General features: G+C 64.3%; 101 protein-coding genes and 2 tRNA genes (2 of these 103 running past the window's edge). 54 read left to right on the top strand and 49 right to left on the bottom strand.

What is annotated here, in order from left to right; all coding sequences use genetic code 11:
• Positions 1–898, top strand: partial view of a C4-dicarboxylate transporter DctA gene (dctA, locus tag Y88_RS17085; protein ID WP_008071522.1) — the 3' portion only. The gene continues 377 nt to the left of window position 1, outside the view; 898 of the gene's 1,275 nt are visible here — the last part of the coding sequence; its start codon lies off the left edge, out of view; its stop codon occupies positions 896–898.
• 308 nt (positions 899–1,206) lie between these two features.
• Here dctA and Y88_RS17080 read toward each other — a convergent pair whose 3' ends face one another.
• The 3 genes from Y88_RS17080 to Y88_RS17070 form a co-directional block, all read right to left on the bottom strand.
• On the bottom strand, positions 1,207–2,598 hold the full coding sequence (locus Y88_RS17080) for an NAD-dependent succinate-semialdehyde dehydrogenase (RefSeq protein WP_018075604.1): 1,392 nt from the start codon (positions 2,596–2,598) through the stop codon (positions 1,207–1,209).
• 253 nt (positions 2,599–2,851) lie between these two features.
• Positions 2,852–2,926, bottom strand: a tRNA-Gln gene (locus Y88_RS17075).
• A 77-nt stretch (positions 2,927–3,003) separates the two neighbouring features.
• Complete coding sequence (locus Y88_RS17070) at positions 3,004–3,681, bottom strand: HAD family hydrolase (protein WP_008071520.1); 678 nt, start codon at positions 3,679–3,681, stop codon at positions 3,004–3,006.
• A 62-nt stretch (positions 3,682–3,743) separates the two neighbouring features.
• Here Y88_RS17070 and glmU point away from each other — a divergent pair, with 62 nt between their 5' ends.
• From glmU to Y88_RS17035, 7 genes are all read left to right on the top strand, one after another.
• Positions 3,744–5,144, top strand: a complete 1,401-nt coding sequence (glmU, locus tag Y88_RS17065) for a bifunctional UDP-N-acetylglucosamine diphosphorylase/glucosamine-1-phosphate N-acetyltransferase GlmU (RefSeq protein WP_050805646.1) — start codon at positions 3,744–3,746, stop codon at positions 5,142–5,144.
• Positions 5,145–5,167: 23 nt separating this feature from the next.
• Entirely contained in the window at positions 5,168–5,626 is a 459-nt protein-coding gene (locus Y88_RS17060; protein ID WP_008071513.1) for a DUF3291 domain-containing protein, read from the top strand.
• Between the two features lie 33 nt (positions 5,627–5,659).
• Positions 5,660–5,866: a ribbon-helix-helix domain-containing protein gene (locus Y88_RS17055; protein ID WP_008071511.1), complete on the top strand. Its 207-nt coding sequence runs from the start codon at positions 5,660–5,662 to the stop codon at positions 5,864–5,866.
• Positions 5,863–6,231, top strand: coding sequence for a PIN domain-containing protein (locus tag Y88_RS17050; RefSeq protein ID WP_008071509.1), 369 nt, complete (start codon positions 5,863–5,865; stop codon positions 6,229–6,231). Before Y88_RS17055 ends, Y88_RS17050 begins: the two co-directional genes overlap by 4 nt.
• A 37-nt stretch (positions 6,232–6,268) precedes the next feature.
• Entirely contained in the window at positions 6,269–8,092 is a 1,824-nt protein-coding gene (gene glmS / locus Y88_RS17045) for a glutamine--fructose-6-phosphate transaminase (isomerizing) (RefSeq protein ID WP_008071502.1), read from the top strand.
• 113 nt (positions 8,093–8,205) lie between these two features.
• Positions 8,206–10,620, top strand: coding sequence for a putative bifunctional diguanylate cyclase/phosphodiesterase (locus Y88_RS17040; protein WP_008071500.1), 2,415 nt, complete (start codon positions 8,206–8,208; stop codon positions 10,618–10,620).
• Positions 10,621–10,755: 135 nt separating this feature from the next.
• Positions 10,756–11,772 carry an ion channel gene (locus Y88_RS17035; protein WP_232281131.1) on the top strand — a complete coding sequence of 339 codons (1,017 nt, stop codon included), beginning with the start codon at positions 10,756–10,758 and terminating at the stop codon, positions 11,770–11,772.
• Between the two features lie 81 nt (positions 11,773–11,853).
• Here the strand turns inward: Y88_RS17035 and purQ are convergent, their stop codons facing one another.
• The 6 genes from purQ to Y88_RS17005 form a co-directional block, all read right to left on the bottom strand.
• Entirely contained in the window at positions 11,854–12,534 is a 681-nt protein-coding gene (gene purQ / locus Y88_RS17030; RefSeq protein WP_008071497.1) for a phosphoribosylformylglycinamidine synthase subunit PurQ, read from the bottom strand.
• Positions 12,535–12,537: 3 nt separating this feature from the next.
• On the bottom strand, positions 12,538–12,771 hold the full coding sequence (purS, locus tag Y88_RS17025; RefSeq protein ID WP_008071494.1) for a phosphoribosylformylglycinamidine synthase subunit PurS: 234 nt from the start codon (positions 12,769–12,771) through the stop codon (positions 12,538–12,540).
• Between the two features lie 123 nt (positions 12,772–12,894).
• A complete protein-coding gene (locus tag Y88_RS17020; protein WP_008071492.1) occupies positions 12,895–14,298 on the bottom strand; it encodes an amidase in 1,404 nt (467 codons plus the stop codon).
• 73 nt (positions 14,299–14,371) lie between these two features.
• Positions 14,372–17,224 (bottom strand): M16 family metallopeptidase, encoded by a 2,853-nt coding sequence (locus tag Y88_RS17015; RefSeq protein ID WP_008071490.1) that lies wholly within the window; start codon positions 17,222–17,224, stop codon positions 14,372–14,374.
• 40 nt (positions 17,225–17,264) lie between these two features.
• Positions 17,265–18,557, bottom strand: a complete 1,293-nt coding sequence (locus Y88_RS17010) for an ATP-binding protein (RefSeq protein ID WP_018075606.1) — start codon at positions 18,555–18,557, stop codon at positions 17,265–17,267.
• A complete protein-coding gene (locus Y88_RS17005) occupies positions 18,557–19,291 on the bottom strand; it encodes a response regulator (RefSeq protein WP_008071486.1) in 735 nt (244 codons plus the stop codon). Before Y88_RS17005 ends, Y88_RS17010 begins: the two co-directional genes overlap by 1 nt.
• A gap of 233 nt (positions 19,292–19,524) precedes the next feature.
• Here Y88_RS17005 and Y88_RS17000 point away from each other — a divergent pair, with 233 nt between their 5' ends.
• From Y88_RS17000 to Y88_RS16990, 3 genes are all read left to right on the top strand, one after another.
• Positions 19,525–20,028: a hypothetical protein gene (locus tag Y88_RS17000; RefSeq protein ID WP_008071483.1), complete on the top strand. Its 504-nt coding sequence runs from the start codon at positions 19,525–19,527 to the stop codon at positions 20,026–20,028.
• A 161-nt stretch (positions 20,029–20,189) separates the two neighbouring features.
• Positions 20,190–20,642 (top strand): EF-hand domain-containing protein, encoded by a 453-nt coding sequence (locus Y88_RS16995; protein WP_008071482.1) that lies wholly within the window; start codon positions 20,190–20,192, stop codon positions 20,640–20,642.
• Positions 20,635–21,501 (top strand): sterol desaturase family protein, encoded by an 867-nt coding sequence (locus Y88_RS16990; RefSeq protein WP_008071480.1) that lies wholly within the window; start codon positions 20,635–20,637, stop codon positions 21,499–21,501. The genes Y88_RS16995 and Y88_RS16990 overlap by 8 nt, the downstream gene beginning before the upstream one ends.
• Here the strand turns inward: Y88_RS16990 and Y88_RS16985 are convergent.
• The gene (locus tag Y88_RS16985; RefSeq protein ID WP_008071479.1) at positions 21,459–23,375 is read right to left on the bottom strand and encodes a CocE/NonD family hydrolase; all 1,917 of its coding nucleotides are present in this window, start codon (positions 23,373–23,375) and stop codon (positions 21,459–21,461) included. The two genes, Y88_RS16990 and Y88_RS16985, sit on opposite strands and share 43 nt — an antisense overlap.
• A 181-nt stretch (positions 23,376–23,556) precedes the next feature.
• Positions 23,557–24,342 (bottom strand): phosphoribosylaminoimidazolesuccinocarboxamide synthase, encoded by a 786-nt coding sequence (gene purC / locus Y88_RS16980; RefSeq protein WP_008071478.1) that lies wholly within the window; start codon positions 24,340–24,342, stop codon positions 23,557–23,559.
• A gap of 338 nt (positions 24,343–24,680) precedes the next feature.
• Between purC and wrbA the strand changes: the two genes are divergently transcribed.
• The 7 genes from wrbA to Y88_RS16945 all read left to right on the top strand — a co-directional run bounded on the left by wrbA (position 24,681) and on the right by Y88_RS16945 (position 30,094).
• Positions 24,681–25,280 carry an NAD(P)H:quinone oxidoreductase gene (gene wrbA / locus Y88_RS16975; RefSeq protein ID WP_008071477.1) on the top strand — a complete coding sequence of 200 codons (600 nt, stop codon included), beginning with the start codon at positions 24,681–24,683 and terminating at the stop codon, positions 25,278–25,280.
• A gap of 181 nt (positions 25,281–25,461) precedes the next feature.
• On the top strand, positions 25,462–25,872 hold the full coding sequence (locus tag Y88_RS16970; protein WP_018075607.1) for a ketosteroid isomerase-related protein: 411 nt from the start codon (positions 25,462–25,464) through the stop codon (positions 25,870–25,872).
• 3 nt (positions 25,873–25,875) lie between these two features.
• On the top strand, positions 25,876–26,469 hold the full coding sequence (locus Y88_RS16965; RefSeq protein ID WP_008071475.1) for a GNAT family N-acetyltransferase: 594 nt from the start codon (positions 25,876–25,878) through the stop codon (positions 26,467–26,469).
• On the top strand, positions 26,466–27,380 hold the full coding sequence (locus Y88_RS16960; protein ID WP_008071473.1) for a carbon-nitrogen hydrolase family protein: 915 nt from the start codon (positions 26,466–26,468) through the stop codon (positions 27,378–27,380). Before Y88_RS16965 ends, Y88_RS16960 begins: the two co-directional genes overlap by 4 nt.
• Positions 27,377–28,324, top strand: coding sequence for a bile acid:sodium symporter family protein (locus Y88_RS16955; protein WP_008071471.1), 948 nt, complete (start codon positions 27,377–27,379; stop codon positions 28,322–28,324). The genes Y88_RS16960 and Y88_RS16955 overlap by 4 nt, the downstream gene beginning before the upstream one ends.
• Before the next feature lie 28 nt (positions 28,325–28,352).
• Positions 28,353–29,483, top strand: coding sequence for a glycerophosphodiester phosphodiesterase family protein (locus Y88_RS16950; protein ID WP_008071468.1), 1,131 nt, complete (start codon positions 28,353–28,355; stop codon positions 29,481–29,483).
• 146 nt (positions 29,484–29,629) lie between these two features.
• Positions 29,630–30,094, top strand: coding sequence for a low molecular weight protein-tyrosine-phosphatase (locus Y88_RS16945; protein ID WP_008071466.1), 465 nt, complete (start codon positions 29,630–29,632; stop codon positions 30,092–30,094).
• A 4-nt stretch (positions 30,095–30,098) separates the two neighbouring features.
• Here the strand turns inward: Y88_RS16945 and Y88_RS16940 are convergent, their stop codons facing one another.
• Complete coding sequence (locus Y88_RS16940) at positions 30,099–31,118, bottom strand: AraC family transcriptional regulator ligand-binding domain-containing protein (RefSeq protein WP_008071465.1); 1,020 nt, start codon at positions 31,116–31,118, stop codon at positions 30,099–30,101.
• Between the two features lie 162 nt (positions 31,119–31,280).
• On the opposite strand from Y88_RS16940, the gene Y88_RS16935 reads away from it, so the two are divergent.
• The gene (locus tag Y88_RS16935) at positions 31,281–33,692 is read left to right on the top strand and encodes a TonB-dependent receptor (protein ID WP_008071463.1); all 2,412 of its coding nucleotides are present in this window, start codon (positions 31,281–31,283) and stop codon (positions 33,690–33,692) included.
• Positions 33,693–33,756: 64 nt separating this feature from the next.
• Here Y88_RS16935 and Y88_RS16930 read toward each other — a convergent pair whose 3' ends face one another.
• From Y88_RS16930 to Y88_RS16890, 9 genes are all read right to left on the bottom strand, one after another.
• Positions 33,757–34,767 carry a LacI family DNA-binding transcriptional regulator gene (locus Y88_RS16930; RefSeq protein ID WP_026166899.1) on the bottom strand — a complete coding sequence of 337 codons (1,011 nt, stop codon included), beginning with the start codon at positions 34,765–34,767 and terminating at the stop codon, positions 33,757–33,759.
• Positions 34,768–34,892: 125 nt separating this feature from the next.
• Positions 34,893–36,893 carry a GtrA family protein gene (locus Y88_RS16925; RefSeq protein WP_008071460.1) on the bottom strand — a complete coding sequence of 667 codons (2,001 nt, stop codon included), beginning with the start codon at positions 36,891–36,893 and terminating at the stop codon, positions 34,893–34,895.
• Positions 36,886–37,944, bottom strand: a complete 1,059-nt coding sequence (locus Y88_RS16920; protein ID WP_232281130.1) for a glycosyltransferase family 2 protein — start codon at positions 37,942–37,944, stop codon at positions 36,886–36,888. Before Y88_RS16920 ends, Y88_RS16925 begins: the two co-directional genes overlap by 8 nt.
• Positions 37,945–38,027: 83 nt before the next feature.
• Entirely contained in the window at positions 38,028–40,757 is a 2,730-nt protein-coding gene (locus Y88_RS16915) for a hypothetical protein (protein ID WP_008071458.1), read from the bottom strand.
• Between the two features lie 80 nt (positions 40,758–40,837).
• Positions 40,838–41,776 (bottom strand): fimbrial biogenesis chaperone, encoded by a 939-nt coding sequence (locus Y88_RS16910; RefSeq protein ID WP_008071457.1) that lies wholly within the window; start codon positions 41,774–41,776, stop codon positions 40,838–40,840.
• A gap of 49 nt (positions 41,777–41,825) precedes the next feature.
• Complete coding sequence (locus Y88_RS16905) at positions 41,826–42,359, bottom strand: DUF4402 domain-containing protein (protein WP_008071456.1); 534 nt, start codon at positions 42,357–42,359, stop codon at positions 41,826–41,828.
• Positions 42,360–42,399: 40 nt separating this feature from the next.
• Positions 42,400–42,990: a DUF4402 domain-containing protein gene (locus tag Y88_RS16900; protein WP_008071455.1), complete on the bottom strand. Its 591-nt coding sequence runs from the start codon at positions 42,988–42,990 to the stop codon at positions 42,400–42,402.
• A 358-nt stretch (positions 42,991–43,348) separates the two neighbouring features.
• Positions 43,349–43,903, bottom strand: coding sequence for a DUF4402 domain-containing protein (locus tag Y88_RS16895; RefSeq protein ID WP_008071454.1), 555 nt, complete (start codon positions 43,901–43,903; stop codon positions 43,349–43,351).
• Entirely contained in the window at positions 43,900–44,520 is a 621-nt protein-coding gene (locus Y88_RS16890; RefSeq protein WP_018075615.1) for a DUF4402 domain-containing protein, read from the bottom strand. The genes Y88_RS16895 and Y88_RS16890 overlap by 4 nt, the downstream gene beginning before the upstream one ends.
• 209 nt (positions 44,521–44,729) lie before the next feature.
• Between Y88_RS16890 and Y88_RS16885 the strand changes: the two genes are divergently transcribed.
• The 3 genes from Y88_RS16885 (at position 44,730) to Y88_RS16875 (ending at position 46,956) form a co-directional block, all read left to right on the top strand.
• Positions 44,730–45,509 carry a sulfite exporter TauE/SafE family protein gene (locus Y88_RS16885; protein WP_008071452.1) on the top strand — a complete coding sequence of 260 codons (780 nt, stop codon included), beginning with the start codon at positions 44,730–44,732 and terminating at the stop codon, positions 45,507–45,509.
• Positions 45,510–45,526: 17 nt separating this feature from the next.
• The gene (locus Y88_RS16880; RefSeq protein ID WP_008071451.1) at positions 45,527–46,291 is read left to right on the top strand and encodes an alpha/beta fold hydrolase; all 765 of its coding nucleotides are present in this window, start codon (positions 45,527–45,529) and stop codon (positions 46,289–46,291) included.
• A 146-nt stretch (positions 46,292–46,437) separates the two neighbouring features.
• Complete coding sequence (locus Y88_RS16875; RefSeq protein WP_008071450.1) at positions 46,438–46,956, top strand: YbjN domain-containing protein; 519 nt, start codon at positions 46,438–46,440, stop codon at positions 46,954–46,956.
• Positions 46,957–47,005: 49 nt separating this feature from the next.
• Here the strand turns inward: Y88_RS16875 and Y88_RS16870 are convergent, their stop codons facing one another.
• The 4 genes from Y88_RS16870 to Y88_RS16855 all read right to left on the bottom strand — a co-directional run bounded on the left by Y88_RS16870 (position 47,006) and on the right by Y88_RS16855 (position 54,233).
• The gene (locus tag Y88_RS16870) at positions 47,006–48,451 is read right to left on the bottom strand and encodes an AMP nucleosidase (RefSeq protein WP_018075617.1); all 1,446 of its coding nucleotides are present in this window, start codon (positions 48,449–48,451) and stop codon (positions 47,006–47,008) included.
• Between the two features lie 209 nt (positions 48,452–48,660).
• Complete coding sequence (locus Y88_RS16865) at positions 48,661–50,835, bottom strand: penicillin acylase family protein (protein WP_018075618.1); 2,175 nt, start codon at positions 50,833–50,835, stop codon at positions 48,661–48,663.
• A gap of 79 nt (positions 50,836–50,914) precedes the next feature.
• On the bottom strand, positions 50,915–53,146 hold the full coding sequence (locus Y88_RS16860) for a methyl-accepting chemotaxis protein (protein ID WP_008071447.1): 2,232 nt from the start codon (positions 53,144–53,146) through the stop codon (positions 50,915–50,917).
• 241 nt (positions 53,147–53,387) lie between these two features.
• Positions 53,388–54,233 (bottom strand): DMT family transporter, encoded by an 846-nt coding sequence (locus Y88_RS16855; RefSeq protein ID WP_050805645.1) that lies wholly within the window; start codon positions 54,231–54,233, stop codon positions 53,388–53,390.
• Between the two features lie 736 nt (positions 54,234–54,969).
• On the opposite strand from Y88_RS16855, the gene Y88_RS16850 reads away from it, so the two are divergent.
• Entirely contained in the window at positions 54,970–56,685 is a 1,716-nt protein-coding gene (locus Y88_RS16850; RefSeq protein WP_008071442.1) for a hypothetical protein, read from the top strand.
• Entirely contained in the window at positions 56,682–57,482 is an 801-nt protein-coding gene (locus Y88_RS16845) for a hypothetical protein (RefSeq protein ID WP_018075621.1), read from the top strand. The genes Y88_RS16850 and Y88_RS16845 overlap by 4 nt, the downstream gene beginning before the upstream one ends.
• A gap of 163 nt (positions 57,483–57,645) precedes the next feature.
• On the opposite strand, the gene Y88_RS16840 is transcribed toward Y88_RS16845, so the two are convergent.
• From Y88_RS16840 to aroA, 7 genes are all read right to left on the bottom strand, one after another.
• Positions 57,646–57,981, bottom strand: coding sequence for a DUF2322 family protein (locus Y88_RS16840; protein ID WP_008071438.1), 336 nt, complete (start codon positions 57,979–57,981; stop codon positions 57,646–57,648).
• Positions 57,982–58,096: 115 nt separating this feature from the next.
• Complete coding sequence (gene rplI / locus Y88_RS16835; RefSeq protein ID WP_008071436.1) at positions 58,097–58,696, bottom strand: 50S ribosomal protein L9; 600 nt, start codon at positions 58,694–58,696, stop codon at positions 58,097–58,099.
• 12 nt (positions 58,697–58,708) lie between these two features.
• Positions 58,709–58,933, bottom strand: coding sequence for a 30S ribosomal protein S18 (gene rpsR / locus Y88_RS16830; protein ID WP_008071434.1), 225 nt, complete (start codon positions 58,931–58,933; stop codon positions 58,709–58,711).
• 3 nt (positions 58,934–58,936) lie between these two features.
• Positions 58,937–59,299 (bottom strand): 30S ribosomal protein S6, encoded by a 363-nt coding sequence (gene rpsF, locus Y88_RS16825; RefSeq protein ID WP_008071424.1) that lies wholly within the window; start codon positions 59,297–59,299, stop codon positions 58,937–58,939.
• 160 nt (positions 59,300–59,459) lie between these two features.
• Positions 59,460–59,900 carry a PilZ domain-containing protein gene (locus Y88_RS16820; RefSeq protein ID WP_008071420.1) on the bottom strand — a complete coding sequence of 147 codons (441 nt, stop codon included), beginning with the start codon at positions 59,898–59,900 and terminating at the stop codon, positions 59,460–59,462.
• Positions 59,901–60,010: 110 nt separating this feature from the next.
• Positions 60,011–60,652: a (d)CMP kinase gene (locus Y88_RS16815; protein WP_008071418.1), complete on the bottom strand. Its 642-nt coding sequence runs from the start codon at positions 60,650–60,652 to the stop codon at positions 60,011–60,013.
• A complete protein-coding gene (aroA, locus tag Y88_RS16810; RefSeq protein ID WP_008071416.1) occupies positions 60,649–61,995 on the bottom strand; it encodes a 3-phosphoshikimate 1-carboxyvinyltransferase in 1,347 nt (448 codons plus the stop codon). Before aroA ends, Y88_RS16815 begins: the two co-directional genes overlap by 4 nt.
• A 188-nt stretch (positions 61,996–62,183) precedes the next feature.
• Between aroA and Y88_RS16805 the strand changes: the two genes are divergently transcribed.
• Together Y88_RS16805 and Y88_RS16800 are read left to right on the top strand one after the other, a co-directional pair.
• Positions 62,184–62,501: an FYDLN acid domain-containing protein gene (locus Y88_RS16805; protein ID WP_008071414.1), complete on the top strand. Its 318-nt coding sequence runs from the start codon at positions 62,184–62,186 to the stop codon at positions 62,499–62,501.
• 204 nt (positions 62,502–62,705) lie between these two features.
• Positions 62,706–62,781 (top strand) — tRNA-Ala (locus Y88_RS16800).
• A gap of 96 nt (positions 62,782–62,877) precedes the next feature.
• Here Y88_RS16800 and Y88_RS16795 read toward each other — a convergent pair.
• Positions 62,878–64,215: an APC family permease gene (locus Y88_RS16795; protein ID WP_008071407.1), complete on the bottom strand. Its 1,338-nt coding sequence runs from the start codon at positions 64,213–64,215 to the stop codon at positions 62,878–62,880.
• 99 nt (positions 64,216–64,314) lie between these two features.
• Between Y88_RS16795 and Y88_RS16790 the strand changes: the two genes are divergently transcribed.
• Together Y88_RS16790 and Y88_RS16785 are read left to right on the top strand one after the other, a co-directional pair.
• A complete protein-coding gene (locus Y88_RS16790; protein ID WP_008071406.1) occupies positions 64,315–65,073 on the top strand; it encodes an enoyl-CoA hydratase/isomerase family protein in 759 nt (252 codons plus the stop codon).
• A 101-nt stretch (positions 65,074–65,174) separates the two neighbouring features.
• A complete protein-coding gene (locus Y88_RS16785; protein ID WP_008071405.1) occupies positions 65,175–67,226 on the top strand; it encodes a M13 family metallopeptidase in 2,052 nt (683 codons plus the stop codon).
• An 89-nt stretch (positions 67,227–67,315) separates the two neighbouring features.
• Here Y88_RS16785 and Y88_RS16780 read toward each other — a convergent pair whose 3' ends face one another.
• Positions 67,316–68,266: an isopenicillin N synthase family dioxygenase gene (locus Y88_RS16780; protein ID WP_008071404.1), complete on the bottom strand. Its 951-nt coding sequence runs from the start codon at positions 68,264–68,266 to the stop codon at positions 67,316–67,318.
• A gap of 42 nt (positions 68,267–68,308) precedes the next feature.
• Between Y88_RS16780 and Y88_RS16775 the strand changes: the two genes are divergently transcribed.
• A complete protein-coding gene (locus Y88_RS16775; protein WP_008071403.1) occupies positions 68,309–68,758 on the top strand; it encodes an EVE domain-containing protein in 450 nt (149 codons plus the stop codon).
• 84 nt (positions 68,759–68,842) lie between these two features.
• Entirely contained in the window at positions 68,843–69,094 is a 252-nt protein-coding gene (locus tag Y88_RS16770) for a hypothetical protein (protein ID WP_018075622.1), read from the top strand.
• Positions 69,095–69,167: 73 nt separating this feature from the next.
• Here Y88_RS16770 and Y88_RS16765 read toward each other — a convergent pair whose 3' ends face one another.
• On the bottom strand, positions 69,168–70,505 hold the full coding sequence (locus tag Y88_RS16765; RefSeq protein ID WP_008071400.1) for an MFS transporter: 1,338 nt from the start codon (positions 70,503–70,505) through the stop codon (positions 69,168–69,170).
• A 150-nt stretch (positions 70,506–70,655) separates the two neighbouring features.
• On the opposite strand from Y88_RS16765, the gene pgsA reads away from it, so the two are divergent.
• Positions 70,656–71,249: a CDP-diacylglycerol--glycerol-3-phosphate 3-phosphatidyltransferase gene (gene pgsA, locus Y88_RS16760; RefSeq protein WP_008071398.1), complete on the top strand. Its 594-nt coding sequence runs from the start codon at positions 70,656–70,658 to the stop codon at positions 71,247–71,249.
• 72 nt (positions 71,250–71,321) lie between these two features.
• Here the strand turns inward: pgsA and Y88_RS16755 are convergent, their stop codons facing one another.
• Positions 71,322–73,085, bottom strand: a complete 1,764-nt coding sequence (locus tag Y88_RS16755) for a DEAD/DEAH box helicase (RefSeq protein ID WP_018075624.1) — start codon at positions 73,083–73,085, stop codon at positions 71,322–71,324.
• Between the two features lie 312 nt (positions 73,086–73,397).
• Here Y88_RS16755 and Y88_RS16750 point away from each other — a divergent pair, with 312 nt between their 5' ends.
• Positions 73,398–74,465, top strand: a complete 1,068-nt coding sequence (locus tag Y88_RS16750) for an aromatic ring-hydroxylating oxygenase subunit alpha (RefSeq protein ID WP_269724245.1) — start codon at positions 73,398–73,400, stop codon at positions 74,463–74,465.
• A 52-nt stretch (positions 74,466–74,517) separates the two neighbouring features.
• Here Y88_RS16750 and Y88_RS16745 read toward each other — a convergent pair whose 3' ends face one another.
• The 8 genes from Y88_RS16745 to sseA form a co-directional block, all read right to left on the bottom strand.
• Positions 74,518–75,330 (bottom strand): phosphoadenylyl-sulfate reductase, encoded by an 813-nt coding sequence (locus tag Y88_RS16745; RefSeq protein ID WP_008071395.1) that lies wholly within the window; start codon positions 75,328–75,330, stop codon positions 74,518–74,520.
• Positions 75,323–75,754 (bottom strand): DUF934 domain-containing protein, encoded by a 432-nt coding sequence (locus tag Y88_RS16740; protein ID WP_008071394.1) that lies wholly within the window; start codon positions 75,752–75,754, stop codon positions 75,323–75,325. The genes Y88_RS16745 and Y88_RS16740 overlap by 8 nt, the downstream gene beginning before the upstream one ends.
• Complete coding sequence (locus Y88_RS16735) at positions 75,747–77,381, bottom strand: nitrite/sulfite reductase (protein ID WP_026166901.1); 1,635 nt, start codon at positions 77,379–77,381, stop codon at positions 75,747–75,749. Before Y88_RS16735 ends, Y88_RS16740 begins: the two co-directional genes overlap by 8 nt.
• A 22-nt stretch (positions 77,382–77,403) precedes the next feature.
• Positions 77,404–77,700, bottom strand: coding sequence for a DUF2849 domain-containing protein (locus Y88_RS16730; RefSeq protein WP_008071392.1), 297 nt, complete (start codon positions 77,698–77,700; stop codon positions 77,404–77,406).
• Positions 77,701–77,711: 11 nt separating this feature from the next.
• On the bottom strand, positions 77,712–78,515 hold the full coding sequence (gene cobA, locus Y88_RS16725; protein WP_008071391.1) for a uroporphyrinogen-III C-methyltransferase: 804 nt from the start codon (positions 78,513–78,515) through the stop codon (positions 77,712–77,714).
• A gap of 68 nt (positions 78,516–78,583) precedes the next feature.
• A complete protein-coding gene (locus Y88_RS16720) occupies positions 78,584–79,537 on the bottom strand; it encodes a mechanosensitive ion channel family protein (protein ID WP_008071390.1) in 954 nt (317 codons plus the stop codon).
• A complete protein-coding gene (gene metC, locus Y88_RS16715; protein WP_008071389.1) occupies positions 79,534–80,766 on the bottom strand; it encodes a cystathionine beta-lyase in 1,233 nt (410 codons plus the stop codon). The genes Y88_RS16720 and metC overlap by 4 nt, the downstream gene beginning before the upstream one ends.
• A gap of 111 nt (positions 80,767–80,877) precedes the next feature.
• Positions 80,878–81,723 (bottom strand): 3-mercaptopyruvate sulfurtransferase, encoded by an 846-nt coding sequence (gene sseA, locus Y88_RS16710; RefSeq protein ID WP_008071388.1) that lies wholly within the window; start codon positions 81,721–81,723, stop codon positions 80,878–80,880.
• A gap of 192 nt (positions 81,724–81,915) precedes the next feature.
• On the opposite strand from sseA, the gene queF reads away from it, so the two are divergent.
• Complete coding sequence (queF, locus tag Y88_RS16705) at positions 81,916–82,380, top strand: preQ(1) synthase (RefSeq protein ID WP_008071387.1); 465 nt, start codon at positions 81,916–81,918, stop codon at positions 82,378–82,380.
• A 35-nt stretch (positions 82,381–82,415) separates the two neighbouring features.
• Here queF and Y88_RS16700 read toward each other — a convergent pair whose 3' ends face one another.
• The 3 genes from Y88_RS16700 to Y88_RS16690 all read right to left on the bottom strand — a co-directional run bounded on the left by Y88_RS16700 (position 82,416) and on the right by Y88_RS16690 (position 84,005).
• Entirely contained in the window at positions 82,416–82,787 is a 372-nt protein-coding gene (locus tag Y88_RS16700) for a hypothetical protein (protein WP_008071386.1), read from the bottom strand.
• Between the two features lie 30 nt (positions 82,788–82,817).
• On the bottom strand, positions 82,818–83,195 hold the full coding sequence (locus tag Y88_RS16695) for a hypothetical protein (RefSeq protein WP_008071378.1): 378 nt from the start codon (positions 83,193–83,195) through the stop codon (positions 82,818–82,820).
• Positions 83,196–83,318: 123 nt separating this feature from the next.
• On the bottom strand, positions 83,319–84,005 hold the full coding sequence (locus Y88_RS16690; protein WP_232281128.1) for an HD domain-containing protein: 687 nt from the start codon (positions 84,003–84,005) through the stop codon (positions 83,319–83,321).
• Positions 84,006–84,162: 157 nt separating this feature from the next.
• On the opposite strand from Y88_RS16690, the gene Y88_RS16685 reads away from it, so the two are divergent.
• From Y88_RS16685 to Y88_RS16660, 6 genes are all read left to right on the top strand, one after another.
• Positions 84,163–84,789 carry a flavin reductase family protein gene (locus Y88_RS16685; RefSeq protein WP_008071369.1) on the top strand — a complete coding sequence of 209 codons (627 nt, stop codon included), beginning with the start codon at positions 84,163–84,165 and terminating at the stop codon, positions 84,787–84,789.
• A 123-nt stretch (positions 84,790–84,912) separates the two neighbouring features.
• Entirely contained in the window at positions 84,913–85,653 is a 741-nt protein-coding gene (locus tag Y88_RS16680) for an SDR family NAD(P)-dependent oxidoreductase (protein WP_026166903.1), read from the top strand.
• Positions 85,646–86,899 carry an L-2-hydroxyglutarate oxidase gene (gene lhgO, locus Y88_RS16675; protein WP_018075628.1) on the top strand — a complete coding sequence of 418 codons (1,254 nt, stop codon included), beginning with the start codon at positions 85,646–85,648 and terminating at the stop codon, positions 86,897–86,899. The genes Y88_RS16680 and lhgO overlap by 8 nt, the downstream gene beginning before the upstream one ends.
• Before the next feature lie 39 nt (positions 86,900–86,938).
• Positions 86,939–88,336 (top strand): aspartate aminotransferase family protein, encoded by a 1,398-nt coding sequence (locus tag Y88_RS16670; RefSeq protein WP_008071365.1) that lies wholly within the window; start codon positions 86,939–86,941, stop codon positions 88,334–88,336.
• Between the two features lie 58 nt (positions 88,337–88,394).
• Complete coding sequence (locus tag Y88_RS16665) at positions 88,395–90,407, top strand: OPT family oligopeptide transporter (RefSeq protein WP_232281127.1); 2,013 nt, start codon at positions 88,395–88,397, stop codon at positions 90,405–90,407.
• Complete coding sequence (locus Y88_RS16660; RefSeq protein WP_008071363.1) at positions 90,404–91,075, top strand: GntR family transcriptional regulator; 672 nt, start codon at positions 90,404–90,406, stop codon at positions 91,073–91,075. The genes Y88_RS16665 and Y88_RS16660 overlap by 4 nt, the downstream gene beginning before the upstream one ends.
• 110 nt (positions 91,076–91,185) lie before the next feature.
• Here the strand turns inward: Y88_RS16660 and Y88_RS16655 are convergent, their stop codons facing one another.
• Positions 91,186–93,600 (bottom strand): TonB-dependent receptor, encoded by a 2,415-nt coding sequence (locus Y88_RS16655; protein WP_018075630.1) that lies wholly within the window; start codon positions 93,598–93,600, stop codon positions 91,186–91,188.
• A gap of 71 nt (positions 93,601–93,671) precedes the next feature.
• Complete coding sequence (locus Y88_RS16650) at positions 93,672–95,624, bottom strand: tetratricopeptide repeat-containing sulfotransferase family protein (RefSeq protein WP_008071361.1); 1,953 nt, start codon at positions 95,622–95,624, stop codon at positions 93,672–93,674.
• 448 nt (positions 95,625–96,072) lie between these two features.
• Between Y88_RS16650 and Y88_RS16645 the strand changes: the two genes are divergently transcribed.
• The 15 genes from Y88_RS16645 to Y88_RS16575 form a co-directional block, all read left to right on the top strand.
• Positions 96,073–97,269, top strand: a complete 1,197-nt coding sequence (locus Y88_RS16645; protein WP_008071359.1) for an acyl-CoA dehydrogenase family protein — start codon at positions 96,073–96,075, stop codon at positions 97,267–97,269.
• Between the two features lie 3 nt (positions 97,270–97,272).
• Positions 97,273–98,385, top strand: a complete 1,113-nt coding sequence (locus Y88_RS16640) for an acyl-CoA dehydrogenase family protein (protein ID WP_008071358.1) — start codon at positions 97,273–97,275, stop codon at positions 98,383–98,385.
• A gap of 99 nt (positions 98,386–98,484) precedes the next feature.
• Positions 98,485–98,811 (top strand): hypothetical protein, encoded by a 327-nt coding sequence (locus Y88_RS16635; RefSeq protein ID WP_008071357.1) that lies wholly within the window; start codon positions 98,485–98,487, stop codon positions 98,809–98,811.
• Positions 98,812–99,011: 200 nt separating this feature from the next.
• Positions 99,012–100,562 (top strand): acetolactate synthase large subunit, encoded by a 1,551-nt coding sequence (locus Y88_RS16630; protein WP_198133367.1) that lies wholly within the window; start codon positions 99,012–99,014, stop codon positions 100,560–100,562.
• A gap of 228 nt (positions 100,563–100,790) precedes the next feature.
• The gene (locus Y88_RS16625; RefSeq protein ID WP_008071355.1) at positions 100,791–102,101 is read left to right on the top strand and encodes a sensor histidine kinase; all 1,311 of its coding nucleotides are present in this window, start codon (positions 100,791–100,793) and stop codon (positions 102,099–102,101) included.
• Positions 102,098–102,829 carry a response regulator transcription factor gene (locus Y88_RS16620; RefSeq protein ID WP_008071347.1) on the top strand — a complete coding sequence of 244 codons (732 nt, stop codon included), beginning with the start codon at positions 102,098–102,100 and terminating at the stop codon, positions 102,827–102,829. Before Y88_RS16625 ends, Y88_RS16620 begins: the two co-directional genes overlap by 4 nt.
• 126 nt (positions 102,830–102,955) lie before the next feature.
• Positions 102,956–105,490, top strand: a complete 2,535-nt coding sequence (locus Y88_RS16615) for a TonB-dependent receptor (protein WP_018075632.1) — start codon at positions 102,956–102,958, stop codon at positions 105,488–105,490.
• A 264-nt stretch (positions 105,491–105,754) separates the two neighbouring features.
• Positions 105,755–108,511, top strand: coding sequence for a bifunctional diguanylate cyclase/phosphodiesterase (locus Y88_RS16610; RefSeq protein ID WP_018075633.1), 2,757 nt, complete (start codon positions 105,755–105,757; stop codon positions 108,509–108,511).
• A gap of 164 nt (positions 108,512–108,675) precedes the next feature.
• A complete protein-coding gene (locus Y88_RS16605) occupies positions 108,676–109,665 on the top strand; it encodes a quinone oxidoreductase family protein (protein ID WP_018075634.1) in 990 nt (329 codons plus the stop codon).
• A complete protein-coding gene (locus tag Y88_RS16600) occupies positions 109,662–110,318 on the top strand; it encodes a 3-oxoacyl-ACP synthase (RefSeq protein ID WP_232281126.1) in 657 nt (218 codons plus the stop codon). Before Y88_RS16605 ends, Y88_RS16600 begins: the two co-directional genes overlap by 4 nt.
• Before the next feature lie 3 nt (positions 110,319–110,321).
• Complete coding sequence (locus tag Y88_RS16595) at positions 110,322–111,383, top strand: 3-oxoacyl-ACP synthase III family protein (protein ID WP_008071335.1); 1,062 nt, start codon at positions 110,322–110,324, stop codon at positions 111,381–111,383.
• The gene (locus Y88_RS16590; RefSeq protein WP_157132684.1) at positions 111,376–112,017 is read left to right on the top strand and encodes an ABC transporter ATP-binding protein; all 642 of its coding nucleotides are present in this window, start codon (positions 111,376–111,378) and stop codon (positions 112,015–112,017) included. Before Y88_RS16595 ends, Y88_RS16590 begins: the two co-directional genes overlap by 8 nt.
• Positions 112,014–113,111 (top strand): ABC transporter permease, encoded by a 1,098-nt coding sequence (locus Y88_RS16585; protein WP_008071319.1) that lies wholly within the window; start codon positions 112,014–112,016, stop codon positions 113,109–113,111. The genes Y88_RS16590 and Y88_RS16585 overlap by 4 nt, the downstream gene beginning before the upstream one ends.
• Positions 113,112–113,181: 70 nt before the next feature.
• Complete coding sequence (locus Y88_RS16580; RefSeq protein WP_008071317.1) at positions 113,182–113,583, top strand: TlpA family protein disulfide reductase; 402 nt, start codon at positions 113,182–113,184, stop codon at positions 113,581–113,583.
• Positions 113,580–113,722, top strand: partial view of a cytochrome c biogenesis CcdA family protein gene (locus Y88_RS16575; RefSeq protein WP_008071315.1) — the 5' portion only. 583 nt of this gene lie beyond the right edge of the window; 143 of the gene's 726 nt are visible here — the first part of the coding sequence; its start codon is at positions 113,580–113,582; its stop codon lies beyond the right edge, outside the window. Before Y88_RS16580 ends, Y88_RS16575 begins: the two co-directional genes overlap by 4 nt.

The raw sequence follows: 113,722 nt of genomic DNA, 5'->3' as shown, positions 1-113,722 counted from the left end.
GGCCAAGGCGCACGAAGTGACGCTGACCGGGTTCTTTACCGGGCTTGTTCCCGACACTTTGCTGTCCTCGCAAACCGACGGGAATATCCTTCAGGTTCTGGTCGTTGCGGTCCTGTTCGGTGTCGCGCTGGCCACCACACCGTCTCATGCCGCGCGTCTGCAGGGCTTGCTCGAAGACATTGCCGCCGTACTGTTCCGGCTGGTCGCGATCCTGATGCGTGCGGCCCCGGTGGGGGCATTCGGCGCAATGGCGTTTACCGTGGGCAAGTTCGGTCTGGCCGCGCTCGCCCATCTCGCGGCGCTGGTGGCGACATTCTACCTGACGTCACTGCTCTTCGTGTTCGGGGTGCTGGGGCTGGTCGCGCGGGTGGCGGGCTTCTCGATCTTTCGCCTCGTCCGCTATCTCGGGCATGAACTGCTGCTGGTGTTCGGCACTTCTTCGTCCGAAAGCGCCTTGCCGGGGCTCATGGAAAAGCTCGAAGCGGCCGGTTGTCCCCGCGCGGTCGTCGGTGTGGTCGTGCCCACGGGCTACAGTTTCAATCTGGACGGCACCAATATCTACATGACGCTGGCCGCGCTGTTCATTGCACAGGCTTGCCACGTCGAGCTGACCGCCGGACAGCAGATCCTCCTGCTCGGCGTCGCCATGCTTTCGTCCAAGGGGGCGGCGGGCGTGACCGGCGCGGGCTTCATCACGCTGGCTGCGACGCTGGCGATCGTCCCGGCCGTGCCGATCGCGGGCATGACTCTCATCCTCGGGGTCGACCGGTTCATGTCCGAATGCCGCAGCCTCACCAACTTCATGGGCAATGCGGTGGCCTGCATCGTCGTCTCGTGGTGGGAAGGCACACTTGACCGCGAGCGCCTCTCCGCAGCGCTTTCGCCCGCCAGGCGGTAGAGCCCGAAGGCTCGGTCGGATTTGGTGTAGAACCATTTTGGCAGGGAAAGCCTCTGGCGAGTGTTCCCGCCTTCGCGGCATACCGTTCATGGATCGGATCGGGGACTGCCGCTCGTGGCCACGCTTCCGCGGACAGGGTTCCGCACCGTCATTCTGCGCGCTTTCCATCCCGTTCATTGGGTAATAAGGGGCGTATTGCACCGTCGCATGGCCTGTCCGCACGGAACGCCCGGCTGCTGGGGGAACACTTGTTCGCAGTGTCAGCGCGAAGCGGGTTGGTGATCGCCCGAAGCAGCCGGATTTCAGGGTCAGAACGGCGCGTCGATGTCGACTACGTCGATCAGCTTGTGATTGACGAATTCCCGGATGCCGAGCCCGATCAATTCTCGACCATAGCCTGATCGGCGCAGCCCGCCGAAGGGCAGATCCGCTTTCACCATCGTCGGGTGATTGACGAAAACCATACCGGTCGAAACTTGACGCGCGACAAGGGCGCCGTGGGCAGGATCACCGGTGAAGACCGACCCGCCAAGGCCGAAAGGTGAGTCGTTGGCAATCCGGATGGCGTCGGCTTCATCCTTCGCCCGGAAAAGCATCGATATCGGACCAAAAAATTCCCAGTAGCGCGCCGGATTGTCCGGGCCGATATCGGTCAGGATCGTGGGTTGCACAAAGGCGCCCTGCGCGGGAACCTCCGGGCCGACCGACGTGGCGGTGGCGCCGTGTTCGAGTGCACGGCGGATCATGTTCCTGACATCGTCGGCGGCTTTCTGAGACGAAAGCGGAGCCAGCGTGGTGCTCGCATCGAACGGGTCACCCATGCGCAGGCGAGCAACTTCGGCGGTGTAGCGGACGAGAAACGCGTCGTAGATTTCGTCGACAAGGATCATCCGCTTGGACGAGACGCAGACTTGCCCTGCATTCCAGTGGCGGCCGAACACGGCCCATCTGACGGTCTTGTCGAGATCCGCGTCAGCAAGAACGATGAACGCGTCTGCACCACCGAGTTCCATGGTGGATTTCTTGAGCGCCTTGCCCGCAATCGCGGCCACTTGCGCGCCTGCCGCTTCCGATCCGGTCAACGCGACGCCGTGGACGCGCGGATCGTTGAGAATGCGTTCGACCTGATCGTGTCCGGCATAAAGATTGATGAACGCACCGGCAGGCAGCCCGGCCTCGTCCATCAACCGTTCGAATGCCGCCGCGCATTGCGGTACGTTGGACGCATGCTTGAGCAGGATGGTATTGCCTGCCGACAGTTGCGGCGCGATGATCCGTGCGATCTGGTAATAGGGGAAGTTCCAGGGCTCGATCGCCAGCAGGACGCCCAGAGGATCGCAGACCAGCGTGGCTTCGCCTTCTGCCGGATCGGCGACGGGAAGCCGTTCGGGGGCGAGCAGTGCTTCGGTATGGCGCGCATAATATTCGAAAATCGCGGCGGACAGCTCGACTTCGGCTCTCGCTTCGCTCAACAACTTGCCCATTTCCAGCGTGAGCAGGGGGGCATAAGTGTCGATGTCACGACGCAGGATGTCGGCTGCTGCCTGCATGATTTTCGCGCGTGCGACGAACGACGTCTCGCGCCACGACAGGAACGCCTGATGGGCGTGCCCGATGGCCGTCGTCACTTCGTCATCGGTCGCGGTGGGAAATGTCGCGAGCACCTCGCCGGTATAGGGATTGGTCGTCGCAAAAGGCATGCTGCACTCCGAATCTCAGGGCAGCGCAAGGTTTCGGCGACGGTGGGCGCTTCCCACGACGCGGCCCGGCCTTGCGTCTGCCGGATCGAATGGAGTTAGTACTCGGGAAGGGGCCTCACTAGACCGTCCACATTGCATGGGCCCATGAATGTACCTCATGAATGTCGCAAGAGAATCGGGCCAAGCGTCATCGCGTCGCTATCCGATTCTGACGGATTTCAGCGCAAGCGGGCGGTGCGTGGGTGAGGGATGCTGGCTGGGGCGGCAGGATTCGAACCTGCGAATGTCGGTACCAAAAACCGATGCCTTACCACTTGGCGACGCCCCAGCAGGAGAAGCGCGCATATAGCGGTAAGGACGCGGTTGAAAAGGGGGGATGATGCCCTTTTGCCCGATTGGGTGCGATCAGGCCGTCGCGAGGTGCTCCAGCGTGGGGATCAACTCGTCGAAATGGTCGATGACGGCGTCCGCGCCCAGTTCACGCGGGGGCAGGTCGCAGAAGCCGAAGCTGACGGCAACGACGGGGAGCCCGGCGGCTTTGGCGGCACCGACATCGTACGTCGTGTCGCCGACGAAAGCGGCACGACTGGCGCCGGTGCGGCGGACCATTTCGAACAACATGTCGGGTTTGGGCTTGGCGCGGTCGAGGCCGAGCGTATCGCCGCCGATGATGGTAGCAAGGCGGGGCGTGAGGCCAAGTTCGTCGAACAGGCGCCGGGCCAGTGCCTCGCGCTTGTTGGTGGCGACCGCGATTTTTACGCCACGCGATTCGAGGTCGGACAGCATGGTTTCACCACCGGGATAGAGCGCGGTGTGGCGCGCGATGTTGTTCGCGTAGAACGAGACCAGTTCCTCGGTGAGCCCCGGCAGTTCGGCTTCGTCGATGCCGCCCGTGCGCATCAGCCCGCCGCGCAGCATCTGTCCGGTGCCGCCGCCGATCAGGCTGCGCACGTCCTCGAGCGGGATCGTCGGTCGCCCGGCGAGGGAGAGAGCGTGGTTGAGAGCATGCCCGAGGTCGTACGCGGTATCGAGCAGCGTTCCGTCGAGATCGAATCCGACGACATCAAAAGGAAAATCAGCCATCGCAGGGGTCCGTGCCCGACCCTTCTGGAAACTGCAAGAAAATGCTGGCAAGGACATCGACCATGACCCAAAGCACGCCTGCATCCGCCGCTTCGCTCGCTCCCCTTGCCTCTGCCCCCCTTGCTATCGTCGTTCTTGCTGCGGGCAAGGGCACACGGATGAAAAGCGACCTGCACAAGGTGCTGCATCCGATCGCCGGACGCCCCATGCTCAAGCATCTTCTGGCGAGCGCGGCCGAACTTGCGCCCCAGCATCAGGTGGTGGTGGTCGGCAGCGGTCGCGAGCAATTGGAAAAGGCCCTGGGCGAGACCGCGACAATCGCGGTGCAGGAGCCGCAGCACGGGACCGGTCACGCGGTGCAGCAGGCCCAGGGCGCGCTTGCTGGATTTTCGGGCGATGTGCTGGTGCTCTATGGCGACGTGCCGTTCGTGCGGGCTTCGACCATGCAGGCGATGCTGGAGCGATTGCATGCGGCCGATGAACCGGCCGTGGTGGTGCTGGGCTTCGAACCGGACGATGCGCTCGCCTATGGCCGGGTGATCGCGCAGGATGGACTGGTCGCGAAAATGGTCGAGTTCAAGGATGCCGACGCGCAAGAGCGGGCGTGCACCTTGTGCAATTCGGGGCTGCTGGCCGCGCGGGCGGAGGATCTTTTTGCCCTGCTCGAACGGGTCGGCAACAACAATGCGCAGGGCGAATATTACCTGCCTGACATCGTCAACATCGCGATTGCCGATGGGCGTACGGCCGCAGTGGTGACGACCGACGATCCTGACGAAGTGGCCGGTATCAACAGCCGTTCCGAACTTGCCGCGGCCGAAGCGCGTTGGCAGGGGCGCCGCCGTGAACGGGCGATGGCCGACGGGGCGACGCTGGTCGCGCCCGAAACGGTTTGGTTCGCCTGGGACACGGTCGTCGGGCGCGATGTCACGATCGAACAGAACGTCGTGTTCGGGCCCGGCGTGGTCGTGGCCGACAAGGTCGTGATCCACGCGTTCAGCCATATCGAAGGCGCGCGGATCGCAAGCGGGGTTTCGGTCGGGCCGTTTGCCCGCCTGCGTCCTGGTGCGGACCTTGCCGAAGGAAGCCGCGTCGGCAATTTCGTCGAAGTGAAGAATGCGCGGTTGGGCGAAGGGGCCAAGGCCAATCACTTGACCTATCTCGGGGATGCCGAGATAGGCGCCCATGCCAATATCGGCGCGGGGACGATCACCTGCAATTACGACGGCTATTTCAAGTATCGCACGGTGATCGGCGAGCGGGCCTTCATCGGCTCGAATTCCTCGCTGATCGCGCCGGTGCGGATCGGCGCCGACGCCATCGTGGCTGCCGGCAGTGCGGTCAGCCGCGACGTGTCGGACGGCGAACTGCGGCTGGTCCGGGCCGAACAACTGATCAAGCCGGGCTGGGCCGACCGTTTCCACGACGCGATGAAGCGCAAGAAAGCCGAGAAGAAGGGCTGATCCACTGACGCTGAAAGACTTTGATGCCAATTGCCCAAATCAATATCGCACGGTTCGTTCGAGCCAAGGATGACCCGGCCAATGCGGCTTTCTTCGAGGCGCTCGATCATGTGAATGCCATGGCCGAGGCATCCGACGGCTTCATCTGGCGGTTGATCGGCGACGGCAACGATGCGACCGATCTCGAAGTGTTGCCCGGCGATCCGGACCTGATCGTCAATCTGTCGGTGTGGCGCGATGTTCCGGCGCTTGAGGCCTTTGCCTATCGGCAGGCAGACCATCGCGCGGTGCTGGCCCGGCGGCGGGAGTGGTTCGCGCCGATAGAGCCGGCGTTCGCGCTGTGGTCGGTGGACGAGGGGCATGTGCCGACCATTGGCGAGGGGATGGCGAAGCTTGATGAACTGGCGTGCAACGGTCCGGGCAAGGCTGTATTCACGTTTGGATGGTATCGGCAGAACCGGTCGGTATTTGAGGGGGATTGACGCGATATCATCACATGATATCGTAATGGCTCGATGACCCGTATCCTCGCCGACCTTTCCGAAGACGACATTCGCTGGCTCGACGCGCGTGCGGCCGAGCGCGGGATCTCGCGCGCGGCGCTGCTGCGCGAAGCAGTGGCGGGCTATCGTGGGCAGGTGCGCGCGGGTGGGATTGAGCAGTATTTCGGGATGTGGAGCGGCCGCGCAAGCGCCTCGGGTGACGGGGTCGGCAATCCATGAACGAAGCCGTTTTCGATCGTGACATCCTGCTCGATGCGCTGCACGGGCTGGGTGGGGCAGACGCGGAGCTTACCCGTTTTCCCCGCCGCTTTATCAGTCGCCTGACCTGGATCGACATGCTGACCGCCGCCTTGCCGGACGAAACGGCGCGGATCGAAGGGTTCCTGTCGCATTTCAGCGTGATCGACCTGAGCGAAGACATTGCCCGGCGCGCGGCGATGTTGCGGGGCGATCGCTGGCGGCTGGACCTTGCCGATGCGATCGTGCTGGCTTCGGCGCAGACGTCGGGGCGGATTCTGGTCACTCGCAACATTCGCGCGTTTCCGGCAACGATGCCGGGCATTCGCGTTCCCTATACTATCTAGCCCCGGGCTAAGAGCTCCGGATCGAGAGGCAGCAACCATGTGCGGAATTATCGGGATTGTCGGCAAGGAGCAGGTTGCCGATCGGCTGGTCGACGGCCTGCGTCGCATGGAATACCGCGGCTATGACAGCGCCGGGGTCTGCACGATCGACCACGGCGAACTGATCCGCCGCCGCGCCGAGGGGAAGCTTGCCAATCTGGTTACTGAACTGGCGCGCAATCCGGCGCCGGGCCTGGTCGGCATTGCCCATACGCGCTGGGCGACGCACGGCGCGCCCACGACGAACAACGCGCATCCCCATGCAACCGGGGAAGTGGCGCTCGTTCACAACGGCATCATCGAGAATTTCCGCCCCTTGCGCGAGGAACTGATCGCGCGCGGCCGCACGTTCGAAAGCGAGACCGACACCGAAGTCGTCGCGCATCTCGTGTCTGAACAGGTCGAGGCGGGACTGTCGCCCGAAGACGCGGTCAAGGTGGTCCTGCCGCGCCTGCGCGGGGCCTTTGCGCTGGCGATCGCGTTCCGCAGCCATCCCGATATCCTGATCGGTGCGCGTCTGGGGTCTCCGCTGGTCGTCGGCTATGGCGAGGGCGAAATGTTCCTCGGTTCCGACGCGCTGGCCCTGGCCCCGCTCACCCAGCGGGTCAGCTATCTCGAGGAAGGTGACTGGGTCGTCATCAGCCGCGAGGGCGCGCAGGTGTTCGACGTGCACAACACGCCGGTCAAGCGTGCGGTGGTGGCTTCGGGCGCGACGGCGGCTGCCATCGAGAAGGGCAATTATCGCCACTTCATGCAGAAGGAAATCTACGAGCAGCCGATCGTGGTTGCCCAGACGTTGCGTTCCTATCTGCGCCGGTATGAACAGGTGGTCTCGCTGCCGCAGATCGATTTCGATCTCGCCAGCATTCGCCGCGTGACCATCGTTGCCTGCGGCACCAGCTATTACGCAGGCATGGTTGCCAAGTACTGGTTCGAGCGGTTTGCCCGCCTGCCGGTGGACATCGATGTGGCGAGCGAATTCCGCTATCGCGATCCGGTTCTGGAGCCGGGCGGCCTTGCCCTGTTCATTTCGCAGTCGGGCGAGACTGCCGACACGCTTGCCGCGCTGCGTCATTGCAAGGCGGCGGGCCAGACCATTGCCGTCGTCGTCAATGTCCCGACCAGCAGCATGGCGCGTGAAGCCGACCTCCTCCTGCCCACGCATGCCGGTCCCGAAATCGGGGTTGCCTCGACCAAGGCGTTCACGTGCCAGCTTGCCGTGCTGGCGGCGCTCGCGGTTCATCTGGCGGTGAAGCGCGGGCTTATCACGCACGAGGAAGAAGCGCAGATCGTCGATCAGCTGGTCGAGACTCCGGCCGCGCTCAATGCGGCCCTTGCGCATGACGAGGAAATCGCGGCCATGGCGCCGTTGATCGCGCCTGCGCGCGACGTGCTCTATCTCGGGCGTGGGCCGGATTATCCGCTGGCCCTCGAAGGCGCGCTCAAGCTCAAGGAAATCAGCTATATCCACGCTGAAGGCTATGCCAGCGGCGAAATGAAGCACGGGCCGATCGCGTTGATCGACGAACAGGTTCCGGTGATCGTGCTTGCCCCGTCGGGGCCGCTGTTCGAAAAGACGGTTTCGAACATGCAGGAAGTGCGGGCTCGTGGCGGCAAGATCGTGCTGATTTCCGATGCCGAAGGGCTGGCCGAAGCGGGCGAGGGCTGCCTTGCCACGATCGAGATGCCCAAGGTTCACCCGCTGATCGCGCCGCTGGTTTATGCGGTGCCGGTGCAGCTCCTTGCTTATCACGTCGCCGTCGCCAAGGGCACCGACGTCGATCAGCCGCGCAATCTGGCCAAGTCGGTCACGGTCGAGTGATCCATGCGGGCGGTGGCATTGCCACCGCTCGTCACGCGCGAAAAGTTTCACTGAAACGGAAAACGGTTAGGTCCGCTTACCATTGGGCAACGAATGCCGTTTACGTTTGCCCTGTGACCCAAGTTCCGTCCCCACGATCTGTTCCCGAATTTGCCAATCCGGGCAAGCCGGCGCTCCCTTCGCGCCTGCCTTTGCTTGCGGTGCTGGGGCTGGCGGATCCGGTCGAGGGCGACTGGGCGCGGTTGCGCGGGCTTCAGCTTGCCGGTCTTACGCGTCAGTTGCCGGTGCGGATCATGGCCAATGCCCTTGCGGCGGTCCTGATGATTCGCGTGCTGCGGGAAACTGTCGGAAGCGTCTGGCTGGTCCTTTGGGGGATTGCCCTGATCGGGGCCGTGCTTGGCTCGATCATGCTCGATCGCCATCTCAATCCCGTCGATCAACGTCGCATCGATCTTTCCGTCATGCGGCGGCAGGCATCGGGAACGGCTGCGCTGGCGCTGGTCTGGGCCGTGCCGATCCTGTGTTTCGGGCCATGGCTCAACACTTCGCAACGCGGGGTGGTCTGGGCGATCATGGCCCTGCTGATCGCAGGGATGGGCTTTGCCTTTGCCGCCGTGCCTTTGGGCTCGCTCGTGTTCGGTCTGGTGCTCGGTCTTGCCGGGATCGGTTCGTTCTTTCTCTATGGCGAATATACGGCGGCGGCGGTTGCGGCCTGTTTCGTCATTTTCGTCGCGGTCGGCGTCGCTGAAGCGGCTCGCATCTTCCTTGACGGAAAACTTGCCGAAGCGGGGCTGGAGGACAAGGAAGAGGTCGTCTCGCTGCTCCTGCGCGAATTCGAGGAAGGCGAGGCGGACTGGCTGTGGCAGATCGATGCGACACGTCGCGTGCGCAACGTCTCCCCCCGGTTCGCTTTTGCGCTGGGCTACGAGGCCGACGACGTTGAAGGTAAACCGCTCATTCAGCTGATCGCGGGGGAAACCTGGGAAACCGGCTTTTTCCATCCCTCGCTCCACGACCTCGCCGAGCGGTTGAAGCGTCGGGAAAGTTTCAGCAACCTCATGGTTCGCGTGACGCTGAGTGACCAGCAACGCTGGTGGGAGCTGTCCGCCTCGCCGCGCACGGACGGCAACGGGGCTTTCATCGGCTTTCGCGGTGTCGGTTCGGACGTGACCGAGCGGCGCGAAAGCGAAGAGCAGATCGCCTATCTCGCCCGGTTCGACATGCTGACGGGGCTTCCCAATCGCATGCAGCTTACCGCTGCGCTCGACGAAGCCATGCGGCGGGCCGATCATTGGCGCGGGTGCTGTGCGTTCCTGATGATCGATCTCGACCGGTTCAAGGCAGTCAACGATACGCTCGGGCATCTCGTCGGGGATCGCCTGCTCAAAAGCGTTGCTGACCGGTTGCGCAACCTGGTCGGCGAATATGGCCTGTGCGGGCGGCTGGGCGGCGACGAATTCGCGATCGTTCTGGGGCAGGGGGTGGACAACGAGCGTGTCCATGCCGTCGCCGACCGCGTGATTGCCGGACTGTCGCAGCCCTACACCGTTGATCAGCACACCTTTTACATCGGCGCGAGTGTCGGGTCTGCGATCGGACCGCGCGATGGGGCGACAGTCGAAACGCTCATGCGCAATGCCGATCTTGCCCTCTATCGGGCCAAGGATGGCGGTGGCGGCGTCCACTGCGGCTATGAGCCCTCGCTCCATGCTGATGCGGAAGAGCGGCGCCAGCTCGAATTCGCGCTGCGCCATGCGCTGGAACGCGACGAATTTTCGCTGGTCTATCAGCCTGTCGTCGATGCCGAAACCGGCACGGTGGTCAGTTTCGAGGCTCTGGCCCGCTGGAAAAGTCCCGAACTCGGCCCGATCAGCCCATCCCGTTTCGTGCCGATTGCCGAGGACACCCGTCTCATCGTGCCGATCGGCGCCTGGGCTTTGCGTACGGCCTGTTTCGAGGCGGCGCGCTGGCCCGATCCGATCAAGATCGCGATCAATGTGTCGGGGGAGCAGCTGCTGGAAGCCGGTTTTGCCGACACCGTGATCAGTGCGCTCGCGGCCAGTGGATTGCCGCCGCATCGTCTGGAAATCGAAGTCACTGAAAGCGTGTTCCTGCGCGACGGCACCGTGGCCGAGGAAACGCTCCAGCGGATCATCGCGCTGGGGTGCGGCGTTGCGCTTGACGATTTCGGCACCGGCTATTCCTCGCTCGGCTATCTGCGCAAGATCCGCTTCTCGACGATCAAGGTCGACCGCAGCTTTGTTCAGGGCGCCGCGCGCTACAACCCGGAAAGCCTTGCCATCGTGCGGGCGGTTGTGGCCATGGCCGACAGTCTGGAAATGTCGACCACGGCCGAAGGCGTCGAAACCGAGGAAGAACTGGCGATGGTTCGCCAACTTGGTTGCCGCAAGATTCAGGGGTATTATTTCGGGCGCCCGATGACGACCGAAAAGGCCCGCGAACTGGTCGCTCCGCTCGCTCGCCAGACGCCCGAAGACGTGATCTATTCGTTGCGCGGCGTCGCGTGACGGCACAATTCGGCCCGATCGCTCTGGACCCTTGGCGATCATGGACCTAAAGGCCACACATCCGGGGGGATGGCGCAACCCAGTATAGGGCGGAGTTTGTGCATGGTCGCTTCGGTCGGAAAACGCCTGCGGAAGATGGGACGCCGGATCAAGGGGCGTCACGCGGCGGCAAAGGCCGGGCATTCGCTCACCGCTTTTCCGTCGGATCGCGCGACGCCGGACCTGACGACTCGCGAGGCGGTCCAGCGGTTCCGCTCTCATTTCATGGACGACAAGGATCATGGCGATGTCATTAGCCTCGGTCTCAAGCGCAACGACTGGTCGGATTTCTATTATCAGGCGCTGACGATGCCCTGGAGCGGGTTCGTCTTCGTTTCCGTAATCGGCTACATCTTCCTGAATTTCGTGTTCGCGCTGGCCTATTTCCCCCTGCGCGGCGAGTTCAATTCACCCCATCCGCTCGAACTGGTCGACCTGTTCTTTTTCAGCGTGCAGACGCTTTCGACCGTGGGATACGGCCTGATCGCGCCGATCGGACGCTTTGCCAACACGCTGGTCTCGCTCGAAGTCCTGTTGGGCATGATGATCAACGCGCTGTCGACCGGGGTGGTCTTCGCCCGTTTCGCCCGTCCGCGTGCCCGGATCATTTTCAGCAACAACGCGGTGATCAGCGCGGAAAACGGCATTCCCGCCCTGTGCATCCGCATCGCCAATTGTCGGCGCAGCGTGCTCTTGTCACTCGATGTGGAAGTGGCGCTGTCCAGCCTGAAGCTGGACGCCGAGGGGCATATCGGCCGTCATTTCGAGCCCCTGCCGCTGGTCCAGCCCCATGTGCCGGTCTTGCGTTTTGCGTTCGTGCTGGCCCATGTGATCGGCTCGGCAAGTCCGCTGTCGCGCTTTGCCGAGAATCCCGATTTCGAGGATATCGACGATCCTGAAGTCGTCGTGACGGTTACCGGCACCGACGAGGCCACCGGGCAGACGCTGTTCGCGCGAAAGGCCTACAGCCTTGAAAGCATCCTCCACAACCATCGCTTCACCGACATGATTGGCAAGGACAACAGCGGCATCATCTCGGTCGATTATGCGCGGTTCCACGGCACCGAAGCGCATCCGCCGTTCGTCGGCGAAGCCGATCGCCCGTCGGAATAGAATTCGGCAAACAGGGAAGGCGACATCCGGAATTCCGCGTCGAAGAGAATTCCGGACCGGGCGGAATTCCGGATCAGGCAATCAGGCCGAAACGCCGACCGCGCGCAGGACGCTTTCAAACAGGATGCGGCCGTCGCTGCCGCCCTGTGCGTCTTCGATCATGCGTTCGGGGTGAGGCATCATGCCAAGCACGTTGCCAGCTTCATTGATTACCCCGGCGATGTCGCGCTGCGATCCGTTCACCGGTTCGGCATAGCGGAACGCGACGCGGCCTTCGCCTTCGAGACGGTCGAGCGTCTCGGCATCGGCGTAGTAGTTGCCGTCGTGGTGGGCGACCGGGATCACGATCTTCTGATCCTTGAAATAGCCGCCGGTAAAGATCGACTGGCTGGTTCCCACAGTCAGGGAGACGTTGCGGCAGATGAACCGCTGTCCGGCATTGCGCAGCAGCGCGCCGGGCAGGAGCCCCGCTTCGGTCAGGACCTGGAAACCGTTGCACACGCCCAGAACCGCAACGCCGCGTGCGGCAGCCGCGATCACGGCCTGCATGATCGGCGAGCGGGCGGCCATGGCGCCCGAGCGCAAGTAGTCGCCATAGGAGAACCCGCCGGGCAGCGCGATGAAATCGAGCCCGTCAGGCAGCGCGGCATCGCCGTGCCAGACGCGATGGACAGTACCGCCGGTGATCTCTTCGATCGCCACGGCCATGTCGCGGTCGCAGTTCGAACCGGGAAAGGTGATGACGGCGGCGGTGAAAGCCATGGTTCAGGCCACCTTTTCGATGCGGTAGTTTTCGATGACCATGTTGGCGAGCAGCTTGCGGCACATTTCGTCGAGCGCTTCGTCGGTGACGGTCGAGGCGACGTCGAGCTCGATCAGGCGACCGGCGCGGACATCGTTGATCCCGGCAAAGCCCATGCCTTCCAGAGCATGGTGGATCGCGCGACCCTGGGGGTCGAGCACGCCGTTCTTCAGGCTGACATGGACGCGGACTTTCATCGCTCAGGCACTTTCATCAGGACACCTTGGGCGGGCAGGTCGTGCCGGGACGCAAGGCGTGGTCGGATTCGTCAAGCTGGCCTATGCCCGCAGCGGCCGCGAAGGGCAAGCTGCGGCGGCGCATCAGGCCCGAGGAAGTGGCCAGGGGCGTTGTTCATCGCGCGCGGTCTCGAACCATTGTGCAACACGCAGGACTCCGAGATCGTCGAAACGGGCTCCCGCGATCTGCAGCCCGATCGGAAGGCCCCCGGCGGTATAGCCGCAATTGATCGAGGCGGCGGGTTGCTCGGTCATGTTGAGCGGCATGGTATAGGCGATGTGATCGAACGGGCGCGCCGGATCATTGCTGGGCCCGGGCAGTTCGGCCGGGAACGCGGGCATCGGCGCAACCGGCGAGAGCACATAGTCGAACCGTTGGCTGAACCGCACGCCGATCTCGCGCATGGTCTGGAGCGCCTTGTACCCTTCATAAAGGGCAAGGCCGCCGATGTTCGCACCCGGTTCGACCCATTCCCGGATATAGGGCAGGATCCTTTCATAGCGGTCGCGGGGGAGATCCTTGGTCTCGGCCCAGAAACGCGCCCGGAAAAACGTGTCGAAGCCCTCGAACAGCTCCTCGGTCAGATAGGGCGCGACCGGCACAACATCGGCGCCGCCTGCCGCAAAGATCGCGCCCGCCCGCTCGATCGCGGCGCGCACTTCCGGTTCGACAGGGCTGCCCGCTCCGGCATCGATCATGAGGCCGATGCGCAAGCCCTTCACATCGCCCGACAGATCCATCCAGTCGATCTGTTGCGGCGGCAGGCTCGTGAAATCGCGCGCATCGGGCAGGCTCAGTGCCGTCATCATCAGCGCCGCGTCGGCCACTGTACGGGTCATCGGCCCGGCGCAGCGCCCCATATAGGGCGGATCGATCGGAATGCGTCCGTTCGAGGGCTTGAACCCGAAAATCCCGCACCATCCGGCGGGCAGACGCACCGATCCGCCGATGTCGGTGCCGATATGGAGCGGGCCATAGCCCGCCGCTGCCGCAGCGCCGGCTCCCGCGCTCGATCCGCCCGGATTGCAATCGAGCGCCCAGGGGTTGCGCGTCAGGGGATGCAGGCTCGAGAGCCCGGACGACAACATGCCGAAATCGGGCGCCGTCGTTTTCGCAAAGATCACCGCGCCCGCCTCGCGCAGGCGAGCTGCGGGCGGGGCATCCTCTGGCTCGGGGACAAGGATGCTGGCAGCGGTTCCCATGGGCTTGGGCACGCCCTTTGTCGCGATCATTTCCTTGACCGTGACCGGCACGCCGTCGAGCGGTCCGAGAGCAGTTCCGGTCCGCCAGCGGCTTTCAGCTTCGCGTGCGGTTGCGAGCGCGCCTTCGGGATCGAGCGCGTACGTCGCCGCGATGGCGCCTTCCCATGCATCGACGCGATCGAGTACTGCCTGCATCACGTCCACCGGCGACAGGGTTCCGGTCGCATAGGCCGCACTGAGCTCGATCGCGGGGAGATCGGCGAGCGAAAGGGCCGGTTCGGACATCAGGCGAACTCCTTGAAGTGGGCGGGAACTTATGACCTGTCGCGGGGCCGGTTCGGCGCCTTTGTTGGCGCGATCACGGGAAAGGCGCGGCTTGGGGCAGGACCAGCACTTCGACCGCACGGTCAGGATCGAGGAAACGCGCGGCGGCGGCCTGAACGTCGTGGGCGGTGATCCCGGCGAGCATGGCCTTTGCCCCGGTGAAACGCTCGATGTCGTGCGGGCGGGACTGCGCACGGTCGGCCATGGCGAGCCAGCCGCCGTTGCCTTTGAGCGCATTGTCGAGCCGCTGGGCGAGCGGGGCCCGGGCCCGGTTGATGAGATCGGGGTCGATGGGCCCGGCGATCAGGGCTGCAATGGTTTTGCGGAAAGCCGCGCGGGTGGCGGGGACATCACCGGTCGCGACCGAGGCCTGCACCGCGAACGTGCCCCAATGGCGCCAGACGTCCGATTGCGACGATGAGGCGCCGGGGGAATAGGATTTTCCCATCGCCTCGCGCACGGTGTCCTGGACCGCGATCGTGACGATGTCCTGCAAGAGGTCGAGCGTGAGCGAAAGGCGCGCGTCGCTGTCGTCGGTCGTCGGCCAGACCATGCGCACGATCGCCTGTTCCGCCGGTCCCTTGTGCCGGACGACCACCGGTCCGCGTCGGTCGGTAAAACGGCGTTCGTGCGGGAGGCTGTCGGTGCGGAATTCCGCCTCGCGCGGGGGAAGTGCGCCGAACGTGCGGCCGATCGCGGCAATCGTTGCCTCTTCGTCGCAATCTCCGACAAGGCCGATCTCGATCGCGCCGTGAGCGAGGCGGTCGCCGATGTCGCTGCGCAACCGCGCGAAGTTGAGTGCGCGATAGGCCGCTTCATCCTGAAGCGTAAAGCGCGGGTCTCCGTCCGACAGGATCCCGCCGAGTGCGTTCGCCATGGCCGATTGCGGGGTGGCATCGCGGCGGGCAAAGAAATTGGTCATGTTCTCGCGGAACAGCACTTCGGCTTCGGGACGGTAGCCCGGATCGCTGACCAACGCGGTGAGATAGGAAAGTTGCAGGGCCAGATCGCGGCGCGTGGTGGTGACGGTCGTGACGAAGGCATCGTCATCCGACGCAAGGCCACCCGAGACCGAGTGCCCGGCCAGCAAGGTCTGCAATTCGTCCTGGCTGTGTTTGCCAAGCCCCCCCTGGGCGAGCATCGGCACCATTTCGACCGCCAGCGGATTGGCGCGCGTGGCGACAAGATCGCCGCCGTCGATCGACAGGCGCAGCGAAATACGATCGCGGTCGAGATCGGTGTGCCGCAGGTTGAGGCGCACGCCATTGGCAAAGCGCACTTCGCGAATGCCGAGAAGGGGCTCGCGATGGTCGGAGACAACCGTGCCGGGGCGTCCGAAATCGCCATAACCGAATTGCCCGGTGACCGGCGTGAACGGCGCGGTCGCGGTATGCTGGGCTTCGTCCCATGCGGCGGCCATGGCCCGCGCTCCGCCTTCGGGCGCGTGACGCCCCTGAAACCGGATCAGCGGATGGTCGAGCGGCACTGCCTCTTCGCGCAACGCAGCCAGAACGCGTTCGGGCGTGATCGTGTCGGCATAGGCGTTGAAGCGGGCAAGGCCGCTTTGCGGGCTGGTCGGAACCTTGTCGTCGGTGACGAGCGCGATCGCCGATTGCACCAGTGTGCCATGAGGACGGGTATCGGCCTCGGCCGCCGCGTTTTCGAGGCTGGTGCGGATATTGGCGAGCTGTTCGGAGACTTCGGCCGGGGTGAACCCGTCGTTCAGCGCCTGCCGCAGGACGGCGGCGGCAGTGACGAGGCCGCGCTGCCACTTTCCGTCCTCGGTATCGACGACCAGATTGGTGGTGCGCCCGATATGGAACACTTCGCCGGTACCGAACCCGGCTCCCCGAAACGGCGGATCGCTGCGCCGGCTCAGGCTCTGGAACCGGCGGTTGACGATGGCATAGCCGATCTGGCGCAGCAGGTTGCGGCGACGATTGGCGATGGTGTCCGGCTCGTCGAGCCAGGGACCGATGCGCGAGGCCGTGACGCGTTCGGAAAGTGCGGGATCGGTCCAGATGTCGATGTGGTCGCGGCGTTTGGGTTCGACTTTGCCCTGATCGGAACGAGCCCGAGCGGTCGCCGCGTGCCAGTCGGCAAAATGGCCGGATACGGCCTGTTCGAGCGTGGCGAGGGGAAAATCACCGACCACGACCAGCGTTGCCTTTGCGGGCACGTAATGGGCTTGCCAGAAAGCGCGCAGGGCTTGTGCCCGGGCGCCGCCCACGGCCTGGGCCGTACCGATCGGCATGCGATTGCGATAGGTGGCGCGGGGGTAGAGGAACTTTGCCTGATCTTCCCAGTTCGCCAGTTGATAGCCTTTGCCGTCGCGCATCTCGGACAGCACGACACCGCGTTCGCGTTCGACTGCGCCGGGCGTGAACGACAGCTCGCTGGCGGTCTCGCGCATCAGCATCAGCGCGGTGTCGAGCAGGGCAGGGTCGGCGCGCGGCAGGTCGAGTTGATAGATCGTGTGTTCGAACGACGTCTGGGCATTGGTATCGGCGCCAAAGGCGAGCCCCTTGCGTTCGAGCAGGCGGATCATTTCGCCTTCGGGAACATGGGTGCTGCCGTTGAAGGCCATGTGTTCGACGAAGTGGGCAAAGCCGCGCTCGTCCTTGCCTTCGTCGAGCGATCCGGCATCGATCACCAGCCGGACCGAGGCGGTTCCGGCCGGGGTCCCGTTGTGGGCAAGGACATAGCGCATCCCGTTCGCCAGCTTGCCGAAATGGAGCGCCGGATCGGGCGCGAGATCGCTGGCGAGGAAGGCCCATTCCGGCTTGGGCGCGGCGGGAGAAGGGTGGGGGCCTTGCGCACACCCGGCGAGCAGGGCGGCGAGCAGCAGGACGAGTGGAGCGCGGCGGGGGGAAGCAGGAAGGATCATGATGCCTGCGTCTTGTGGCGCGAAGCTCGGCCCAAGGCAATCAGGCCTGGTCGGGCAGGATCAGGACGGCGGAAAATTCGCCGGGATCGCGATGGAATTCGACGCGGCCGCCTTGCGCCAGAGCGGCGCGCTGGGTGATCGCAAGGCCAAGCCCGGTGCCGTCGCCGCTGCGCGCGCTGTCCCCGCGTGCAAAGGGCCGCAGCATCGTTTGTGCGGCGGCAGGGTCGAACCCTTGTCCGGCATCATGGACGCTGACGCGCAGGGCGCTTCCGTCATGGGTGATGCGCACGCCGACCGGGGCTTTGCCGTGGCGCAGGGCATTGCCGACGAGATTGGCGATGGCCCGCCGCGTCGCTTGCGCGCGCAAGGGGTGGACCAGCGTTTCGGGAGCATCGAGCGAGACCGAATCGAGGCCGGTATCCGCGCCTGCATCGGCAATCGCCGCGCGGGCAAGGGCAACGACATCGGTCGGCTGGCAGGGTTCGTCGGCAAAGCCGCGCGCAAAGGACAGGAATTGCCCCAGCATGTCCTCGATCCGATCGACTTGCCGGGACGCAGTGGCTTCGAGGTCGGGGTCCTGTCCGGCCAGCATTTCGAGGCACAGGCGCAGGCGGGTAAGCGGCGTGCGCAAGTCGTGGCTGACGCCCGCAAGCATGACCGCGCGTTCGGCCTCGGCCTCGGCAAGGCGTCCGGTCATGCGGTTGAGCGCCTGGGCCACGGCGGCGATTTCGGCGGGTCCCTCGATTGCGAGCGGGGCGGCGGTTCCGTCGGCATGGTAATCGTCGAGTTCGGCAGCAAGGCGCCGCAAGGGGCGGTCGATTGTATATTGCAGGCCAAGGCCCCCCGCGACCGAGACGATGAAGGCGATGATCGAGGCGACCACGAGGCTGGCAACGGCGCCGCGTTCGCGCGGGGCACTGATGCTGATCCAATAGGGATCACCGCCAAGCTGGAGCAGGAACCACAGGCGTCCCGGACCGTCGGTTCGCCAGATCAGGATCTCGTCGTGGCGCAGGCGGCTGGCGAGCGCGATCAGGTATTGCCGCTCGATCATGGTCGGCGCGCGCAGGCCGTCGCTCGGGGGATGGGATTGAGGGCGCAATTCCATGCGTCCGCCCGCATTGATCTGCGCGACGAGCGCCGCACGGCGTGCGGGTGCCATGCCCATCATGGCATCGTCGACCGCGCTCAGCATGTCGGCGGTGACTTCGGCAATGCGGATGACTTGCGGGCGGATGACGAGCGTCGTGACGAGGAGCCCGGCAAGCGCCTGTCCGGCCAGAACCACGCCCACCATCAGGGCAAGATTGCGGCGGAACAGGGTGTGCAGCATCACGCGCGCGAGATCCTGTCCTCGGCATTGTCGGCCAGCACGTAGCCCACGCCCCAGACGGTGCGGACATGCCGCGGGTCCGAAGGATCATCGCCGATGGCCCGGCGCAGTCGTGCGACCTGCACGTCGATGGCACGGTCGGTCACTTCGGCATCGCGCCCGAGCGCCCGCTCGATCAGCTGGGCCCGGCTGAGCGGACGTCCGGCACTGCGCGCGAGGGCTGCGAACAGGGCATATTCGCGCGAGGAAAGGACAAGGGGTTGTCCTTCGCGCGCGACGGTCATGGCCGAGAAATTGATCGTGAACGGCCCGACAGTCAGCACTTCGTCGCGTGCGAGCGTGCGGTCCGGGCCAAGGCGGCGCAGCATGGCGGAAATGCGCGCGACCAGCTCACGCGGGAGGAAGGGTTTGCCCAGATAGTCGTCGGCGCCCATTTCCAGCCCGAGCACCCGGTCGATCGCATCGCCGCGCGCGGTCAGCATGATGACCGGAGTGGGATCGCCCCCGGCGCGCAGACGGCGCAGCACGGCAAGGCCGTCTTCGCCCGGCATCATGAGGTCGAGCACGATGACATCGGCCGGATCGCGTTGCAGCGCGCTGTCCATCGCCCGCCCGCCATCGACCGCCCGCACGGCATAGCCGTGTTCGCCCAGAAACCGGGTGAGCAGCGCGCGCAGTTCCGGGTCGTCGTCGACGACAAGAATGCGGGCAGGGGCGGTGCGGGCTGTTGTCATGGCCTCAGGGGTACGGCGCCGCTCCGGCGAGAGCCAGAGGGTAAGATGTGACAAAGCATGACACCCTCGTCCACCTGTCACCAGACGAAACATAATCGGATTTGGGCGACACAAGCATGATGCAGCGATCCGTCACAACGGGCTCATCGGAAGGTCGTGAGATCAAGACCGGCCGCTTCCCCCCGAAAAGGGTCCACCAGGACCCTGCCAAGCGAATTGAAAGGATTACCCTCATGATCCGCAAATCCGTACTTCTCGCCGTCCCCGTCGCTCTCCTGATCCTGGCCCCGATGGCGGCCGAGGCGCGCACCGGGTTCATCCATGTCGGCGGCGCCAATGGCGGCGCTTCGGCGGCGGCCGGCGCACGCGGTGTTGCCGCACGCGCCCACGGCACCACGACGTCCTCGAACGGGACGGTGACCCATGCCAGCGGCGGCGCCTATGCCGGAACCAACGGTTCGCGCGGCTGGCGTGCGTCGAGCACCTCGCAGAATGCGGACGGCAGCGTCACGCATCAGGGTTCGGCCTATGCCAACGGCGCCAATGGCACGGTCAGCTCGTCGAACAATTTCACCCGTTCGGCCAGCGGCGGCTGGAGCGGCTCGTCCTCGACCAGCGCGACCAACAAGAACACCGGCAACAGCTATCAGGGTTCGACGACCATCGACCCCACCACGGGTAAGCCGGTTCACACCGGTACGTGCACGAACTCCGCAGGGGCCGTAATTCCCTGTTAAAACCCTACGGTCCTTGCAGAGAACCCCGGGGTGCCGCGGCCGGAGTCCCCGCTCTGGTCGCGGCATTTCGGATAGAATATTTTCAGAAGTCGCGCTCGCGTCCGGCCCCTCGGCACGTTGTCGGGCGTCGGGTGCGGCGCCTTGCAGAAAGTCTGAACCCCATGACCCGCATGTCCGGCATTCGCTCCACACCCCGTCTCGTCGCGACGTTGATCCCCGCCGTGCTCGTTCTTGCCCCGGTTTCGGCCATGGCTCAGGCAGGAGCCGTTCCCGGCAACATGGTCGAGCAGCTCCAGGAAGCCGATCTCAACCACGACGGCTATGTCGATCGCGACGAACTCCATGCCGCGCGCATCCGCAACTGGCAGCGGCTCGACCGCAATGGTGACGGCTTTTTTGATCAGAGTGATTTGCCGTTCCTGATGCGCTCGCGCTGGCAGGGGGATCGTATCCGCAATCTGGTTGCGCAATTCGACCACGACGGTGACGGACGCATCAGCCACGACGAATTCGTCAACGGCCCGACGCCCGGTTTCGACATGGCCGACACCAATCACGACAATCGCGTCTCGCGGGCCGAGATCGCGGCGCTCAGGGCACGGCAGCATGGATAACCCGTTCGGTCTGGCCGCCCATCATCGCGGGCTGCTGTTCATCATGCTGGCGGCGGCCCTGGCCGAGGCACTGTGGCGCGGCCGCTATGACATCATGGCCTTTCTGGCGAGCCTTGGCATCCTTGTCGGCCAGCAGGTGCTGCGTCCGCTCGACGCGCTCTTTCTCGGGCCGATGTTCCGGGCGATCGCCGCCCATGCGCCGGTATCATGGCCTGCCGGGGACTGGCGGACCTGGGTGGTTGCCTTCGTCGGCGTCGAATTTGCCTATTACTGGTTTCATCGCCTGAGCCATCGCGTGCGGTGGATGTGGGCGACCCATGCGGTCCATCACTCGTCGACCGAGCTGGTCCTGCCTGCTGCCTTGCGCCTGGGCTGGACCGGGCCGATCTCGATGGGGTGGGTCTGTTACTTGCCGTTGCTGCTGCTCGGGTTTCCGCCGCGCGTTGTCGCGGTGCTGCTGGGGGCCAATCTCCTGTGGCAGTTCTGGCTGCATACCGAAGCGGTCGGGCGGCTTGGCCTGCTTGAGGAAGTTCTCAACACCCCCTCGCACCATCGCGCCCACCATTCGTGCGATGACGCCTTTCTCGACTGCAATTTCGGGGGCGTGCTGATCGTGTTCGATCGCTTGTTCGGGACGTTCCGGCGCGAACCGGACGGCGGCGGGCTGCATTATGGCCTCAAGGGCCATGCGCCGAGCACCAATGTCTTCGAAATCGCGCTCGGCGAATGGCGTCGCCTGTTTGCGGCGATGGGGCGGGCCCATGGCCTGTTCGCCAAAGTCCGGGTGGCGCTCGGCCCCCCGGACGAGGACGTCGATCACTCCGCAGGCGGGGCGCTGACCAGCGGCAAGTCGATATAGCTTCCTTCGGTCCCGCCGACGCTGACCTTCTGGTTCGCCTTCACATAGTCGGCGGGTTTGGCTTCGAAAATCGACGGCACGAAAGTCTGCGGATTGCGGTCGTAGAGCGGGAACCAGCTCGACTGGACCTGCACCATGATCCGATGGCCCGGCAGGAAGACGTGGTTCACCGGGGGCAGGGCAAACGTGTACTTGAGCGGCACGTTGGGCGTCAGCGCCTTGGGCTGGGACAGGCTTTCGCGATAACGGCCCCGGAAGATGTCCATGGTGACGGGCAGTTCATAGCCGCCCATGGCCTGATCCATCGGGACTTCGTCGGGATAGACATCGATCAGCTTGACCACCCAGTCGCTGTCGGTGCCGCTGGTCGAAGCCGTCAGGTGGACGACCGGATCGCCGCCGACGGCCACCGGCTTGTCGAGCACCGGGCCGGTGAAGGCAAGGACGTCGGGGCGTCCCGAGACCGGCCGCTGGTCGCTGGTGAGCCAGGTCGGCCAGGGATTGCCTTCATAGCCGACCTGCTTGTTGGGGCGCGGCATGAACGAGACCGGATTGGCCGGGTCGGACACATAGTCGAGCGCTGCTTCCTTGTCCGACGGGGCAAAGCCCAGTGACTGGTCGGCATGGAGATAGAGCTTGGCCGAGCTTGCCTTTTCGGGCCAGCCGGAGAGCTTTTGCCAGCGGTTTTCGCCCGACTGGAACGCGGTGACGGTCGCCACGTCCATCGGCTTGTCGTAAAGATAATGAGCGAGGAACGGCGCGAGCACGTTCCTGCGCCACCATTTCCCGGTGTCGCTGTCCCAGTGGACCGGGCCGAGGCTGTCGGCGCGCTCGATTTCCTGTCCGTGGAACCACGGCCCCATGGTCAGGAACAGCATGCCGTCCTTGTCGGCGGGCTTCATCGCCTTCCACACGGCAGGCACGCCATAGATGTCTTCCTGATCCCACAGCGAATGGACCAGCATGGTCGGCACCTTGAGCGGGGCCTTGGCGAGAATGCGGTCCATCGCCTGTTCCTGCCAGAAGCTGTCATAGGCGGGATGCGCCTTGATCTTCTGCCAGAAACCGATCTGGTCGAGCCCGTGTGCGCTCGCCAGCGCGCCGACCGAGCCGTACCGCATGTAATGGGTATAGGCATCGGCTTCGGGTAGTTCGTAATGGCTGGCATTGTCGTGGGTGGCGACCTGTTCCCAGATATAGGTCAGGTTGTATTCGCGAAACGCCCCGTTGTGGAACCAGTCGTCGCCGCGCCAGCCGTCGACCATCGGGTTCATCGGCACCGCGACCTTGAGCGCGGGGTGCGGATTGACCAGCGCGGCAAGGCTGGTGAACCCGTCGTAGCTGATCCCCAGAATGCCCACGCGTCCGTTCGATTCGGGGACGTTCTTCACCAGCCAGTCGATGGTGTCCCAGGTGTCGGTGGAGTGGTCGACTTTCGTGGGGTTGAGCGATGTGCCCACGAACGGACGGTTCATGACATAGCCGCCCTTCGAGCCGTATTTGCCGCGCACGTCCTGGATGACGCGGATGTAGCCGCCTGCCGCGACGACGTCGGGCGCGCTGTCATAGCCGTCGATGGCGATGCCCATATGCGCGGACGAGCCGTGCCCGGTCAGTTCATCGGCGCTGTAGGGCGTGCGCGTCAGCAGCATGGCGGCGCCTTTCGCGCCTTTGGGAATGAGGATGACGGTGTGCAGCTTGACCCCGTCGCGCATGGGGATTTCGACCGCGCGGCGTTCGTAGTCGCGCACGCCGGTCGCATCGGCGAGCTTGGCCGGACGCTCGTCATAGACCGGCGCCGGGGCGGCGAGTGCGGGCATGGCCGTGGCAAGCAGCAGGGCAGCGGTGGCAATCGCCTTCATCATCTCGTGCATCTCCGGGTGTGATCGCGGATTGCTAGCCGGAGGATGCGCTTGTTGCGCACTCCTTTTTACCGGTCGATCGAAACGGGCGAATCGCAATTGGGGGCGCAAAACGGACAACGCCCCCGCGCCGGGTGGCGCGAGGGCGTTGTCGTAATCGGCGCAGGGGGCAGATGACTGCCCGCCCGTTCCCTTACTTCTTGGTGCGCAGCTTGCGGTGAGCGCCAAGATCGAGGACTTCGGAAGGTCCGCCTTCGTTGTCGAGCAGGCCGAGACGGCGCGCGACTTCCTGATAGGCTTCCTCTTCACCGCCGAGATCGCGGCGGAAGCGGTCCTTGTCGAGCTTTTCGCCGGTCGCCATGTCCCACAGACGGCAGCCGTCGGGGCTGATTTCGTCGGCGAGGATCACGCGGCTGTAATCGCCGTCCCAGATGCGGCCGAATTCGAGCTTGAAGTCGATCAGGCGAATGCCGATGGTTGCGAACATGCCGCACATGAAGTCGTTGACGCGGATCGCCATCGACGAAATGTCCTGCATTTCCTCGTTGTTGGCCCAGCCGAAGCAGGCGATGTGCTCTTCGGCGACCATCGGATCGCCCAGCGCATCGTCCTTGTAGTAATATTCGATCAGGGTGTGGGGCAGCGGTTCGCCTTCGGGAATGCCGAGGCGCTTGCTGATCGAACCGGCCGCGACATTGCGCACCACGACTTCGATCGGGATAATCTCGACCTGACGGACGAGCTGCTCGCGCATGTTGAGACGGCGGATGAAGTGCGTCGGAATGCCGATATGGGCGAGACGGGTGAAGACGTACTCGCTGATCCGGTTGTTGATGACGCCCTTGCCGTTGATGGTGCCGCGCTTCTGCGCGTTGAAGGCGGTCGCATCATCCTTGAAATACTGGATCAGCGTACCCGGTTCGGGGCCTTCGTAAAGAATCTTGGCCTTGCCTTCGTAGATCTGGCGGCGACGGGACATGGGCTACTCTTCCTGTGGCGGCGGGCGCAAAGTGTAGCGCCCTTTCAGCCGAATAAAAACGGGGCCGACCAAAACCCCGGTGGAACAACCGTGCCTTCGGCCTGGGCCGTGCATCGTGAAACAATGCGTCGTCGTGCCGGGGCTGCGAGGCTGGCCCCATAGGCGAAAAAGCAGCTTTTGGCAATCGTGGGCTGTCGATCGCGTGCTGTTCTATAAATTCGAACATTATGTCCGGTATTATCTCTCTAAACCTGAAATCCGCTTGGCGCTAGAGACGGGGCATCGAACCGGGGTGGACATCCAAGGCTCCCCCGGCACGCGGCGAAAGGATGCCCCCCATGAGCAAGGTTCTCGTTCTCTATTATTCGACTTATGGCCACATCGAAACCATGGCCAATGCGGTTGCCGAAGGCGCCCGCGCTGCCGGCGCGGAAGTGGATGTGAAGCGCGTTCCCGAAACCGTTCCCCACGAAATCGCCGAAAAGGCCCATTTCAAGCTCGATCAGGCTGCCCCCATCGCGACGGTCGCCGAACTCGAGCATTATGACGCGATCATCGTTGGAACCGGCACCCGCTTCGGCCGCCTGACTTCGCAGATGGCCGCCTTCTTCGACCAGGCCGGTGGCCTGTGGGCGCGCGGCGCGCTCAACGGCAAGGTCGGCGCGGCGTTCACCTCGACCGGCAGCCAGCACGGCGGGCAGGAAACCACCCTGTTCTCGATCCTGACCAACCTGCTGCACTTTGGCCTTACCATCGTGGGTCTCGATTACGGCTTCCAGGGCCAGCTTGGCGTCGACACCGTTGTCGGCGGCGCGCCTTATGGTGCGACCACGCTCGCCGGTGGCGACGGCAGCCGCCAGCCCAGCGAAGCCGAACTCGACGGTGCCCGTTATCTCGGCAAGCGCGTTGCCGACACGGCGAACAAGCTTTTCGGCTGATCGATCGTCCGATTTCCCGAGGAATGAGGCGCCCGACGGGGTGCCTCATTCCTTTTTCTGATTCCCCGAATTAGGCATGGCGCGGGTCCCGGCGGCACCCTTATGGGGTGTGCATGTCGGGCTCGAAGCGCCGGTTTCGGCCCGGACGATGTCTGAAAGAATGCCTGCGAGGAGATACCAGATGAGCCGTGCCGACACTCTTGCCCTTCTCGAACGCTATTATGGCGCGTTCAATGCCGGGAATTGGCAGGGCATGCTCGATTGCCTCGCCGACGATGTCGCGCACGACATCAACCAGGGCGGTCGCGTGGTCGGCAAGGACGCCTTCGCGCAGTTCCTTGGTCACATGGAACGCTGCTACAAGGAACGTCTGGAAGACATGGTGCTCATGGCGAGCGAGGACGGCACCCGTGCGGCGGCCGAATTCGTCGTGCATGGCCAGTATCTGGCGACAGACGAAGGCCTGCCCGAAGCCGATGGACAGACCTATGTTCTGCCCGCGGGTGCGTTCCTGTCGATCGTCGATGGACGCATCACGCGCCTCACCATGTATTACAACCTTGCCGACTGGACGGCGCAGGTCGGTGCGTAAGGCATGACCGGCGTCTCGGTCCGTCCCCTGACCGGCGGTGAAATTGCCGCCGTGCTCGACGATCTCGCGATGCTGCGCATTCGCGTCTTTTCGGCTTGGCCCTATCTCTATGACGGCGATCCGGCTTACGAGGCCGAATACGTCAAGGAATATGCCGCCGCGCCCGATGCGGTGCTGGTCGCCGCATTTGACGGGGACCGGATCGTGGGGGCTGCGACCGCTGCGCCGATGGCGGACCAGAAGGACGAGTTCCGCGCGCCGTTCGTGGCGCGCGGGCTCGACGTCGATCGGCTGTTCTATTTCGGCGAAAGCGTGTTGCTGCCCGAATATCGCGGGCAGGGCGTGGGTCATGCCTTTTTCGACCAGCGCGAGGCGCAGGCGAGGGCTTGTGGCGCCAATGCGGCCTGCTTTGCCGCGGTGATCCGCCCATCCGATCATCCCGCGCGGCCTGCCGACTATGTCCCGCTCGATGCATTCTGGACAAAGCGCGGATATGCCCCGATCCAGGGCCTCACGACCGAGCTTGCCTGGAAAGATCATGGCGAGGCTGTGGAAACCCTGAAACCCATGCAGTATTGGCTCCGGCAATGGTCATGACCCGCTATCGCATTGCGTCCGCGCAATATCCCATCGACGCGCTGGCCGACTGGGACGCCTATGAGGCGAAAGTGACGCGCTGGGTGGCCGAGGCCGCGCAGGGCGGCGCCAGCCTTGCGATCTTTCCCGAATACGGGGCGATGGAGCTGGCCAGTCTCGATCCGGCGACGATGGGCGATCTTGCCGGTTCGATCGAGACCGTCTCGGCACTCTTGCCGCGCGTCGATGCGCTCCATGCCGATCTCGCGCGGCGCCACGACCTGTTCCTTCTCGCCGCGAGCGCTCCGCGCAAGCTGGCCGACGGGCGTTTCGTCAACACCGCGCGCCTGTTCTCGCCCGACGGACGCGTGGGTGCCCAGGACAAGCTGCTGATGACCCGGTTCGAACGCGAACAATGGGGCATTTCCGGGGGCGATGTCCTGCGTCTGTTCGATACGCCGCTCGGAAAGCTTGCGATCCTGATCTGTTACGACAGCGAATTTCCCCTGCTGGCCCGCGCGGCGGTCGAAGCGGGCGCGCAAGTCCTTCTCGTACCCAGTTGCACCGAAACCATGCACGGCTACTGGCGTGTGCGCATCGGCAGCCAGGCCCGCGCGCTCGAAGGGCAGTGCTATGCCGTCCATTCGCCGACCATCGGCGATGCGGACTGGTCGCCTGCCGTCGATCGCAACCGGGGTGCGGCTGCCGTTTACGGACCGCCGGACCGTCATGCGGCCGGGGGTTTTTCCATGCCCGAAGACGGCGTCCTTGCCATTGGCGAGGAAAGCCGCCCCGAATGGGTCTTTGCCGATCTCGATCTCGGCCATGTCGATGCCTTGCGCGCCGATGGCGGCGTGCTCAATGCGCGGGACTGGGTCGAGCAACCGGGTGCCGTTTCCTTGCCTCCATTGGAGATCGTGGACCTCTCATGAAGATCGATCCCTTCATTCTGATCATGCTGTCGACTGTTGCGCTGGCCAGCCTGTTTCCGGCCAGCGGGCAGGGGGCTGTGGTCGTCGACACCGTTTCCACGCTGGCGATTGCCCTGCTGTTCTTTCTGCACGGCGTGCGGTTGAAGCGGGAAAGCCTGATCACGGCGGCGCGCGACTGGCGCGTCCACATCCTGATCCTGGCGCTGACTTTCGTGATGTTCCCCTTGCTGGGCATCGGTTTGCGCGCCGTTGCCGGTCCCTTGCTGCCCGCGCCCTTGTGGACAGGTCTTCTGTTCCTGTGCGTGCTGCCCTCGACCGTGCAGTCGGCGATCGCCTTCACCTCGATCGCGCGCGGCAACATTCCGATCGCCCTGTGCGCGGCGGCGTTCTCCAATCTGTTCGGTGTCATCATCACGCCGCTCTTGGCCGGGCTGGTGCTGGGTGCGCAGGCGGGGATCTCGCTGGCCCAGGTCGGGCGCATTGCGGTCGAACTGCTGCTGCCGTTCATCGGCGGGCATCTCCTGCGCCCGCTGCTGGGGCACTGGGCGGAAAGCCACCGCAAGCTGCTGACGATCACCGATCGCGGCACGATCGTTCTGGCGGTCTATTCCTCGTTCTCGGCCGCGATCGTCGAAGGTCTCTGGCACAAGCTGGCGCCGATGCAGCTGGTTGCGGTGCTGGCCTTCTCCTTGCTCCTGCTCGGGCTGGTGCTGACGCTTTCGACCGTGATCGCGCGGGCGCTGGGCTATGACAAGCCGAGCGAGATCGCGATCGTCTTCGTCGGTTCGAAGAAGTCGCTGGCGAGCGGCGTGCCCATGGCCAAGATCATTTTTCCCCCTGCCATTGCCGGGGCGGTGATCCTGCCGATCATGATTTTCCATCAGGCCCAGTTGATGGCTTGCGCGACGCTCGCGCGGCGTTATGCCGCACGCAAGGGTGATTGACGCGGCAACAATCGGGAGTCCCGAGACAATGCGTGTGGCACGGCGTGATGTTCTGGCAGCCGGCGGCGGGATCGCTGCTGCTCTTTTGACGGGATTGGGAACGACAGCGCGGGCCGCTTCAGTGCGTCCGGACAAGCCGCTGGTGCTTGGCCATCGTGGCTGTTCGGCCTTGCGGCCCGAACACACGCTCGGCTCCTATGCCAAGGCCATCGCGGACGGGGCGGACTTCATCGAACCCGACCTGGTTTCGACCAAGGACGGCATTCTCGTCGCCCGCCACGAAAACAACATTACCGAGACCACCGACGTTGCCACGCGCAAGGAATTTGCCGCGCGCAAGGCGAGCAAGGTGGTCGACGGGGTGTCGCAGTTCGGCTGGTTCACCGAGGACTTCACGCTCGACGAACTGCGTACCTTGCGCGCGAAAGAGCGTCTGACCGGTGAGGGGATGCGCACCGAAAGCCATTCCTATGACGGCGCCTTCCGCATTGTCACTCTGGCCGAAATCGCCGATTTCCTCGCCGCCGAAGCTGCGGCGCGCGGGCGGACGATCGGGCTTATCCCGGAAATCAAGCATTCGACCTATTTCGCCGGGATCGGCCTGCCGCTCGAAGAGCGTTTCTGCAAGGAACTGGCTGCCAACCGCTATCTCGGCACCGCGCCGGTGATCGTCCAGTCGTTCGAGATCGGCAATCTCAAGAAGCTGCGCGGCGTTCTGGGCGACAAGCCCAATGTCCAGTTCATGCAGTTGATCGACCAGAACGATATGCGCCCCGCCGATGTGGCAAAGGCCGGTGGCGCCACGACCTATGGCGACATGCTCAAGCCCGACGGGCTGGCACAGATCGCCGGCTATGCCGACTGGGTCGCGCCCTGGACCCGCCAGTTGATCCCGCTCGACAGCGAGGGGAAGATCGGCTCGGCGTTCGATGTCATCGCCGATGCGCACCGTGCCGGACTTCTGGTCGGATGCTATACCTTCCGCCCGGAAAACCAGTTCCTGGCCGCCGATTATCGCAATGACGCGGGGCCCAATGCACGCAATCCCGAAGGCAGTGTGATGGAAATCCGCCGCTATCTGTCCGAAGGTCTCGACGGGTTCTTTACCGACGACCCGGCGCTCGGGCGGCGTGCAGTGGATGGAGATCCCCAGCAATAATTTCCGCCAAGCGCGAAAGGCGGCGCGATGCACCCGAGGGTTGGCGTTTGGAACGTTTTCGTTCCATAACGGACATAATCGTTCGGGAGAAGATGCGCACCTGACAGGCGGGACCCAGACCGTACTCCAGGAAACAGCATCAGGAAATGAGTCAGAAATCCGTTCTGTTCGTGTGCCTTGGCAATATCTGCCGGTCGCCGCTTGCCGAAGCGGCCTTGCGGGCCGAGGCGGTGGCGCAAGGTCTTGCGCTCACGATCGATTCGGCCGGGACCAGCGGTTGGCACGCCGGAAGTCCGGCCGATCCCCGAGCCCAAGCCGAAGCGCTGCGTCGCGGTGCCGACATTTCGGGGCACCGTGCAAGGCAGGTCGTAGAGGACGACTTCCGCAAGTTCGGCCACATCTTCGCGCTCGATCACCAGAACCTGAAGGGGTTGCGCGACATCGCCCCGCGGCGGGTTCTCGCCCGGGTGGGATTGCTGATGGACATGGTCCCGGGACGCGCCGGGGCGGCGGTGCTCGATCCCTATTACGGGACCGAGGCGGATTTCGCGACAGCATGGGATGATGTCGCAGAAGCGGCCAGGCACATCGTCGCGCGCCTGTCCCGCTGATTGATCAGGCGGCGGGTTCGCTGCGGTTGCGGCGGCTCAGTGTGCGGGCTCCGGCGCGAAAGTTCTCCCGCAGGAAACGGCTGGCAGCGCTCGCTTCGGCATAGCCCAGACGATGTGCGAGTTCGCCAAGGTTGGGCTTGCGCTGGTTGGTGAAATAGTCGGTCGCGACTCTCTGCCGGGCCTGGGTCATCATCGCCGAAAATGTCAGCCCTCGGCGCGCAAGAGTGCGCTGCAGGCTGCGTTCGCCCACTCCGATGCCCATGGCCGCCCGTGCGAGAGTAAGGCCGCCTCCGGCCAGATTGGCCGCGATGAAGCGTTCGAGCGAGCCGAGCGGATGGTCGGACCGACTCCGTCGCGTCGCTTCGAGTTGTCGTTCGAGATAGGCGATGAGATGGGGGTTGCCCGAAGGCGAAGGGCGGCGCAATTCGTCGCGGCGCAGCAGGAGCGCATTGCGGTCAGCGCCGAAGACCAGGGGGCAGCGGAACACGCTGCGGTGAAAGCTGGTCTGGTCGGGGGCGGGATGGGCGAATTCGGCGCGCACCGGATGCCATTGGGGCCCGAGGATGTTGCGAATCGAGCGTAGCTGCAAGGTCAGCGTGGCTTCCAGATACTGGCTGCCGCCCATGAGCGTTGGCACTGACAGGAATTGCTGAACCGCGATTTCGTCCCCCTCGGCAACGGCCAGCGACCCGATCGCCTCGGTTTCGAGGTGGAGGAAGCGCCCCGACAGGCGGAGCAGTTGCTCGACGGTGATGCTGTGTTCCCAGACCAGGCTCAGCGGGCCGTAACCGCGCATGCTGGACCACATGGCAAAGGCGATCCCGAGATCGCCGCGCCGGGCTGCCGTAGCGACAATCTGGAAGATGTCGACGACCGCTTGCGCCGCCATGGTTTCGCAGTCGTGCGCCTGTGCGAGCAGGGCGAGATGGTCGGCATCGAGGATCGTGTCGAGCTCGATTCCGGTCAGTCGGGCATAGCGCTCGAACTGAAGCAGCGAGGCAGTGTGGGCGACGGGCAACACCATGATTGTGGCGTCGATTGTCAATCTCGTGTCGTGATATGTCAAGATTTAAACGATGAATTGAAGCACACCAAGGGGGTCCAACCCTCGTGACCCTCCCCCGGGTCAACCCCATGGACACCTACAAGCGTGTGGAAAACCACACCAAACAGGAAGAGGATAGCAATGAAGGGCATCTGGCGGGCCGGTACGGCCATCGTCGTCATGGCATGCGCGTGCGCAGCCCCTGCGCTGGCAAGCGAAGCTGCGGACAATGCCTCGTCTCCTGCTGCGGCTCCTGCCCCCGATCAGGGCGGCGCGACAGAAACCGGCTCGCAGACCGGGTTGCAGGAAATCGTCGTCACGGCGCAGCGCCGTTCGGAAAAGCTGCAGAATGTGCCCATCGCGATCACGGCCGCCAATGCCGAGGCGCTGGCCGTTGCGCGGGTGGACAATGTCTCCAACATTGCCGCCATTTCGCCGAGCGTGAATTTCCGCGTCAGCAACATCGCTTCGTCGAGTGCGACGCTCGTCATTCGCGGTCTGGGCACGACCGGCACCAGCCGTTCGTTCGAAGGGTCGGTCGGCGTCTTTATCGACGGGGTCTATCGCAGCCGCGCCGGTGCCGCGCTGCAGGATTTCCTCGATATCGACAATCTTCAGGTCCTGCGCGGCCCGCAAGGCACGCTGTTCGGCAAGAACACGACGGCAGGGGCCCTGCTGCTGACTTCGGCCAAGCCTTCGTTCAGCGGATACAACGGTCGTTTCGAAGCCGGGTACGGCAATTACGACAGCTATATCGTGCGCGGGGCCGTCAATGCGCCGCTCGGCGAGAACCTGGCGTTCCGGATTTCCGGCCTCGCTTCGGGGCAGGATGGTTTCTACAAGGACGTCAACACCGGCCGCGATCTCAACGACAACTCGTCGCGCGCGGTGAAGGGGCAATTGCTGTTCGAGCCTTCGTCCTCGCTCAGCGTTCGCCTGATCGGCGACTATTCGTCGAGCCACGGGGCCTGCTGCTATGCGGCCGAACGCGTGGTGGCCGGACCGACGTCGGCGCTCGTCGACGGGCTGACGCAACTGGGCGGGCTCAAGCTGCCCTCGACCGATCCGTCGAAGTTTGAGGTTGCGCTCAACACGCCGGGGCATCAGGCGATCAAGGACTGGGGGTTCACCCTGATGGTCGACGCTGCGCTCGGTGCCGGGACGCTCAAGTCGGTTTCGGCCTATCGCCGCTATGACGTGGTGCAGACCGACGAGGACGCCGATTTCTCGGGCGCGGACATCCTGCGTGTCGATGAAAGCTTCCACAGCGAGTTCATTTCGCAGGAACTGACTTACAACACCCGGATTCCCGCGCTCAACGCCGACATCGTGCTCGGTGGGTTCATCGCCGACGAACGCTTGCGGATGGGGCGTTCGCTGATCGACGGCAGCCAGGCGCAGACCTATTGGGATGGGGTGCTGGGCGCCTCGGGCTTCCCCGCCGGAACCGTCAATGCCAGCCCCGGCACGATCGAGCGCGAAGCCATGCACGGGTCGGCCACTTCCTATGCCGGGTTCGCCCACGCCGATTTCAAGGTCAACGACAAGTTCAACATCATCGCGGGCATTCGCTATTCGATCGAGCACAAGACCGGCAGCTTCGGCTATGCCTATCAACGCGGCATTCCCAACGATGTCTTCACCGTGCTCGGCGTGTTCCCGGCGCCGGCCTATGATGCCAGCCACACCGACCGCGCGGTTTCCGGCACGTTCGGCTTGCAGTATCACCCGACGCGCGACGTGATGCTCTATGCGACCTATAACCGCGGCTTCAAGGCGGGCGGGGTCAACATCGACCAGAACGGGGCGGGCACTCTGCTCAACAATGCGACGGCAGTGGCGGCCTTGCCTGCGGCGGTCCGCTATCTGGTCTCGCTCGCCAATCCGGGGAAGACGGTCTCTGCACCGCTTGACCCGACTTATCGCCCCGAGGAAGTCAACGCTTTCGAAGTGGGCGCGAAGACACAGTACTTCAATCATCGGGCGCGGACCAATATCGCGTTCTATTACTACGACATCAGCGATCTTCAGATCGGGCAGTTCGTCGGTCTGCGCTTTACGGTTCTCAATGCCAAGTCGGCGAAGGACTACGGCCTTGAAATCGAGAACGCGTTCCAGGTGAACAAGGCGCTGACGCTCAATGCCGATGCGACCTGGATCATGAAGGCGAGCTATGCGGTCGATCCCAACATCGACGCGGTGCTGTCGGGATCGCGGTTCCGCTATGCGCCGAAACTGACGCTCAATCTGGCGGCCAATGTCGACACGCCGCTCACCGACAAGCTCGATCTGGTCGGGCGGGTGCAGTACCAGTACACCAGCAGCCAGTTCATCAATACCGCCGGCAGCAATGTCCAGGGCCCGGTCAGTCTGGTCAACGCCAATCTCGGGGTGAAGGTCAACAAGCGGATCACGGTCGAAGGCTGGGTCCAGAACCTGTTCAACAAATCCTATATGGCACGCGCCATCGAGACCTCGCTCCAGACGGGGACCGAAAGTGCTTACATGGGGGCGCCGCGGACGTACGGGATCCGCATTCGCGGCTCGTTCTGAAAATAGGGCATAGAGGCGGGCAGATGGGGGCGGAGCGATCCGCCCCCATTCCTGTATCGCTTTGTCAGGCGGATTCGCGGACGATCAGGCGCGGGGCGAATTGCACCGACTGGGTATCGCCGCCGGCCATGCGACGTGTCAGCAGGTCGACCAGCATGCGGGCGCCGCTCTCGATGTCCTGGCGCACGGTGGTCAGGGGCGGCGAGGCATAACGGGCCAGCAGGATGTCGTCGAACCCGACAACGGCCATGTCGTCGGGAATGGAAATGCCGTTCTGGGTTGCGGCGGCGCAAACGCTCATCGCGGCAACGTCGGAGGCGGCGAACACGCCGTCGGGACGGTGCCCCAATGTGAAATAGGCCTGTGCAGCGGCATGGCTGCCTTCCGGCGTGATCGGGATCGGAATGATTTCGACGTTCTTGCGAAGTTCGTCGGGCAATCCGGCGAGGAATCCCGTTTTGCGTGCCTGAAATTCCGGAGCATCGCCGTGGCCGAACCATGCCATCGTCTTGCACCCGCGTTGCAGCAGGTGACGCGCTGCCATCATCCCGCCCGCGAAATTGTCGGACCCCACGGTGGTATACATGTTGTCGGGGTCATAGGCCCCCCAAACCACCATCGACCGGTAATGGGTTGCCGCCCGGTTGAGCACGTCATTCTGGTCCGATTGGCCGATGACGATGATCCCGTCGACGCGCCCGGAAACGACGAATTCTTCCAGCCAGTGATCCTCTTCGGGAAGAACGCGGGAAAGGAGAAGGTCGTATCCCTTGTCGGAAAGGGCATCGGCCAGATGGCCGATCATGGTCGAAAGGAACGGGTCGGACAGATGTTGTGCCCGCTCGTGCCCCAGCGGGAGCAGTACGGCAATCGCGCCGGTTCTGCCGAGGCGAAGATTCTGGGCGGCGACGTTGAGGCGAAAACCGTGTTCGGCGGCAAGAGCGCGAATACGGTCTCGGGTCTGCTGGTTAAGTGTGCCTTTACCAGTCAAAGCGCGAGAGACAGTCGATATCGACACGCCGGCAATTCGGGCAAGGTCTGAAATGCTTCGGACCGTTGGTGTGATCGCTCCCATTGCGGTCTTCTCTCTCCGATGAGTTCATTGGTCGTATCTAACGATTGCGGAGCGACCTTTTTTATGTTGTTGGCAGTGTTTATTATGTAAGCGGCAGAAACAACAAGCGAAAAGATAAACTTTCGTTATTTGCCATCCTTGCCAAGCGGTTCCGCCCTGCGATGCAGAAGCACGCTGTTCCCCGATTGTCTCACAGGTTGCCATCCGGGAAAATCCCGGAGACCGAAATCGTTGTCCTGGCCGTTTTCGATGACCCAGAGCCATGAGATCGGCGTCGGAACCGCGGCAATCGTCGTCGCGAGGTCGGCTGCCCCGTGGCAGGGATGCAGGAAAGTCACTTCCGAAGGATCGCGGACAAAGGGTTGCGCGTCGGGGTTGTGAACGGACAGCAATTGTCCGCTCGGCATTTCCCATTGGGCATTGTCGAATGCGTGGTGCCGGGCGAGGGCATAGCCGCCCAGATGATGGCGCCTGTCGCTGCTCCAGCCGCCGCACTGGGCGACGTAAAGCGTGATGAGATTGCTGCCGCGGGGCAGGGCATCGAGCGCGGAAAGCGAGCGTTCGGCCTGCCGTCCCTGAACGAGCAGAGTATAAGTCGTGCTCGCCATGCGGACCCCGGCAAAGCCGAGCGCGGCGGCAAGGATCAGGCCCGCCCGGCGCCGGTCGATTGCGGTCTCGGTCGGAGGCGCCCCGGCAATGATCAACAGGCCAAGGATGATCGGCAAGAGCCGGATATCGGCGTAATGTGATCCCATGATCACGTCGGGCATAACGACATAAAGCGCGGTCAGCACGAGGCCCGCGCCGACAAGGCCGCGATGGCGATGCCAGCCCTGGGCCCGCAAGGCGACGAAGGCCGCCAGTACTACGACCGTCGCGCAGGCAGTGTCCCACAAGGACCATGTGTCGCGCAGGATCAGCAGCGGATAGGCAAGCTTGGCACTCGTTTCGAGATAGCGGAACGGTTCGCCCGGATCGGCACGATGGGGAAAGAGGCGTCCCGCGAGCGGGCCGGACAGGAGCGGGATCAGGGCGAGCCCCGCGTGCAGTATCGAGGCGGTCCAGCCACGCCCCCGCGCACGCTGGCGATCGAGTTCGATGCAGCCCGCGACAATGCCGAAGACGCCATAGGCCACGAGGTGACAGAGCCACAGTATGAACCCGAGCGGAACGAACAGCGCAGCCCGAAAGCGGGGATGGCTGCGCCCCAGCCGCATCCACAGGGCCAGGAGCAGCGTCGCCATGGCGATGCCGAGGGTGAAGTTGGCAAAGCCCATGATATAGGGCGCGCCATAGGCAAGCGGCGCGGCAAAGGCGGCGCCGGGCGGAATGCGCCCATGCGCCTCGCGCGCGAGCAGGAGCAGACCCAGCACCATCAGCGGCGGGATCGCCCCGACGATGAGGTGGACCGCCGGTTCCAGCCCGATAAGCGGCGCCAGACCCTGAACCAGCAGATCGACGCCGAGATTGGGCAGCAGGCCCCATTGGAAACCGTACCAGCGCGCGAGATCGGCCGAGCGTCCGCCGTCGATCTGCACCGCATAACGCCCGACGTGGCCGCCAAGGTCCATCAGCGGCAGGATCGGTGGAAAGAGGATCGGAACGGCCGTGGCAAGAACCAGTGCGAGGACGAGCAGGTTGCTGTCTGCAAGGGCGAGCGGATCACCGCGCCGCGCCGCGCGATCGCGTGAAGGACGCTCGTTTGCGGAGAAGACGAACAGCCGGGACAGTGCGTAGAACGTCATGGTGTAGGCGGCCATGGCGACGAGTTGCAGGGCCATGGTTCCGCCCGCGCCGATCCGGCGCCCGAGCAGCAGGATCGTCAGGTTGACGAGGTAGCTGATACCCGCCGTCATCGCGAAGCGCAGCTTTTCGCGTCCGTCGGCTGAGCCCTTTGCGCGGAAAGTGAAGCGGCGGTTGAGGATATAGGAGCTGACGAGGCCGAGGCCGTAGCCGGCGGCATTGGCGGCATAATCGCCGAGACCGCAGTGGAGGCCGATCGCGATCGTTCCGGCGCCGATGGCGGTATTGACCAGCCCGACCGCACCGAACCGGGCGATGCGACCCGCTTCACTCGCCAGAGCGCGCAGGCGCGGGGCAGGCGCCGACAGGGCCTGCTCAGTCATGCGGGGGGCGGCCGGTGATCTCTCTCACGATCCAGGCCGGGCGGTTCTTGGTCTCGATATACATGCGGCCGAGGTATTCGCCGAACACCCCCAAGATCATCAGTTGCGCACTGCCCAGTACCAGCGTCACTGCGATCATGCTGGTCCAGCCCGAAACCGTGCGTCCTTCAAGCCATGCCCACAAGGCCCAGACGACAAGGCCGAGCCCGATCGTCCCGCAGACCGCCCCGAAGATCGAGGCCATGCGCAGGGGCTTGATCGAGAAGCCGGTGACGGCATCGACGGCAAGGCCGACCATCCTGGCCAGCGGGTAATGGGTTTCCCCGGCGAAGCGGGCTTCGCGGACATAGGGCAGGGCGACCTGACGGAAACCCAGCCAGCTCACCATGCCGCGCACGAACCGATGGCGTTCGGGCATGCGGTTGAAGGCATCGACGACAGCGCGGCTCATCAGGCGGAAGTCGCCGGTGTCGCGTGGTATGGGAATGTCGATCAGCCGTTCGAGCAGGCGATAGAACAGGCTCGCACTGCTTTTCTTGAACCAGGTCTCGCCTTCGCGATCGATCCGCTGGCCATAGACGACATCGTATCCTTGCCCGGCAAGAGCGAGCATTTCGGGCAGCAGTTCGGGCGGGTCCTGAAGATCGGCGTCGATGACGAGAACATGGTTGCCCCGGCACAGCGACAGACCGGCAGTCAGGGCAAGCTGATGCCCGTGATTGCGGGACAGGTCGATGCCGACGATATGGGGCGAGCGCGCGGCATGGGCACCGATCGCGGCCCAGGTGCCGTCGTGCGAGCCGTCGTTGACCAGAACGATTTCATAGGAACCGGGGGCAGCGGCTTCGCAGACCGGCTCGAGCCGGGCGAGCAGGGCGTCGATCACGGCCTCTTCGTTGTAGCAGGGAACGACGACCGAAAGCGCCACGGCAGACCGCCCCCCGCGCGGGGACAGCGCCCCGAGATCGTCGGGAACGACACCGCGAGCCGGGGCGGCTGCGGTTTCGGCCAGCGCGACCGAGCGGGCAAAGCTGTGCGGATCGTCGAACATCTCCGGGATCATGCGCGGAGTGTGGTTAACCCGACGTAAAATCCTCGGTCAAAATACAGGGGGCCAAAATAGGCTTGTCGATATCAGTCCCGGACGACTTCGACGCGGGTGCGGACAAGTTTGCCGGTGCGACCGATGGTGAGGCGGATCGCCTTGTGCAGTCGGATTTTCAGATTGCGGGCCTGATTGGCGTCGATGATCATGTCGTAGGTGCCCGGACGGATCTGTTCGAACAGGAGGAAACCGTCGTTTTCGCTGCGCGCACGGGCCACGCGATGGCCTTTGCCGTCAACGAGATAGAGCGTGACCCCGGCCACCGCGCGCTTGCCGCCGTGGTCGAGGAAGACGGCCGTGCCCTCGACGTCGCTCAACTGGTCGATGGCGAATTCGACCACCGGGATGCGTCCGGCACGCGATACGATTTCCACGCCGGGTCGCGCGGGCGCCATGGCGATGTCGGGCAGAGTCGCGCCGTCGATGCGAACGGCGGTGTGGCTGCCGTCGCTGGTGCCGCCCAGAATGGCCGTGCCGCTGTCGTCGGCGGTGACCGTCTGGGTCGGGGTAAAGAAGGTCGCCTTGCCCACTTGCGGCTCGCCCTTGTCATAGCGGCCATTGCCGTTGGTGTCGGAATAGGCGCGCAAGGCGACCGCGCCGCCGTTGGAAAGGCCGGGCCGCGCGGTGAACATGCGTCCGTTGAGCGGATTGCGGCCAAAGCTGAAACCGAGGCGCAGCGTGAACGCGAACTGGCGCGTGGGCACGGTATAGGTGCTGTCGAACGACAGGGCGAAGGGGCCGAACTTGCGCCCGCCCGAAAGGCCCAGCGTCGTCTTGTTGTCGGCAAAGGAATGGGTGATCGCGGTGCGGATCGACGTACCGCTGTTGAAGGTGTGATCGACTTCGCCGCTCAGAGTGGAAATACGCGGCTTGGGGCCGATGTCATAGCCGACCCCGGCGCGATATTCGGTATGGCTGCCGGCATAGCTCGACAGGTCGAACGTGCCGCTGGTCATGCGGGTGGTGACCATGCCGGGGGCGGCCTGGATCGTGTGGACGACTGCGTTCGACATGACCATGCGCCCGGTGGTGAACGACTGGCGGAACGTGGCGGTGTCGGAAACCTGCCCGCTGACATAGGCAAGATGCTGCACGTCGAGCGAGAGCGGCACCGACTTCGATCCCAGATGCAGCGTATTGGCGAGATTGAAGCTGGTCATCGAGGACAGCGGCTTGTTGTCGGGCGAGCGGACTTCGTCGATGAACCCGCCGCCATAGCGCGCATGAGTCGCAACCAGGCTGGTGCCGAGCACGCGTCCGGCAAGACCCAGTTCCACCGCGCGTCCGCCGCCGTTGCCCATGACGCCGTCGACTTTGGCGGCAAAGCGGCCGATGCCGGTGCGCAGCCCCGCCGAACCGAACCAGCGGGTGGTGCCATTGCCCTGATAGAGCGCGGCCCCGGCCACGGTGGTGATCCCCCCGGTCAGGCCATATTGCATTTCCAGTGATCCGCGCCATGCCCCCTGATCGATCGAAGGCAGGTATCCGGGGGCCTGCAGTCCGAAGAGGGGCGTATCCTTTTGCACGGCCGAGAGGTTGTAGACGAAGGCGCCCCGCGCGAGCCGTCCGTCGCCGACATTGATCCGCCGCACTTCCTCGCGTCGTTGTCCTTCCGGGCCGTAGAAGACGAGGCGGAAGACGTTCTGCCCGAATTCGACGGGCACCTTGATGAATTCGTACTGGCTGTTGACCGCGTTGCGCGTCGATCCGATCAGGACGTCGTTGCGATAGAGTTCGACTTCGTATCCGGTCGGCAGATCCCCGCGAAAATCGATGGTTTCAAAGGCCGAGGCATGTTCGAGCGGTTCGTTGGTCAGCGTGATGCCGCGTCCGGCGACGCCGCGCAGGCCCACCGGCTGGGAGGAACTGGCAACGTCACCCATTTCGAAATCGGTTGCATGGAGGCCACCCAGGAGACCCGCATCGGGATCGCGGCGCCCGAGTTCGAGGCGTGCGCCGGTCAAGGCGTCGGACGAGGAGAACCCGGCATAAAGGTGCGCGGTCATGAAGGCGAGATCGCCTGACGCCCGCAGATCGGTTTCGAGATGGGTCCCGCGTCCCTGTCCCCCTTGCGCGCGCACTTCGACATCGGTGATCGGCGCATCGATCGCTTTCCACGGTGTCTGCTGGCGCGGATACGTGGTCTGGTGATCGCGTCCGGCGGTATTGGCGAGCTTTTCGCGCGCCGCCTCGCGCTGGAGTCGGTCCTGAAAGGGGAAGGGTTCGCGCGTCTTCACCGTGACAGACAGCGCGCGCAGGTCCGCGCTGGCCGAAATCGGCAGGATCTCGGCCAGGGCTTCGGCCTTGATATAGAGTTCGCCTTCGAACGCGGCGAAGTCGGTCTTGCGCAAGGGGCGCTCGCGGCCGGACAGCATGATCGTCCCGGCGCGCAGGTTGATGGCGACCGTGCGGGTCGGCGACAGGAACCAGCCGCTGGCATAGTGCCCGTCGTCGCTGATCTGGATCGGCAGGTCGAGAAAGCGCGCCAGATCCCCGAACGGCAGATAGACCCCGCCGCGCAACCCGTGTGCGGTGATCGTGTCGGTCATCTCGTGATGTTCGGTCGAGATCTCGACGATCAGTTCATCGTCGCTTGAAAGCGCGGGATAGGTGATGGCCAGCGCCTGTCCCGGTTTCGCGACGCGTCCGGGAATGGCCGGAAGCGGCTGGCTCGGTGGCGAGACGGTCTGTGGGCTGGCGCCTTCGGGCGCGGCAAGGGCAGCTTGCGCGGGAAGGACCGAGGCGAGGGCGATCGCCACGTGCGAAGGGCCCGCGCCGCGTTTGCGGGCGGGCTGTGGCATGTCGAAAACGGAGGCTGCCGATGGCGCCCCCGGCCGCGTCACGGAACGACGAAGTCTTCACGGGCAAGCATCTTGCCCGGGGCATAGTCATCGTCGGTATAGGTGACGGTCAGCTTCGCGCCCTTGGCCGTGAGGCGCGGGTCAAGGGCGGGATCGACCGGCAGCAGCACGGTGCGGGCATCGACTTCGGTATAGATGCCGACGCCCTTGACCGATGCGACCGGCTTCGAACTGCCCGGAGCGGTCACCACGATGTCGCCGAAAGCCGAGCGATTGCCGCTGCGGGTGATTGTGAGGGCGATCACTTTTTGCCCGGTGGGAGCAGTGCGCAGGTTCAGGTCCTTGAGCCCCGCCGTCAGCGTCGTTTCGCCGACGCGGACGATGACCGGGATCGAGATGCCGAAGCGCGGCGTGATGCGTACGCCGATGCCGCCCGAGGGCGCGTCGCCGGTCGCGGCCTCATCGATGGTGAGCCCGTCGTTGCCGGGCGGAACCGCAATGACCGAAAGGTGCGTGCGGTATTCCCCGGCGGGCAGATCCTCGAGCGTGTGGGCCATCAGGCGCACGTTCTGCATCTCGTTGCCGCCGAGCGTGAAGCGATGAGGGGACCAGCGCACCATCTGGCTTGCCGCCTTGACCCGGGCGCGGGTGGGGTCCTTGTCGTCGACCGAGGCGAGTTCGACAAGACGACCGTCGGGCGTCATCATCATGTCGGAAATGACGATGTCATAGTCGCCGCTGTTGGCGGTGCGGTTGTAGACGCCGACGCTGGCCACGCGGGCGCGGCTGTCGATGACGACGCGCTTGGGATAGAGATTGATGTCGCCCATGCCGCCGACCGAACCTTCGGGAATATGGGACGAAGCAGGGGCCGTCTGCGCCACGGCGGCGAGCGGCATGGCGCCCAGACACAGCGCGGCGCAGGCGAGCGATTGCAGGCCCGGCTTCCACATGGTTTCCGATCGGTTGCGTGACATGGTTAAGACTCCAATACGCATCCGGGCCGCGATGGGCCCGGATGCCGGATCAGAAAAACGTGACGATGACCGGGAAGGTGCCGGTGTAGTTGCCGACCGCCTGATTGCTGTTGGCGTTGAGCGTGCCCCCGACCGTGAAAGTCAAGGTGCCGGACGCGTCGAGCACTTCCAGGCCCTGGCCGATACTGCTGGTGATCTTGGTCACCCGCATGGTGGCCGACCCGTTGCTGATCGTCGTGTTGTTGGCGATCAGTACCAGGAAACGCTGCCCGGATTGACCGGACAGGGCGAACTGGGCAGGGCCGCGCGTGCCCGGTTGGGCAATTGCGCTGGCCGTGCCGAGGCTGCCGGACGTGGTCATTGCGCCATTGGTCGCAATGGTCAGCGTCCCGCTGGCTTGCGGCTGGGCAATGGCTCCGAAACGCAGGTCTTCGACCGCCACGACCTGGAGCGGCAAGGCGACCTGCGCGGAAGCACTGCCGCTGGTCGTCGAGGTGCTGGCCGGGCCTGCCACTGCGGGAGTGGCAAGGCCCAGGCCGATCAGCCCCAGGGCAAGCCCTGCGACCTTTGCGGATACGCGCATCGTTCCGTCCCCCCAAGGATCAGCCGAATGCCTCGCACCCTTACTGATAGGCGACCGTCGCGTTGTAGGTGCCGGTATAGGCGCCTGCGGTTTCGGTGCCCGCCACGGTCAGCGTGCCGCCGACGTTGAAGCTGTAGGTGCCCGAGGCGCTGAGCGTACCCGAGGCAGCCGACGGAGCGGTGGTGAAGCTCATCGTCTTCGTGCCGTTGGTCAGCGTGCCGCTGGTGGTCGTGATGCCGAAGTTGCGGCCCGAATCGCCGGTCAGCGTGAACTGGTCGGCAGCGGTCGACGAACCCGGAACGAAGCCGACGTCGCTGGTGACCGAACCGGCACCGGCCGAGGTGACAACGACGGTGCCGCCCGCGCCGACGGTGAACTTGCCGAAATTGAGTGCCGCACCGCTGGTGTGGGTCAGAACGATCGGCGCAACGACGCTGGCGGTGGCAGTGCCGGCCGCGGTCGAGCTGTTGCCCGAAGCAGCCAGCGCGACGCCCGGTGCTGCGAACAGGGCGGCAACCGAAGCTGCCGCGAGAACGTACTTGTTCATCTTGGTCATTTGCTCATTCCCCGAAGTGGACCGCAAGGCAACGCTCTTTGCATTGGCCTCCAGTGCCGCGACGGTGGTGCGCATTGGCAATGGTTTGCCGAATGTCCCCCGCCGCAGGTCGTCTGGTAAGAGGAAATGATTAATGGCTGGTTAGGTGAAACCACGGTGGCGTGAAATGATCGGGACGAGAGGCGCTGGTGGTTCGGTTCGGCATGGTTTCCCGCGTCGCCGGGTTTTTGTCGGAAATGCCGAAAAGGAATGGCCGTTTGTTTTCAGGATGATGTGCGATTTTTCGCGGTTTGCCGCAAACGCTCGCCGATTTCGACCCGCGATGGGCCCGGGCTGACCCTGAAATCGGGGGGACGGCCGGACGCCTTTCCAGCCCTTTCTCCCTGCGCGGTGGCGGACGACGATTGCGCGATTCGCAATCGCTGAAACCCGTTCAGATATAGGTTACCATGATGGTCAGCGTGGCGCGGTAATGGGCTGCCGGAGCGTCGGCGGGCAGCGTGAGCGTGCCGCCGACTTCGAAGCTGTCCTGTCCGACAGCGTCGAGGCGGGGCTCCGATGTCCCGCTTGCGCTGTGCAGGGTAAGTGCCCCCACTTGCAACGACGGGGCACCCTTGGCGGCGGCGGCCGCGTCGGGCAGGGCGGCCACGGTCGAAGGCAGCTGGATCGCATAGCTCCGCAGCGGTTCGCCCTTGACCGTGAAGTGGGCGGAATGCGCGTCGCCGCACGCGGTGCCCGCACATATGCCTCCCGCCGCTCCGCCATAAGACGCACCGGCGCTACCGGGACTGACGGTCACGGTCCCGCTTTGCCGGGGGGCATGGGTGATTGTGCCGAAATCCATGTCTGCATCGGCCGTGACGGTGAGAGGGCGGACAATGCTTGCCGTGGCGACGCCGGTGGCACTCGACGAGGCGGCACAGGCAATCTGCGATCCCGGGGCGAGGACAAGCAGTCCGGCCGCGATACGGATCGCGATGCCCTTCATCCCAGCACCGCCACGACCGAAGTCATGAGAACCAGCGGAAAGGTAAGCTCGCCGCCGCCCGACGTGCGCTCGACGTTGAGTGTCCCGCCGATATGGAACGTCACCGAGCAGCTGTCCGACATGCAATTGGAAAGGGTGTAGAGCGCGGTGCGCCCCGGTTGCAGCACGGGAATGCCGGGGAGATCGGTGGTAAAGCCCGAAAGCGTACCCTGAACCCCTGCTGCGCGCACATTCGGAACGCTGGGCAGGTTGATCGCGAAGGTCAGTTGATAGGCGCGCTTGTCGTTGCCGGGGCGGTTGTAGACCAGTGTGAACTGTGCCGGGCCACTGGTACGGTCGCCGAGTGGGAACACATTGCTGTTGATGGTCGAGCCGTCCGCTCCGACCGTGCGCGATCCGCCGTCGACCGTCACGATCGTACCGAAGCGCAAGGGCTGGTTGCTCAGCAGGCTGAGCGAGCCGGGCGTCGCCGAGGCGGGCGTTGCGATGGCAAGAGTTCCCAGCAGGGCCGGGATCAGGACCCGGCTCCGGCCGTGTGCGAACGAACGGCGCACACGCACGAAAGCGCGTCGCATCGGCCGTTTCGGCGCAATCATGTCCATGGCGCGAAGTTTCATGGCAAAGTCAAGGATATGCCTTCCCCACACGGGCGCAAGGGGGATCGTGGCCGCCTCTGTCTCTTTTCGGACCCAGGTGGCGACAAAGAAAGAATGCCAAGCTCCAAAATAGAGATTGTGCGCCCCGATGTTGCGGAAAGCGGGGTTTGCCCGGTATGGCCCGCGGGAAAGCCGTGACGATCACCGCCGCGCGCTGTACTGGATAGGGAATGCTGGCCCAGTTCGACATGCTGCACGTGATCGCCGGTGCGCTGGTGGGGTTGCTCGTCGGCCTTACCGGTGTCGGGGGCGGTTCACTGATGACGCCGCTGCTGGTGCTGATGTTCGGCATCAGTCCGACGACGGCGGTCGGCACTGACCTTCTGTTTGCGTCCTCGACCAAGATTGCCGGGTCGCTGATCCACGGCTCGCGGTCGAGCGTCGACTGGAAAATCGTGCGGCGGCTTGCTTCGGGCAGCGTGCCTGCGGCGATCCTCACTCTGATCGTCGTGTCAGGCCTTGGGCAACCGCCCAAGGCGGCGAGCAAGGTCATGCTTGTCGCGCTCGGCTGCATGTTGATACTGACGGCCTTTGCCACGCTGTTCCAGAACCGGCTCGCCTCGTTTGCGCAACATCACGAACAGCGCGACGACAAGACCACTCGACTGCCGACGATCGTTCTGGGCGCTTTGCTGGGCGTCGCGGTGACGGTTTCTTCGGTCGGGGCGGGGGCGATCGGCGTGACCGCGCTGCTGATGCTCTATCCCGCGTCGCGCGTGTCGCGGATCGTGGGCAGTGACATTGCCCATGCGGTGCCGCTGACGCTCATCGCCGGGTTCGGGCACTGGGTCATCGGTGACGTCAACGTGCCCTTGCTGGTCAATCTGTTGATCGGTTCGGTCCCGGCGGTGGCGGTCGGAAGCCTGCTGTCGACGCGCGCGTCCGATCGCGTGTTGCGCCCCATCCTTGCGGCAGTCCTCCTGATTTCGGGCTACAAGCTGCTGGGATAAGCGGCTATCGCGGTGTCATGACGACGATACCTGCGACAAGCGAGACATTTCCCGGCTTCGATGGCGCTCCGTTGGCGCTTCACCGTCTGGGAGAGGGACGGCCGGTCGTGCTGCTGCACGGGCTGTTTTCCTCGGCCACGGTCAACTGGATCAAGTACGGCACAGCCGCGCAACTGGCGGAGGCGGGTTTTGCCTGCCTGATGCCCGACTTGCGCGCGCATGGGGGCAGTGCGGCGCCGCATGATGCCGAGGCTTATCCTTCCGACGTACTTGCTCGCGACGCAGAGGCGCTGGTCGCCCATCTCGGCCTTTCCGATTTCGATCTCGTCGGTTTTTCCCTCGGCGCGCGGACTTCGGCGCGCAGCGTGATCCGAGGCATGGCGCCCCGCCGTCTGGTCCTGGCGGGCATGGGGCTCGAAGGGCTCGCGGGCTGGGCCAAGCGGCAGGATTTCTTCCGCGACGTGATCGATCGTTTCGGGACGATCCGCCCCGGCGATCCGTCCTACATGGCGCAGCAATTCCTGAAATCGACCGGCGTCGATCGCGTGGCGGCCCGCCTGCTGCTCGGCACGATGGAAGACACTCCGCCCGAGGCGCTCAAGGCGATCACGATGCCGACGCTGGTGCTGTGCGGGGCGGACGACAACGACAATGGCTCGGCCGACCGACTGGCAGAAGCTTTGCCCAATGCCGAACGCGTGACCATTCCGGGTACGCATATGAGCAGCGTGACCATGCCCGAACTGGGGCGGGAACTCGTTGCTTTCCTCGATCGGGATTGAAGGAGTTCGAGTCGCGGACGTCCATAGGCCCCGACTTGCCGTTACGGCGCGCTGGATCGAACCGACCGCGCGCCGATCCCGCTTGTCGCGGGTTCGAGTTTATGAGACGCTTCGGGCATAAATAAAAATACCCGAGGATGTCTGTCATGAAATCGGTACACATTCCGATTGCCCACTGCCTGTTGGGGCTTGCCTTGTGCGTCGGTGCATCAGTTCCGGCGCGGGCCGATGAAGTTTCCGCAACCGAGCCGCAAGGCGTCGTCGCCGCGCTCAAGGCGTCGGGGGACGATGCCGTCCTGACGCATGACGACAGCGGCGATCCGTTGATCCAGGCGCGGATCGGCGGCTGGGCGACGCAGATCGTGTTCTACGACTGCAACGAGATCACCCATGGCGCCTGCCAGTCGTTGCAGTTCAGCGCGAATTTCCAGCCGGAAAAGCCCTTCGACTCGGTGGCCGCCGCAGCCTTTGCCCGCGACAACCGCTTTGCCGCAGTCACGGTCGGCGCGGACAAGTCGGTCAATGTCAGTTGGGACGTCGTGACGGGCAAGGGCATCGACCCTTCGGTCTTTGCCCTGGTGGTCAAGAGCTATCGCCTCGCGCTCGATACCATCGGCACGCAAGTCTTCGTGAGCCACCCGCGGCTTGCCAGCGCTTCGCGGTAAGGGCCAGCGCTTCGCGGTAAAGGCCAGTGCTTCGCGGTAAGGGGGCCCCTTACCGGAACGGGGGCTCGTTGAACGCGCGCAGCTTGCGCGAGTGGAGGCGGGACCCCTGTTCGCGCAGAAGCTCGCACGTGGTCGTGCCGATCGCCAGATGGGCGGCGATCGCTTCCTCGTAAAAGCGGTTGGCCTGTCCCGGCAGCTTGATTTCCCCGTGCAGCGGCTTGTCCGACACGCACAGCAAAGTGCCGTAGGGCACGCGGAAACGATAGCCCTGTGCCGCGATGGTGGCGCTTTCCATGTCGATGCCGACCGCGCGCGACAGGCTCAGCCGACGGGCCGAGTGCGAGTAGCGCAATTCCCAGTTGCGGTCGTCGGTGGTGACCACGGTGCCGGTCCGCATCCGTCGCTTGAGATCGGTTCCGCCGGTGCCGCTGACCTGTTCGGCGGCGGCCTGTAGGGCGACTTGCACTTCGGCAATGGCGGGAATGGGGATTTCGGGCGGCAGGACCGGATCGAGCACGTGGTCGTCGCGCAGATAGGCATGGGCGAGGACATAATCGCCGATCTTCTGTGTCGGGCGCAGGCCGCCGCAATGGCCGATCATCAGCCAGGCTTCGGGGCGCAGCACGGCCAGATGGTCGCAGATCGTCTTCGCATTGGACGGGCCGACACCGATATTGACCAGCGTGATCCCCGAACGATCCGGCGCGATCAGGTGATAGGCGGGCATCTGGTGCCGCCGCCATGCCGTGTCGGACAGGCGGTCGCGCGCGCTGTCAGTCGCGGCATCGATCTGCAAGCCGCCTGCGCCGGTCAGCGCAGTGAACCGGCCGGTACCGAGCTGGCGGCCCGCCCAGTCGACGAATTCATCGACATAGCGGTGATAGTTGGTGAACAGGATGTAGCGCTGGAAATCCTCGGCCCGCGTGCCGGTATAGTGCGCCAGCCGCGCGAGGCTGAAATCGGTGCGCAGCCCGTCGAACAGCGAAAGCGGGAAGGGCCCGTCACCCACGAAATATTCCGCGTCCGCAATCTCGTCACCGATTTCCGCCAGTTCGGTCGTCGGGAAATGGCGCGCCAGATCCTGTGGTCGCACAGCGCCGATTTCCGCGCCGAACGTGCCGTCGAGCACATAGGGAAAGGGGATTTCCTGCCGCGAGGGGTGGACCGTCACTGTCACGGCATAATCCTCGAGAATGAGGCGCAGCTGTTCGGCGAGATAGTCGGCGTAAAGTGCCGGACGCGTCACCGTCGTTGCATAGACCCCGCGCTCGGTCAGGCGTCCGAAGGCGCGTCCGGTCGAGACATTGTCGGGATCACCGGGCAAATCGATCCGCAATTCCGGATAGGCATAGGACCCGTCGTCGCGACGCCCCGCCGGGGGCAGGGTGCCATCGGCGGCAAAGGCGGCGATATCGGCCCGCAAGGTCGCAACCGCGCGGGCGTGCAGCCGGGTCAGCTCGGAAATCGTGGCGGCAATGGTCTCTTCGATATGCATGAGCCCGAGCGTAATCCGCTTTGATGACCATGCAAAGAGAGCCGCAGGTGTTTGTGCCGTCATTCCGACTTTGTCGGAATGACGGCATGCGGCACCGGCCCGCTCCCCCACCCGGCCTCCCAACAATTGTACCCTGTGGGAGGCCGGGTGGGGGAGCGGGCCGGTGCCGCGTCAGAAACTCCGCCATTGCCGGAGTTTCGAACCAGACACTAACGCCGGATCAGGATCCGGGTGGAAGTCGTATGCGCGGCGAGGTCGTCGGGCCAGAAATGCACGGGGCGCAAGTCGCCGGTGGCATAGCGGTCGACCTGATCGGCAAAATGCGGGGAAGCCGGGTCGTTGCTTTCCCCGCCGATGCTGACCGCGCGGGCGGTGACGCGGGGGCCGAATTCGACGGCGGCAACGAAGCTGTTGCCGCTGGTGCCGTAATAGCGCTTCGTGCCGGGATAGCGTTTGGCGCCGAACGAGGCGAGCGAGCCCCACCGCGCGCTGGCGAAGGGAATCGGGGTCGACGGCTTCGCATCGGAAAACACCTGATCGATGGCGCCGTCGTTGCGTTGATAGCGGTTCATGTCCCCCCACGGCACGCGCCAGTCGCCGAAATCGCCCTTGAGCCGTGCGATCGCTTCGTCGAGCGCGGCAAGGCGTTGTGCCGGGCTCGCATGGCGTTCCATCCAGTCCCAAACCGACGTGCTGTCATCCTCGGGATCGGGATGGTCGCCGCGCTTGGCCCAGAGTGCTTCGCCCCAGTTGACGGCAAGCGTTGTCGCGGTGGACCCGGCCGACCAGCGCTTGTCCCAGCCTTTGAGCAGGGCGATCGCGGCCTGTCGGTCGGCATTGCCGGGGTCGGAGGCTGCCGCGTCGAACAGCGGCGGCAAAAGGTGCTCGAACGCCGGAAGCCAGGGATCGTAGGCGGCGGCGATCAGGCCCGGCAGAGTGAAGTCCCGTCGCTCGCCCAGCACCTTTTCCGCATGGGGACCGCGCGGGTTTTCGCCCAGTTCGTCCATATAGACGGGGTAATCGGTCTTTTTCGGGCTGTCCGCGCCAGCGGCAGTCCAGGGCGCGTTGTTGGTGTTGAAGGCCCAGCCGTTCTTCGGATTGAGCACGCTCGGCAGAGTATCGAGCGCATGAAGGCCGCGCCAGTCGGTCGCAGGATCGCTGCCGTCGACAGGCTTCGTGTAATCGAACCGGGTATCGCGGATCGGCACGAATTGCGGATGGAGATAGGCGATTTCGCCCTTGTCATCGGCAAAGATCGTGTTGTTCGAACTGTTCGCCTTGCGCTCGGCGACTTTCAAGAATTCGGAGAGGTCGCGGGTCTTGGTGCGCAGATAGCTCTGTTCGAGCGCGGCGACGGGGCGGTTCATCAGGGCAAAGGCAATCCACTTGCCCCCTTCCTCGCGCACGATCGGGCCGTGGTGGCTGGCCCATGTGGTGAAGTCCCGGCTCGCCATGGTGCCGTCGGGGCGGCGATAGCGCAGTGTGATCGTGTTTTCCGCAAGCGGTCGGATCTGCCCGCCATAGCGATAGCCTTTGGCCCCGGTCGGAGTGTCGACGAGAGTCTCGGCAAATTCGTCGACGTTGTCGATCCCGCTCGACGTGTGCATCCATCCGGCATGGGCGTTGAACCCCTGATAGATGAAGAATTGTCCCCACGTGACCGCGCCATAGGCATTGAGGCCTTCGCGGCTGGTCATCTGTAATTCGGAGCGGAAGAAGAAGCTGGTATGCGGATTGATCAGCAGCAGAGCATGGCCGTCCTTCGTCCGTGAGGGCGCGATGGCGATGCCGTTCGACCCTTTGGGTTCCTGCCAGATCAGCCCGCGTTCAGAGGCGGTCATTGCCACTTGCTTGTGATCGTAAAAGGCCTGCAACTGCGACAGGGGCACCCGCTCGATATCGCCGCCGATGCTGCCTTCGCTGAACGAAAGCGCCATCCACGGTTCGAAATGGGTGAGGACCAGCGGCTTTGCCTTGGGATGATCGGCCAGCCATGCGTTGAGCCCGTCGGCCCATGCCTGCATCAATTTGCGCAGCCAGAGCGGGCTTTGCGCATAGTCGGCCTTGAGCCGTTCGGGGTCGATGAACAGGCGCTGGCGCAAATCCTGCCAGATCGCGCTTTCCCCTTCCGCTTCGGACAGGCGGCCCAGATTGACCAGGTAATTGCGTTCGATCCGGGGGAAATCATCTTCGGCCTGAGCATAGATCATGCCGTAGACGGCATCGGCGTCAGTCTGTCCCGACACGTGGGCAATGCCCCATTCGTCGCGGGTGATCGTCACGCGATTGACTGTCGAGGGGGCTTTTGCCGGATGGGCCATCGCCACGGGAACCGCCAGCGGTGCGGCAAGCAGGACGGCGGCAAGGCGGCGGGAAAAACGCATGACAGGCTCCACGGATCGATCGTTGCCCTGTTAACGACCGATCCGCGAACCTGTCACGTCCGTTTAGGCGGTGGGAGTCTTACGCGGCATAGCGTTTGCCCATGCCGAACGATCCATGGCTGCCGTTGCCGAGGTTAAAGCGTCCGACTGCCGATTCCAGCGTGCGGGCCTGATCGCCGAGGCTGCGCGCAGCGGCCGTGCTTTCCTCGACCATCGCCGCGTTCTGCTGGGTCATGCGTTCCATTTCGCCGACGGCGGTGTTGATCTGCGCCAGATTGGTCGCCTGCACTTCGGCAGAGCTGGCGATCTCGTCGATGGTTTCGCGCAACTGGCTGATCTGCTCGATGATGTGTTCGAGTGCGGTGCCGGTTTCGCCGACGAGCGTCACGCCCTGCGACACCTGCTGCGAGCTGACGTTGATCAGGTTCTTGATGTCCTGCGCGGCTTCGGCGCTGCGCATGGCAAGCGAACGCACTTCGCTCGCGACCACGGCAAAGCCCTTGCCCGCGTCGCCCGCACGGGCGGCTTCCACCCCGGCGTTGAGCGCCAGCAGATTGGTCTGGAACGCGATCCCGTCGATCAGGCTGATGATCTGGCTGATCTGTTCCGAGGACCGCTCGATCTCGCCCATGGCCATGACGGCATTGTGGACGATCGCGCCGCCTTCGGCTGCCTGACGATCGGTGGAGGTGATCGCGGTGCGCGCCTGCGCCGCGTTCTCGGCGGTCTGGCGCACGATCGCGGTGACCGAATTCATGGCAAGCGCGGTCTGTTCCAGACGGGCCGCGCCGGTTTCGGTACGGCTGGCAAGGTCGGACGAGGCCTGGTTGATTTCGCCCGCACCGATATTGATGGTCTTGCTGCTGTCGTCGACGGCGGAGATGATCTCGCGCAGGCTGGACACGGCCGCGTTGAAGTGGCGTTTGACGTTGGCGTATTCGGCCGAGAACTCTTCGTTGATCTGGGTGGTGAGATCGCCTTCGGCCAGGCGTTCGAGGCTGCGCGACACGGTGTCGACCACCAGTTGCGTGCGGGCCTGATCCTGTTCGCGGTGTTCCAGATTGACGCGCAGGTCGTTCTGCATCTTGCGCAGCGCTTCGGCCAGAGTGCCCACTTCGTCGTCCTGCGCGATGGCAAGCTGCTGGTTGAGCTTTTCCTGCGCGATGCCGTCGGCAAATTCGGCACAGCGGCTGATCGGGCTGGTGACCGTGGCGGCCATGCGCCAGGTCATGGCAATGGCAATGGCCGCAATGCCGAGGCTGATCAGGACCTGCAACATGGTATCGACCGTCGAACGCTGGCCCAACTGGTCGGACAACAGGGCGGCGTCGGCCATGACCATGGCGCGCGGAACCGAGATCAGCACCGCCCACGAGGTGTCGACACGACCGATCTTGATCGGGGCATAGACTTGCAGGTTCTCGCTCTTGGGATCATCGACAACCACCGACTTGCCCGCCGCGATCACTTGCGCGCTGCTTGCCCAGGCCGGATTGGCCTTGGCCGCCGCGCCGCCGATGGCTTCGGGATTGGCGCTGTCGGCGACGATCAGGCCGCTGTCGTTGATGACTGCGACCGTGCTCTTGCCGTCATAGAGCGACTTGCTGACCTGACTTGCGAGCGTCTGGAGAAAGTCGAGATTGTAGTCGGCCCCGGCAACGCCGTGGAACACGCCATTGATCATGATCGGCACCGACATGGTGGCCAGATAGACCTGCTTGCCCTGAACGATATAGGGCAGGGGGCCGAGCAGGTTTTCGCGATGGGTGTTGTGCGGGTTGATGTACCACGCCCCCTTGACCAGCCCGTTGGGATGGCGCGCGCTGCTGTCGTATTCGACCAGAGGCTGGATCGCGATTTTTCCGCCCGCCCCGCGCGTCCAGTAGGGCAGGAACCGCCCGGTCGCGTCCGAGCCCATGGCCGCCGCGTTCTGATAGGGCCCGTCATTGCCGTCGAGGCCGTTGGGTTCCCACGCGGAGTAGGTCCCGTTGAAGCTGGGGTTGTGTTCGAGCACATTGCGCAGCACCGCATTGAACTGGGCGCGGCGACCGCCCGCCGCCGTGCCGCCCGCGCCGGGGGCTGCCATCTGTTCGAAACTGTTGGCGGTGGTGCGGGCCGCGTCGAACGCCATGTCGAGTTCGGATTTGATGAAGCGCGCTTCGGCATCGGCCCGGTTCTGCAGGTTCTGCTTTACCTGTTGCTGGACCATCTCGGACACGCGGCCGTTGACGTATCCGTGAGTCCGATAGGTTGCAAAAGTGCTGTAGGACACCAGGATGGCGACCGAGGCGGCAATGCATGCCCCTGCCATGACTGCGATTTTTGTCCTGACTGAGCGGAATCCACCAATCGTTTTCAACATGTTATTAACCAGCCCCAGTTATTGCGATCCTCAGGTTTGAGCCGGTGAATACGCTACGGCGCCGTGATATTTCGCTCATCGGTGGATACGTAAGGACAGCGTCCGGTCGGACGGGCTTCTTTCCCATTCCTTTACATTTGCGCTGCGCCTCATGCTCCCGCACAAGGACGCGACGCAAAGGATCGGGTGCTTACCGGAACGTCATCGCCAGCCCGGCGACAATCGCGCCAAGTCCGGCCCAGCCGAGCGGGGCCATGGCATGGCCGAGCAAGAGCCAGTCCATCACCGCCGTCACGCCCGGCACCAGATAAAGCGAGCTGGTGACATTGACGAGATTGCCCGTGGCGATGAGGCGATAGAGCGCAAAGCTCGCCCCCACCGAAATCGCCAGTCCCAGCCAGAGCGCGCTGAGCAGGAAAGCGGGCGCCATCGACAGGTGGAACGGCTCGAACGGAGAGACCAGCAACACGACCGCGAGGCCAGTCGCATATTGCAGCGGCAGGACGTCCCAGGGCGCCTGCGTCTCACGCTTTTGCCAGATCGTCCCGCCGGTGATGCCGCACAACGACAAGAGGGCAAAGACAAGGCCGGTCACGCCGAACTGCGCCCCGGCCATGCCGTCCCACACGATCATCGCCACTCCGGCCAGCGCGAACAGCAGTCCCCCGACGCGTCGGGCGCTGAAACGATGCTCGGTCACGGCAAGCGTCACCAGCGGCTGTATCCCCAGCAGCGTGGCCAGCATCCCGGGCCGCAACCCGTGCTCCATCGCCAGAAGATAGCATGAGGAATAGACCCCGGCGATGGCAAAGCCCGTGCCGATCACGCGCGGAATGCTTTCGCGCCGAGGCAGGAACCGCCCGCGCCGTAATGCAACGATAGTCAGTGCGCCCAGCGCAACGCCATAGCGCAAGAGCAGCAGGGCAAAGGGCGAGCCGTAATGAAGCCCGATTTCGGAAACGATGGCGCCGCTGCTCCACAGCAGCACAAAAGCGCTCGTGAGGGCAATCGCCCCCACAGGAAAACGAGAATGCATGGTATCACCTGAAAATGCAGATCATTCGGTGCGCGGGGCACCGAGCCAAAGCGTCAGACGGGATCAGCCCGCAATGACGGCCGGAGGCGGGGCGGCAGCCATGACGACTGGAGCCGGGTGCATGTCAGATGGCGGCGGCGGCGCAATCCCGAACAGACCACAAAGCGCGGGGGCAACCGAACCGGTGTTCCAAAGGGAGAGAAGTGCCTGCATTGCGCAAAGCTACGTCCTTTTGCCCGCCGACGCAAACGGGGTGCGCCACCCTATTAGGCAGGCGTGTGGTTCGGTGAAGTGTAGTGGTGGGGTTGGCTGCAAAGCGGCTGGTAGCTTTGGGGTGACGTTCGTTATTGATTGCAGCACGCGATGCCGTCTCACCTCTAAAGCCGCTAGTCGAGTGGCTTGGCCAGGACATCGGAACCGGTCGTACATTCACGCGGGCCTCGGCACTGCGGAAAGACAGGGCGTGGGACTTACTTGCCGTTCTCAATCGTGGTGGCGAACGGCAGCTTCTGTAAAAAGCGGAACACCAAGTGTCCGTCGGTCTCGTAGTACTCTCGGATCGCGTCTCGCTCGCTTCCCCAAATTAGCCATCCGGTCACGGCTCGCTCGAGCCCACACCCAAAACTTGAATGACGTGACAGATGGCGCTCAGCACTTCGTCAAAGCTGCTCCAAGTTCTTGCGTTACTGAGCAAAGTCCAATTTCCCGGATAAACCGAGTATGGTAATGCTCCCGCATGCCCAGCTTCGCACACAAAAAAATCGTCCAGAAGATTGAGAAGATCGACGAGCTACCGTCTGATGACGCGCAATACTTGCAATGGGTCGGCGCCGGTCAGCATCTGGAGTTCCTCAAGCAGAATGCCATCGCTGACGAGACAGTCATTTACGGGTCCGGCCCCTACACGTTCATTCATTCAATCGTGGTGCCGGATGAAGCGCTAGAGGCCGCATCGCAGGATGACCTGCTGCGATGGAGCTGCAATCCGTATGTCAGCATCGCAAGCTATGTCTCCGGCGGGGGCCGCAGGGGGATGTGGATCGAGCGAGATGACCATCACCGGGGCTCAAAGGCGCTTGATCAGGGGCGTGATCTCATTTTCGCACGCACGTTTGAGGGATGGAGCGGCGACGGGCGCGACTACATCGAAGTCAATCAAGAATACACACATCTGACGGGTGTCCACTGGCGACCCGAGGAAAATGCCTATTGCCGCTTCGATGATCACGGTGACCTTCGGCACTGTGCATCCGTCACGCTAGGTCGCAGTGGCGAAGAGGTACGGCTAGTCTCGTTTACCTGGGAAGAGCTAGAAGAATACCTGACCATCGCACGTCGCTCGCTTGTGCGCATGTTCGACTTCACGTTGCTGAAGCACAGCGAATTCAATGGCTGGCCGGACAACATCGATGAAGTGGTCCATGTCGATTCCGCCGATTTCTTCTATCGGCAGCGTCACGGCGGACGCTGTGCCTACACGCGCGGTATCCAGATCATGCGTCCGCGCCGTGGCGCTGACCAGGTCTTTCAGGGGATGACGGATGGCTGGAGCGGGAACAAGTCCAAGCAGTACGTTGAGTTCGTTGCGCATGATTGGCGCAATGAGCGACTGGCCAAAATTTCCACAGACCCGGCAGCGACGACCAATTATTTTCAGACGGAGGGCAACAATCTGCCGTTCGAGCTATCCCCGGCCTTCTTTCGGGCCGAGGTGCTGTCAAAATACAAAACCGACCGCGAAAAATACACAATCAAAGACCGTGAAGTGAGCTGCCGGGCGGCATGGCACCTGCGCGGCTACGACGTGAATGAGGCGGGTCAGGTCCATGCCTATATCTGCGATCTGCGTGCCCTGCCGTACACGGAGCAGTTGCACTGGCTGGCCTTCAACGTCGAGCCACAGGCAGGCATCTCGGAGCGCGCCATCATCAATGACTTCCAAGGTGACTTTGTAACGTTCCGGCACCCGCGCGAGGAAGTCATGTCGATTGTCCGGCGATGGAGAGACCGCAAGGTTGAATGGTGGAAACTGCGTAATTCCGATTTGATGGATCGGGCCAACATTCCGCTGACGGCGAGCAAGGATGAGTGGGCCGAGGCCGTCATGGACCTCACAAAGCTTGTCGTCGAAGGCTTCGAGACAAAGCCCCTGCGTCAGCGCCTTGACCGGTTATCGGTCGAATACACCGACAGTGACCGCACGCTGGCATTGTTGGAAAAGCTCCTGAATGTCGGCCGCCACCGGGATGAGCAGATGAAGCTGTCGGGGTTGCGGGAGACGCAATGGCTGCGGTCGAAGTTGCAGGGCCATGCAAGAGGCACCGAAGCGGCGCAAGCGGCAAAGGACGCCATCGCTAACTTCGGCAGCTTCAAGGACCATTTTTCGGACCTGTGCACGCGGATCGCTGCGGAACTGCAATCGATCGAGTCCCAATGTGAAGCCGAGCTGTGACGGAGCACGCCGCCATCTTTGATTTTGATGACAATGCGGAATGGGGGCCGCGCTTATGGGAGCTTTTGCGCCCCTATCTGCCAGGCAACATGGCCCAGATTGTCGGGGCGGCAGAGCCTGAATTCATCGAGGATGCAGCGGAGGTCGTGCTGGTGCATGCGGATAAACAGGTTCTCTCCGCGGCAATGACCGGCTGGCTTCGGTCCCAGCGGATACGCGGTTATCATGGCACACGCGTCAATGCCGACGAGCTGGAGTCTATTCGCCGAGACGGCCTTCTGCCTCTCAGGGTCCAGCAGCGTACCGAGCGTCTGCAACGCGTCTTGAGCCAGCATCCCCGATGGGGCGAGGTTGCGCACACATTGACAGTGGCGTTAGAGCTATTCGGCCCAGGAATGCGCTCTGGTAGGCGCGAAGGGCAGGTGCATTTGACGGTCTCGCGGGCAGGCCTCGTGAACGGATTCAATCATTACCTCAAGGAAGGCTCTGAGTTCGATTGGCATGTCTCGCACCATTTGCTTGGTTCCGAGGGCCAAGTCCTCATGGCAGCGGACGGCGATGCGTACCTCATTTCACTGCTGGTGCCAGAGGATGCTGCGCTTACAGCATGCAATCGCTTCGGCATGCCGACGGATGGCTTTCCGAACTTGGTCTTCGACCTATTCCATGTTTGGATCTATTGGCTGGGGTGCCCGGATTACCGTGCGTCCCGCCTCAAGCTCGATTGCGGGATGGTTTTCTCAGACATAGTCCCCGTGTCCTGGATAGACCGTGTCGAGAAGATCGACATGATCTAGGCCTGCTGCCGAGGCGGCTGGTTCACGGTATTCAATCGGCAGCTTGTGTCAGCGCAGGACATTCGCCGTGGACGATCGCAATAGCCGGGTCTGGTCGGGTACCGCCGCAGGCGCTTCGCCGCCGGAAAGGCAGCTTTCCGCCCTTCGCATTTCCTAACCCGCCTTACCCCTCGATGGCGACGATCTCGATCCGCAGGGGGGTGCCGCCTTCGGCGATGGTGAGGAGGCGGTCGATGTTGGGGTGGGCGCCGGGGCGGGTGCGGGCGTCGGGGGTGTGTTCGGCGAAGATGAGGAGGCCGTGTTCGGCGGCCTTGGCGTCCAGTGCGTCGAACGTCTGCGCAAGGTATTGATAGACTGCCAGTGAACCTTGCTTGCCCGGCTGGTTTTCGATCGAGGCGACGACGGTGCCGGTTTCGTCGATCAGGTCGATGCGCTGCACGCCGTCGATCGGGGGCAGTTGCCGAAGGTTGTCCTTGAAGCTGGTACCGGCTGCGATCATCGTTGGAATTCCTGCGTGATTTTGCACGCGGCCTAACGGTCCCGATGGCATCGGACAACGAAAAAGGGCGCCTCCTTGCAGAGACGCCCCTTTTGCATAACCGTTTCGGCTACGATCAGGCTTCGGCTTCCGCCGTGCCTTCTTCGAGCAGGTCGGCCGGGATTTCGCCCGGTTCTGCGTTCGGATCGTAAGCTTCGGTGAAGCCGCCGGTTTCGGTTTCGAACATCGCGTCGATGACGTTCACGCCCTTCGACTGAAGCTCGGCTTCATCGGGCGAACGAGCGACGTTGGCCTTGACCGTAACGGCCACTTCGGGGTGCAGCGCAACGCGCACGTCGAAGACGCCGATGGTCTTGATCGGGCGTTCGAGCACGATCATGGCCTTCGAAACCTTGCAGCCCTGGGCCACGAGGCCGTCGGTGATGTCGCGGACCGAAACCGAACCATAGAGATGGCCGGCGTTCGAAGCAGCGCGGATGAGCACCACTTCCTTGCCGTCGACGTTCGACGCTTCGCTCTGGGCTTCTTCGCGGCGAGCGGCGTTTTCAGCCTCGATGCGCGCGCGATTGGCTTCAAAGATCTTGCGGTTGGCGTCGTTGGCGCGCAGCGCCTTCTTGTTGGGCAGCAGGTAGTTGCGCGCGTAACCGTCCTTGACGGTCACTTCGTCGCCGATGGTGCCCAGCTTTTCGATGCGCTCGAGCAGGATGATCTGCATGTCAGGCGCTCCTTACTTGACGATGTAGGGCAGCAGGCCGAGGTGCCGGGCGCGCTTGATCGCCTGGCTCAGCTCACGCTGCTTCTTGGCCGAAACCGCGGTGATGCGGCTGGGGACGATCTTGCCACGTTCGGACATGAAACCCTGAAGCAGGCGCACGTCCTTGTAGTCGATCTTCGGAGCGTTCTTGCCCGAGAAGGGGCAGCTCTTGCGGCGGCGGAAAAACGGACGGGCCATGGATTATTCCCCTTCGCGTTCGCGGCGGCGGCTGCGTTCGCGGTCGTTCTTGCGCATCATCACCGAGGGGCCGGTTTCGAGTTCGTCCACGCGCACGGTGAGGAAGCGGATGATGTCTTCGTTGATCGAGGTCTGACGCTCGAGCTCGGCCACGACGCCCGCCGGGGCTTCGATGTTGAGCAGGACGAAGTGAGCCTTGCGGTTCTTCTGGATCTTGTAGGCCAGCGAACGCAGGCCCCAGGTTTCGGTCTTGGTGACCTTGCCCTGGTTGGCTTCGACGATTTCGGTGGCGGTGGCGGCGAGCGCGTCAACCTGAGACTGGCTCAGATCCTGGCGCGCGAGAAAGACATGCTCGTAAAGCGGCATGTACCATGCGTCCTTTGCAATGCTAACCGATCGCTGGCTTGTCCGCGGGATTGCGGGGCCCCTCCGGCTTTCTTCTTACCCGGTCCTTGCGGAGCAGGAAGCTGCGCCCCTTAGCCCATCGGTCGCAAATTGCAAGGCCTGCTCGCGAAAATGCGCCTGATCAGGCCGCCGAGCGAATTTGCATGGGCGCCGGATGGGCGAGCGGGGCGCCGCGCCCTGAACTTGCCGCCGAACTTGCCGTCGAACTCATGGCCGTGCCGATGGCATAGTCGCGAATGAGGTCGTCGAACACCTGCTGATGGAGCGGGTCGCCGAATTCAAGGCCCGAGGTGCGCCCGCGTGCCCATACCACAAAGGCCATGCGCGCGGCTTGTCCGGGCAGCAGCAGCGTGATCGGTTCGCCCAGGCGCGGCAATTCCACGCCTTCGATCCGGGCGCCGAAGCGGGTCATGTCCTTGAGCATGACGGTCGAGCGGACAAGGCCGTGCTTGCACCGCACCGGCAGTTCGAACCCGACGCGCGGGGCGCGGCGGCGGAAAGTGTCCGGAGCGGGGAAAGTGTCCGAGACGGGGATAGTGTTCGGGGCGGGGGGATGGTCCATGGCGGTTCGTCTCATGCTTTGTGGGGCGTTTACCACGCACGAGAAGAACGGCCCGACATGCCCCGGTTTCAGCCGGAGCATGGGGGATACGTAGCCTTGCAAGCGGCCTGTCAGGCTCCCGTTTGCTTTTGAAGCTGGACCTGTTTTTCGACGAGGGCGATGGCCGCCGCGATGGCGATTTCGGGCGACATGGCCGAGGTGTCGAGCTTGGCCGCGCCTTCGGCCTGGCGCAGGGGAGCAACCGCGCGGGCCGCATCGCGTTCGTCGCGGGCGGCAAGGTCGGCCTCAATCGCTTCGCGGGTCACGTCTTCGCCCCGGCTGCGCATTTCCATGAACCGGCGCAGCGCGCGGGCCGCAACGCTGGCCGTCACGAACAGCTTGGCATCGGCATGGGGGGCAATCACGGTCGCGATGTCGCGTCCATCGAGCACGGCGCCGCCGGGCTGGTTGGCGAAATCCTGTTGCCGGGCGAGCAGGGCGGCGCGCACTTGCGGATGGACCGAAACCCGGCTGGCAAGGCCGCCGGTCGCTTCGCTGCGCAGCGCGGGATCGTCGAGCAGGCTGTCGGGAAAGGCAGTCGCGGCCAGTGCGTCGGCCGGATCGTCGGGATTGCCGCCATTGAGGTCCACTTGCCGCCCGACTGCGCGATAGAGCAGCCCGGTGTCGAGGTGGGGAATGCCGAAATGGCGGGCCAGCGCCTTGGCAATGGTGCCTTTGCCCGAAGCGGTCGGGCCGTCGACGGCGATGATCATACGGCGCCCACTTCGCTCAGGAGGTGTTCGAAAACGGGGAAGCTGGTGGCGATGGGGCGCGTATCGTCGACGGTCACGCCGGTCTGGCTGGCGAGCCCGGCAACGGCCATCGACATGGCGATGCGGTGGTCGAGATGCGTCGCGACGGCGGCATTGCCGGTGCCGTTCAGCAATTTGCCGCCGGTCCCCTCGATGATGAGCCCGTCTGCGGTTTCCTCGACGCGCGCACCGGCAAGATGGAGCGCGGCGCGCATGGCGGAAATGCGGTCCGATTCCTTGACGCGCAGTTCTTCAAGGCCCGAAGTCACCGTGCGTCCTTCGGCAAGGGCCGCGGCCACGAACAGGACCGGGAATTCGTCGACCATGCTCGGCACGACGGCCGGATCGACTTCGATCCCGTGGAGCGTGCTGGCGCGGACGTGGAGATCGGCGACCGGTTCGCCGCCGACTTCGCGGCGATCGATTTCCTCGATCTGCCCGCCCATCAGGCGCAGCACGTCGAAGAGCGCGGCGCGGGTGGGGTTGAGGCCGACGTTCTCGACCACGAGATCCGACCCCGGTACGAGCAGGGCGGCAACGACGAAGAACGCCGCCGACGAGGGATCGCCCGGAACGACGATGTCCTGGGCCTTGAGCTCGGGCTGTCCGACGAGGCGGATGATCCGCGCGCCGTCCTCGTCGATGTCGACGGTAAGGGCCGCGCCGAAACCGCGCAGCATGCGTTCGGAATGGTCGCGCGTCGGGACCGGTTCGATCACGGTCGTCACGCCCGGCGTGTTCAGTCCGGCGAGCAGCACCGCGCTTTTCACCTGTGCCGAGGCGACGGGAAGGCGATAGGAAATCGGCACCGGCGTATCCGTACCGGTTTCCAGCAGGGGCAGGCGACCACCCGGATAAGTCGTGAAGGCCGCGCCCACTTGCGAAAGCGGGGTGATGACCCGGCCCATCGGGCGTTTGGACAGGCTGGCATCGCCCACGAAGCAGGTGGTGATCGGATGGCTGGCGACAAGGCCCATCAAGAGGCGGGTCGAAGTGCCCGAATTGCCCATGTCGAGCGCACCGGCCGGTTGCAGCAGGCCGCCCACGCCCACGCCTGAAACCAGCCAGTCGCCATTGCCCTGGCGTTCGATCGTGGCGCCCATGGCCCGCATGGCGGCTGCGGTCGAGAGCACGTCCTCGCCTTCGAGCAGGCCGGTCACGCGGGTTTCGCCCACGGCCAGCGCGCCGAGCATGATCGAGCGATGGCTGATCGACTTGTCACCGGGGACGCGGATGCGACCGGTCAGAGGCCCTTTGGCCAGGAAGCGCCGGGCCAGAGCATGAGGGGCGGAGGAAGTGGACACGAAAAGCCTTTCCGAACGGGAGAGGGGGCAAATGCGCGCGGCTTTTGACAGCGACGCGCGGCTATGGCAAGGCGCCGGGCTCTTTCGAGAGGATGCCGGCTTGATTGCATGAAGCCGAGCGTTCAACACTCGTGCAGATTCGCGTCCGCGCCGGGAGGTCCGTGGCGGACAGGACTTGAGGAAACTTCATGGTCAAGCCTGAATGGGGCGCCAAGCACAGCTGTCCGAAGTGCGGCACCCGCTTTTATGATCTGGGCAAGGGTGATCCGGTCACCTGCGTCGAATGCAAGTACAGCTGGATTCCCGAGCCTGTGCTGAAGTCGAAGCAGCCCATCCCCTACGAAGAGATCCAGAAGGAAAAGGTCGACACCGACGCCGACGTCGATCTGGCCGACGAGGATCTGGACATCGACGAGGACGGCGATTCGCCGGACAACGATGTCGATCTGGGTGGCGACGACGATCTGGGCGTTGCCGGCCACGACGGCGAGGACGAAGAAGGTTGATGACCCGACCCGGCCGCACCGCAAGGTGTTGGCCGGGTTCGTTCCTTTGGGGAACGGTGCGTGAAACGGGGGCGCACAAAAAAATTCGGCAGGTTTGAATTTTTCTCTTGCCAGCAGCAGGGACCCCCCTTAGAGGCACGGCTCCCGGCAGCGAACACTGACCGGCACGGCAGCCTCCCAGGGCCGCCGAACAGGAAACATCGTGGGGCCGTAGCTCAGCTGGGAGAGCGCTACAATGGCATTGTAGAGGTCAGGGGTTCGATCCCCCTCGGCTCCACCAGTTTCCTCCTTCTTCCCGGTAGGGAAGTGATAAAGGGCCCCTTTCGGGGCCCTTTTCTCGTTTCAGCGTTCTTGTTTGTTTCCGGGGCCTGTGGCGTCAGCCCGGAACTGTCCTTCCCGAAACCGCCTTTGCCGCGAATCGCTCCAGCAGCAGTCCGGCGGCCATGACGCCCATGCCGAACAGCGCGCCCGGACCCATCTGGGTCAGCGACGACCACAGCATCACCAGCGCCAGCGCGATGAAGGCCAGTGGGAAAAGCGGAAACAGCGGCGTGCGGACGGGGAAGTCGTGCCCCCTTTGCCCATCATGACGGCGGCGCAGGCGAATCGAGGCGCCCATTCCGAGCGCCATGAACACCCAATAGACCGGGGTCATGTAGTCGACCATGGCGCCAAAGCCGCTCGTCGTGAAACCGGCGAGTGCCGTCAGCACCAGCGAAAAGGCGGCAACCGCCCCGACCGCGCGCGCGGGTGTGCCGCGTTCGGGATGCCAGTGACCGAGCATGGCAAGACGTGGGAGGGTCCGACTCGCCGCCCATGTGATTCGCGCGCAGATGATCAGAGTCGAATTGATGCTGGCGATGGCCGAGATCGCGACGACGGCAACGATGACGACGGCGCCGGGGGCTCCGAATGCGGCGCGGGCGACATCGGCGCCCGGTGCAGTGCTCTGTGCCAGACGTGCCCAGCCCAGACCGTGCAGCATCGCCGCATTGAGCGCGACATAGATGGCGATCAACAGCAGCACGGCGCCGATCGTCACCACGGCCATGCCGCGCCGACCGGCTTTGAGTTCAGCCGACAAGGTTGCCATGTCGCTCCATCCGCCATAGGCGAGGAAGACGTAGATGAGGGCAACGCCCAGATGGGGTTCGGTGGGGGGCGGTGTGGCGGCGAGCGGAGGCGGCGTCACCGAAAAACCTGCCGCCGTGACGGCAAGGAAGCCCAATGCGACGAGGCCCACCAGTAGCGCCTGTGTCAGGAACCCCAGCCGGACGTGGATGCAATTGAGGAGCGCAAGTGCGGCAACTACCGCAAGCGCGACCAGCGTGCGTCCAAGTGACCCCAGGGGCACGAGCGCACTGACATAGTCGGCCAGCAAGTGCGCCATCAGGGCGATCCAACCGGTGTGCATCACCGCAAAGCGCGACCAGGCATAGAGCGCGCCGACGCGCGATCCCCATGCCCGCGTCAGAAAGCTGTATTCCCCGCCCGCATCGGGGAAGGCGCAGGCCATCTCGACGTAGGACAGTGCACCGATCAGCGAGACCAGTCCCCCGGCGATCCACAGCCAGAGAAAACCGCCCGGCGCGACATTGAGCGCCACCGTCGGCGCAGTCTTGAGCGCATCGGTGGACATGATCATGCCGAGCCCGACCAGCGTTGCCGCGACAAGGCCAAGGTGGGGGCGGGGAGTGGGGGAGGCGGCGGTCATGACCCTGGGTTAGCTTTCCTGCCATCGCCGTCCAGTCCATCGGTCGGCCTTGTTGGCTTGCGGGCGCGTCGCTAGGGGGAAGGGGAAGGGAGCAGGTTCATGATTTCGCATGCGATTGCCAACGGGATTGCCACGATCGAACTGACCGCCGCAGCCACGCGCAATGCGCTCGGGCTTGCAGGCTGGCGCGCGTTGTCCGAGGCGGTTGCCGCGATCGATACCAGCGCGGTGCGTGCCGTCGTGGTGCGTTCGGCAACCGATGGCATGTTCTGTTCAGGATCGGACTTGCGCGAGATCATCGGTCTGGCCGACGACGCGGCGGCGCGGGCGCCGTTCCGCGAGATCATGCGCCATGCACTCGAATCGCTGGCGGGGCTGCCCATGCCGGTGGTTGCCGAAATCGACGGCGACTGTTTCGGCGCGGGCGTTGCGCTGGCTCTCGCGGCGGATATGCGTGTGGCAGGCCCGCGTGCGCGGTTTGCGATCACGCCGGCCAAGCTCGGCATCACGTATCCGCAGGAAGACGTGGCGCGACTGGTCGCGCTGGTCGGGCCGGGACAGGCCGGGCGCCTGCTCTATGCCGCCGAAGTGATCAATACGGCCGAAGCCGCGCGGATCGGGTTGGTCGAAGTGCAGGCGGACGATGCTCTCGCCTCTGCCCATGGGCTCGCACACGCCATGGCGGTGCAGTCGCCCGCGAGCCTTGCTGCGCTCAAGCAGGCGGTGCGGCGCTCTCCGCTCGGGCATGATCCGGCGCTCGATGCGGCGTTCGACGGTGCCTTTGCCGGGGCGGATTTTCGCGAAGGACTGCTGGCCTTTCGCGAAAAGCGGCGGCCGCGGTTTGCCGATCGGGGCTGAACGCTCGCGCTTGCGGTAAATGCGGCGTTTATCAGGTTGTGCTATCGCTTCATGATTGATCGGCGGGGGGCCTTGCCGATCCCTAAATTCATGGAGGTTGGATGACGACGACGTGGTTGCGCCGTGCGGTCCGGGTTGCGTTGGTCGGTCTGCCGCTGATGCCGGTGGCAGTGATGGCACAAGATGCCGATCCCGCACCCGATCAGCCGCGCTATGGCAGTTTTGGTCTCGACACCGCCCTGATGGATCGCGACGTCGTGCCCGGCGACGACTTCTTTTCTTATATGGAAGGCGTCTGGGTAAAGACGACGCGGATTCCTGACGACAAGGCGCGGGTCGGATACAACTATGACCTCGACGACAAGGTCGAGGAGGATATCCGCGCGATTGCCGAGCAGGCCGTCGCGCATCCCGATACGCCGGGCGCCAAACGCATCGCGGCGGTTTACAGCGCCTGGATGGATGAAAAGGGCATTGCCGCGCGCGGACTTGCCCCGTTGCAGCCCTGGCTGGCCAAGATCGCGGCGGTGCACACCCGGCGCGAGTTGATGGAGCTGATGGCCGAGCCGGGCTATTCGAGCCCGATTGCGATCGGCATTTCGTCCGATTTCAGGAACCCGGCCCGTTACGTCGTCACCGCCGATCAGGGCGAACTGGGGCTGCCCGCGCGGGAATATTACCTCGATCCCGGCGAGAAATATGCCGCCGTGCGCAGTGCCTATGTCGGGTATATCGAGAAAATCTTCACTCTGGCGGGCATTCCCGACGGGGCGAAGAAAGCGCAATTGATCCTCGCGCTTGAAACGGCGGTGGCCCGCTCGTTCTGGGAACCGGAAAAGCTGCGCGATCCCAAGGCCACCTACAATCCGGTCCTGCGCGCGAAACTGGCCGCCTATGCGCCCGGCGTCGAATGGAATGCCATGCTCGCCCGCGCGGGACTGGCACAGGCGTCGACCGTCATCGTCGGGCAGCCGAGCGCGATCCGGGCGATCGGGGCCCGCCTTGCCTATGATCCGGTTGATCTGTGGAAGGATTACCTGACGTTCCATTTCATCAGCGGCATGGCGGCCTATCTGCCGCCGGAATTCGATGAAGCGCATTTTGCCTTCTATGGCCGGACGCTGTCGGGCATTCCGACGCAAAAGGCGCGGTGGAAGCGCGGGGTTTCGTTGCTCAACCACCAGCTCGGCGAGGAAGTCGGGCAGATCTACCTCAAGGCTCACTGGTCGCCCGCCGCGCAGCAGCAGATGGACGAGATGATCGGCGACCTGCGCGTGGCCTATGCCGACAAGATCGATCATGCCGCGTGGATGGATGCACCGACCCGCAAGGCGGCGCTCGCCAAGCTCGCCGCGTTCGAGGCCCGCGTGGCAGGGCCCAGGACGTTCATCGATTACACCGATTTCCACCCCGTTGCCAATGATCCGCTGGCGAACGCGATGGAATCGCAGCGGTTCGAATGGGCGTTGCGCGTGAAGCGTTTCCCCAAGCCGGTCGATCGCGGGCTGTGGGACATGACGCCCCAGACGGTGAATGCCTATTACGACCCGACTACCAATCAGGTCACGTTCCCCGCTGCCGAATTGCAGCCGCCGTTCTTTGACCCCAATGCCGATCCGGCGGTCAACTATGGCGGGGCCGGGGCGACCATCGGGCATGAGATGGGGCACGGTTTCGATGACGAAGGGCGTCAGTTCGACGGGCAGGGGCGGCTGACCGACTGGTGGACCCCGCTCGCGGCCAAGCGTTACACTGCCCATGCGCAGAACCTGGTCAAGCAGTTCGATGCCTATGAGCCGATTGCCGGCGTGCATATCAAGGGCGCCTTGACGCTGGGCGAAAACCTTGCCGATCTGGGCGGACTGGAAGCGGCCTATGCGGCCTATCACCGCTATCTTGTCCGTCATGGCGAAGCGCCGGAAATGGATGGCATGACCGGGGATCAGCGGTTCTTCCTTGCCTTTGCCCAGTCATGGCAGGGCAAGGCGCGTGACGAGGCGCTGCGTCAGCAATTGCTGAGCGATCCGCACAGTCCGGAAATCTATCGGGTCAACGGGATCGTCCGCAATTTTGATCCCTGGTACGCGGCTTTCGATGTGAAGCCGGACAACAAGCTCTATCTGCCGCCCGAACAGCGGGTGCGGGTCTGGTAATCCAACCTGTGATGAGTTTCTCCCATCGCAGGTCCGTATAATTCGTCGAGCCCCCAATGCCGCGTCACCGGCATCGGGGGCTCGCGGGATCACATGATCAGGCCGATTTCGCGCAGGCGCTGTTGCAGGTAAGCATCGGCGGTGATCGGCGCAGGATAGCGATCGGGATTGTCCGCGCTGATGCAGCCGGGCAGAGTCCGGATTTCAAAATCGCTGCGCAAGTGCAGGAAGAACGGCATCGAATAGCGGCTGAATTTCGCGCGTTCACCGCTGGGATTGCGCACCCGGTGCGTGGTCGAGGGCAGCACGTGATTGGTCAGCCGTTGCAGCATGTCGCCGATATTGATGACCAGTGCGCCTTCGGGCGGAGTGACTTCGATCCATTCCCCTTCGCGGGTCAGCAGTTCGAGCCCGGCTTCCTCGGCGCCGAGCAGGAGGGTGATGAGATTGATGTCCTCGTGTGCCCCGGCGCGAATGGCCCCTTCCGGAGCGTCCGCGATCGGCGGATAGTGGAGCAGGCGCAGCACTGAATTGCCGTCGGCAATGGCAGGCGCGAACCAGTCGGGGGCAAGACCCAGCGCAAGGGCGAGGTGCGAGAGGATGCCGCTGCCCACGCGGTCGAATTCGGCAAAGAGCGCGGTGAACGTCTCGGTGAAATGTTCGGGGCGTTCGGGCCAGATGTTGGGCGGCATGGTGGTGCCGAGCGGATGTCCGGCGGGCAGGTCGCGCCCGATGTGCCAGAATTCCTTGAGATCGTGGATCGGGGCGCCCTTGGCGATTTCTGTGCCGAAGGGGGTGTAGCCGCGCGCGCCGCCCTTGCCCTTGAGTACGTAGCGCTGCTTTTCCGCGTCGGGCAGGGCAAAGAAATCCTGCGTCAGGCGCCAGGCCTGCGCGATCAGCGCCGGGGCGATGCCGTGGTCGGCCACCATCGCGAAACCGAAACGACCAAAGCTATCGGCCAGTTTTTTGGGCAGACCGGCCGGATCGTCGGCCAATGAGATGACCGGCAGGGTTGGCAGGACGGGCGTTTCAGGCGACATGCGGCAATTCCATTTTCTGTGACCGGATTCCCTTGGAGGATCATGACCACTTTTGCCAATCCCGACGTGACCGGCAAGCAGCTCTGGCTGATGAAGTCGGAGCCGGATGTCTACAGCTATGACGATCTCGTCGCCGAGGGCGAGGGGACGTGGGACGGCGTGCGCAATCATCTCGCCGCGCGCAACCTGCGTTCGATGCGCGAAGGCGATCTCGTCTTTTTCTACCATTCCAACATCGGGCGCGAGATTGTCGCGGTGGCGACGATTTCCGTTCCCGGCCTGACCGACCCCACCGATCCCGAAGGCAAATGGGCTGCGGTCAAGCTGCGCCCGGTGGCGAAACTGGCCCGTCCGATCACGCTGGCGGAAATCAAGGCGACGCCTGCACTGGCCGAGATGGATCTTTTGCGCCTGTCGCGCCTGTCGGTTTCGTCGGTGCGTCCGACCGAATGGGCCCTGTTGCTCGAGATGGCGGGCGGTCTGGTCGAATAGTCGGCTGTCCCGCTCCGGTACGGGGGAGGAGAATCACTCCGGCGAGGGATGTGTGGCTGGTTAAAATTCGGTTAAAACCGAGCCATGACAGCGATCTCCCTCGTGCCCGGCCGTCCGGGCGAAGGCAACCGGTTCCGCCGCAATCTCCCCCTTGCGGTCAAGGCTCGGCTCGAGATGCCGATGCCCCGTTACGAACCGGAAGTGGAAGCGGCGATGAAGCGCCATGCGCTGCGCTCGCCCGATCTCGATTGGAAACGGATTTCCGCGCAGGACGTGCGCGATTTCCTGTTGGCCTATTGCGCCTGCTTTCTCGCGCTGCAGACGTTCCTGGCCTGACGTTCCGTCAGGGTATCGGCCTGGCCTGACGTTTCGTCAGGGTATCAGCCTGCCCTGACGTTTCGTCAGGGTATCAAAAGGTGTGCTCGATCTCGCCCGCGTGGGCGCGTTCGACCTTGTAAAGGCGGTGGCCGAGATAGGCCGTGACCGAGCACATCGCAGCGCTCAGCAGCAACTGGTGAACGATGGCAACGCCTGCTGCACTCAGGCCCACGGCGACGAGCGAGCCGATCACCATGGCCCCGGCATTGACGATGTTGTTGGCCGCGATCGTGCGCGAGGTTTCGGCCTTGTCCACGACCGTGGTCAGGAAAGCATAGAGCGGCACGACGAACATGCCTCCGGCAATCGCGATGCCCAGCAGTGTGGCAAGCAGCGGCAGGGCGAGCGGCTGGTGCACGAAGGCGATGACGTCGAGCAATTCGACGGCATGCCCTGAGGGCGTGTGGCGTATCCACGAACGGCACACGAGGTCGAACAGGATCACGAAGACCGCCATCATCACGACCGAGGCTGCCGCATAGCGGGCCGAGACTTTGCCGCGCAGCAGGTGATTGACCGACATCGAGCCGATGGCGACCCCGACCGAGAAAATCACCAGGAACAGGCTGGCGACGCTCTTGCTGGCGCCGAGCACGTTCTTGGCAAGCGGCGGGAACTGGATGAACAGGACCGCTCCGATCGACCAGAACACGCTGATCGCGGCAATGGCGAGGAACACGCGCGGGTGGCGGGTTGTCATGCGCACGAGCCGGACCGACGAGCGCACGATGTTGAGGTCGATCGGCTCGGGTTCCATCATCGGCGGGGCGGGGGGAACCGCCTGCGACGCGAAGAAGCCGACGACAGCCGTGCCGACGACCGCTCCGGCAGCCCATTGCACCGGGATGAAACCGGCAAGGATCGTTCCGGCAAGAATGGCAAGGTAGGTGCCAGCCTCGACAAGGCCGGTGCCCGCGAGCACTTCGTTTTCGTGCAGATGCTGGGGCAGGATGGCGTACTTGATCGGGCCGAAGAACGAGGAATGGACGCCCATGGCGAGAAGGGCCGCCAGCATCAGCGGGATCGACAAGGCTTCGACCGAAATGCGGTTCCACGCCAGCAGGAGCCCGCAGCCGCCCACCAGCATGATCCCGACTTCGCAGGCCTTGATGATGCGGATAAGCTTGGCTTTGTCGCGCATGTCGGCAAGCTGCCCGGCGAGTGCCGAGAGCAGGAAAAAGGGCAGGATGAACAGCCCCGAGGCAATCGCCGAAAAGCGGGCTTCCTGCTTTTCGGAATTGTAGATGCTGTAGACCACGAACAGCAGCATCGCGTTCTTGTAGAGGTTGTCGTTGAATGCCCCGAGCAACTGCGTGACAAACAGCGGCAGAAAACGACGCTGGCGGATCAGGTGGGTGGTGGTTGTCATTCAGTCCCGATTGGCATCCTTCGATGCCAAGTTCCTTAGCGCCCAAACGGGCGCGGGCAAGAGCCATCTACGGAGCTTGCGCTGTTTCGACGCAGACGCGTACACGGCTGTTTCCTTGTGGCCCCGGAACCGTTAATGCTCCGTCCCGCGATGCTAACCCTGCCCAATATTCTCACGCTTTCGCGCATTGTCGCGGTGCCTTTGCTGGTCGGCCTGTTGTGGTGGCCGGACTGGCCGATGGGCTATGGGCTTGGTTTTGCGATGTATTGCCTGATGGGCATTACCGACTATTTCGACGGCTATCTTGCTCGGGCGCAGGGGGCGGTCTCGAAGCTGGGGGTTTTCCTCGACCCCATCGCGGACAAGATCATGGTCGCGGCGGTCATCCTGGTGCTGGCCGCGCGTGGCGTGATGACCGGTCCTTATGTCGGATCGCTCCATGTCATTGCGGGACTGGTCATTCTCGTCCGCGAAATCGCGGTTTCGGGCCTGCGCGAATTCCTGGGCGGATTGCAGGTTTCGGTCCCGGTGTCCCGACTCGCCAAGTGGAAGACGACGGCGCAGATGGTTGCACTGGGTTCGCTGATCCTCGGGCGCGCCTTGCCTGGTTGGAACGTCGATGCCATCGGGCTTGTGTTCAACGTGCCGCATTCGGTCGGACTGGTGACCTTGTGGACGGCGGCGGTGCTGACGCTGGTGACCGGATGGGATTACCTGCGCGTCGGGCTCAAGCACATGGACTGATCGTTCCGGGGCCCGTCTTGGTGCTGCAATGAAAAAGCCGGGGTGTGAGCCCCGGCTTTTTCGTATGCGATATCAGTCGCGGTGGCGGGGCGGGCCCTTGCGCTTGAACCCGTCGGGCTTGCCGCCGGGGGCCCCGCGACCGCCCCCTTCACGTCCGGGGCCTTTGCCACGCGGACCGCGTCCGGGACCGGCATTGTGGCGCGCGCCGCGCGGGCGGTCGCGGCCGGTGTCCTGCGGCGCTTCGGGCGAAGGCTCGATGGTGATGCCGCTTTCGTCGTCGCTGCCGGGATTGGCGGTGCGCTTGAGCGCGGCGCGGAACTTGGCTTCGATCGCGCTGGGAACCTGGAAATAGGTTTCGTTCGCGGCGATCCGGATCGCGCCAATTTCGTTGCGGGTGATGTGCCCGCGACGGCAGAGCAGCGGCAGCAGCCAGCGCGGATCGGCATTCTGGCGGCGGCCGATGTCCATGCGGAACCAGACCACGTCGTCGAACCCTTCGCGACGGGCGCCGCGCACCGGCGCGTCGGCCTGCGACTGTTCGATCAGCTCTTCGGGATCGGGAATGCCGCGCTTGCGGGCCTGAACCAGGGCGAGCGCAACATCGGTCGGGCTCATCGCTGCAAGAATGCGCTCGGCAAGGTCGCGGTCGGCATCGCTCGATTCGATCGGCTGGAGCAGATCGGCAAGCAGGCGTTCGCGATCGCGTTCGCGGATCGATTCCGGGCTGGGGACCGGCACCCATTCGGCGGTGACGCGGGCGATGCGGAGCATGCCTTCGACCCGGCGACGACGCGGATAAGGCACGATCATCACGGCAACGCCCTTGCGTCCGGCGCGACCGGTACGGCCCGAGCGGTGCTGCAGCACTTCGGCATCGCGCGGCACTTCGACGTGGATGACGAGGCTGAGCGAGGGAATGTCGATCCCGCGCGCGGCAACGTCGGTCGCCACGCAGATCCGTGCGCGCCCGTCACGCAGGGCCTGGAGTGCGTTGTTGCGCTCGTTCTGGCTGTGCTCGCCCGACAGGGCGACCGCCGCGAAACCGCGCTCGATCAGCGAGGAATGGAGATGGCGGACATTGTCGCGCGTGGCGCAGAACAGGATGGCCGTTTCCGCCTCGTGGAAACGCAGGAGATTGATCACCGCGTTTTCGATGTCGGCCGGAGAGACCGCTACCGCCTGATAGGTGATGTCGCCATGGCCGACGTTATCGCTGACGGTCGAGATGCGCAGCGCGTCACGCTGGTAGCGACGGGCCAGCGCCACGATCGGCTTGGGCATCGTCGCCGAAAACAGCAGGGTGCGGCGACCTTCGGGCGTGGCTTCGAGAATTTCCTCGAGATCCTCGCGGAAACCCATGTCGAGCATTTCGTCGGCTTCGTCGAGGACGACATGGTGCAGCGCCGACAGATCGAGCGCCCCGCGTTCGAGGTGGTCGCGCAGACGGCCGGGCGTGCCGACGACGACATGCGTCCCTTGTGCCAGGGTGCGGCGTTCGCGCGCGGCATCCATCCCGCCCACGCAAGTGGTGATGCGGATGCCGGCCTTGCCGAACAGCCAGGTCAGTTCGCGGCTGACCTGAAGCGCCAGTTCGCGGGTGGGGGCAATCACCAGTGCGCCGGGCGCACGGTTGAATCCGTTGTCTTCGGAGAGCAGGCGTGCGGCCATGGCAACGCCGAATGCGACGGTTTTGCCCGAACCGGTCTGGGCCGAAACGAGGAGGTCGCGATCATGCGCTTCGGCGCCCAGAACGGCAGCCTGAACCGGAGTCGGTTCGGCATAGCCCTGTTCGGCAAGCGCCTGTGAAATCAGGTTGGGAAGGGACGAAAAGGGCATAGTGCTCATGACTTTGGGCCTGCCGAAAAACGACGGCAGCACCGGACTGTATTATCCTGCGGGAGCCGAACGCTCGGGCTGGCGAGACTGGCCCGCGGTCGGTCGTGGGCAATCGATACGCGCGCATAGCTTTTTTTCGCTCTCGGCGCCACCCCTGCACGATGGATTATGACCTTTGCCGTTCGTCCGTTCGGCCAGGCGTGGGAATTATCCGCTCTGTTTTTTGCAACAACCCGTCAAAATCATTGCGTTTGATCGAGAGGGGGTGGCGGGCGATCTAGGGATATCCCCTCCGCTGGAGCAACCCAGATCATGAATGCCCCCGTTACGACCGTGCCTACCGGACCAGTCCCCCCTGCCGTCTTGCCGCGCGAAGCCAGCTTCGATCCTGCCGACCGCGCCATTCTGGCAAAGCACTGGTATCCGGTCGCATTGCTGCGCGAGCTGGGGGAAAAGCCGCTGGCGACGCGGCTGCTCGACCAGCGGCTGGTGATCTATCGTGCAGGCGAGAGCGTCGTCGTGGCGCCTGACTGGTGCCCTCATCGCGGCGTTCCGCTCAGCCTTGGCGAACAGGCCGAGGACGGCGTCGTATGCCCCTATCACGGGCTGCGGTTCGGAATGGGCGGGCAATGCGTGCATATCCCGGCTCATTCCGAACGGGCCGTACCGCCGCAATTCCACTTGCGCACGTTCCCGGCGGTCGTGCGCTATGGCCTGATCTGGACCTGTCTCGATCCCGAACCGGGGATGGACCCGGCCATTCCGGAGATGCCGCATTGGGACGAGCCGGAATTCCAGCAGATTACCTGCCCCTCGGTCGACATCGGCGGCTTTGCCGGGCGCCAGCTCGAAGGGTTCCTCGACGTCGCGCACTTTGCTTTCGTCCATACCGCGACGTTTGCGGACCCCAACAATCCGGGGGTTCCGACTTATCGTCCGCGTCTGACCGATTATGGCTTCGAAGCCGAATACTGGAGTTCTGTGGGCAATTATCCGGCAGGCGTCGAGCACAAGGGGCCCGAAGGGTTCCAGTGGCTGCGCCATTTCCGCTGCACGCCACCCTTTACCGCCACGCTGGAAATCCATTTTCCCAAAGGCGGGAGGCTGGTCATCATGAATGCGGCCTCGCCGGTCTCGGCGCGGATGACCCGCATGTTCGCGCCGATCGCGCGCAATTTCGACACCGACCTGCCGGTCGAGGACGTCTATGCCTTCAACGCGCGCGTGTTCGAGGAAGACCGGATGATCGTCGAGACGCAGGAACCGGCCTTTGTGCCGTTGGACCCGAGTGCCGAAGCCCATCTTCCCGCCGACATGAGCTCGATGTTCTATCGCCGCCTGCTCAAGGACATGGGGCTGAAATTCTCGAACCCGGTGTAAAAGCGAAAACGGCCTCGATGCATTCTGCGCATCGAGGCCGTTTTCGCGTTGGTCAGAAGACCGGTTCGTAGCCCGGGGGCAGGTCGTCGCCGTCGTCCTTGTGACCGGGCACGTGAATGCCGCATTCGGTCTTGTCCCAGCCTTTCCAGCGGCCCGAACGGGGGTCTTCACCCTCTGCGACCCTGCTGGTGCAGGGCGCGCAACCGATCGAGGGGTACCCCTGTTCGACAAGCGGATGGCGCGGCAAGTCGTAGGCGGCAAACCAGGCTTCGATGTCTTCGCCCGACCAGTTGGCGAGCGGATTGATCTTCAGCCGTCCTTGCGCGTCCGAAGCATCGATCTCGAAACGGGGCAGGCCCGCGCGGGTCTTCGACTGGAAGCCCTTGCGCCCGGTGATCGAGGCGTCGAAGCCGGCAAGTGCGCGGGCAAGCGGCACGACCTTGCGGATTTCGCAGCAGCCGTCCGGGTCCCACGACCAGCGCAGCCCGTTCTCGTCCTTCTTCGCCAGCACGTCGGCATCGGGTGTCAGCACGCGCACGTTGGTCAGCCCGAGATGGGCGACAAGACGGTCGCGATAGGCGAGCGTTTCGGGAAAATGCTTGAGCGTGTCGAGAAACAGCACCGGGACGCCGGTGTCGACTTCGGCGACAAGATGCAGCAGCACGGCGCTTTCCGCGCCGAAGCTCGACACGACGGCAAGATCACCCGCCAACTGGTCACGGATTACCGTGCGCAGCATCTCGCGGGTGTCGCTGCCGCGAAACAGGTTGTTGAGGCGGATCGCGTCGCTTTCGGTAAAGCGCGGCCCGAGATCGAGCCGATCGACGCGGCGCTCCGCCGATCCCTGCTTCGCTATGTCAGCCATGGCGCGCAGCCCAGATCGGCGTCCGGCCATCGACCGTGCGCTGATAGACTTCCGGCCAGGTCGCGAACGCCTTTTCGGCAGCTTCGCGCGTGATCGGCTGGTTGGGCAGGAACGCGTCGAAGCCGCAACGGCGATAGTGGCTGAGCTGATCGACGAGCACGTCGCCGACCGCGCGCAGTTCCCCGGCATAGCCGTATTCGCGCAGGATGCGGGCTGCCGAATAGCCGCGCCCGTCAGTATAAGCCGGGAAGCTTACTTCGACGAGTTCGAGGCGGTCGAGCAGGGGCAGCAGCAGGCGAGCGTCTTCACCCGGTTCGATCCGAACCGCCGTCGCATTGCCCCCCGCGTCATGGAGAGAGGCAAGCGATACGACCGGCGCGGTCGAGGCGGCATCGTCGCGGAAACGCAGCAGAGTATCAGCCATAGATTGCTTCCTTGAACGGGGCGACGCCGAGGCGGCGATAGGTATCGAGGAACCGCTCGCCGTCTTCGCGGCGGTCGAGGTAGACCTGCGTTGCCTTTTCCACGGCATCGACGATGCCGTCTTCGGAAAAGCCGGGGCCGACGATGGTGCCGAGCGAGGTGTCCGCGCCTTCCGAACCGCCGAGCAGGAGCTGGTAGTTCTCGGTGCCCTTGCGGTCGACACCCAGAATGCCGATGTGACCGGCGTGGTGGTGGCCGCAGGCATTGATGCAGCCCGAGATCTTGAGCTTCAGCTCACCGATTTCGGCCTGGCGGGCCGGGTCGGCGAAACGCTCCGAGATCTTCTGCGCGACGGGGATCGACCGCGCATTGGCAAGGCTGCAGTAATCGAGACCGGGGCAGGCGATGATGTCGCCGATAAGGTCGAGATTGGCATTGGCGAGCCCGGCCGCGTCGAGCTTCTGCCAGATCGCGTAAAGGTCGGCCTTGCGCACGTGAGGCAGAACGATGTTCTGCGCATGGGTGACGCGCAGTTCGTCGAAGCTGTAATCGCGGGCAAGATCGGCAAGCAGGCGGATCTGGTCCGCGCTGGCGTCACCGGGAATGCCGCCCGCAGGCTTGAGGCTGACCGTGACGATGGCGTGGCCCGGCGCCTTGTGCGCATGGACGTTCTGGTCGACCCAGAGAGCGAAATCGGGGTCCGAACGGTCGATCGTGTCGGCACTTTGCGTATCGAACGCGGGATCGGCGAAGAAGCCCTTGATCCGTTCGAGTTCGGCCGGCGGCGGCTCGAGCCCGAGCGTCAGGATATGGGCGAATTCCTCTTCAACCTGGCGACGATATTCGTCGGCGCCGATCTCATGGACGAGGATCTTGATGCGCGCCTTGTACTTGTTGTCGCGGCGGCCATAGCGGTTGTAGACGCGCAGGCAGGCTTCAAGATAGCTGATCATCTGCAGCGGCGGCAGGAATTCGCGGATCACCGGGGCGATCATCGGCGTACGGCCCATGCCGCCACCGACATAGACCTTGAGGCCGGTTTCGCCCGCGTCGTTCTTCACAACCTGAATGCCGATGTCGTGCAGGCGCATGGCGGCACGGTCGGTATCGCTGCCGATGATGGCGACCTTGAACTTGCGCGGCAGGTAATCGAATTCCGGATGGAACGTCGACCACTGGCGCAGCAGTTCGGCATAGGGGCGCGGATCGGCGACTTCGTCGGCAGCAGCCCCGGCGAAGTGGTCGGCGGTGGTGTTGCGGATGCAGTTGCCGCTGGTCTGGATCGCGTGCATCCCGACCGATGCAAGATCGGCGAGAATGGCGGGCGTGTCTTCCAGCTTGATCCAGTTGTACTGGATGTTCTGGCGCGTGGTGAAGTGGCCGTACCCGCGGTCGTACTTGTCCGCGATGTCGCCCAGCATGTGCATTTGTCGCGAGTTGAGCGTGCCATAGGGAATGGCGACGCGCAGCATATAGGCGTGAAGCTGGAGATAAAGGCCGTTCTTGAGGCGCAGCGGGCGGAACTGTTCCTCGCTCAGCGTACCGGCAAGGCGGCGGGCGACCTGATCGCTGAATTCCGCGACGCGGGCATCGACCATTGCCTGGTCATGAGTGTCGTACTGATACATCGGCATGGGATCCTCGGGAAGCTCAGGCGATCCAGGCGGACGCGGCGGGGTCGTTGGGGCGCAGCGACAGGTCGAGCCGCACGGTCGGGCCAAGGGCGCGAATGCGTTCCTTGATATGGGCGGGGCGCAGGCCTTCCGCATCGCTCTGGGCGTCGATGACATAGGCGCCGACGACCTTGCGGTCGGCTTCCTCGCTCTGGGCGATCTGCGTCGCGTCGTCACCGACGGGAGCCGCATCGGCGATATGGCGCGACCAGCCGTTTCCGGTCCACCAGGTCACATCACCGGTGAGAAGGTCGTTGCCGGTCAGGATTTTCACACGTTCGCCGCTCAAAGCACGGTCTCCGCCAGTCGGGCAAAGTCGGCCACGCTGTCGCGCGCGGCCACTTCGCCGATGATGATGAGCGCCGGGCTCTTGACCCGGTGCCCTGAAACAAGATCGCCAAGCCCGGCCAGAACGCCGCGCAGGACCCGCATGTCGGGGCGCGTTCCGTTCTCGATCACGGCCACCGGCACGTCGGGGGCAAGGCCGTCGGCGATCAGCTTGTCGGTGATCGCTTCGGCCGTGGCGAGGCCCATGTAGATGACGAGCGTGCGTCCTTTACCGGCAAGGCCGGCCCAGTCCTGTTCGGACAGGCCCTTGCACTGGCCCGCGACGAACGACACGGTCGAGGCCGCTTCGCGATGGGTAAGGGCAATGCCCGAGGCCGCCGCTGCGCCCAGGGCCGCGCTGACCCCCGGCACCACTTCGACCGGGACACCGGCGGCGCGACAGGCTTCCATTTCCTCGCCGCCACGCCCGAAGATGAAGGGATCACCCCCCTTCAGGCGGAGGACGTCGTTTCCGGCCAGCGCCTCGCGCACGAGGAGTGCATTGATGTCCTCTTGCGCCATGGTGTGACGCGAGCGGCTCTTGGCAACCGAAATGAAACGGGCCTGACGCGGCGCCATCGCAAGGATCGCAGGATCGACGAGTCCGTCATGGACGACAAGCCCCGCATGCATGATCAACCGCGCCGCACGCAGTGTCAGCAGGTCGGGATCGCCCGGTCCTGCACCGACCAGATGGACAGTGCCGACGCGCGGGGATGCAGCATCGCGGGATGAATGAGGCTCGGTCATGGGATCGCACATGGTCGCAAGAGCCTCGGTTCGCCAGCGAGAAACGCTTGGATATGGGTTAGGCCAGCTTTAGCGGGCGATCACCCGGCCGGATCGGGCCGTCGGGCCATGCCGGCAAGAGCTTGCAAACCTTCCGAATTGCGCAGGCGCAGGTCTTGCTGGGGAAAGGGGATCTCGACCCCGTTCTCCTTGAACAGCCGCAATGCCGCCTTGAGCACTTGCGAGCGGATGCCGCCGACCCCGCGTTCGGGATCGAGAATCCAGACCGAGACGGTGAGGTCGATCGAACTCGGGCCAAGGGCGCTGACGATCACGCTGGGGGCAGGGGTTGCCAGCACGCGCTCGACCGAATGGGCCGCTTCGAGCAGCAGTTTTTCGGCAAGGTCGAGATCGCTGTCATAGGAAATGCCGACCGGAACCGAGATCGATACCTCGCGCGAGGAATAGGACCAGTTTTCGACCTGACTGGTCATCAGGATTTCGTTCGGGATCAGGTATTCGCGATTGTCGAGTGCGGTGACGGTCGCCGCGCGGATACCGATCTTGCGGACCACGCCCATGGTGCCGTCGTTGACGGCGATGACGTCGCCCGGCTTGATCGAACGGTCCATCAGGATGATGATCCCCGCGATCAGATTGCCGAAGGTTTTCTGGAGACCGAAACCGATGGCAAGGCCGAAGGCGCCGGAGAAGACCGTGAAGGCCGTGAGGCTGATGCCGAGCGCGTCGATGGTGGCAAGGAACGCGAAAGCCCAGACGCCGAGCGTGACGCCCTTTTCCCCCAGTTCCATCTGGGTCGGGTCGAGCCCCTTGATCTGGCGTACCAGCCTCCGGGCGAGCTTGCTGCACCCTTGCGCAAGAGCGAAGGCAAGGATGACGACCATCGCCATCCACAACGCGTTGAGCAGCGAGAGATGGTAATGGCCGATGTCGATGCTGATGTCGTCGAGCGCCTGGATCGCGTCCTTGGTCTGACGCACGAGCGGGTGACGCGCGATCGCGGCCGGTGTGATGACGTGGTGGTTCGCGCTCATGCAGCAGCTCCGGCGCGATGCCATGCGGCAAGGCCGCGATCGAGATCGGCGATAAGGTCGGCAGGGTCCTCAAGTCCCACGGCAAGGCGTACGCCGAAGCGGTCGGCCTGATCCCAGGCGGCAGGCGGCCACGGGGTCGCACTGCGCATGGGGGCAGGGTCGACCGGAGTGGCAAGGCTTTCGAAGCCACCCCAGCTATAGCCGATACCGAAATGGGAAAGGCCGTCGATAAGCGCGTCGCGCGCAGGCCCGGTGCCGCCCTTCAGAATGAAGCTGAACAGGCCGCAGCCGCCCGTGAAATCGCGCTGCCACAGGTCATGGCCCGGCGCTCCGGGCAGCATCGGACACAGGACATGGGCGATCTCCGTGCGTGTGGAGAGCCATTGCGCGATGGCGAGCGCACTCTTGGTCGATCGTTCCAGCCGCACTTCGAGCGTGCGCAATCCGCGCAGCATCAGCGCGGCATCGTCCGGCGACACGACAATGCCCAGGTTCTGCGCGCGCAGGCGCAGCTTGCGATACCACTCGGGGCCCGCCGCCGCCGAGCCCATCATTGCGTCCGAGTGGCCGCCGACATGCTTGGTCAGGCTCATGATGGTAATGTCGATACCGTGGGCAAGTGCCGGAAAACCGAGCGGTGAAGCCCAGGTGTTGTCGAGCAGGCTGACCAGCCCATGGCCGCGTGCGAGCGCGGCAAGGCGGGGAATGTCGGCCATCTCGATCGTCAGGCTGCCCGGATTTTCGAGCAGGACCGCGCGCGTGCGCGGGCAGATCGCGGCGGCCATGCTGTCGGGATCGGTCGGATCGAACCAGCGCGTCTCGATGCCGAAATCGGCAAGCAGGCCGCGCCCCATGGCCCGGCTGGGCTCATAGGCGTTGTCGGTCATCAAGAGGACGTCGCCCGGGCGCAGGACGGTGAGCAAGGCTCCGGCGATGGCCGCAACGCCCGACGGATAGAGCACCGTGCCTGCAGCCCCAGGTTCGAGCGCGGTCAGCGCGTCGGCAAGCGCCCATTGGGTCGGGGCGCCGCGACGTCCGTAATAGAAATTGCCGTCCTCATTGGCGGGGTGCCCGCGCAGGGCGGCCATGTCAGGGTAAAGATGCGTGCTCGCGCGCCAGACCGGCGGATTGACCACCGCGCCGGGGTGTTCGGGAGTGCCGGTCCATTCGGGGCGGCGGCCCAGCGCGGCAAGGCGCGTTCCGGTGCGATCGGTCGTATCGTCGTTCATGATGTCGGGCCAAAGCAGGATTGGTAAGCGAAGACAACCATCAGGCCGCACCGTTCGTCGCACGATCGTTTCGGGCCGGACGTCGGATGTCGGGACGGCCCATCGCAGGGATCAGCGCGTGGGGCCGGTTTCCACCGGCAGGGCGGGGTCGGCGCCCCATTCGGCCCAGCTGCCGTCGTAAAGGGCGATGTCGGTCTTGCCGAGCAAATGTGCGGCGAAGAGGACCACATTGGCGGTCATGCCCGACCCGCACGAGGCGATCAGCGGTCTGTCGAGGTCGATCCCGGCGGCAACGAAGGCCGCGCGCAGATCCTTGGGCGTTTTCCAGGTGCCGTCGGGGGCGAAGAGATCCGTATAGGGCAGGTTGCGCGCGCCCGGAATATGGCCCGAAGCAAGGCCGGGGCGGGTTTCGGCAACGTCGCCGGTAAAGCGTCCGGCGCCGCGTGCGTCGACGAGCTGTTCCTTGCCGCTGTCGACATTGGCTAGGACCTGCGCCTTGCTGCGGAGCTGCCTGGGATCGCTCCATACGGTGAAGTGCCGGTGGCGCAGGCGTTCCTGTCCTTCGACACAGGGGCGCCCTTCGGCTTTCCACTTGGCAATGCCGCCATCGAGCAGCGCGACGTTCTGGGCGCCGAACATGGTCAGCATGAACCATGCGCGAGTGGAAGAATGGATCGGGCTGTCGTCATAGACGACGATGCGGCTGCCGTCGCCGAGCCCGAGGCTTTGCATTCGGCTGGCGAATTTCTCTGCCGTGGGCAGGGTGTTGGCGTAAGGGGCAGCGGGATCGACGAGATCGTCGAGATTCATGAAAACCGCGCCGGGAATGTGACAGGCTTCGTATTCCGCGGCCGCGTCGCGCTGGTGCTCGGGGAGAAAGGCGCTGGCATCGACCACGCGCAAGTCGCTGGCGCCCATTTCATCGGCGAGCCATTGGGTGGAAACCAGCGAATCCATGGTAGTGTTGCTCCTGCCTGACGCGACCCGTCTTGACGCGGGTGTACAAGCACCCAACCCTAACCAATGGTCCGGCGCGCGTCGAGGCGGTTTGATGGGGAGAAACGAACGGTAAAGCCCGGGCCTGTGGGGTTTCCCTTGCGACACGCTTGCCCAGGTGGCCCGGAAACGGCATGGGCTGGCGCAGAAAGGATGTTTTTCATGGCCGACATCAAGCCTCTTCACCTTGGCCAGTCCAGCGCGCTGCCGGCTTCGCCCGACGAAGCGGTGCTTGACTATGTGCCCAATCCCCGGACGGGCGAACTCTATCTGGTGCGTTTTGCGGCCCCCGAGTTCACGTCGCTGTGCCCGGTGACCGGACAGCCCGATTTCGCGCATCTCGTCATCGACTATGCGCCGGGCGAAAGCATCGTCGAATCGAAATCGCTCAAGCTTTTTCTCGGTTCGTTCCGCAATCATGCCGGGTTCCATGAAGATGTGACCGTCGGGATCGGCAAGCGCCTGTTCACCGAAATGCAGCCGCGCTGGCTGCGCATCGGCGGATACTGGTATCCGCGCGGAGGCATTCCCATCGACGTGTTCTGGCAATCGGACGCCGCGCCCGCCGGGCTGTGGGTGCCCGATCAGGGGGTTGCCCCCTATCGCGGGCGCGGCTGACATCATTTTTTGGGGCCTCATTCTTGGGGCCTCAGTTACCAGTTCCGGCGCCAGGTCGAGCGGTCGATCTGCTCGGCCAGGCCGTTGTACTCGTTCGCAATGCGGTGGACCGAGGCCGTGTCGTGTTCGGCACATTCTTGGCCGGCGCGGTTTTCGAGTCGATCGATCGCGGCGTGAAGATCGTCTGCCCGGCGCGGATCGATGCGTCCTTCGTCCACAGCGTGGCGCAGGCGTCCTTCCAGTTCACGGGCGCGACCGTTCGAGCAGACGGCGTCGATAGCCGGATCGTTGTAGCCGCGCGCATAGCCGGGATGGTCGTAATAGTCGTCGGCGCAGGCCGAAGTCAGTCCGACCAGCACGATTCCCATGGCCAGAGCGGCGGCGCGGCGGTGAAAATGCGGGACCATGACGAGATCTCCGGTTGCAGGGGTGGGCGATTACCAGCGGCGGTGCGAGGCTTCGCGGTCGATCCAGACGGAAATGCCGTCGTACTGGTCGGCGATTCGGTGAATTTCGCGGTCATCGTGACGGAAGCAGGCGCGATCGGAACGGCGCTGAAGTCGCTCGATCGAACCGTGGATGCGGCGAGCGGCACGGAAATCGATGCGATGTTCGTCGACCGCGTGACGCAGGCGCCCTTCGAGTTCGCGAGCGCGTCCGTTGGAGCAGACCGCGCCGATGTCGCGCCCATGAAAGCCGGGGCCGGGGCCAGGCCCGCGATGGTCCCAGGGATCGGCATAGGCCGGGGCGCTTGCAACCAGAGCTGCGCCGAGGGCCAGTGTCAGCGTCTTGAGGCGAGGAAGCCGAATGGTCATGGCATGTCTCCTGTTTTCGATTTGCCCGTTGGCGGGCGTTGGAAACACCATGACTCGGTTGCGCTGGCGCGAGGCTGAATGTCTTCGTTGGCTTGTGTTCAGGTTGCGGGGGTGTTTGCTGAATTAGAGCGCGCCGTTCGCTTCACTTCTGATCCGGGTGAGCAGGCCTCGGGCTTCTTCGACCAGTGCAGCCGCGCGAATGCGGGCGGATGGAGACTGGATGCCGGGTGGAACCTGGGCGAGGTTGCGCTCGATCGTCGCGAGGGCGTGCGGCAGATCGGGCTCTGCGTCGGGATCTGCGGGGGAGGGCGGCGGATTGCCGTGTTCGACCGTAGCCAGAATACGCGCGACACCCAGCGCACCGAGCCAGTCGAGCGCATCGGCATCATGGAGGTAGATCGCTTCGGGCGATGAAGCCTGGCGATAGAACATGTGCGTGCGGGTCGCTGTTCGGACTTGCTCTATTTTTCCGGCGGGGAAGCCGAGGCCGAGCAGGACGGGGCCGAGTTTGTCCGCGCCCACGTCGGAGTGATCGTGGCTCGGGTCCTTGTCCTCCCACGGCGCAAAGGCGGCAATGTCGTGGATGAACGCGGCGGCAAACAGGACGTCGTCGTCGAGGGCCACTCCATCACTCCGCGCGAGCGTGCGGGCCAGATCGTAATCGCGGCGGCTGTGCTGCCAGCCCCAGGCGGGGTGGCGGAAATGGTCATGGGCAAAGGTTTCGAGCCGTTCGCGCCAGCCGGATGCTGCCTGCGCGTGGGCGGCGGGTGCCGTGCCGAGCAGCAATCCCGCGAGTGCCGCGATGGTCATGCCTTTTTTCATCCGACCCGTTTTCATGACGCCCCCCATTTGCTGCGAAGCTCGAATAGCGTGTCAACAGGGTGGACCTGTCAAGTGGTTGAAAGGGGTAGGGTGTGCCGCCACTTGGGGGTATGACGAAAAGTCTCGGCCAACCGGATGATCTGCAATGGAATTCGACTTTACAGCGATGCCTCCTGCCGACCGGTATCGGCTGATGGCTTCGGCGATCACGCCGCGTCCGATCGCCTGGGTCTCGACCCGATCCGATGCAGGTACGTGCAATGTCGCCCCGTTCAGTTTTTTCAACATGATGGGCGCCGATCCGCCGATCGTGGTGCTGGGGATCGGGCGCCGCCCGGACGGGACGCTCAAGGACACGGCGGCCAATATTCACGACACCGGCGAATTCGTCGTCAATCTTGTCGGTGAAAGCGATGCCGAAGCGATGAACCGGACTTCGATCGATGCTCCGCCGGGCATCGACGAACTCGCTCTGGTGGGAATTCCGGTCCTGCCTTCGATCGCGGTCGCGCCGCCGCGCATCGCGAGTGCGCCGGTCGCGATGGAATGCAGTCTCTATCGCCATCTCGACATCGGCTCCACGATGCTGGTGATCGGCGAAGTCCTGCGGTTCCATGTACGCGACGAATTCTATGATCCGGTGCGACGCCATGTCGATACCCCGGCCATGCATCTGGTAGGCCGGGCCCATGGCGGCGGATGGTATGCGCGGATGACCGATCTTTTCGAAATGCAGCGCCCGAACTGGGCGGACCAACGGCAAAACGGGTAACAGGAACGGGGGCTGCCGCAAAAAGGAGGGTGAGCGCGCAGGTGCGCTCCCTTGCCTTGGATCGGGGCTCTGTCTAGGAAGGTGTATGATGCATCAAGTGGGGCTGGCAACGTGATTGGCGAAGTGAAAGAGACCGATCGCATCCTGTTGCTGACAGGGGCAAGCCGGGGCATTGGTCATGCGACAGTCAAGCTGTTCCAGGAAAAAGGCTGGCGCATCCTGACCGTTTCGCGCCAGCCTTTTTCCGAGGAATGCCGCTGGCCGATGGCGCAGTGGGGTCATATTCAGGCCGACCTTGCCGATCTCGACGCCATCCCGGCCCTTGCCGCCGAAGTGCGTCGCCGCCTGCCTGCGGGCAAGCTCCATGCCCTGGTCAACAATGCGGGAATTTCGCCCAAGGGGCCCGAGGGCGAGCGTCTGAGCGTCCTGACCAGCGATGCGTCGATCTGGAACAAGGTGCTTAACGTCAATCTGGTCTCGACCGCCTTGCTGGCGCGCGAGCTGATCCCTGAATTGACCGCCGCGCGTGGATCGATCGTCAATGTGACTTCGATCGTCGGATCGCGGGTTCATCCTTTCGCGGGCGTTGCCTATGCCGCGTCGAAAGCGGGCCTTGCCTCGCTGACGCGGGAAATGGCGCATGAATTCGGCCCGCTCGGCGTTCGGGCGAATGCGATCGCGCCGGGCGAGATCGATACGTCGATCCTGTCGCCGGGGACCGAGGACATCGTTGCACGCCTGGTTCCGCTGGGCCGTCTGGGCGATCCGCGAGAAGTGGCCGAAACCATCCATTTCCTGTGCAGCGATGCCTCTTCCTACATCACCGGCTCGGAAATCCATATCAACGGCGGACAGCATGTCTGATGCCGGGGTGTCCGGCCTGACTTATCTCGTCGTCGGTGGCGGGATCGTCGGGGTGGCCACCGCGCTTGAACTCCTGCGCCGTGAACCGGGCGCTCGCCTGCTTCTGGTCGAAAAGGAAGCCGAGCTCGCTGCGCATCAGACCGGGCACAACAGCGGCGTGATCCACGCCGGGGTCTATTATACCCCCGGCTCGCTCAAGGCCCGGCTCTGTCGCGAAGGGGCCGAAGATACCATCCGGTTCTGCCGCGACCACGACATCGCCTACGAACAGTGCGGCAAGCTGATCGTTGCCACCAATGCGGTCGAGCGCGACCGGATGGGGGCCCTGGCCGAACGCGCGCGGGCCAATTCCATCGCGTTCGAGGAACTGGATGCGGCTGGGCTTGCCCGCGCCGAACCGGCCGTGGCGGGGATCGCGGGCCTGCGCGTCCCGGCGAGCGGCATTGTCGATTATACCCGCGTAGTTGCCGCGATGGCGGCCGAGATTGTCGAACGCGGCGGCATTGTCCGGTGCGGCACGGCGGTCGAGGCGATCGCCGAGGAAGACGGCCATGTAGAGGTCGTCCTGCGCAATGTTCTTGGCGCGCGCGAAAAGGTGCGGGCCGAGCGGCTGATCGCCTGTGCAGGGCTGCAATCGGATCGTCTGGCCCGGCTGGCGGGATTGCCGGTCGAACATCGCATCGTTCCGTTTCGCGGCGAATACTACGTCCTGCCCGATGCCCTGTCGGGGCTGGTCCGCCATCTCATCTATCCGGTTCCCGACCCCGCGCTGCCGTTCCTTGGCATTCACCTGACGCGCACGATCCATGGCGGGATCACGGTCGGCCCCAATGCCGTGCTCGGCTTCGCGCGCGAGGGCTATACCGATCGCCGCTTCGATCGTCGGGACGTCGCCGACCTTGCCGATTTCGGCGGGTTCTGGCGGCTGATGGCGCGCAACTGGCGTCACGGGCTGGGGGAATTTGCCAATTCGCTGTCGCGCCGTGCCTATCTGGCGGCCTGCCGCAAATATTGCCCTTCGCTCACGCTCGCCGATCTCGGTGGGGCGAAGCAGGCGGGCATTCGCGCCCAGGCGGTGATGCCCGACGGGCGCGCGGTCGACGATTTCCTGTTCCTCGGCAGCGAGCGCATGCTCCACGTCTGCAATGCGCCGTCCCCGGCGGCGACTTCGGCCATGCCGATCGCGCGGATGATTGTCGAACGCCTTCACGCCGGAGCGGTGCAGGGCCGCAGCCCGGCATCCTGAACCCAACCCTTTTTCCATTTGAAGACCGGAGGCAAACCCGTGGCTGACCAGATCCCGACCGCCGAACCCAATTCGCCCGAAGCGCGCGACGTCCGCTATCACCTGCATGGCTATACCAATGCCCGGCTGAACGAACAGATCGGCCCGATGATCATCGATCGTGGCGAAGGTGTCTACGTCTACGACAACGAAGGCCGTCCCTATATCGAGGCGATGGCGGGGCTGTGGAGCGTCGCGCTCGGTTTCAGCGAGGAACGGCTGGTCGAGGCCGCCGCGACCCAGATGCGTCGCCTGCCTTTCTATCACTCGTTCACGCACAAGTCGCACGGGCCGATGATCGATCTGGCTGAAAAGCTGGTGACGATGTGCCCGGGCAACATGAGCAAGGCGTTCTTCACCAATTCCGGTTCCGAAGCGAACGACACCGCCATGAAGATGGTGTGGTATCGCTCCAACGCCCTGGGCAAGCCGGAAAAGAAGAAGCTGATCGCGCGCCAGCGTGCCTATCACGGCGTTACCATCGCGGCGGCGAGCTTGACCGGGCTTCCGGCCAATCATCTCTCGTTCGACCTGCCGCTCTCGGGCATCCTGCGCACCGGCAGCCCGCACTACTGGCGCGACATGCTGCCGGGTGAAACCGAGGAACAGTTCGCCAGCCGTCGTGCGGCCGAGCTTGAGGAACTGATCCTGGCGGAAGGTCCCGACACCATCGCCGCATTCTGGGGTGAGCCGGTTCTGGGCGCGGGCGGGGTGGTCGTGCCGCCCGCCACCTATTGGGAAAAGATCCAGGCAGTGCTGGCCAAGTACGACATCCTTTTGGTCGCGGACGAAGTGATCTGTGGCTTTGGACGTACGGGCAAGATGTTCGGTTGCGAAACCTATGGCATCAAGCCCGACATCATGCTGCTTTCCAAGCAGATTTCCTCGTCCTACCTGCCGATTTCGGCGGTTGTGGCAAACGAGCGCGTGGTCGGCCCGATCATGGATGAAAGCGCACGGATCGGCACGTTCGGTCACGGCTTTACCGCAGGCGGTCACCCGGTCGCAGCAGCTGTCGCGCTCGAAACCATCCGCATCATCGAGGAACGCGATCTCGTCGCCAATGCCGCCGAGCAGGGCGAACGCCTGCGCAACGGTCTTGCCGCGATGGCCGATCACCCGCTGGTCGGCGAAGTGCGCGGCGTCGGTCTGGTCGCGGCGGTCGAACTCGTCATTGACAAGCAGGCGAAGACTGCACTCGAAAAGCCGGGGCTCCTCGGCGCTGCGGTCAACAAGGCGCTGCAGGATCAGGGCGTGATCGGACGCGCGATGCTCGACGCGGTCGCCTTCTGCCCGCCGCTGATCATCACGGCAGCCGAAGTCGATGCCATCCTGACCAAGTTCCGCGCCGCCCTTGATACAGTGGCAAGCGAACTGGGCTTGGCAGTTCCGGCCTGATCCGGGAAAGAACGGACCTCGTTATAACTGGCATCCTGTCGGGGAAATCCTGCCGCTCATGGCTACTGTGCGTCCTCCGGTCGAACTCTCGCTGCGGGGGATTGTCCTCGGCTGCCTGATCACGGTCCTGTTCACCGCCGCGAACATCTATCTCTGCCTGCAATCGGGACTGACGTTCGCGTCCTCGATCCCGGCGGCGGTGATTTCGATGGCGGTGCTCAAGGTGTTCCGGGATTCCGGCATTCTTGAAAACAATATCGTGCAGACAGTGGCCTCCTCTGCGGGGACACTGTCATGCATGGTCTTCGTGCTGCCCGGTTTCGTGATGATCGGGTATTGGCACGATTTTCCTTTCTGGCCTTCGTTCTGGATCTGCGCGGCGGGCGGCATTCTCGGGGTCGTCTATTCGGTGCCCTTGCGGCGCAGTCTGGTGACCGGCTCGGACTTGCCCTATCCCGAAGGGGTTGCCGCTGCCGAAGTGCTGCGCGCGGGCGAGGGCACGCGCGGAAACGAAAACGCCGATGCGGGCGATGCTGCCGAAGCGCGACTGGGGCTGAAGGCGGTGATTACCGGCTCGATTTCCTCGGCGGTCATGGCCCTTCTGGTGGGAACCCGCCTGCTGGCATCGGAAATCGCCGGGTACGCCCGGTTCGGGTCGGCGGCGACCGGCATGACCGTCAATATGCAGCTCGCGCTTTTCGGTGCGGGCCATCTCGTTGGCCTGACCGGCGGGCTTGCCATGCTGGTCGGTCTCGGCCTTGCATGGGGTGTTGCGGTTCCGGTTATGACCATGACCCATCCGGCGGCGGGGCCCGCAGTCGATCTGGCCATGGACCTGTGGCGGCACAAAGTGCGTTTCGTCTTCGCCTCGGCTCTGGCGGTGACCTCGGTCTGGACCTTGCTGCGTCTCGCGCGTCCGGTTTTCCAAGGCATCCTCTCCGCCGTTGCCGCGCAGGCCCGTCGCAAGGCGGGCGAAGTCCTGCCTCTGGTCGAGCAGGACATGCCAATGAGCTGGCTCGGGGGGATCGTGCTGGTCCTGCTGGTGCCGGTGGCGCTGCTCCTGCACGGGTTCCTGGCGGGCGGTCCGCTGGCGCCGCTTGAAGTGCCGCTGATGATCGCGGGGATCGCGTTCGTCGCGATCACCGGCTTTCTCGTGGCGGCGGTGTGCGGGTACATGGCCGGGCTGATCGGTTCGTCCAACAGCCCCCTGTCGAGCCTTGCCATTCTGGGTGTGATCGGTTCGGCGGGCCTGCTGTCGATCGTGGTTGAACCCCATCTGGGGCCAGAGGCGCGGCCTTCGCTGGTGGCGCTGTCCTTGCTGGTGGCCGGGCTCGTGCTTGGTGTCGCCACGATCGCCAACGACAATCTTCAGGATCTCAAGACCGGGCAACTGGTCGGTGCGACCCCGTGGCGGCAACAGGTCGCTCTGGTGGTCGGCGTCATCGCCGGGGCGGTGGTCATTCCTCCGATCATGTCGATGCTCGGCCATGCCTATGGCTTTGCCGGAGTTCCCGGCGCCGGTCCCAAGGCACTGGCCGCGCCCCAGGCCGTCCTGATCACGACCCTTGCCGGGCAATTCATCGGCGGCACGGTTGAATGGTCGCTGCTCGGGGCCGGGGCCCTGATCGGGGTGGGCTTGATCGTGCTCGACGCGGTGCTCGAACGGCGCGGGGGAATGCGATTGCCGCCGCTGGCGATCGCCTTTGCCGGTTATATCCCGCCCGGCACCATTTCCATCGTCATCATCGGTGCGCTGGCAGGCCATTTCTATGAACATTTGGCTGATCGCAATGCGGCGAGCCCGCGTCAGGCAGATGTGATCCGTCGGCTCGGGGTCATTCTCGCCTCGGGCCTGATTGTCGGGGAAAGCCTGGTCAATGTCGTGCTGGCGGGACTTGTCGCTGCGGCCAAGGGGGGGCTTTTGAACGTGCCCGATACCGACTGGCCGCTTGCCGTGGTCGGGGCCGGGTTTGCGCCGTGGAGCGAAGGGCTTGCGATCATCGTGATTTTCGGCACGGTGCTGAGGCTCTACCGCTGGGCCGCACGTCTCGGGGCAGGCACACGGGCATGAGCGATCTGGCCGCCGTCGACCATGTCACGCTCAGCGATACGGTCTATCGCTCCTTGTGCGACGCCCTGATCGCCGGACAGTTTCAGCCGGGGGAGCGGCTCAAGATCCGGGACCTTGCTGACCAGCTTGGAACCAGTGTGACACCGGTGCGAGACGCGATCCTGCGTCTCACCACTGACGAGGCGCTGGTGTTCCGCTCTGCCCGCGACATCCGCATTCCGATCATGAACGAGGCGCGCTATCTCGAAATCCGCACGATCCGCCTGCGGCTCGAGGCGATCGCGGCAGAAGCCGCTGCGCAGATCGCGACACCGCGCGATCTCGATGCGATCGGTGCGCTCGTCTCTGAAAATGCCCTTGCCCTGAAGGCGCAGGATTACGCGCGCTGTACCGAGCTTAACCAGCAGTTCCATTTCCTGTTGCCGACCATCGCGCGGCTGCCGGTCCTGCACGGCATCTTGCGTCGCCTGTGGTTGCAGATGGGGCCGACCATCGCTCATTCCTATCCGGCGGGCGGCAGTTCGATGGTCGATTGGCATTATCCGGTGCTCGAAGCCTTGCGTAAACGCGATTCCACGGCGGCGGCGCAGGCGATCATGGACGACATTTATCACGGTGGCCTGACCATCCTGAGCCACGTACAGAAGCGGGCGACCGTCCCGGCCTGAGGGGCATTTCAAGACGCTGTTACGCTTTTTGCGTGATCGAAATCTCCAAAAGAGAAGGGCCGCGCGGGACATGTCCCGCGCGGCCCCTTTCCTTGGTGCTGTGCCTTGGTTCAGAACCGCTGCGACAGCTTCAGACCGAACTGCTGCGGCTTGGTCGGATAGACGCGTGCGTCGGCACGGCATTCCGCAAGGGCGCAGGCAGCGGCCTTGGACAGGATGCCGCGTGTATCGAACGCGTTGGTGATGAACGCTTCGACCTTGAGCGTCTTGAAATAGGCGCCTGCCGAGAAGTCGAAGGTCGTGAACGCGCCGGTGTATCCGAACTGGTTCACGGTTTCGCCGAGATAGTTCGTCGCCGGATAGACATAGCTGTCAAGCAGCGCGGCGCGGGTGCCGCTCTGGTGCGACACCGTTCCCTGCAGGAACGGCTTGTGCGGCGAATCGCGCCATTCGTAGCGAGCCGTCGCGTTCATCTTGAACTTCGGCGTCGCGGGAAGCTGGGTGCCCTTGGGCGTGCAGCCGCGCGAGTTGCAGAAGTCGTCGTCGAGATGTGCGTCGATGTAGGCCATCGAGCCGGTCAGCGAGAAGCCGTGGTTGTAGTAACCCGCGTCGCTTTCCACACCCATCACGACCGCGCCACCAGGGGCATTGAGCAGATAGGTCTGCCCGTTGGCACCGGGGAGCGAGAACTGGATCTTCGACCAGTTTTCCCGGAACAGCGCGCCGTTGAAGCGGATGTGGTTGTTGAACCAGGTCGTCTTCCAGCCCAGTTCGTAGTTGGTCAGGCGGTCCGCCTGATACGACGGGGTGCCCGCGCGGCGGTCGTTGCCGCCCGGACGGAAGCCGGTCGAATAGGTGAAGTAGATCATCTGGCGCGGGGTGATCTTCCACGCGAGGCTCGCCTTGTGGGTTTCGCCCGACTCCTGATAATCCTTGTTCACGCTGATGCAGGGGTAGAATGCGTCACTGGTCGGCGCGCACGACGCCTTGCGACCGGTGGCGCCGATCCCTGAGAACCCGTAAAGCGAGTTGTTGACATGGAAGCCGCGAATACCGGCCGTCAACGTCAGATGGGGCGTGATGTCCCACGATCCTTCGCCGAACAGCGCCGTGTCGCGGTCGACGCGATAGAGCCGCTTGAGGAAGATCACGTCGGGGAAGGCGTCGAGCGGCTGAATGGCCGTGTTGGGCGTGGGAACGCCGGTTTCGGACACGCCCGCAACGGTGAAGTCCGTCGCGATCTGGTCGGTCTGGCGCTGATAGAATGCACCGATGGTGACCTTGACCGGCCCCGTCGATGGCGAAGCGAGGCGCACTTCGTGCGTCTGCTTCGTGTAATGCATGTTGACGTATTCGAACTGATCCGGGTCGAGGTAGCCACCGTGACCGTCGGGGAACTTGGTGTAGTAGTAGTAGGTTCCCTTGGCAGCAGAACCTGCCGAGATCGAGTAGTGGTCGTAGGCGACCGAGTAGTACGAATAATCAAGCGTCTGGTGCTTGTGGCGGTCCATGTACCCGGCCGAGTACGTGAAGTCCCAGTTGCTGATCTTGCCCTGGATTGTACCCGCTGCCTGCACGAATTCGTCGCGGTTCACCTGACCGATGAAGTCGTGGACGGTCAGGTCACCTGCATTGGGATCGAACAGGAACGAGCCGTGCGAGATCTGCTTCTGGTAGATCAGCTGCGGGGTGACCGACCAGTCGCTGTCGAGATCGATCTTCAGCGTCGCGCGGCCACCGTAGGTGTCGACGTCGTTTTGGTTCTTGCCGACGTACTTGTCATTGTTGACCGTCGTCTTGGTGGTCGGGTCGCCGTCGTCGAGCTGGAACGTGCGTTCCTTGTAGGTGTTGTCGATGTAGCCGCCGTCATGCTCGTAATAGCCGACGAGACGGATCGCGACGTTGTGCGCGAGCGGCAGGTTGATGAACGCTTCGGCGGTGCCGCCCGCATTGCCCTTGCCGAACTTGTTGACCTGAAGGTCGTAGCCGCCTTCGATCTTGTCCATCACCGGCTTGTTGGTGATGATGCGCAACGTACCGGCAAGCGAGCTGGCACCGAACAGGGTACCCTGCGGCCCGGCGAGCGCTTCGACGCGGTTGATGTCGTAAAGGTGAAGGTCGATCGAGTTGCCGACCGTAGTCACCGGGATATCGTCGAGATAAGTACCGACGGTGGGGAGCGAGCCCACGTCGAGGCCGTCACCGCCGCTGTTGATGCCGCGGAAATAGACCTGGCTCTGGCCCGGACCGAACGAGTTGAACGACACCGACGGCAGCAGCTTCACATAGTCGTCGAAGCTCTGGACCTGATGCTGTTCAAGCGTCGCGGTGCCCAGCGCCTGAAGGCTGATCGGAACCTTCTGCGCGCTTTCGCTGCGGCGTGTCGCGGTGACGACGATTTCCCCCGGAGCGGCGGCGGCAGGCGTCTGCACGGCCGGCGCCTCTTGCGCGAAAGCAGGCATGGCCACCGACGACAACATCGCCGCGACCAGCGCGCCGCGCGCTGAAAGCAATTGATCCCTCATGAAAATCTGCACGGTTTTACCCCCTTTTTGCAGAGTGAAATATTTCGGCTGCGACCCCCCGCAACCTGAAGTCAGGCGTAAGGATATGTCTCCAGAACAGGGCCCAAAGCCTCGCGAAGCGGATCGAGCCAGCGGTCGAAGCGCTGCCATTGGTCCATCCCGTCGCGATTGATCGGGCGGCGGACCTGTTCGGAACTGGCGGTACGGACCGGGCGGCGGTTTTCGTGGAAGCGCAGGCACGCCGGATCGAAATCGACCCCGACATAGTCGAGCAGGCGCCGCACTTGCGCTTCGGTGTCCTCGATCACCGCTTCATGGAACACACGCAGGACCCGGCCGGGCAGGACCGTGTCGAAATGGTCCATCAGCCGGACATAGTCGGCATAATAGCGGCCCATCGTCGTGAGGTCGTAGGAAAAGGCCTGACCACGGGCGAAGTGCTGCTTGAAATTGGAATAACCGCAAGCGAGCGGATGGCGCCGCGCGTCGATGATCTTCGCATTGGGAAGGATCAGGTGAATGAGGCCGATATGCTGCCAGTTGTTGGGCATCTTGTCGATGAACAGCGGGCGATCGGTACGGCGCTGGATGCGCGTTTCACGCAAGTATTCCTCGCCCAGTTCGGCAAGCTTGTCCTTGGGTGACAGCGTTTCGGGAAACTTGCTCTCGAGGTGTTCGGCACCCAACCGCCGGGCGATCGCCATGATTTCGGGCAGCTCCTGCGTGCCTTCGATCATGGGGTGGCTGGCAAGGATCTGTTCGATCAGGGTCGAGCCGGCGCGCGGCATGCCGACGATGAAGATCGGGTCGGCCTTGTTGCATCCGCCTCCGGCCAGTCCGGCGAAAAAGGCGGGGGTCAGCGTGCGGATCGAACGATCGACGAGCGCGGACATTTCATCGGCATCGTAATGGAGTTCGGTGCGGCGCAGGCGATTGCCGTCGTCATAGGCGGCAAAAGCCTCTTCATCCTGCCCGAGATCCTCGTGCGCTTTGCCGATCGCGAAATGGAGGTGGTAGCGATCCTCGACGCTGAGCCGTTCGGCGCCGTCGGCAAGGGCGGATGTCATCGCGGCGATGTCCTCCTTGCCCAGATGGACCGTCTTGAGGTTGGCAAGGCTCCACCATGCTTCGCCATAGCCCGGTTCGAGCGCGATGCAGCGGCGATAGGCGTCGACCGCATCGGCCTGACGTCCGACGGTCTTGAGCGAGTGGCCGTAGCTCATCCAGATCTTGGATGCGGCAGGGTGGCGCTCGACCAGATATTCGTAGTGCGCAATGGCTGCATCGAGGTCGCCGATGCGACCGAGCGCGGCTGCGGCAAGGTTGCGGTACGAACTGTGGCGCGGCTGCTTGGCGAGCAGCAGGTCGAGTTGTTCGAGCGCCTTGGCATTTTCGCCGAAGCGGTAGAGCGCGGTGGCGAGATTGAAACGCGCGGTGTCGAAGCTGGGCGCCAGTTCAAGCGCATGTTCGAGCAGGTAGATGGCGTCGCGATAACGCCCGATCCGGCCCGCGACTTCGGCCAGCATGCGCAAGGCGGCGATGTCGGTGGGATGCTGTTTGAGGAATTGCTTGAGCAGGCGTTCGGCGACGGGGACATCGTTGCGCACCATGGCAACGGCGGCGGCCTGCAACTGGGGATCCTTGGCCTGGCAGCGCAATTGCTGCGCAAAGGCGAAGTCGGCCCCGCCGCTGTCGCCGAGCAGGACGAGCTGTTCGCCCAGAGCGCGCCATGCCTCATAGTTGTCGGGGCTGCGGCGGACGGATTCCCGCAGGGCGGTGACCGCTTCGTCGAGGCGGTGCATCCCTGCAAGGGCAAGGCCGCGCACGAGATGCGCTTCACCGCTGGCCGGGACCACGGCGAGAATTTCACGAGCCTGTTCTTCGGCAAGGCCGGGAGCCCGGTCGAGAAGATACCGCGCCCGTTCGATGGCGCGCGTGTAGCTGCCGGTGGCACCGGCAGGGAGTGCGAAGCTGTCGCTGCCGGACAAGCCGGTGTTTCCGCTCATGGCTTCATGATCCCCCATGAAATTCCCCTGATCCTTCCCTGCATTCCCCGCGCATTTGTGCGCCCGTCGTAACGCTATTGCCAAGTGTTCATGCACGCCCTCTATTCGATGGCGTGCGATGTGTGGTTACGATGCAACAACAAAATATCGTTTAATCAGTCGTTTATAGTTCCATTAATCCATTGTGGCAGAATTGGCCCATGCTCTATCGGGCTTAAAACACAGGGGCGTCGGCCGGATAATACGTCGTTAGACGTATGAGACGGGTTACATCGAAAAACCGTTCAGGCGGCCCCATGATGCATCATGTTGCGATTCTTGCTGTGATTTGGACCACGAACGGCGGTCTGTCCGGTTCATCGACCACGCTTGCCGAAATGGTCAGTTGCCTTCCGGGCTCGGTATGTTAATCGATTAATGAAATGGGGCGCCAAGCTCCGTTCGTGCATACCGGGAGAGCATCGCCATGGATCTGACATTCACGCCCGAGGAAGAGGCGTTTCGCGACGAAGTGCGCGCCTTCCTTGCTGAAAACCTGCCGCAGCGGCTTTCCGACAAGACGCGGCGGGGACAGCACCTGACCAAGGCCGAGCACGAGGAATGGCACGCCATTCTCAACAGCCGGGGCTGGTTCGCCAATCACTGGCCGGTTGATTGGGGAGGGCCGGGTTGGAGCGTCATGCAACGCTTCATTTTCGAGACCGAGACTGCGCTTGCCCATGCGCCGCGCATCCTGCCGTTCGGGGTTTCGATGATTGGCCCGGTCCTGTTGAAATACGGTTCGGAAGAACAGAAACGCAAATGGCTGCCGCGCATTCTCGACGGGAGCGACTGGTGGTGTCAGGGCTATTCCGAGCCGGGCGCGGGGTCGGACCTTGCCGGGCTCAAGACGAGCGCGGTGCGCGATGGCGATCATTATGTCGTCAACGGGCAGAAGACGTGGACCACGCTGGCACAGTTCGCCAACATGATGTTCTGCCTCGTGCGGACCTCGACCGAGGGCAAGAAGCAGGACGGGATCAGCTTTCTCCTGATCGACATGGCAACGCCGGGGATCGAGGTGCGGCCGATCCGCCTGCTTTCGGGCGATCATGAAGTGAACGAGGTCTTCTTCACCGACGTGCGTGTTCCGGTCGAGAACCTTGTGGGCGAGGAAAACCGCGGCTGGACTTACGCCAAGTACCTCCTGACTTATGAGCGGACCAATATCGCCGGGGTCGGCAGTTCGATGTCCGCTTTCGAGGAATTGAAGGAAATCGCCCGGACCGAGCGCCGCAACGGTCGTCCTCTCGCACAGGACCCGCATTTCGCCGCACGGCTTGCCCGGCTCGAGATCGAGCTGGAAAACATGAAGACGACGAACTTGCGCGTGCTGGCCGCCGCCGGGGCAGGGGCCGCGCCGGTCGCCGAAAGCTCGATGCTCAAGATCCGGGGCACCGAAATCCGCCAGCAGATCGACGACCTGATGCGCCGCGCGGCCGGGCAATTCGCGCGCCCGTGGGTGCCCGAGGCGTTCGAGGGCGGATGGAACGGGCAACCGGTCGGCCCCGACTGGGCGGGGCCCGTCGCCACGCAATATTTCAACAACCGCAAGCTGTCGATTTTCGGCGGATCGAACGAGGTCCAGCGCGAAATCATCACCAAGGCCATTCTGGAGCTCTGATCCATGGATTTTTCGCTGGGTGAAGACCGGCAGATGCTGGTCGATTCGTTGGGACGTTTCCTCTCCGACCGTTTTCCCTTTGCCGCCCGCAACGCGGTCGCGTTCGAGGGCACCGGGTGGTCGCGTGCGATCTGGACGCAGATGGCCGAACTCGGGGCGGTCGGCGCCCTGTTCGAGGAAAGCGTCGGCGGTTTCGGCGGCTCGTCGTTCGATGTCGGTGTCGTCTTCGGGGAAATCGGACGGGCGCTGGTCACCGGCCCCTGGCTCGCTGCGCTACAGGCGGGACATGTTCTGGCCGCAGCAGGAGAAGTCGAGGGCCTTGCCAGCCTGATTGCCGGGGAAAGCGTGATCGGTCTGGCCCAGGAAGAGGCCGGGACGGCGTTCGATCCTGCGGCCATCGAAACCCGTGCAACCCGGGTCGGCGATGGCTGGGTACTCGACGGCGTGAAGACGGTCGTTTCCTGCGCCGGCAGTCTCGACCGTCTGCTGGTCGTGGCGCGCGCGGGTGAGGGGCTGTCGACGTTCCTGGTGGACAAGAGCGCGCCCGGGCTCTTCGTGCGGGACTATCTCCTGGCCGATGGCGGTTCGGCCGGAGACGTCACGTTTGCGGCAACGCCCGGGGTGCCGGTGGGCGAGATCGGCCAGGCCGGGCCGGTGCTGGAACAGGCGCGTTCGCTCGCTCTGGTGGCGCTGTCATGGGAAGCGGTGGCGGTCATGGATACCTTGCGGGCCATGACGCTCGACTATCTGCGCACACGCAAGCAGTTCGGCATCCCCATCGGCAAGTTCCAGGCCTTGCAGCATCGCATGGCAACGCTCGCCCTGGAAATCGAACAGGCCCGCAGCGCCGCGATCAATGCCGCCGACCGTTATCGTGGCGACCGGCTGGAGCGTGAACGCGCAGCCAGTGCGGCCAAGGTGACGATCGGCAAGGTCGGCTCGCTCGTTGCCGAGGAAGCCATCCAGATGCATGGCGGGATCGGCATGACCTGGGAACTGGCGCTGTCGCATTATGCCAAGCGGCTGATCATGATCGGGCACGAACTGGGCGACGAGGATTTCCACCTCGCCCGATATATCGAGTTGGGACAGGAGGATGCGTTCGCCCTCGCGTGAACGGCGGGTGAAAGGATCTCTCACGCGCGGTTCAAAGGACTCGCGCCATATCCGGGGCGTCGGACGGAAAGACCGCGCCGACGTCTCGGAGAGAGAACCATGAAGTCCAAGTTGATCCTCGCCCTTGCCGGTGCCGCTTCGCTGCTGACGTTTGCCACGCCGTCGATGGCGGCGGACTGGGGTCAGCGTCACCCGCGGCAGGCCGAAGTCCTGGCACGCGAACATCACCAGATCCACCGCATCAATGCCGAACGCCGTCGTGGCGAAATCACCGGACGCGAAGCGCGCGCCCTGCGCGCCAGCGACCGCGCGATTGCCCGGCAGGATCGCGCCTATGCCCGTGCGAACGGCGGCCGGATCACCCGCGCCGAACAGCATCGGTTGAATGCCGAGGAAAACGCGACGTCGCGCGCGATCGGCCACTGAACCTTCGGGCGCAGATGTCCATATCTCCGGCGGGCCGGTTCGCTGTCATGGCGGACCGGCCCGCCGGTCGTTTTTGGCGTCGTTTCGGCGTCGTCTTGGGGGCGTTTTTGCACCGTTTTTTCCGGTTGACCAAAGGCTTGGCGAAGGCTCACGATACCGGTCATCAAGCATGGAAACGACAAGAGAGGAGCGACATGTCGATGAACGGGGCAGAGGCCTTTGTCGCCACTTTGCGAGCTTGCGGCGTCGATACCTGTTTCGCCAATCCGGGCACGTCCGAGATGCAGCTTGTCGCTGCCGTCGACCGGCAGGACGGCATGCGTGCGGTGCTCGGACTGTTCGAAGGGGTCGTGACCGGGGCTGCCGACGGCTATGCCCGCATGGCGGGAAAACCGGCGGTCACGCTGCTCCATCTGGGGCCGGGGCTCGCCAATGGCCTTGCCAACCTGCACAACGCCCGCCGCGCGGCCAGCCCGGTCATCAATATGGTCGGCGATCATGCGACCTATCACTTGCATTACAATGCGCCGTTGACGTCCGATGCTGCGGGTGTGGCAAGGCCGATGTCCGATTGGGTGCGGGTCGCGCATTCGCCGCGTGACCTGGCGCAGGCCGGGGCCGAAGCGCATCTGGCGGCGATGACCTATCCCGGACAGGTGGCGACGGTAATCGTGCCTGCCGACCATGCCTGGAGCGAGGGTTCCGCGCCGGTTGCCCCGCGCGTGCTGCCCGCGTCCCCGCGTGCGCCTGCCGAAGCGGTTACCGAGGCGGCCGAAGCCCTGCGTCACGCCGAGGGGCCTTGCGCCCTGTTTCTGGGCGGGCGAGCGCTGCGGGCCGATGCGCTCGATCTTGCGGGCAGGATCGCGGCGGCGACCGGGGCGAAGCTGGTTGCCGAGACATTCCCGGCGCGGGTGGAACGGGGCGCAGGCCGGGTTGCGGTCGAGCGTTTGCCCTATTTCCCCGAGCAGGGCGCCGACTATCTCGCCGCTTACCGGACTATCGTCTTTTGCGGGTGTGAGCCGCCGGTGGCGTTCTTTGCCTATCCGGGCAAGCCGAGCGAACTGGCCCCGCCCGAGGCTCGTCTCGTCCGGCTCGCCTCCTTGCGCGAAGACGCCCATGCCGCGCTTGCCGACCTTGCCGCCGTGCTGGAGGCTCCGACGGAACCGGCTGGCCGGGCGGTGCGGGCCGTGCCGGAGCTTGCCGATCCCGAACGGCTCGATCCTTTGTCCATCGGTGCGGTGGTTGCCGACCTGATGCCCGACAATGCGATCGTCACCGACGAAGGATTGACGGCGAGTGCGACGCTCTATGCCGCGACCGCTGGAGCTGCTCCGCACGACTGGCTGGTCATTACCGGGGGCGCCATTGGTCAGGGGTTGCCGCTCGCGACCGGGGCGGCCGTCGCCTGTCCCGATCGCCGCGTCATCGCGTTGCAGGCGGACGGATCGGGGCTCTATACCTGTCAGGCGCTCTGGACCATGGCGCGCGAGCGGCTCGACGTGACGGTCATCGTGCTCAACAATGCCTCGTACGCCATTCTCAACATCGAACTCATGCGGGTCGGCGTGCGCAATGCCGGACCCAAGGCACTCTCGATGCTCAGTCTCGCCGATCCGGTTCCCGACTGGTGCAGTCTTGCCCGTGGCTTTGGCATGGGCAGCGAGCAGGTCCGTGATGTTTCGTCCCTGCGCGCGGCGCTCGCCGGGGCACTGTCGCGCAAAGGTCCCTTTCTGATCGAAGCGATGCTCTGAGAGTTTCCTCGATATGACTGTTTTACGACGATTTATTGCCATGATTGCAAAATCTGCAACTAAAACCGCTTAACTCTCATTTGCGGGAATCGACGGCTTTACGCATAGGGAACGGGCCTTTCAGGCATCCTCTCCCAAAACTTCTCAGGGCTGGCGTTTCGTCAGCCCTTTCTTTTTGCCCACGGCGCGCATGCCGGGTGGCTCAGGAAACCTGTTGCAAATCGTCCGATGGGCGGCGAGCAAGGGCGCGTGATCTCGCGGACCGGTGACCTTTCCCCTTTCTGGCGCATGGGCGTGCCGCTCGCTGTGCTCGGCGCGTCCTTGCTCGGGTTGCTGGTTGCTTTCGTTTTCAGTCTTGCCGCCGTTTCGCACGGCTTCGAACATGCCCTGATCGCACAGCAGCAGGCGGCTCTCGTGGCCGACATCGCGCGCGATGCTGAAACGCGCAATCCCGAAGTCCTGCGGCAAAGCCTTGGTGCCTATCGCGACCTCGTCGCGGCGGAGGGCCGCTATTTGCGTCCCGGCGACCACACGGGACAGGAACGGGAAATGCGCCGGGCCAGCGAGCTTGCGGCGATGACTGCGGTGCCTGCCGAGCGCGCGCGGCTTGTCACCACGGTCAAGGCTATCGCGATCGACGAAGCGCGCGAAGTGAGTGCAGTGCGTGCCGAACTGGCGCGGGTCCGCCGTGAAACGGTTGCCTTTGCAGCGCTGCTCGCGGTCGTGGCGATGCTGACCGTGGTGGCGGGCGCCATCAGCTTGGCCCGTGCCAATCGCACGCTTGCCATCGAGGTGGTCGCGCGTCGTGCCGAACTCGACACCGTCGACCGTTCGCGCCGGTTGTTCTTTGCCAAGGCGAGCCATGAACTGCGCACGCCCGTGACCGCCATCCGCGTTCTGGCCGAGGTCGCGTTGGAAAGCGGTGGAGACGCGCAAGGGTGCTTGCATGACATTGTCGCGCAGGCCGGGTTCCTCGACCACCGCATCGCCGACATGCTGTCGCTGGCACAGGCGGGGGAGGGGCGTCCCAGCCTCGTGCTCGTTCCCGGCGATCTTGTCGGCGCGATCGACGCGGCCCTGGCGCAGGCCGCGGCCTATGCCCGCTCGATCCATGTCGATTTCGACTGGAGCCCCGCTCTTGCGCCGGCCATCGTTGCCTTCGATCAGCGGTGGCTGGCGCAGGCGATCCTGACCGTGATCGACAACGGGCTCAAGTATTCCGGGCCCGGCGACAGGTTGCAGGTCGTCCTGACCCGCGACGATGGGCAGGCAAGGATCGCGATCGCCGATAGCGGGCCGGGTATCCTGCCGCCAGACCTGCCGCGAATTTTCGATGCCTATTACCAGACCGAGGAAGGACGCGCGCGTGGGGGGAGCGGATTGGGACTGGCGCTCGCGCGATGGGTGCTCGAACAGCATGGGGGAGCGATCCACGCGGAAAACCGGGCCGAGACCGAGCCGGGCGCTTGCGGATGCCGGATCGTGATGACGCTGCCCTTGCTCGATACCGGCAGCGGGACCGCGACGGCGGCGGCATGATCCTTCTGGTCGAAGATGACGTCGCTATCGGGCGCGCAGTGGTGCAGGGGCTTGGCGCGCGGGGGCACGAGGTGCGCTGGTTGCGCCGTGCGTCCGGTGTGATCGAGGCGCTGGGCGAAGGGGGTGTCGCGGTGGCGGTGCTCGATCTCAATCTGCCGGACGGGGACGGCCTTGCCTTGTGCCGCGATCTGCGTGCGGCGGGGCATGGGTTGCCGGTGCTGATGCTGACCGCGCGCGGGACGCTCGACGACCGGCTCGAAGGGTTCGCGGCCGGGGCTGACGATTATCTGCCCAAGCCGTTCGCCTTTGCCGAACTGGCCGCGCGCGTCGATGTGCTCGTCCGGCGGGCGGCACAGCTTTTGCCGCAACCGGTCAGCCTTGGCACACTGAGCGTCGATCCCTTGCGCGGACTTGTCCTTCATTGCGGGGCCCCGCTTGCACTGGAGCCCAGGACCCAAGGCCTGCTCGCCCGGCTGGTCATGGCGCGGGGGGATGTGGTCGGGCGCGAGGCCCTGATCGATGCGGTCTGGGGCGCGGAAGCGGTGGTCGGGGCCAATACGCTCGACGCGGCGATCAGTGCCTTGCGGCGGCGACTGGCCGAGCTGGTTCCCGGCCTTGTGGTCAAGGCGATCAAGGGGCGCGGGTTCCAGATCGTCGCCCACGGCGATGCGCAGGCATCGGCCGGAATGGACGCTGGAAATCGACAAGAAGCCGATAAGTTAAACTGATCGACCTTTAGGATGAGACCATCCTGAGGAAATCCTCAGGATTTCGGTTCTCTCATCGCTTATCCGAAAAGGCAGGACCCGTGCTCGCCACAGGGTCGAAAAATTGCCGGAGCGGATAAGATCCTCGTGACCCACAAACACGTGCCCCACAAGTCTGCCTTGCTGTGCGCCTCGGCTCTTGCAGGTGTCCTTGCAATCCATGGCGCCGCCCATGCGCAAGAGACGCGCGGGGACCAGATCGTCGTCACCGCCCCGATTGCCAGCGATACCGTGGCGATCCGCGATACCCCCAACAATGCGCAAGTATTGGGCGCGGATGCTCTCGACCGGCAGCATCCCTCCAATCTTGCCGATCTGCTCAATGCCAATCTCGGCTCGGTCACAGTCAGCAACGGAACGGGCAGCCCGTATCAGTCCGACGTTTCCTATCGTGGGTTCCAGGCGACGTCGCTCCTGGGATCGCCGACCGGGCTTTCGGTCTATCTCGACGGCGTGCGGATGAACGAGGCCTTCGGATCGATCGTCAACTGGGACATGATCCCGCTCAATGCCCTGTCGCAAGTCCAAGTCCTGCCGGGGTCGAACCCCTTGTTCGGGCTCAACACGCTGGGCGGTTCGCTGGTGCTGGCGACGAAGAACGGCGCTGACAATCCTGGCGCGACCGTCACGCTTCAGGGCGGATCGTACAATCGCCGCGTGGTTCAGGCTGAAGCGGGGGGCACGCTCGCCAATCGTACGATCGACTGGTTCGTTGCCGGGAACTACGACGCGCAGGACGGCTATCGCTGGTACACCGACACCGATGTGAAGCAGCTTTACGGCAAGCTGCGCTGGCACGGCACGGCCACCAATGTCGAACTGGGGGTGATCTGGTCCGATACCTCGCTCAACGGGACACAGGCACTGCCGCTCTCGATGCTGGGCAATCCCAAGGCGGCCTATACCTGGCCCGACAATGTTTCGAACAACCAGCTGGTCATCAATCTCAAGGCCGACACCCGGCTTTCCTCGACCGCGCGGCTCAGTGGCAACGTCTATTACCGGCGCGCCTCTTCGCATTCGAGCAACAGCAATGCCGATCTGGGCGATGCTTGCGACGAAAGCGAATATGATTGCTCAGCGCTTGCCCCGGGCGGGACCGCGCGCGATCTCTATGCCTCGAACCCTTATGCTGCCGGGCAGGACGAGGCTGCGGGGTTTGTCGGTTATAACGGCAGCCTGCCGCTGCATGACTATACCAGCGGCATCAACACCACGGTCGTCTATTCCAACCTGTCGCAGCACGTTTTCGGCGGCAATCTGCTGCTCGACGTCGATGCCGATGCTTTGGGCCTTTCCCACGATCTCAACGTCGGGGGCAATTTCGAGACTGCTTCGGTCGGGTATGACCAGAACACCGTGCTGGCGCGGCTGGTGAATTACGCGACGGTGCCCGAGGCGTGGAACACGCTCTATTCCAGTGCGGACGGGTTCAAGGGCAGCAACGTCATCAACGGCCTTGGCGTCTCTTCGCACAGCACCTCGTTCAACGTGTTCGCCCGCGATGTCGTCGAACTGGCACGAGGTCTGAAACTGAGCGCATCGGTCAGCTATACGCATACTCATCTGTCGCTGTCGGGAACGAAAGACACTTATCTCGACAGCAGCGGGGCCTTCACCTGGACCGGCGCAGACGGGCAGACCTATTACAATCCGTCCTATCTGGGCGCGAGCTATTGGGACGGGGCCGACGGCACGCTTGCCACCGCGACGGCGCCCGACGGCGCGATTGCGGGTCCCGAAAGTGCGCCGATCGTAGGCTCGCACAATTGGCATCGGGTCAATCCTTCGGTCGGGCTGACATGGAATCCCGATCAGGCGATCGGCTTCTTTGCCAGTTACAGCGAAGCCATGCGCGCGCCGACGGCAATCGAACTTGCCTGTGCCGATCCGGCGACACCCTGTGCCCTGCCGACCGGGTTCAACGGCGATCCCGAGCTCAAGGCCGTGGTCGCCCATACGGTCGAAGGCGGTTTGCGTGGTTCGTTCGGCAAGGCACACCACGCGCGCCTGGGCTGGAGCGTTTCGGCCTATCGAACCCTGCTCGACAACGACATCCAGTTCATTTTCGGCTCTTCGGGCCTCGGCTATTTCGCCAATGTCGGCAAGACCGAGCGCAAGGGCGTCGATCTGGGCGTCACGGCCGATTTCCGCCATCTGCATCTGGCGGCGAGTTATGGCTATGTCGCGGCGAGCTATCGCGAGAATTTCACCGATGCGAGCGGCGACATGGTGCAGCCGGGGGACCGCATCACCGGTATTCCGTCGCATTCGTTCAAGCTGCGCGCGGTCTATCAGCCGATCCGCAAGGTGACGATCGGGGGTAACCTGATCGTGGTGTCGAGCCAGTTCGCCCATGGCGACGAAGCCAATCTCGACCCCGTGGTTCCCGGCTACACGATTGCCAATATCGACGTGCATGTCTTGCCCACATCCCGGCTCGAACTCTTTGCGACGATCGCCAACCTGTTCGATCGTCACTATGCGACGTTCGGCGTGATGGGCACCAACATCTACACCGGCAACGACGAACAGTTCCGCACGCCTGCTCAGGGCCGCTCGGTCATGGGCGGCTTGCGTTACAGCTTCGGCAAGGCCGTCGCCGCCACCCAGCTCGATTGATTTCCCGTTCCCCCCGAAGCCCGTTCCCCCGAAGGCAGTCTCCCCCCGGACTGCCTTCCCCCTCTTCACTTCGGCTGTGCCTCCCCTGAGCGCAGTTGGGGTGAAGAGGGGTTCGCCCCTGCGTTCCCTCTGACGACCTCCTTCCCGATCGATGGGGCAAAGGACAGCGTTGGCGATATTTTAACGGGCAATGGGCAGTTTGCCGCCGTCGCGATCAAGACGACGCAAAAAAATCCTTCGGGAAACGAGAAATCGGACTGCAGAATGCTCAAAATCTACCTTTGCACGGTGGATCACCACCAGCATTGGCTCGTCGCGCTTGCGGCTTTTATCTGCTTTGCAACGGCGGTCAGCGGGATGTTGCTGTTCCGTGAGGCCAGTCGGTCGGGCGCGCGCAACTGGTTGCTCGCGGCGGGTGGCACCGCCGGATTTGGCATCTGGGCGACCCATTTCGTGGCGATGATGGGGTATCTTCCCGGCTTCGAGGTCAGTTATCGCTTGTGGCCGACTGTCGGTTCGCTCGCTCTGGCGGTCGTCCTGATCACGGCGGGTTTTGCCGTCGCCCTGCGCTTCCCGACGCTTGTCGGAGCCGCTCTGGCCGCCGCGATCACCGGGTCGGGGGTGGCTGCCATGCATTATCTGGGCGTCATGGCCATGGATATGCCTGCGCTCGTGCGCTTTGATGCAGTTTATCTTGCATTGTCCGTCGTGCTTGCGATTGCGCCGCTCATCCCGGCCTTTCATCTCGCCCGGTCCGAACGTCATGTCCTGCCTGCCTGTCTCCTGCTGACGCTTGCGGTTGTCGGGCTTCATTTCACCGGCATGACCGCGATCGAGCTTGTCCCCTCTCGCCGCGCCGCGAGCGATGTGATCCTGCTCTCGCAGCAAGTCATGACATGGCTGGTCAGCGTCGCTGCGGGTCTTGTCGTCATCATCTGCCTCTCTGCGCTCGCCCATGTTCGCCGGGTGCAGGGGATCGTTCGCCAAGGCGAACGCGACATGGCGGTGATCGTGAACGGGATCAGTGATTGCGCGATGTTCATGCTGACCCCGGACGGGATCGTGAAGGCGTGGAACAAGAGCGCGCAGCGGCTCAACGGATATGCCGAGGCCGATGCGCTCGGGCTGTCGCTCGAGAGGTTCTATGCCGGGGAAGGGCGTCCGTCCTGCTTCGCCTGCAAGGCGCTCGACGAAGCGAGGCATGATGGCCGTTACACTGGCGAGGACTGGTCGCTGCGCAAGGACGGCACGCGCTTCTGGTCGCATGTGACGATCGAACGCGTGATCGATGCCCGCGAGCGGATCGTGGGCTTCATCGTCATCATCCGCGACATGACACGCGCGAGGGAGGATCAGGAACGCCTGTCCGAAACGCGGGCGCATCTCGATACCGCACTCGACAACATGTATCAGGGCCTTGCCCTGTTCGACGCGAGCCAGCGGCTCGTTCTTCATAACGACCGGCTTTGCGAACTGTGGTCCTTGCAAGAGGGGGTCTTGCGCCCGGGCATGACGATTGCAGAGATCGTCCCGGTGATGATGGCGCGGGCCCATGTCGACGATCCGGGACGGACGCGCACCGCCCTTGAAAGCGCGATGAGCCCCGTTGCCGCAGGGACGACGGTCATTGAGTGCCGGGCCGATTTCATCGTTTCGGTCGCGACCCGTCCGCTTGTGCAGGGGGGATGGGTGTCGACGTTCGAGGACATCACCGAACGTCGCCGCAACGAGGCCCGGATCGTTCATCTTGCCATGCATGATCCGCTGACGGGTTTGTCCAACCGTGCCCACTTTGCCGAGCAATGTGCACGGGAAATGGATTATTCGGCGCGTCTGGGCCAGAATTTCGCGCTGGTCATGATCGACCTCAACGGGTTCAAGGGGATCAACGACCGCTGGGGCCATGCCGAGGGCGATCGTGCGATTGTCGAGATCGGCCATCGGTTGCAGGCCTGCTGCGTCGAAAGCGAAACGGTCGCCCGGCTGGGCGGCGACGAATTTGCCGCCGGAAAATGTTTTGCGAGCCAGGCGGATCTGTCTGATTTCGTCGATCGCCTGCGGGCCTGTTTCGACGATGATCTGGCAGGCGAAGGCCACCGGATCCCTATCGGGGCCAGCCTTGGCGTCGCGGTGTTCCCGAGCGATGGCGCGGATCTCGAAACCCTGATGAACAATGCCGACCTTGCCATGTACCGGGCCAAGAACGGGCGGGGCGAGCATATCTGCTATTATCAGCCGGGCATGGATGAGAATGCCCGGACGCGGCGGCAGCTTGCGACCGAATTGCGCCATGCGATCGAACGCGACGAATTCCATCTCGTCTATCAGCCCCAGCACGCCGTGCAGTCCGGGGCGGTGATCGGGTATGAGGCGCTGTTGCGCTGGGTCCATCCCAAGCGGGGCTTGGTAAGCCCGGACGAGTTCATTCCGATCGCGGAGGAAACCGGGTCGATTTACGCGATCGGCGAATGGGTTCTGCGCGAAGCCGCGCGTGAAGCCGCACAGTGGGATCCCGACCTCAAGATCGCGGTCAACTTGTCCCCGGTACAGTTGCAGCAGGCCGATCTGGTCCAGACGATCACCGACATCCTGGTGGATGCGGGCTTGCCGCCGCGCCGTCTCGAACTGGAGATCACCGAAAGCGCGATCATCGGCGACCGGACGCGGGCGCTGCACCTGCTGCGCCAGATCAAGGCACTTGGCGTCGGTATCGCCATGGACGATTTCGGCACGGGCTATTCGTCGCTCGACACGCTTCAGGCTTTCCCGTTCGACAAGATCAAGATCGACAAGTCGTTCGTGTTGAAAGCGGTCAGCAACCATCAGGCGACCGCCATCGTGAGGGCGGTTCTCGCTCTCGGGCGGAGCCTCGAGATACCGGTCCTTGCCGAAGGGGTGGAGACAGAGGAGCAACTGGCCATGCTGGTGCGCGAAGGCTGTACGGAAGCGCAAGGGTACTATTACGGCAGGCCCCGACGGCTGAAACCCGAACAGGCACCGGTCGTCACCGAGCACGGCTGACCGGCTGCGCAATTTTCTTGGCGGAGCGTGTAGCCACAGGGGCGCCTGCTGCGAAGTGAACCTTGAAGCCGGGATTGGTCGCTGTCCCGGACGCACAAGGACACGCGCATGATCCCCAATCCCCGTTTCGTCAGTTCGTGGTCGTTCGGGCGGAGGACGCCCGCATGAAAGTCGTCGAGTTTGCCGCCTTTGGCGGGCCCGAGCAGCTGCGTCTGGCCGAGCGGGACGATCCGGTCGTGGGACCGTGTCAGGTGCTCATCGCGATCGTTGCGATCGGGGTCAATTTCTCCGACGTCTTGATGCGGCAGGATCGCTATGCCGCGACGCCCACGCTTCCCGCCGTCCTCGGATCTGAAGTCGCTGGTGTGATCGAGGCGGTCGGGGGCGAAGTGTCCGGGTTCTGTCCCGGTGATCGGGTGGCGGCGGCGCTCTTCGCGACCGGGAACGGCATGGGCGGCTATGCCGAACTGGTCGCCGTCGATGTCGATTGGGTGGCCCATGTCCCCGCCGATGTGACGTTTGAGGAAGCCGCCGCCGCGATGGTGACGGGGCTGACGGCGCGGCTCCTGCTCGACCGGACGTCCGTGCGCGGCAAATCGGTGCTGATCACGGCGGCGGCCGGTGGTGTCGGCTCGATGCTGGTGCAGATGGCGCGTTTCGATGGTGCCGCGCGGATTGTCGCTGCGGCAGGGGGAGAGGCCAAGCTCGCGCTGGCCCGCAATTTCGGAGCCGATGTCGCCGTCGATTATCGTGTCGAGGGATGGAACGAGGCTGTGCGGGCCGCGGTCGATGGCGGGGCGATCGACGTGATCATGGAATCGACCGGGGGCGACGTGATGCGCGACGCTTTCGGTCTCTTGGGCGCGTCAGGCGAACTGGTCATTTATGGTGCGCTCAATCTCCACGATTTCGACCTCGGCGTGCCCGAACTGCGCCGGATGATTTTTCTCAACCAGTCGGTCACCGGCTTTGCGCTGGCGCCCTTGCTCAATCCTGCGCTGTTTCGCGAGCGTCTGGCCGCTGTCTTTGTCGCGATCGCCAGCGGCGGGGTCGACACGTTTATCAGCGGTCGTTTCCCGCTTGAAAATGCTGCGGACGCCCACGCCTTTATCGAGGCGCGCAAGTCCATGGGCAAAGTCCTGCTTTTGCCATGACGAGGCAGGCGCCCTGCTTTGGCCGCCACCCCGTGGCACTCGTTGATCGGGGGAGGGTGGGACATGGCCTTGCCTCGGCTGAGGCACAGGCGCTCGCCGACCTCCTGCCGCTGCTGGCTTGTGGAGAGGAAGCTGCGGCCATCGCTTTCGTGCGGTTGGCCCAGCGGCAGGAGGGCACGCTCGCCGCGACGCTTGCGGCGATCGGTGTCGAAGAGGACGTGCATCAGGCCTTGCTCGCAGCACTTGGCGAAATGTTGCCCGAACCGGATCGCGGGGGCGAACAGCGCCGCGTAGCCCGACGGTTTCACCAGAGCCTGGCCGCCGACGGGCCGCTTGTGCATCTGGCGCGGATCGCGGCGGTCGATGCGGCAACCTGCACGATCCTGTCGCGGATGCTTGCGCGCGGGCGTCCCTTGGCGCGCGACCCGCGCACGTTCGCGCTCTTTTCGCAGATCCGCGCCGATGAGGCACGCCATGTCGCCAGTGCCCGCGCGGCCGTCGCAGGACAGGGTGATTTTCGCAGTGCCGCCGCAGAGGCGCGAGCAGGGCTTGCCCGTCTGATCGCAAGCGGAGGCGAAGCGTTCGAGCGGCTCGGCGTCGATCCAGACCGGCTTGTGCGCGATGTCGGCGTCCTGCCGCAAGGGCTGGTTTGAGCCATGGCGCCGCCGTGGCGTTCGCGGGGATCGCTTGCGGTCCTTGGCATGGGCGTGGCGCTGCCGGGGGAGCCGCTGGGGACGCAGGATCTGATCGAGCGGATCGCGCCCCATGCTCCGGGATTGCGGGCGGGGCAGGTGCAGGCCGCAGCCCGGCGGCTCGCGATCCGCACCCGCCATGTCGCACGCGATTTTACCCGGCGTGTCGAGCCCGCGCGGGCCGGTGCGCGCAATCCGGAACTGGCCGCGCAAGCCTTGCGCAGGGCTCTTGCCGAAGCCGGGCTTGCGGTCGGCGATCTCGGTTACCTCATCGGTCATACCGCGACGCCCGCGCGGCCGATTCCGGGCAATGTTGTCGAAGTGGCTGATCTTGTCGGCTATGCGGGGCCTCACGTCGAATTGCGGCAGGCCTGTACCGGTTTCGCCAATGCCCTGATGATCGCGTTCGGTCTCTTGGCGAGCGATGACGCCCGGCCGGTCGCAATCGTGGGGTCGGAGACGGGCTCGTGCTTTTTCGATCCGGCCGACGCGATTGCCGATCCGGTGCAGCGGCTCAATCTGGTGCAGATGGGGGATGGTGCCGGGGCCATCGTGCTCGGTCCGGCAAAAGCGGTAGGGCAGAGGCTGCATTCGGCCTGGTTCGGCGCGATCGGGCTTGGACGCGAGCCGGGACTGTCGATGCGGCAGGGGGGCGCCGATGATCCGGCGCCCGATCCAGGCCCCTTGCGCTTCACGCAGGATTATCAGGCGATTGCCGCCTCGGGTGCGGACTTGTTCGAGCACGGGATGGCCGCTGCCGGACCTGCCGCGATCGCACAGGCCGATTGGGTCGTTCCGCATCAGGCCAGCGGTCGGATCGGTGGGCAGGTCGCGCGCCATTTCGGCCTTTCCCCGGATCGGATCTTCGTCAACGCGGACCGGGTCGGGAACACCGGATCGGCGGCGATCTGGATCGCACTCGCCACCTTGCGTGCCGATTTGATGGCGCCGGGCGAACGGACGCTGGTTCTCGGGGCCGAAGCCACCAAGTTCATGCACGGGGGCTTTACCTATGAGCATGGCTGACCCCGTCTCGGTGCGGGATCTGGCGGCGCGTTATCGCGGGCGGACGGTGATCCGGGGCGTTTCCTTCGTTCTGCGGGCGGGGGAAAGGCTCGCCCTGACCGGCGCGAACGGCAGCGGCAAGACGACGACCTTGCGGATGCTGGCGGGGCTGGTCGCGCCGGTCGCGGGCAGCGGTCATGTGTTGGGGGCCGATGTGCGGCGTTTTCGCGCCATTCCGCGCGGCAGGATCGGCTATATGCCCCAGACGATAGGGCTCTACCCCGAGCTTGATGTGTGGACCAATCTGCTCTTTCGCGCGCGGGTTCTGGGGCTGGCCGATCCGGCCGGGGTCGTGGCGCGCGCGCTCGACAGCCACGGTCTTGGCGATCATGCCCGAACCCGTGTCGGGCATCTGTCGGGAGGGTGGGCGAGAAGGGCGCAATGGGTCGCCTCGGTGCTCCATCGCCCGCCGTTGCTGCTGCTCGACGAACCGACCGCAGGGCTCGACAGTGCCACGCACGGGGAATTTCGGAGCTGGCTCGACAGGTTCGCAGCAGACGGGCACGCGATCGTGCTGATCACTCACAATGCCGTCGATCTTGCCACTTGCGATCGCGTTCTGCATTTCCGCGATGGCCGGGCTGATCCCGTATGAATGCGATTGCGGCGATCGCGCGCCTCGAATGCATGAGGCTGCTGCGGGCGCCGACGACGCTTTCGCTGCTGCTGGTTCTGCCCCTGCTGCAACTGATCCTGTTCGGTCATGCGATCCGTCCGGATGAAGCCCGGCTGACCGTGGTGGTGGCAGGGCCCGACGATCGCGAAACCGCCGAGGTGCGGCGGCGGATCGGGATGGACGCGGGCCTTTTCGTCGTTGGCGCCGACTTGCCTGCGGGGGCTGCGGAGCAAGCGGTTCGCGACGGGCGCGCAGCGATCGGGATCGAGCTTCCCCGGCGGCGGTCGTTTGCCGATCCGCTCGCCCCTTTGCGTCCGGTCCGGCTGGTCGTCGATGCAGCCGAACCGTCGGCGACCGATCTCGGGACGGCCCGTCTCGAGGCGGCCTATTGGAAGGCGCAGGCGACCCGCGATCCTGCCGCGCGCGCCCTTTCTCCCGAGATCGTCCGGCTCTACAACCCGCAGACGCGCGCGGCCTATGCGTTCCTGCCCGCTCTGGTCGGGGTTGCGGTGATGATCGCCATGGTTCTGCTCGGCTGCCTCAGCCTTTCCCGCGAACGCGAGGCGGGAACGTGGGAGACTCTGATGGCGCTGCCGACCGGACCGTGTGCGATCGTTCTCGGTAAGCTGGTGCCGCACATGGCGCTCGGGACCGTGCAGGGTATTCTGGTTCTTGCCGGAGCGGTGCTGGTGTTCGATGTGCCGGTACGGGGGCCGATCTGGGCGATTGTCCTTCTCCTGCCGTTTTTTGCTGCGGCGCACTTTCTGACCGGATTTGCCCTTGCGGCGCGGGCGCGGACCCAGGTTGCGGCCTTGCAGGGGGCCGTGGGGTTCTATCTTCCGGCTCTGTTGCTGTCGGGCTTTCTTTATCCCTTCGCGACCTTGCCCGGCTGGGCGCAGGCGATCGGCCGTCTCTTGCCGCTGACGCCGTTCATTGCGGCGGCGCGCGACGTGCTGGTGCGGGGGCGTGGATGGCACGTCGCGGGGCAGGCGTTGGTCCCGATCGCATCGTTTGCGGTGGCAGCAGGTCTCATCGCGGTGCTTTTGCAAGTGAAGCGGTCCGGTCGACTGTAACGGAGGAGGTGATCCTCGCGAATTTCCCGATGATGCGGCCACGCCGGTCGCAGAGCGAGGAGAATGTCCGATGTCCTTTGCCCGTCTCGTCTCCGCAGCCGTTCTGGCCGCCGGTGCCTTTGTCGCAGGCCCTGCTTCGGCGGCCGAATTCCGTCCGTTTGACCGTGCCGCTTTCACGGCTGCGCAAGCACAGGGAAAGCCGATCCTGGTCGAGGTCGCGGCATGGTGGTGCCCGGTCTGCCATTCGCAGGAAGGAACCGTGAAGCGCACGGTTGCCGCCAGCGATTATGACAAGCTGGTCGTGTTCAAGATCAACTACGACCGCCAGAAGGATGAATGGAAGAGCTTCGGTGTCGACAAGCAGGGGACGCTGATCGGATTCCATGGCACGCACGAAGTCGGGCGTATCCGTTTCCGCACCGACAAGACCGAGATTGCCAATCTGCTCGCGACCACGGTGCATCAGGGATGAGCGGCGCGCTCAGCCCCGCACTCGGCTTTGCGGCTGGTGCCCTCACTATCCTGTCCCCTTGCGTCCTGCCGCTGGTGCCGATCGTTCTGGGCAGCGCGTTGCAGAAAAGCCGGTTCGGGCCGCTGGCACTGTCGGCAGG

It is taken from the genome of Novosphingobium nitrogenifigens DSM 19370, assembly GCF_000192575.1.
In the GTDB taxonomy this organism is placed as follows: Bacteria; Pseudomonadota; Alphaproteobacteria; order Sphingomonadales; family Sphingomonadaceae; genus Novosphingobium; species Novosphingobium nitrogenifigens.
Note: the sequence above shows the minus strand (reverse complement) of the source record. Positions and strands in the feature narration are given on the sequence as shown.

Bases quoted from the DNA above. Each gene is read 5' to 3' on its own strand.
- Y88_RS17015 (WP_008071490.1), bottom strand. From the start codon at position 17,224: ATGATCCTTCCTGCTTCCCCCCGCCGCGCTCCACTCGTCCTGCTGCTC.
- glmS (WP_008071502.1), top strand. From the start codon at position 6,269: ATGTGCGGAATTATCGGGATTGTCGGCAAGGAGCAGGTTGCCGATCGG.
- Y88_RS16955 (WP_008071471.1), top strand. From the start codon at position 27,377: ATGAAGATCGATCCCTTCATTCTGATCATGCTGTCGACTGTTGCGCTG.
- Y88_RS16815 (WP_008071418.1), bottom strand. From the start codon at position 60,652: ATGATCATCGCCGTCGACGGCCCGACCGCTTCGGGCAAAGGCACCATT.
- Y88_RS16590 (WP_157132684.1), top strand. From the start codon at position 111,376: ATGGCTGACCCCGTCTCGGTGCGGGATCTGGCGGCGCGTTATCGCGGG.
- pgsA (WP_008071398.1), top strand. From the start codon at position 70,656: ATGCTAACCCTGCCCAATATTCTCACGCTTTCGCGCATTGTCGCGGTG.
- Y88_RS16720 (WP_008071390.1), bottom strand. From the start codon at position 79,537: ATGAGCGCGAACCACCACGTCATCACACCGGCCGCGATCGCGCGTCAC.
- Y88_RS16790 (WP_008071406.1), top strand. From the start codon at position 64,315: ATGATTTCGCATGCGATTGCCAACGGGATTGCCACGATCGAACTGACC.
- Y88_RS16985 (WP_008071479.1), bottom strand. From the start codon at position 23,375: ATGCACGAGATGATGAAGGCGATTGCCACCGCTGCCCTGCTGCTTGCC.
- Y88_RS16770 (WP_018075622.1), top strand. From the start codon at position 68,843: ATGACAGCGATCTCCCTCGTGCCCGGCCGTCCGGGCGAAGGCAACCGG.
- metC (WP_008071389.1), bottom strand. From the start codon at position 80,766: ATGAACGACGATACGACCGATCGCACCGGAACGCGCCTTGCCGCGCTG.
- Y88_RS16945 (WP_008071466.1), top strand. From the start codon at position 29,630: ATGAGTCAGAAATCCGTTCTGTTCGTGTGCCTTGGCAATATCTGCCGG.
- Y88_RS16910 (WP_008071457.1), bottom strand. From the start codon at position 41,776: ATGTCACGCAACCGATCGGAAACCATGTGGAAGCCGGGCCTGCAATCG.
- Y88_RS17060 (WP_008071513.1), top strand. From the start codon at position 5,168: ATGCCAATTGCCCAAATCAATATCGCACGGTTCGTTCGAGCCAAGGAT.
- Y88_RS16665 (WP_232281127.1), top strand. From the start codon at position 88,395: ATGGCTACTGTGCGTCCTCCGGTCGAACTCTCGCTGCGGGGGATTGTC.
- Y88_RS16765 (WP_008071400.1), bottom strand. From the start codon at position 70,505: ATGACAACCACCACCCACCTGATCCGCCAGCGTCGTTTTCTGCCGCTG.
- rpsF (WP_008071424.1), bottom strand. From the start codon at position 59,299: ATGCCGCTTTACGAGCATGTCTTTCTCGCGCGCCAGGATCTGAGCCAG.
- Y88_RS16655 (WP_018075630.1), bottom strand. From the start codon at position 93,600: ATGAGGGATCAATTGCTTTCAGCGCGCGGCGCGCTGGTCGCGGCGATG.
- Y88_RS16595 (WP_008071335.1), top strand. From the start codon at position 110,322: ATGGCGCCGCCGTGGCGTTCGCGGGGATCGCTTGCGGTCCTTGGCATG.
- Y88_RS16805 (WP_008071414.1), top strand. From the start codon at position 62,184: ATGGTCAAGCCTGAATGGGGCGCCAAGCACAGCTGTCCGAAGTGCGGC.
- Y88_RS16970 (WP_018075607.1), top strand. From the start codon at position 25,462: ATGAGCCGTGCCGACACTCTTGCCCTTCTCGAACGCTATTATGGCGCG.
- Y88_RS16860 (WP_008071447.1), bottom strand. From the start codon at position 53,146: ATGGCAGGGGCATGCATTGCCGCCTCGGTCGCCATCCTGGTGTCCTAC.
- Y88_RS16820 (WP_008071420.1), bottom strand. From the start codon at position 59,900: ATGGACCATCCCCCCGCCCCGAACACTATCCCCGTCTCGGACACTTTC.
- rplI (WP_008071436.1), bottom strand. From the start codon at position 58,696: ATGCAGATCATCCTGCTCGAGCGCATCGAAAAGCTGGGCACCATCGGC.
- Y88_RS16875 (WP_008071450.1), top strand. From the start codon at position 46,438: ATGAAATCGGTACACATTCCGATTGCCCACTGCCTGTTGGGGCTTGCC.
- Y88_RS17070 (WP_008071520.1), bottom strand. From the start codon at position 3,681: ATGGCTGATTTTCCTTTTGATGTCGTCGGATTCGATCTCGACGGAACG.
- Y88_RS16640 (WP_008071358.1), top strand. From the start codon at position 97,273: ATGGATTTTTCGCTGGGTGAAGACCGGCAGATGCTGGTCGATTCGTTG.
- Y88_RS16650 (WP_008071361.1), bottom strand. From the start codon at position 95,624: ATGGGGGATCATGAAGCCATGAGCGGAAACACCGGCTTGTCCGGCAGC.
- Y88_RS16855 (WP_050805645.1), bottom strand. From the start codon at position 54,233: ATGCATTCTCGTTTTCCTGTGGGGGCGATTGCCCTCACGAGCGCTTTT.
- Y88_RS16745 (WP_008071395.1), bottom strand. From the start codon at position 75,330: ATGGCTGACATAGCGAAGCAGGGATCGGCGGAGCGCCGCGTCGATCGG.
- Y88_RS16865 (WP_018075618.1), bottom strand. From the start codon at position 50,835: ATGCGTTTTTCCCGCCGCCTTGCCGCCGTCCTGCTTGCCGCACCGCTG.
- Y88_RS16870 (WP_018075617.1), bottom strand. From the start codon at position 48,451: ATGCATATCGAAGAGACCATTGCCGCCACGATTTCCGAGCTGACCCGG.
- Y88_RS16780 (WP_008071404.1), bottom strand. From the start codon at position 68,266: ATGTCGCCTGAAACGCCCGTCCTGCCAACCCTGCCGGTCATCTCATTG.
- Y88_RS16885 (WP_008071452.1), top strand. From the start codon at position 44,730: ATGCTGGCCCAGTTCGACATGCTGCACGTGATCGCCGGTGCGCTGGTG.
- Y88_RS16850 (WP_008071442.1), top strand. From the start codon at position 54,970: ATGCCCAGCTTCGCACACAAAAAAATCGTCCAGAAGATTGAGAAGATC.
- Y88_RS16995 (WP_008071482.1), top strand. From the start codon at position 20,190: ATGACCCGCATGTCCGGCATTCGCTCCACACCCCGTCTCGTCGCGACG.
- Y88_RS16630 (WP_198133367.1), top strand. From the start codon at position 99,012: ATGAACGGGGCAGAGGCCTTTGTCGCCACTTTGCGAGCTTGCGGCGTC.
- Y88_RS16895 (WP_008071454.1), bottom strand. From the start codon at position 43,903: ATGAAGGGCATCGCGATCCGTATCGCGGCCGGACTGCTTGTCCTCGCC.
- Y88_RS16990 (WP_008071480.1), top strand. From the start codon at position 20,635: ATGGATAACCCGTTCGGTCTGGCCGCCCATCATCGCGGGCTGCTGTTC.
- Y88_RS16960 (WP_008071473.1), top strand. From the start codon at position 26,466: ATGACCCGCTATCGCATTGCGTCCGCGCAATATCCCATCGACGCGCTG.
- rpsR (WP_008071434.1), bottom strand. From the start codon at position 58,933: ATGGCCCGTCCGTTTTTCCGCCGCCGCAAGAGCTGCCCCTTCTCGGGC.
- Y88_RS16620 (WP_008071347.1), top strand. From the start codon at position 102,098: ATGATCCTTCTGGTCGAAGATGACGTCGCTATCGGGCGCGCAGTGGTG.
- Y88_RS16935 (WP_008071463.1), top strand. From the start codon at position 31,281: ATGAAGGGCATCTGGCGGGCCGGTACGGCCATCGTCGTCATGGCATGC.
- glmU (WP_050805646.1), top strand. From the start codon at position 3,744: ATGACCCAAAGCACGCCTGCATCCGCCGCTTCGCTCGCTCCCCTTGCC.
- Y88_RS17055 (WP_008071511.1), top strand. From the start codon at position 5,660: ATGACCCGTATCCTCGCCGACCTTTCCGAAGACGACATTCGCTGGCTC.
- queF (WP_008071387.1), top strand. From the start codon at position 81,916: ATGTTTTTCATGGCCGACATCAAGCCTCTTCACCTTGGCCAGTCCAGC.
- lhgO (WP_018075628.1), top strand. From the start codon at position 85,646: ATGTCTGATGCCGGGGTGTCCGGCCTGACTTATCTCGTCGTCGGTGGC.
- Y88_RS17050 (WP_008071509.1), top strand. From the start codon at position 5,863: ATGAACGAAGCCGTTTTCGATCGTGACATCCTGCTCGATGCGCTGCAC.
- Y88_RS17000 (WP_008071483.1), top strand. From the start codon at position 19,525: ATGATCCGCAAATCCGTACTTCTCGCCGTCCCCGTCGCTCTCCTGATC.
- Y88_RS16645 (WP_008071359.1), top strand. From the start codon at position 96,073: ATGGATCTGACATTCACGCCCGAGGAAGAGGCGTTTCGCGACGAAGTG.
- Y88_RS17010 (WP_018075606.1), bottom strand. From the start codon at position 18,557: ATGCTGCACACCCTGTTCCGCCGCAATCTTGCCCTGATGGTGGGCGTG.
- Y88_RS16965 (WP_008071475.1), top strand. From the start codon at position 25,876: ATGACCGGCGTCTCGGTCCGTCCCCTGACCGGCGGTGAAATTGCCGCC.
- purS (WP_008071494.1), bottom strand. From the start codon at position 12,771: ATGAAAGTCCGCGTCCATGTCAGCCTGAAGAACGGCGTGCTCGACCCC.
- Y88_RS16940 (WP_008071465.1), bottom strand. From the start codon at position 31,118: ATGGTGTTGCCCGTCGCCCACACTGCCTCGCTGCTTCAGTTCGAGCGC.
- cobA (WP_008071391.1), bottom strand. From the start codon at position 78,515: ATGTGCGATCCCATGACCGAGCCTCATTCATCCCGCGATGCTGCATCC.
- sseA (WP_008071388.1), bottom strand. From the start codon at position 81,723: ATGGATTCGCTGGTTTCCACCCAATGGCTCGCCGATGAAATGGGCGCC.
- purQ (WP_008071497.1), bottom strand. From the start codon at position 12,534: ATGGCTTTCACCGCCGCCGTCATCACCTTTCCCGGTTCGAACTGCGAC.
- Y88_RS16690 (WP_232281128.1), bottom strand. From the start codon at position 84,005: ATGACCATCGCGGCACTCGCGGGATTGCTGCTCGGCACGGCACCCGCC.
- wrbA (WP_008071477.1), top strand. From the start codon at position 24,681: ATGAGCAAGGTTCTCGTTCTCTATTATTCGACTTATGGCCACATCGAA.
- Y88_RS17020 (WP_008071492.1), bottom strand. From the start codon at position 14,298: ATGTCCGAACCGGCCCTTTCGCTCGCCGATCTCCCCGCGATCGAGCTC.
- Y88_RS16605 (WP_018075634.1), top strand. From the start codon at position 108,676: ATGAAAGTCGTCGAGTTTGCCGCCTTTGGCGGGCCCGAGCAGCTGCGT.
- Y88_RS16625 (WP_008071355.1), top strand. From the start codon at position 100,791: ATGGGCGGCGAGCAAGGGCGCGTGATCTCGCGGACCGGTGACCTTTCC.
- Y88_RS16750 (WP_269724245.1), top strand. From the start codon at position 73,398: ATGAATGCCCCCGTTACGACCGTGCCTACCGGACCAGTCCCCCCTGCC.
- Y88_RS16635 (WP_008071357.1), top strand. From the start codon at position 98,485: ATGAAGTCCAAGTTGATCCTCGCCCTTGCCGGTGCCGCTTCGCTGCTG.
- purC (WP_008071478.1), bottom strand. From the start codon at position 24,342: ATGTCCCGTCGCCGCCAGATCTACGAAGGCAAGGCCAAGATTCTTTAC.
- Y88_RS16890 (WP_018075615.1), bottom strand. From the start codon at position 44,520: ATGAAACTTCGCGCCATGGACATGATTGCGCCGAAACGGCCGATGCGA.
- Y88_RS16740 (WP_008071394.1), bottom strand. From the start codon at position 75,754: ATGGCTGATACTCTGCTGCGTTTCCGCGACGATGCCGCCTCGACCGCG.
- Y88_RS16795 (WP_008071407.1), bottom strand. From the start codon at position 64,215: ATGACCGCCGCCTCCCCCACTCCCCGCCCCCACCTTGGCCTTGTCGCG.
- Y88_RS16600 (WP_232281126.1), top strand. From the start codon at position 109,662: ATGACGAGGCAGGCGCCCTGCTTTGGCCGCCACCCCGTGGCACTCGTT.
- Y88_RS17080 (WP_018075604.1), bottom strand. From the start codon at position 2,598: ATGCCTTTTGCGACGACCAATCCCTATACCGGCGAGGTGCTCGCGACA.
- Y88_RS16785 (WP_008071405.1), top strand. From the start codon at position 65,175: ATGACGACGACGTGGTTGCGCCGTGCGGTCCGGGTTGCGTTGGTCGGT.
- Y88_RS16840 (WP_008071438.1), bottom strand. From the start codon at position 57,981: ATGATCGCAGCCGGTACCAGCTTCAAGGACAACCTTCGGCAACTGCCC.
- Y88_RS17035 (WP_232281131.1), top strand. From the start codon at position 10,756: ATGGGACGCCGGATCAAGGGGCGTCACGCGGCGGCAAAGGCCGGGCAT.
- Y88_RS16900 (WP_008071455.1), bottom strand. From the start codon at position 42,990: ATGCGCACCACCGTCGCGGCACTGGAGGCCAATGCAAAGAGCGTTGCC.
- Y88_RS16930 (WP_026166899.1), bottom strand. From the start codon at position 34,767: ATGGGAGCGATCACACCAACGGTCCGAAGCATTTCAGACCTTGCCCGA.
- Y88_RS16610 (WP_018075633.1), top strand. From the start codon at position 105,755: ATGCTCAAAATCTACCTTTGCACGGTGGATCACCACCAGCATTGGCTC.
- Y88_RS16775 (WP_008071403.1), top strand. From the start codon at position 68,309: ATGACCACTTTTGCCAATCCCGACGTGACCGGCAAGCAGCTCTGGCTG.
- Y88_RS16660 (WP_008071363.1), top strand. From the start codon at position 90,404: ATGAGCGATCTGGCCGCCGTCGACCATGTCACGCTCAGCGATACGGTC.
- Y88_RS16700 (WP_008071386.1), bottom strand. From the start codon at position 82,787: ATGGTCCCGCATTTTCACCGCCGCGCCGCCGCTCTGGCCATGGGAATC.
- Y88_RS16920 (WP_232281130.1), bottom strand. From the start codon at position 37,944: ATGTTCGACGATCCGCACAGCTTTGCCCGCTCGGTCGCGCTGGCCGAA.
- Y88_RS16685 (WP_008071369.1), top strand. From the start codon at position 84,163: ATGGAATTCGACTTTACAGCGATGCCTCCTGCCGACCGGTATCGGCTG.
- Y88_RS16580 (WP_008071317.1), top strand. From the start codon at position 113,182: ATGTCCTTTGCCCGTCTCGTCTCCGCAGCCGTTCTGGCCGCCGGTGCC.
- Y88_RS16925 (WP_008071460.1), bottom strand. From the start codon at position 36,893: ATGACTGAGCAGGCCCTGTCGGCGCCTGCCCCGCGCCTGCGCGCTCTG.
- Y88_RS17005 (WP_008071486.1), bottom strand. From the start codon at position 19,291: ATGACAACAGCCCGCACCGCCCCTGCCCGCATTCTTGTCGTCGACGAC.
- Y88_RS16880 (WP_008071451.1), top strand. From the start codon at position 45,527: ATGACGACGATACCTGCGACAAGCGAGACATTTCCCGGCTTCGATGGC.
- Y88_RS16585 (WP_008071319.1), top strand. From the start codon at position 112,014: ATGAATGCGATTGCGGCGATCGCGCGCCTCGAATGCATGAGGCTGCTG.
- Y88_RS16755 (WP_018075624.1), bottom strand. From the start codon at position 73,085: ATGCCCTTTTCGTCCCTTCCCAACCTGATTTCACAGGCGCTTGCCGAA.
- Y88_RS16735 (WP_026166901.1), bottom strand. From the start codon at position 77,381: ATGTATCAGTACGACACTCATGACCAGGCAATGGTCGATGCCCGCGTC.
- Y88_RS16950 (WP_008071468.1), top strand. From the start codon at position 28,353: ATGCGTGTGGCACGGCGTGATGTTCTGGCAGCCGGCGGCGGGATCGCT.
- Y88_RS16905 (WP_008071456.1), bottom strand. From the start codon at position 42,359: ATGCGCGTATCCGCAAAGGTCGCAGGGCTTGCCCTGGGGCTGATCGGC.
- Y88_RS16695 (WP_008071378.1), bottom strand. From the start codon at position 83,195: ATGACCATTCGGCTTCCTCGCCTCAAGACGCTGACACTGGCCCTCGGC.